The sequence below is a fragment of the Streptomyces sp. DH24 genome, from assembly GCF_029813775.1.
In the GTDB taxonomy this organism is placed as follows: Bacteria; Actinomycetota; Actinomycetes; order Streptomycetales; family Streptomycetaceae; genus Streptomyces.
The window spans coordinates 1-109,362 of record NZ_JARVKW010000024.1 but is presented as its reverse complement, the minus strand read 5'-3'; the positions used below and the strand labels follow the sequence as shown (position 1 = coordinate 109,362).

107 protein-coding genes, 1 rRNA gene and 5 pseudogenes are annotated in these 109,362 nt (G+C 71.7%); 38 read left to right on the top strand and 75 right to left on the bottom strand.

Features of this window, described 5'->3' with window-relative positions:
* Both QC282_RS20460 and QC282_RS20455 read right to left on the bottom strand, forming a co-directional pair.
* Positions 1-1,068 (bottom strand): serine/threonine-protein kinase (locus tag QC282_RS20460; protein WP_279550953.1); only part of this gene is annotated, 1,068 nt, incomplete at its 3' end.
* Between the two features lie 108 nt (positions 1,069-1,176).
* Entirely contained in the window at positions 1,177-2,025 is an 849-nt protein-coding gene (locus QC282_RS20455) for a menaquinone biosynthesis protein (protein WP_279550952.1), read from the bottom strand.
* 363 nt (positions 2,026-2,388) lie between these two features.
* On the opposite strand from QC282_RS20455, the gene QC282_RS20450 reads away from it, so the two are divergent.
* Positions 2,389-2,592, top strand: a complete 204-nt coding sequence (locus QC282_RS20450) for a cold-shock protein (RefSeq protein WP_004984723.1) — start codon at positions 2,389-2,391, stop codon at positions 2,590-2,592.
* Between the two features lie 156 nt (positions 2,593-2,748).
* On the opposite strand, the gene QC282_RS20445 is transcribed toward QC282_RS20450, so the two are convergent.
* The gene (locus tag QC282_RS20445) at positions 2,749-3,336 is read right to left on the bottom strand and encodes an XRE family transcriptional regulator (protein ID WP_279550951.1); all 588 of its coding nucleotides are present in this window, start codon (positions 3,334-3,336) and stop codon (positions 2,749-2,751) included.
* A gap of 68 nt (positions 3,337-3,404) precedes the next feature.
* Here QC282_RS20445 and QC282_RS20440 point away from each other — a divergent pair, with 68 nt between their 5' ends.
* Both QC282_RS20440 and QC282_RS20435 read left to right on the top strand, forming a co-directional pair.
* Positions 3,405-4,100, top strand: a complete 696-nt coding sequence (locus tag QC282_RS20440; protein WP_279550950.1) for an AzlC family ABC transporter permease — start codon at positions 3,405-3,407, stop codon at positions 4,098-4,100.
* Positions 4,097-4,411 carry an AzlD domain-containing protein gene (locus tag QC282_RS20435; protein ID WP_279550949.1) on the top strand — a complete coding sequence of 105 codons (315 nt, stop codon included), beginning with the start codon at positions 4,097-4,099 and terminating at the stop codon, positions 4,409-4,411. The genes QC282_RS20440 and QC282_RS20435 overlap by 4 nt, the downstream gene beginning before the upstream one ends.
* A 318-nt stretch (positions 4,412-4,729) precedes the next feature.
* Here QC282_RS20435 and QC282_RS20430 read toward each other — a convergent pair whose 3' ends face one another.
* Together QC282_RS20430 and QC282_RS20425 are read right to left on the bottom strand one after the other, a co-directional pair.
* Positions 4,730-6,655: a long-chain fatty acid--CoA ligase gene (locus QC282_RS20430; RefSeq protein WP_279550948.1), complete on the bottom strand. Its 1,926-nt coding sequence runs from the start codon at positions 6,653-6,655 to the stop codon at positions 4,730-4,732.
* A 269-nt stretch (positions 6,656-6,924) separates the two neighbouring features.
* Positions 6,925-8,220 (bottom strand): acetyl-CoA C-acetyltransferase, encoded by a 1,296-nt coding sequence (locus tag QC282_RS20425; RefSeq protein WP_279550947.1) that lies wholly within the window; start codon positions 8,218-8,220, stop codon positions 6,925-6,927.
* A gap of 124 nt (positions 8,221-8,344) precedes the next feature.
* Between QC282_RS20425 and QC282_RS20420 the strand changes: the two genes are divergently transcribed.
* Positions 8,345-9,649, top strand: a complete 1,305-nt coding sequence (locus tag QC282_RS20420; protein WP_279550946.1) for a 3-oxoacyl-ACP reductase — start codon at positions 8,345-8,347, stop codon at positions 9,647-9,649.
* Positions 9,649-10,500: a MaoC/PaaZ C-terminal domain-containing protein gene (locus tag QC282_RS20415; protein ID WP_279550945.1), complete on the top strand. Its 852-nt coding sequence runs from the start codon at positions 9,649-9,651 to the stop codon at positions 10,498-10,500. The genes QC282_RS20420 and QC282_RS20415 overlap by 1 nt, the downstream gene beginning before the upstream one ends.
* Here QC282_RS20415 and QC282_RS20410 read toward each other — a convergent pair.
* The 11 genes from QC282_RS20410 to QC282_RS20365 form a co-directional block, all read right to left on the bottom strand.
* Positions 10,470-11,159, bottom strand: coding sequence for a TetR/AcrR family transcriptional regulator (locus tag QC282_RS20410; RefSeq protein ID WP_279550944.1), 690 nt, complete (start codon positions 11,157-11,159; stop codon positions 10,470-10,472). The genes QC282_RS20415 and QC282_RS20410 overlap by 31 nt on opposite strands.
* Before the next feature lie 75 nt (positions 11,160-11,234).
* Entirely contained in the window at positions 11,235-12,536 is a 1,302-nt protein-coding gene (locus QC282_RS20405) for a dicarboxylate/amino acid:cation symporter (protein WP_279550943.1), read from the bottom strand.
* Between the two features lie 66 nt (positions 12,537-12,602).
* On the bottom strand, positions 12,603-12,704 hold the full coding sequence (locus QC282_RS32340) for a putative leader peptide (RefSeq protein WP_336621081.1): 102 nt from the start codon (positions 12,702-12,704) through the stop codon (positions 12,603-12,605).
* A 144-nt stretch (positions 12,705-12,848) separates the two neighbouring features.
* Complete coding sequence (locus tag QC282_RS20400) at positions 12,849-13,148, bottom strand: DUF4229 domain-containing protein (protein WP_279550942.1); 300 nt, start codon at positions 13,146-13,148, stop codon at positions 12,849-12,851.
* Positions 13,149-13,277: 129 nt separating this feature from the next.
* Positions 13,278-13,802 carry a GNAT family N-acetyltransferase gene (locus QC282_RS20395; RefSeq protein WP_279550941.1) on the bottom strand — a complete coding sequence of 175 codons (525 nt, stop codon included), beginning with the start codon at positions 13,800-13,802 and terminating at the stop codon, positions 13,278-13,280.
* Between the two features lie 94 nt (positions 13,803-13,896).
* A complete protein-coding gene (locus QC282_RS20390; protein WP_279550940.1) occupies positions 13,897-14,547 on the bottom strand; it encodes a UdgX family uracil-DNA binding protein in 651 nt (216 codons plus the stop codon).
* A gap of 175 nt (positions 14,548-14,722) precedes the next feature.
* Positions 14,723-15,886 carry an aminofutalosine synthase MqnE gene (gene mqnE, locus QC282_RS20385; protein WP_279550939.1) on the bottom strand — a complete coding sequence of 388 codons (1,164 nt, stop codon included), beginning with the start codon at positions 15,884-15,886 and terminating at the stop codon, positions 14,723-14,725.
* A 51-nt stretch (positions 15,887-15,937) separates the two neighbouring features.
* Positions 15,938-16,393 (bottom strand): Lrp/AsnC family transcriptional regulator, encoded by a 456-nt coding sequence (locus tag QC282_RS20380; protein WP_279550938.1) that lies wholly within the window; start codon positions 16,391-16,393, stop codon positions 15,938-15,940.
* A 73-nt stretch (positions 16,394-16,466) separates the two neighbouring features.
* Positions 16,467-17,141, bottom strand: coding sequence for a UbiX family flavin prenyltransferase (locus tag QC282_RS20375; RefSeq protein ID WP_279550937.1), 675 nt, complete (start codon positions 17,139-17,141; stop codon positions 16,467-16,469).
* A gap of 31 nt (positions 17,142-17,172) precedes the next feature.
* Complete coding sequence (mqnP, locus tag QC282_RS20370) at positions 17,173-18,075, bottom strand: menaquinone biosynthesis prenyltransferase MqnP (protein WP_279550936.1); 903 nt, start codon at positions 18,073-18,075, stop codon at positions 17,173-17,175.
* Positions 18,072-19,529, bottom strand: a complete 1,458-nt coding sequence (locus QC282_RS20365; protein WP_279550935.1) for a menaquinone biosynthesis decarboxylase — start codon at positions 19,527-19,529, stop codon at positions 18,072-18,074. The genes mqnP and QC282_RS20365 overlap by 4 nt, the downstream gene beginning before the upstream one ends.
* Before the next feature lie 85 nt (positions 19,530-19,614).
* On the opposite strand from QC282_RS20365, the gene QC282_RS20360 reads away from it, so the two are divergent.
* Together QC282_RS20360 and QC282_RS20355 are read left to right on the top strand one after the other, a co-directional pair.
* Positions 19,615-19,947, top strand: a complete 333-nt coding sequence (locus tag QC282_RS20360; RefSeq protein WP_279550934.1) for a PLD nuclease N-terminal domain-containing protein — start codon at positions 19,615-19,617, stop codon at positions 19,945-19,947.
* A 1-nt stretch (position 19,948) separates the two neighbouring features.
* Entirely contained in the window at positions 19,949-20,836 is an 888-nt protein-coding gene (locus QC282_RS20355; RefSeq protein WP_279550933.1) for a LysR family transcriptional regulator, read from the top strand.
* Here QC282_RS20355 and QC282_RS20350 read toward each other — a convergent pair.
* On the bottom strand, positions 20,727-21,674 hold the full coding sequence (locus tag QC282_RS20350; protein WP_279550932.1) for a DMT family transporter: 948 nt from the start codon (positions 21,672-21,674) through the stop codon (positions 20,727-20,729). The genes QC282_RS20355 and QC282_RS20350 overlap by 110 nt on opposite strands.
* A 264-nt stretch (positions 21,675-21,938) precedes the next feature.
* Between QC282_RS20350 and QC282_RS20345 the strand changes: the two genes are divergently transcribed.
* Genes QC282_RS20345 through QC282_RS20335 form a run of 3 tightly spaced genes read left to right on the top strand, consistent with a single transcriptional unit; the run spans position 21,939 to position 27,062 of the window.
* A complete protein-coding gene (locus tag QC282_RS20345; RefSeq protein WP_279550931.1) occupies positions 21,939-23,339 on the top strand; it encodes a condensation domain-containing protein in 1,401 nt (466 codons plus the stop codon).
* A 52-nt stretch (positions 23,340-23,391) separates the two neighbouring features.
* Entirely contained in the window at positions 23,392-25,518 is a 2,127-nt protein-coding gene (locus tag QC282_RS20340) for a hypothetical protein (protein ID WP_279550930.1), read from the top strand.
* A complete protein-coding gene (locus QC282_RS20335) occupies positions 25,518-27,062 on the top strand; it encodes a hypothetical protein (protein ID WP_279550929.1) in 1,545 nt (514 codons plus the stop codon). The genes QC282_RS20340 and QC282_RS20335 overlap by 1 nt, the downstream gene beginning before the upstream one ends.
* A gap of 70 nt (positions 27,063-27,132) precedes the next feature.
* Here the strand turns inward: QC282_RS20335 and QC282_RS20330 are convergent, their stop codons facing one another.
* The 8 genes from QC282_RS20330 to hemL all read right to left on the bottom strand — a co-directional run bounded on the left by QC282_RS20330 (position 27,133) and on the right by hemL (position 35,361).
* Positions 27,133-27,537, bottom strand: coding sequence for an SRPBCC domain-containing protein (locus QC282_RS20330; RefSeq protein WP_279550928.1), 405 nt, complete (start codon positions 27,535-27,537; stop codon positions 27,133-27,135).
* Positions 27,538-27,581: 44 nt separating this feature from the next.
* Entirely contained in the window at positions 27,582-28,715 is a 1,134-nt protein-coding gene (ccsB, locus tag QC282_RS20325; RefSeq protein ID WP_279550927.1) for a c-type cytochrome biogenesis protein CcsB, read from the bottom strand.
* The gene (locus QC282_RS20320; RefSeq protein ID WP_279550926.1) at positions 28,712-30,418 is read right to left on the bottom strand and encodes a cytochrome c biogenesis protein ResB; all 1,707 of its coding nucleotides are present in this window, start codon (positions 30,416-30,418) and stop codon (positions 28,712-28,714) included. The genes ccsB and QC282_RS20320 overlap by 4 nt, the downstream gene beginning before the upstream one ends.
* A gap of 3 nt (positions 30,419-30,421) precedes the next feature.
* Positions 30,422-31,192: a cytochrome c biogenesis CcdA family protein gene (locus tag QC282_RS20315; RefSeq protein WP_279550925.1), complete on the bottom strand. Its 771-nt coding sequence runs from the start codon at positions 31,190-31,192 to the stop codon at positions 30,422-30,424.
* 1 nt (position 31,193) lies between these two features.
* Complete coding sequence (locus QC282_RS20310) at positions 31,194-31,826, bottom strand: TlpA disulfide reductase family protein (protein WP_279550924.1); 633 nt, start codon at positions 31,824-31,826, stop codon at positions 31,194-31,196.
* A 66-nt stretch (positions 31,827-31,892) separates the two neighbouring features.
* Complete coding sequence (locus QC282_RS20305) at positions 31,893-33,209, bottom strand: hypothetical protein (protein ID WP_279550963.1); 1,317 nt, start codon at positions 33,207-33,209, stop codon at positions 31,893-31,895.
* Between the two features lie 152 nt (positions 33,210-33,361).
* Entirely contained in the window at positions 33,362-34,009 is a 648-nt protein-coding gene (locus QC282_RS20300; protein ID WP_279550962.1) for a histidine phosphatase family protein, read from the bottom strand.
* A gap of 35 nt (positions 34,010-34,044) precedes the next feature.
* Complete coding sequence (gene hemL / locus QC282_RS20295; RefSeq protein WP_279550923.1) at positions 34,045-35,361, bottom strand: glutamate-1-semialdehyde 2,1-aminomutase; 1,317 nt, start codon at positions 35,359-35,361, stop codon at positions 34,045-34,047.
* A 346-nt stretch (positions 35,362-35,707) separates the two neighbouring features.
* Here hemL and QC282_RS20290 point away from each other — a divergent pair, with 346 nt between their 5' ends.
* Positions 35,708-36,346 carry a hypothetical protein gene (locus QC282_RS20290; RefSeq protein WP_279550922.1) on the top strand — a complete coding sequence of 213 codons (639 nt, stop codon included), beginning with the start codon at positions 35,708-35,710 and terminating at the stop codon, positions 36,344-36,346.
* 67 nt (positions 36,347-36,413) lie between these two features.
* Here QC282_RS20290 and QC282_RS20285 read toward each other — a convergent pair whose 3' ends face one another.
* Positions 36,414-37,757 (bottom strand): tyrosine-type recombinase/integrase, encoded by a 1,344-nt coding sequence (locus QC282_RS20285; RefSeq protein WP_279550961.1) that lies wholly within the window; start codon positions 37,755-37,757, stop codon positions 36,414-36,416.
* A gap of 682 nt (positions 37,758-38,439) precedes the next feature.
* On the opposite strand from QC282_RS20285, the gene QC282_RS20280 reads away from it, so the two are divergent.
* The 4 genes and pseudogenes from QC282_RS20280 (at position 38,440) to QC282_RS20265 (ending at position 42,979) form a co-directional block, all read left to right on the top strand.
* Positions 38,440-38,661: a helix-turn-helix domain-containing protein gene (locus tag QC282_RS20280; RefSeq protein ID WP_279550921.1), complete on the top strand. Its 222-nt coding sequence runs from the start codon at positions 38,440-38,442 to the stop codon at positions 38,659-38,661.
* Positions 38,662-39,328: 667 nt separating this feature from the next.
* A complete protein-coding gene (locus QC282_RS20275; RefSeq protein ID WP_279550960.1) occupies positions 39,329-40,507 on the top strand; it encodes a DUF3631 domain-containing protein in 1,179 nt (392 codons plus the stop codon).
* A 383-nt stretch (positions 40,508-40,890) separates the two neighbouring features.
* Positions 40,891-41,298: a plasmid mobilization relaxosome protein MobC gene (gene mobC / locus QC282_RS20270; RefSeq protein WP_279550920.1), complete on the top strand. Its 408-nt coding sequence runs from the start codon at positions 40,891-40,893 to the stop codon at positions 41,296-41,298.
* A gap of 4 nt (positions 41,299-41,302) precedes the next feature.
* Positions 41,303-42,979 (top strand): annotated as a pseudogene (locus QC282_RS20265) (mobilization protein).
* Here QC282_RS20265 and QC282_RS20260 read toward each other — a convergent pair.
* The 6 genes and pseudogenes from QC282_RS20260 to QC282_RS20235 form a co-directional block, all read right to left on the bottom strand.
* Positions 42,980-43,306 (bottom strand): DUF6087 family protein, encoded by a 327-nt coding sequence (locus QC282_RS20260; RefSeq protein WP_279550919.1) that lies wholly within the window; start codon positions 43,304-43,306, stop codon positions 42,980-42,982.
* Between the two features lie 31 nt (positions 43,307-43,337).
* Positions 43,338-44,525: an ATP-grasp peptide maturase system methyltransferase gene (gene tgmC / locus QC282_RS20255; RefSeq protein ID WP_279550918.1), complete on the bottom strand. Its 1,188-nt coding sequence runs from the start codon at positions 44,523-44,525 to the stop codon at positions 43,338-43,340.
* A pseudogene (gene tgmB, locus QC282_RS20250) lies at positions 44,515-45,485 on the bottom strand (ATP-grasp ribosomal peptide maturase). Before tgmB (QC282_RS20250) ends, tgmC (QC282_RS20255) begins: the two are co-directional and overlap by 11 nt.
* The gene (tgmA, locus tag QC282_RS20245) at positions 45,482-45,784 is read right to left on the bottom strand and encodes a putative ATP-grasp-modified RiPP (RefSeq protein WP_218517892.1); all 303 of its coding nucleotides are present in this window, start codon (positions 45,782-45,784) and stop codon (positions 45,482-45,484) included. Before tgmA ends, tgmB (QC282_RS20250) begins: the two are co-directional and overlap by 4 nt.
* A gap of 121 nt (positions 45,785-45,905) precedes the next feature.
* Positions 45,906-46,268 carry a hypothetical protein gene (locus QC282_RS20240; protein ID WP_279550917.1) on the bottom strand — a complete coding sequence of 121 codons (363 nt, stop codon included), beginning with the start codon at positions 46,266-46,268 and terminating at the stop codon, positions 45,906-45,908.
* Entirely contained in the window at positions 46,262-46,678 is a 417-nt protein-coding gene (locus tag QC282_RS20235; RefSeq protein ID WP_279550959.1) for an ATP-binding protein, read from the bottom strand. The genes QC282_RS20240 and QC282_RS20235 overlap by 7 nt, the downstream gene beginning before the upstream one ends.
* Positions 46,679-46,931: 253 nt before the next feature.
* Here QC282_RS20235 and QC282_RS20230 point away from each other — a divergent pair, with 253 nt between their 5' ends.
* Both QC282_RS20230 and QC282_RS20225 read left to right on the top strand, forming a co-directional pair.
* Positions 46,932-48,185: a helix-turn-helix transcriptional regulator gene (locus QC282_RS20230; RefSeq protein WP_279550916.1), complete on the top strand. Its 1,254-nt coding sequence runs from the start codon at positions 46,932-46,934 to the stop codon at positions 48,183-48,185.
* On the top strand, positions 48,170-48,700 hold the full coding sequence (locus QC282_RS20225) for a GNAT family N-acetyltransferase (RefSeq protein WP_279550915.1): 531 nt from the start codon (positions 48,170-48,172) through the stop codon (positions 48,698-48,700). The genes QC282_RS20230 and QC282_RS20225 overlap by 16 nt, the downstream gene beginning before the upstream one ends.
* A 77-nt stretch (positions 48,701-48,777) precedes the next feature.
* On the opposite strand, the gene QC282_RS20220 is transcribed toward QC282_RS20225, so the two are convergent.
* From QC282_RS20220 to QC282_RS20210, 3 genes are all read right to left on the bottom strand, one after another.
* A complete protein-coding gene (locus QC282_RS20220; protein WP_279550914.1) occupies positions 48,778-49,527 on the bottom strand; it encodes an SAVMC3_10250 family protein in 750 nt (249 codons plus the stop codon).
* 197 nt (positions 49,528-49,724) lie between these two features.
* A complete protein-coding gene (locus tag QC282_RS20215; RefSeq protein WP_279550913.1) occupies positions 49,725-50,231 on the bottom strand; it encodes a hypothetical protein in 507 nt (168 codons plus the stop codon).
* Between the two features lie 297 nt (positions 50,232-50,528).
* Positions 50,529-51,197 carry a hypothetical protein gene (locus tag QC282_RS20210; protein ID WP_279550912.1) on the bottom strand — a complete coding sequence of 223 codons (669 nt, stop codon included), beginning with the start codon at positions 51,195-51,197 and terminating at the stop codon, positions 50,529-50,531.
* On the opposite strand from QC282_RS20210, the pseudogene QC282_RS20205 reads away from it, so the two are divergent.
* Positions 51,157-51,678 (top strand): annotated as a pseudogene (locus QC282_RS20205) (HTTM domain-containing protein); the annotation flags it as partial. The gene QC282_RS20210 and the pseudogene QC282_RS20205 sit on opposite strands and share 41 nt — an antisense overlap.
* A gap of 58 nt (positions 51,679-51,736) precedes the next feature.
* Here QC282_RS20205 and QC282_RS20200 read toward each other — a convergent pair.
* Positions 51,737-52,117 (bottom strand): DUF393 domain-containing protein, encoded by a 381-nt coding sequence (locus tag QC282_RS20200; RefSeq protein ID WP_279550958.1) that lies wholly within the window; start codon positions 52,115-52,117, stop codon positions 51,737-51,739.
* Between the two features lie 254 nt (positions 52,118-52,371).
* On the opposite strand from QC282_RS20200, the gene QC282_RS20195 reads away from it, so the two are divergent.
* The gene (locus QC282_RS20195; protein WP_279550911.1) at positions 52,372-53,193 is read left to right on the top strand and encodes a phosphodiesterase; all 822 of its coding nucleotides are present in this window, start codon (positions 52,372-52,374) and stop codon (positions 53,191-53,193) included.
* Positions 53,194-53,334: 141 nt separating this feature from the next.
* Here the strand turns inward: QC282_RS20195 and QC282_RS20190 are convergent, their stop codons facing one another.
* Together QC282_RS20190 and QC282_RS20185 are read right to left on the bottom strand one after the other, a co-directional pair.
* The gene (locus QC282_RS20190) at positions 53,335-54,021 is read right to left on the bottom strand and encodes a hemerythrin domain-containing protein (RefSeq protein ID WP_336621080.1); all 687 of its coding nucleotides are present in this window, start codon (positions 54,019-54,021) and stop codon (positions 53,335-53,337) included.
* Positions 54,022-54,188: 167 nt separating this feature from the next.
* Positions 54,189-54,632 (bottom strand): hypothetical protein, encoded by a 444-nt coding sequence (locus QC282_RS20185; RefSeq protein ID WP_279550910.1) that lies wholly within the window; start codon positions 54,630-54,632, stop codon positions 54,189-54,191.
* 651 nt (positions 54,633-55,283) lie between these two features.
* On the opposite strand from QC282_RS20185, the gene QC282_RS20180 reads away from it, so the two are divergent.
* The 4 genes from QC282_RS20180 (at position 55,284) to QC282_RS20165 (ending at position 59,713) form a co-directional block, all read left to right on the top strand.
* Positions 55,284-55,676, top strand: a complete 393-nt coding sequence (locus tag QC282_RS20180; RefSeq protein WP_279550909.1) for a hypothetical protein — start codon at positions 55,284-55,286, stop codon at positions 55,674-55,676.
* Between the two features lie 78 nt (positions 55,677-55,754).
* The gene (locus QC282_RS20175; protein WP_279550908.1) at positions 55,755-57,272 is read left to right on the top strand and encodes an AarF/ABC1/UbiB kinase family protein; all 1,518 of its coding nucleotides are present in this window, start codon (positions 55,755-55,757) and stop codon (positions 57,270-57,272) included.
* A gap of 83 nt (positions 57,273-57,355) precedes the next feature.
* Positions 57,356-58,441, top strand: a complete 1,086-nt coding sequence (locus QC282_RS20170) for a polyprenyl synthetase family protein (protein WP_279550907.1) — start codon at positions 57,356-57,358, stop codon at positions 58,439-58,441.
* Positions 58,442-58,633: 192 nt separating this feature from the next.
* Entirely contained in the window at positions 58,634-59,713 is a 1,080-nt protein-coding gene (locus QC282_RS20165; RefSeq protein ID WP_279550906.1) for a terpene synthase family protein, read from the top strand.
* A 31-nt stretch (positions 59,714-59,744) separates the two neighbouring features.
* Here the strand turns inward: QC282_RS20165 and QC282_RS20160 are convergent, their stop codons facing one another.
* Positions 59,745-61,106, bottom strand: a complete 1,362-nt coding sequence (locus QC282_RS20160) for an FAD-dependent oxidoreductase (RefSeq protein ID WP_279550905.1) — start codon at positions 61,104-61,106, stop codon at positions 59,745-59,747.
* A gap of 144 nt (positions 61,107-61,250) precedes the next feature.
* Here QC282_RS20160 and QC282_RS20155 point away from each other — a divergent pair, with 144 nt between their 5' ends.
* Positions 61,251-61,643 carry a metalloregulator ArsR/SmtB family transcription factor gene (locus tag QC282_RS20155; RefSeq protein ID WP_279550904.1) on the top strand — a complete coding sequence of 131 codons (393 nt, stop codon included), beginning with the start codon at positions 61,251-61,253 and terminating at the stop codon, positions 61,641-61,643.
* Positions 61,644-61,708: 65 nt separating this feature from the next.
* Complete coding sequence (locus tag QC282_RS20150) at positions 61,709-62,182, top strand: GNAT family N-acetyltransferase (protein ID WP_279550956.1); 474 nt, start codon at positions 61,709-61,711, stop codon at positions 62,180-62,182.
* Positions 62,183-62,205: 23 nt separating this feature from the next.
* On the opposite strand, the gene arsB is transcribed toward QC282_RS20150, so the two are convergent.
* Complete coding sequence (gene arsB, locus QC282_RS20145) at positions 62,206-63,285, bottom strand: ACR3 family arsenite efflux transporter (RefSeq protein WP_279550903.1); 1,080 nt, start codon at positions 63,283-63,285, stop codon at positions 62,206-62,208.
* Positions 63,282-63,590 carry a metalloregulator ArsR/SmtB family transcription factor gene (locus tag QC282_RS20140; RefSeq protein ID WP_279550902.1) on the bottom strand — a complete coding sequence of 103 codons (309 nt, stop codon included), beginning with the start codon at positions 63,588-63,590 and terminating at the stop codon, positions 63,282-63,284. Before QC282_RS20140 ends, arsB begins: the two co-directional genes overlap by 4 nt.
* A gap of 81 nt (positions 63,591-63,671) precedes the next feature.
* On the opposite strand from QC282_RS20140, the gene QC282_RS20135 reads away from it, so the two are divergent.
* Positions 63,672-64,088 (top strand): arsenate reductase ArsC, encoded by a 417-nt coding sequence (locus tag QC282_RS20135; RefSeq protein ID WP_279550901.1) that lies wholly within the window; start codon positions 63,672-63,674, stop codon positions 64,086-64,088.
* A 328-nt stretch (positions 64,089-64,416) separates the two neighbouring features.
* Here QC282_RS20135 and QC282_RS20130 read toward each other — a convergent pair whose 3' ends face one another.
* The 7 genes from QC282_RS20130 to QC282_RS20100 form a co-directional block, all read right to left on the bottom strand.
* Positions 64,417-65,682 (bottom strand): ArgE/DapE family deacylase, encoded by a 1,266-nt coding sequence (locus tag QC282_RS20130; protein ID WP_279550900.1) that lies wholly within the window; start codon positions 65,680-65,682, stop codon positions 64,417-64,419.
* A gap of 96 nt (positions 65,683-65,778) precedes the next feature.
* Entirely contained in the window at positions 65,779-67,275 is a 1,497-nt protein-coding gene (locus QC282_RS20125) for a HAMP domain-containing sensor histidine kinase (RefSeq protein ID WP_279550899.1), read from the bottom strand.
* Complete coding sequence (locus QC282_RS20120) at positions 67,276-68,049, bottom strand: response regulator transcription factor (RefSeq protein ID WP_279550898.1); 774 nt, start codon at positions 68,047-68,049, stop codon at positions 67,276-67,278.
* Positions 68,050-68,126: 77 nt separating this feature from the next.
* Positions 68,127-68,948: a CE1759 family FMN reductase gene (locus tag QC282_RS20115; protein WP_279550897.1), complete on the bottom strand. Its 822-nt coding sequence runs from the start codon at positions 68,946-68,948 to the stop codon at positions 68,127-68,129.
* Positions 68,945-70,075, bottom strand: coding sequence for an LLM class flavin-dependent oxidoreductase (locus tag QC282_RS20110; protein ID WP_279550896.1), 1,131 nt, complete (start codon positions 70,073-70,075; stop codon positions 68,945-68,947). Before QC282_RS20110 ends, QC282_RS20115 begins: the two co-directional genes overlap by 4 nt.
* 64 nt (positions 70,076-70,139) lie before the next feature.
* On the bottom strand, positions 70,140-70,664 hold the full coding sequence (locus QC282_RS20105; protein ID WP_279550895.1) for a MarR family transcriptional regulator: 525 nt from the start codon (positions 70,662-70,664) through the stop codon (positions 70,140-70,142).
* Between the two features lie 58 nt (positions 70,665-70,722).
* Positions 70,723-71,151 carry a hypothetical protein gene (locus tag QC282_RS20100; protein WP_279550955.1) on the bottom strand — a complete coding sequence of 143 codons (429 nt, stop codon included), beginning with the start codon at positions 71,149-71,151 and terminating at the stop codon, positions 70,723-70,725.
* A gap of 198 nt (positions 71,152-71,349) precedes the next feature.
* Between QC282_RS20100 and QC282_RS20095 the strand changes: the two genes are divergently transcribed.
* Together QC282_RS20095 and QC282_RS20090 are read left to right on the top strand one after the other, a co-directional pair.
* Positions 71,350-71,688 (top strand): YnfA family protein, encoded by a 339-nt coding sequence (locus QC282_RS20095; protein WP_279550894.1) that lies wholly within the window; start codon positions 71,350-71,352, stop codon positions 71,686-71,688.
* Positions 71,689-71,731: 43 nt separating this feature from the next.
* Positions 71,732-72,508 (top strand): SDR family NAD(P)-dependent oxidoreductase, encoded by a 777-nt coding sequence (locus QC282_RS20090; RefSeq protein WP_279550893.1) that lies wholly within the window; start codon positions 71,732-71,734, stop codon positions 72,506-72,508.
* Positions 72,509-72,622: 114 nt separating this feature from the next.
* On the opposite strand, the gene QC282_RS20085 is transcribed toward QC282_RS20090, so the two are convergent.
* Positions 72,623-73,816, bottom strand: a complete 1,194-nt coding sequence (locus QC282_RS20085; protein ID WP_279550892.1) for an RtcB family protein — start codon at positions 73,814-73,816, stop codon at positions 72,623-72,625.
* A gap of 248 nt (positions 73,817-74,064) precedes the next feature.
* Here QC282_RS20085 and QC282_RS20080 point away from each other — a divergent pair, with 248 nt between their 5' ends.
* The 3 genes from QC282_RS20080 (at position 74,065) to QC282_RS20070 (ending at position 77,564) form a co-directional block, all read left to right on the top strand.
* A complete protein-coding gene (locus QC282_RS20080; protein WP_279550891.1) occupies positions 74,065-74,895 on the top strand; it encodes a DUF3558 domain-containing protein in 831 nt (276 codons plus the stop codon).
* Positions 74,896-75,014: 119 nt separating this feature from the next.
* A complete protein-coding gene (locus tag QC282_RS20075; protein WP_279550890.1) occupies positions 75,015-75,923 on the top strand; it encodes a DUF3558 family protein in 909 nt (302 codons plus the stop codon).
* Positions 75,924-76,166: 243 nt separating this feature from the next.
* Positions 76,167-77,564, top strand: a complete 1,398-nt coding sequence (locus tag QC282_RS20070) for a DUF2637 domain-containing protein (RefSeq protein WP_279550889.1) — start codon at positions 76,167-76,169, stop codon at positions 77,562-77,564.
* A 120-nt stretch (positions 77,565-77,684) separates the two neighbouring features.
* On the opposite strand, the gene lysS is transcribed toward QC282_RS20070, so the two are convergent.
* Positions 77,685-79,427, bottom strand: coding sequence for a lysine--tRNA ligase (gene lysS / locus QC282_RS20065; protein WP_279550888.1), 1,743 nt, complete (start codon positions 79,425-79,427; stop codon positions 77,685-77,687).
* 127 nt (positions 79,428-79,554) lie between these two features.
* Between lysS and argS the strand changes: the two genes are divergently transcribed.
* Positions 79,555-81,318, top strand: a complete 1,764-nt coding sequence (argS, locus tag QC282_RS20060) for an arginine--tRNA ligase (protein ID WP_279550887.1) — start codon at positions 79,555-79,557, stop codon at positions 81,316-81,318.
* 64 nt (positions 81,319-81,382) lie between these two features.
* Here the strand turns inward: argS and QC282_RS20055 are convergent, their stop codons facing one another.
* From QC282_RS20055 to QC282_RS20045, 3 genes and pseudogenes are all read right to left on the bottom strand, one after another.
* Positions 81,383-82,102: a polysaccharide deacetylase family protein gene (locus QC282_RS20055; protein ID WP_279550886.1), complete on the bottom strand. Its 720-nt coding sequence runs from the start codon at positions 82,100-82,102 to the stop codon at positions 81,383-81,385.
* Positions 82,103-82,134: 32 nt separating this feature from the next.
* Positions 82,135-83,097, bottom strand: coding sequence for a glycoside hydrolase family 11 protein (locus tag QC282_RS20050; protein ID WP_279550885.1), 963 nt, complete (start codon positions 83,095-83,097; stop codon positions 82,135-82,137).
* 251 nt (positions 83,098-83,348) lie between these two features.
* Positions 83,349-83,621, bottom strand: a pseudogene (locus QC282_RS20045) (ATP-binding protein); the annotation flags it as partial.
* A gap of 35 nt (positions 83,622-83,656) precedes the next feature.
* Here QC282_RS20045 and QC282_RS32415 point away from each other — a divergent pair.
* A pseudogene (locus QC282_RS32415) lies at positions 83,657-83,704 on the top strand (hypothetical protein); the annotation flags it as partial.
* A 43-nt stretch (positions 83,705-83,747) separates the two neighbouring features.
* Here QC282_RS32415 and QC282_RS20040 read toward each other — a convergent pair.
* From QC282_RS20040 to QC282_RS20010, 7 genes are all read right to left on the bottom strand, one after another.
* Positions 83,748-84,821 carry a hypothetical protein gene (locus QC282_RS20040; protein ID WP_279550884.1) on the bottom strand — a complete coding sequence of 358 codons (1,074 nt, stop codon included), beginning with the start codon at positions 84,819-84,821 and terminating at the stop codon, positions 83,748-83,750.
* Between the two features lie 76 nt (positions 84,822-84,897).
* Entirely contained in the window at positions 84,898-86,088 is a 1,191-nt protein-coding gene (locus QC282_RS20035; protein ID WP_279550954.1) for a PLP-dependent aminotransferase family protein, read from the bottom strand.
* A 182-nt stretch (positions 86,089-86,270) separates the two neighbouring features.
* A complete protein-coding gene (gene hemB, locus QC282_RS20030; protein ID WP_279550883.1) occupies positions 86,271-87,263 on the bottom strand; it encodes a porphobilinogen synthase in 993 nt (330 codons plus the stop codon).
* Positions 87,264-87,390: 127 nt separating this feature from the next.
* Positions 87,391-87,822 (bottom strand): ATP-binding protein, encoded by a 432-nt coding sequence (locus QC282_RS20025; RefSeq protein WP_279550882.1) that lies wholly within the window; start codon positions 87,820-87,822, stop codon positions 87,391-87,393.
* A gap of 128 nt (positions 87,823-87,950) precedes the next feature.
* Positions 87,951-89,153, bottom strand: a complete 1,203-nt coding sequence (tgmC, locus tag QC282_RS20020; protein WP_279550881.1) for an ATP-grasp peptide maturase system methyltransferase — start codon at positions 89,151-89,153, stop codon at positions 87,951-87,953.
* On the bottom strand, positions 89,150-90,130 hold the full coding sequence (gene tgmB / locus QC282_RS20015) for an ATP-grasp ribosomal peptide maturase (RefSeq protein ID WP_279550880.1): 981 nt from the start codon (positions 90,128-90,130) through the stop codon (positions 89,150-89,152). The genes tgmC (QC282_RS20020) and tgmB (QC282_RS20015) overlap by 4 nt, the downstream gene beginning before the upstream one ends.
* 4 nt (positions 90,131-90,134) lie before the next feature.
* Complete coding sequence (locus QC282_RS20010) at positions 90,135-90,401, bottom strand: putative ATP-grasp-modified RiPP (protein WP_279550879.1); 267 nt, start codon at positions 90,399-90,401, stop codon at positions 90,135-90,137.
* Between the two features lie 201 nt (positions 90,402-90,602).
* On the opposite strand from QC282_RS20010, the gene QC282_RS20005 reads away from it, so the two are divergent.
* Positions 90,603-91,436 carry a helix-turn-helix transcriptional regulator gene (locus QC282_RS20005; RefSeq protein ID WP_279550878.1) on the top strand — a complete coding sequence of 278 codons (834 nt, stop codon included), beginning with the start codon at positions 90,603-90,605 and terminating at the stop codon, positions 91,434-91,436.
* The gene (locus tag QC282_RS20000; RefSeq protein ID WP_279550877.1) at positions 91,433-91,633 is read left to right on the top strand and encodes a DUF397 domain-containing protein; all 201 of its coding nucleotides are present in this window, start codon (positions 91,433-91,435) and stop codon (positions 91,631-91,633) included. The genes QC282_RS20005 and QC282_RS20000 overlap by 4 nt, the downstream gene beginning before the upstream one ends.
* Before the next feature lie 252 nt (positions 91,634-91,885).
* On the opposite strand, the gene QC282_RS19995 is transcribed toward QC282_RS20000, so the two are convergent.
* The 6 genes from QC282_RS19995 to QC282_RS19970 all read right to left on the bottom strand — a co-directional run bounded on the left by QC282_RS19995 (position 91,886) and on the right by QC282_RS19970 (position 98,084).
* On the bottom strand, positions 91,886-92,215 hold the full coding sequence (locus tag QC282_RS19995) for an N-6 DNA methylase (protein WP_279550876.1): 330 nt from the start codon (positions 92,213-92,215) through the stop codon (positions 91,886-91,888).
* Positions 92,216-92,268: 53 nt separating this feature from the next.
* Positions 92,269-94,005, bottom strand: coding sequence for a bifunctional uroporphyrinogen-III C-methyltransferase/uroporphyrinogen-III synthase (locus QC282_RS19990; protein ID WP_279550875.1), 1,737 nt, complete (start codon positions 94,003-94,005; stop codon positions 92,269-92,271).
* Complete coding sequence (gene hemC / locus QC282_RS19985; protein WP_279550873.1) at positions 94,002-94,997, bottom strand: hydroxymethylbilane synthase; 996 nt, start codon at positions 94,995-94,997, stop codon at positions 94,002-94,004. The genes QC282_RS19990 and hemC overlap by 4 nt, the downstream gene beginning before the upstream one ends.
* A complete protein-coding gene (locus QC282_RS19980) occupies positions 94,994-96,763 on the bottom strand; it encodes a glutamyl-tRNA reductase (protein WP_279550872.1) in 1,770 nt (589 codons plus the stop codon). The genes hemC and QC282_RS19980 overlap by 4 nt, the downstream gene beginning before the upstream one ends.
* Positions 96,760-97,524 carry a redox-sensing transcriptional repressor Rex gene (locus QC282_RS19975; protein WP_279550871.1) on the bottom strand — a complete coding sequence of 255 codons (765 nt, stop codon included), beginning with the start codon at positions 97,522-97,524 and terminating at the stop codon, positions 96,760-96,762. The genes QC282_RS19980 and QC282_RS19975 overlap by 4 nt, the downstream gene beginning before the upstream one ends.
* A gap of 281 nt (positions 97,525-97,805) precedes the next feature.
* Positions 97,806-98,084 carry a glutaredoxin family protein gene (locus QC282_RS19970; protein ID WP_279550870.1) on the bottom strand — a complete coding sequence of 93 codons (279 nt, stop codon included), beginning with the start codon at positions 98,082-98,084 and terminating at the stop codon, positions 97,806-97,808.
* Between the two features lie 140 nt (positions 98,085-98,224).
* On the opposite strand from QC282_RS19970, the gene QC282_RS19965 reads away from it, so the two are divergent.
* The 3 genes from QC282_RS19965 (at position 98,225) to QC282_RS19955 (ending at position 101,709) form a co-directional block, all read left to right on the top strand.
* Positions 98,225-99,136: an HAD-IB family hydrolase gene (locus QC282_RS19965; protein WP_279550869.1), complete on the top strand. Its 912-nt coding sequence runs from the start codon at positions 98,225-98,227 to the stop codon at positions 99,134-99,136.
* A 352-nt stretch (positions 99,137-99,488) separates the two neighbouring features.
* Positions 99,489-100,262 (top strand): ECF subfamily RNA polymerase sigma factor, BldN family, encoded by a 774-nt coding sequence (locus QC282_RS19960; RefSeq protein ID WP_279550868.1) that lies wholly within the window; start codon positions 99,489-99,491, stop codon positions 100,260-100,262.
* Between the two features lie 232 nt (positions 100,263-100,494).
* A complete protein-coding gene (locus QC282_RS19955; protein WP_279550867.1) occupies positions 100,495-101,709 on the top strand; it encodes a DUF5667 domain-containing protein in 1,215 nt (404 codons plus the stop codon).
* A gap of 72 nt (positions 101,710-101,781) precedes the next feature.
* Here the strand turns inward: QC282_RS19955 and QC282_RS19950 are convergent, their stop codons facing one another.
* From QC282_RS19950 to rrf, 9 genes are all read right to left on the bottom strand, one after another.
* Positions 101,782-102,852 (bottom strand): lysophospholipid acyltransferase family protein, encoded by a 1,071-nt coding sequence (locus tag QC282_RS19950; RefSeq protein WP_279550866.1) that lies wholly within the window; start codon positions 102,850-102,852, stop codon positions 101,782-101,784.
* Positions 102,853-102,866: 14 nt separating this feature from the next.
* Positions 102,867-103,928 (bottom strand): NAD-dependent epimerase/dehydratase family protein, encoded by a 1,062-nt coding sequence (locus tag QC282_RS19945; RefSeq protein WP_279550865.1) that lies wholly within the window; start codon positions 103,926-103,928, stop codon positions 102,867-102,869.
* A gap of 303 nt (positions 103,929-104,231) precedes the next feature.
* A complete protein-coding gene (locus tag QC282_RS19940; protein ID WP_003948845.1) occupies positions 104,232-104,330 on the bottom strand; it encodes an AURKAIP1/COX24 domain-containing protein in 99 nt (32 codons plus the stop codon).
* Positions 104,331-104,486: 156 nt separating this feature from the next.
* The gene (locus QC282_RS19935; protein WP_004984898.1) at positions 104,487-104,699 is read right to left on the bottom strand and encodes a helix-turn-helix domain-containing protein; all 213 of its coding nucleotides are present in this window, start codon (positions 104,697-104,699) and stop codon (positions 104,487-104,489) included.
* A gap of 129 nt (positions 104,700-104,828) precedes the next feature.
* Positions 104,829-105,644 carry a phosphatase gene (locus tag QC282_RS19930; protein WP_279550863.1) on the bottom strand — a complete coding sequence of 272 codons (816 nt, stop codon included), beginning with the start codon at positions 105,642-105,644 and terminating at the stop codon, positions 104,829-104,831.
* 352 nt (positions 105,645-105,996) lie between these two features.
* Entirely contained in the window at positions 105,997-107,169 is a 1,173-nt protein-coding gene (locus QC282_RS19925; RefSeq protein WP_279550862.1) for an acetoin utilization protein AcuC, read from the bottom strand.
* Between the two features lie 138 nt (positions 107,170-107,307).
* Positions 107,308-108,462, bottom strand: a complete 1,155-nt coding sequence (locus tag QC282_RS19920; protein WP_279550861.1) for an MFS transporter — start codon at positions 108,460-108,462, stop codon at positions 107,308-107,310.
* Positions 108,463-108,529: 67 nt separating this feature from the next.
* A complete protein-coding gene (locus tag QC282_RS19915) occupies positions 108,530-109,174 on the bottom strand; it encodes an HAD family hydrolase (RefSeq protein WP_279550860.1) in 645 nt (214 codons plus the stop codon).
* A 65-nt stretch (positions 109,175-109,239) separates the two neighbouring features.
* Positions 109,240-109,356 (bottom strand): 5S ribosomal RNA (gene rrf, locus QC282_RS19910).
* Positions 109,357-109,362: the final 6 nt, after the last annotated feature.

The window sequence follows — 109,362 nt, the reverse complement described above, 5'->3', positions numbered from 1 at the left end:
GACCGGGCGCGGCGGCACCACGGCACCGCCGGTACCTGCCGGCATCACCGGCGCCGGACCGAACTCCCCCACCGTCGGCGCCCCGGAGCCCTCCCCGCCCGCCGTGTCGGGCGGCCGCACCGCGGGGCTGCTGAAACCCACCGGCCCGGACGCGACGTCGGCGCCCGCACCCGTCGCGTCGAGATTCAGCAGCCGTACGGCGCTCCGGCTGACCTGCTCCACCAGCGCGCCCGGCAGCCAGCCGCCCGCGACGAGCCGGGCCGCCCCGTCGGGAGCCAGCCGCCGGGCCAGCTCGGCCGGGTCCGGCCGGGCGGCCGGGTCCTTGGCGAGGCAGGCCGCCGCCAGCTCCCGCAGGTGACCGTCCAGGGCGCCGAGTTCGGGCTCCTCGTGGACGACCTTGTAGAGCAGCGCGGCCGACGAGTCCCCCCGGAAGGGCGGTTCGCCGGTCGCCGCGAACGTCAGGACCGCGCCCAGCGAGAAGACGTCGGACGCGCCCGTGACGCCCTTGCCGAGGATCTGCTCGGGCGCCATGTAACCGGGCGATCCGATGGACACGCCCGTCGAGGTGAGGGAGGCGGTGCCGTCCGTGGCGCGGGCGATGCCGAAGTCGATCAGCAGCGGCCCGTCCAGGGTGAGCAGGACGTTGGACGGCTTCACGTCCCGGTGCACCAGGCCCAGTTCGTGCACGGCCGTCAGCGCCTCCGCCAGACCCGCTCCCAGCGCCCGTACGGTGTGGACCGGCATCGGGCCGCCGTCCGCGACGGCCGCCGTCAGGGAGGGGCCCGCCGCGTAGGCCGTCGCGACCCACGGCACGCGCGCCTCCGGGTCGGCGTCCAGCACCGGCGCCGTCCACGCTCCGCCGACCCGCCGCGCGGCCTCCACCTCGCGGCGGAACCGGGCCCGGAACTCCTCGTCCAGCGCGAAGTGCGGGTGCACGATCTTGACGGCGACCGTCCGGCCGCCCGCGCTGCGCCCCAGGTAGACCCGGCCCATGCCGCCGGAACCGAGCCGGCCGAGCAGCCGGTAGGGCCCCACCGCGGCCGGTTCGTCGACGTCGAGCGGCTGCATGGTCACTCCTCCCCCGAGTCCCCGAGCGTCCCCGGGACCCCCGTACGACTGCCCAGCAGCGTAGTGCCGGAGCCCGGCGTGCCCCACGGTCCGGCAGCCGCGGGGCTCCTACGGCTGGAGGAGGTCGACCTTCACGTCCGCCGGGAAGCCCGTCGTCGGGCCGACGCGCCGCGCGAACTCGGCGACCGCCGCCAGCTGCGGTGCGCCGAAGCGGAAGTCGAGGGTGGTGAAGTACCGCTGAAGGACCTGCTCGTCGAAGTCCTCCCAGCGGGCGGCCTGTTCGGCGACCTTGCCGACCTCCTCCAGGGAGAGGTTGCGGGAGGCGAGGAAGGCCTCGTGCACCTTGCGGGTGATGACCGGCTCGCGCTCCAGGTAGTCCCGCCGCGCCGCCCACACGGCGAAGACGAACGGCAGCCCCGTCCACTCCTTCCACAGCGCGCCCAGGTCGTGCACCTGGAGCCCGAAGCGCGGCCCGTCGTGCAGGTTGGCGCGCAGCGCGGCGTCCCCGATCAGCACCGCCGCGTCGGCCTCACGCATCATCAGGCCGAGGTCGGGCGGGCAGGTGTAGTAGTCCGGCCGTACGCCGAAACGCTCCGCCAGCAGCAGCTGGGCGAGCCGCACGGAGGTGCGCGAGGTCGAACCGAGGGCGACCCGGGCGCCGTCCAGGCGCTCCAGCGGGACCTGCGAGACGATCACGCACGACATCACCGGGCCGTCGCAGCCGACGGCGATGTCGGGGAAGGCGACCAGGTCGTCCGCGTGCTTGAGGAACTCGACCAGGGTGACCGGACCGATGTCGAGGTCGCCCCGCACCAGCTTCTCGCTGAGCTTCTCGGGGGTGTCCTTCGTGAGCTCGAAGTCGAGGAGCGTGCCCGTTCTCGCGAGCCCCCAGTACAGGGGCAGGCAGTTCAGGAACTGGATGTGGCCGACACGCGGCCGGGTGCGAGAATTGTCCACATCGTGAGGCTAGCCCTCGGGTTCCGGGGTCCGGCCGCCGCCCCCGGTCGGCGCCACGTCGCCGCCAGGGCCTCGCGCGGGGCGGCCGGCCCGGCGGGCCGAGCCGCCGACCGGGTCTCCCTATTGACCCTCGCCGGGGATCTTCAAACATTCGGGTGAAGTGATCTTGGCCTCTATTGCATCGGGACCTCTGCGTGCTAGGCTCATCGCAAGTTGCAGTTTGGTTTCCCTTGCAGTACAGAGCCTGCGGAGCATGTGACCGCGGGCTCTCGTCATTCTCAGGCATAGGCAGTTGTGCAGAATTCACTTCTTCACACTTGCTGGTTCTGGAGCAGGGCAACCCTTTGAGCCCAAGGAGGGCTTATGGCTACCGGAACCGTGAAGTGGTTCAACGCCGAAAAGGGCTTTGGTTTCATCGCCCAGGAAGGCGGCGGCCCCGACGTCTTCGTCCACTACTCCGCGATCAATGCGACCGGTTTCCGTTCGCTTGAGGAGAACCAGCAGGTGTCTTTCGACGTCACTCAGGGCCCGAAGGGCCCGCAGGCGGAGAACGTCACCCCTGTCTGACAAGTAGTACCCAAGGAGCCCCGCGCCGTCAGGCGACGGGGCTCCTGCCCTTTTCCGGCCCCGCACCGCACCCGCTTTTCACACTCACCGGCCCATTCACTCCCCCGCCCTCGGTGAACTTCCGGCGAACCCCTCTCCCCCGGGCGTCGACGAACGTCATACGTGCTGCATGATCAGCACGAATTCCGTGCCGGGTGCCAGCGCCTCGTAGGTGTGCGGCACGTCACCGCGATACGCCATGTAGTCGCCGGGCCCCAGCACCGCCTGATCTCCGCGCGGCCCCGCCTTCACGCGCCCCGCGCCGACCACGATGTGTTCCACCGTCCCTGGAATGTGCGGCTCCGAATCCCGTACCGAACCGGGCTCAAGACCCACCCGGTAGATGTCGCGCCGCGCCCCCGGCGGGCTGGCCGCGAGCAGGGTGGCGGTGTAGCTGGACTGCTCCGAATGCACGGCCGGCCCCTGCCCCGCGCGGATCACCTGAACGGCCGGCGCGGGCGGTTCCACCAGCGCGCTGAACGGCACGCCGAGCGCCACGGCCAGCGCCCAGATCGTCTCCATGCTGGGGTTGCCGCTCGCCGCCTCCAGCTGCGACAGCGTCGACTTGGCGATGCCCGCGCGCTTGGCCAGCTCCGACAGGGACAGCCCGGCGCGGGTGCGCTCACGGCGCAGGGACGCGGCAATCCAGTCGAGCGGGAGCCGGGGCGGCGGCGCAGGGGTGGACGGCGTCTCACTCTCGGGCACGGTGTTCGCTCCAGAAGTACGATCGTTCGGCTTGACGAACAGGACAGCTCACGTCCAGTGTAGAAAACATGCGTTCGGTACAGCGAACACCCTGGCACCCTTTCCCTCCCGATCCCGAACTCCTCCGGGACGTCTCCCTGGTCTGCCTGGCCGGCGGGATCGTCGGTGTGTCCTTCGGCGCGATCGCGGTGGCCGGTGGCCTGCCGGTGTGGGTTCCGGTGGTGATGTCCCTCGTGGTGTACGCGGGCTCCGCCCAGTTCAGCGCGGTCGGCGTGCTGCTGGCGGGCGGCGGGCCGTTCGCCGCGGCGGCCACGGGTCTGCTGCTCAACACCCGCACGGCCGCCTTCAGCCTCGCCGTCGCCGGGATCATCGGCACGGGGCGGCTAGCCCGGCTGGCCGGGGCGCATCTGGTGACCGACGAGACGGTGGCGTTCGCGCTGGCCCAGCGGGACCCGGAGCGGCGGCGGGCGGCGTTCTGGATCTCCGGGCTCGGGTTGTTCGTCGTGTGGAACGTCGGGGTGCTGGCGGGGGCGCTGGCCGGGAGCGCGCTGGGCGACACGGCGACGTACGGGCTGGACGCCGCGTTCCCCGCGGTGCTCGCCGCCCTGGTCCTGCCCGCGCTGCGCGAGGACGCCGGAATCCGCCGGGCCGCCCTGCCCGGCGCCGCCCTGGCCCTGGCCGTGACGCCGGTCGTCCCCGCGGGGGTTCCGGTGCTGGTGGCCCTCGCGGGGCTCGCGCTGTACGGCAGGGGGCGTACGGCATGAGCGGGACGGCGGCCGTGATCCTGGCGCTGGCGGTGGGGACGTACGCCTTCCGGCTGGTGGGCCCGGCGCTGCACGGCCGGGTCGAGGTCCCGCCCCGCGCGCAGGAGCTGCTGTCCGCCGCCGCGGTGGTCCTGCTGGTCGCCCTGCTCGCGACCGGCGCCCTCACCGAGGCGGGCGCCTTCGCCGGCTGGGCACGCCCGGCCGGGGTCCTGGTGGCCGGCGCCCTGGCGTGGCGCGGGGCCCCGTTCGCGCTGGTGGTACTGGCCGCGGCGGCGACGACGGCGGGGCTGCGGGCGGCAGGGCTGGGGTGACGGCGGGGCGCGGGTCGAACCGGACACCGGCAAGGGCGAGTCGACCCCGCAGGCCCTCCTGATCGCCCGCAAGCAGCGGGCCGCCCGTCGAACGGCGTCGGGCCGACGGTCTTCCCCGCCGCACGCCGAGGACGGCGCCGCGCCGGGCCGCCACGGCTGGGCGGCCCGCCGCTGGGACGCACTGAGTCGGCGGCCCGCACCTTCGCGGACACGGTTCCGGAGAGCTGCCGCCGCGACGCGGGACCACCGGCGTCCCCTTCCGGCGGGGCAGCCCGGCGGGGCGCGCGGTGACGGGCGCCCCGCCTCCGTGCGGGCCGCTCAGCCCTCGTACAGGCCCTCCACCACCCACGCGAAGTCCCGCAGGACCGCCTCTCTGCGGAGTTTCATCGACGGGGTCAGGTGGCCGGACTCCTCGGTGAGGTCCGTGGGCAGGACGGCGAAGCGGCGGATGGATTCGGGGCGGGAGACCAGTTTGTTGGCCTCGTCCACCGCGCGTTGCAGGACGGCCCGCAACTCCTCGTCGTTCACCAGGAATTCCGGCGGGACGGGGTGTTTGCCGTTCATGCGGCGCCAGTGGGTGATGCCGTCGGGGTCGAGGGTGATGAGGGCGGTGACGTAGGGGCGGCGGTCGCCGAGGACCAGGCAGTGGGAGATCAGGGGATGGGAGCGGAGCCAGTTCTCCAGCGGGGCCGGGGCCACGCTCTTGCCGCCCGCCGTGATGAGGAGTTCCTTCTTGCGGCCGGTGATGGTCAGGTAACCCTCGTCGTCCAGTTCGCCCATGTCGCCCGTCGCGAGCCAGCCGTCGCGGCCGACGGGGACGACCCCGGCCTGCGGGTCCCAGTAGCCGCGCAGCACCTGGTCGCCGGCGATGAGGATCTCCCCGTCGGACGCGATGCGGATCCGGGTGCCGGGCAGGGGCCAGCCGACCGTGCCCAGGCGGGGTTTGAGCGGCGGCGTCACCGTCGCCGCGCCGGTCGTCTCGGTCAGTCCGTAGCCCTCGAAGATCTCGATGCCCGCACCGGCGTAGAAGGCGGCCAGGCGGCGGCCGAGCGGGGAGCCGCCGCAGATCGCGTAACGGACCCGGCCGCCCATGGCGTTGCGGATGCGCCGGTAGACCAGCGGGTCGTAGAGGGCGCGGGCGGCCTTCTGGGCGCGGCTGGGTCCGCCGCCGGTGCCGCTGTGGCGGGCCTCCAGGGCCTCGCCGTAGCGCCGGGCGGCCTCCGCCGCGCGGTCGAAGGACGACAGCCTGCCGCCCGCCTCCGCCTTGGCGCGGGCGGCGTTGAACACCTTCTCCAGCATGTACGGAATGGTCAGCAGACAGGTCGGCCGGAACGCCGCGAGGTCCGGCAGCAGGTCCTGCGCCTTCAGGCTCGGCGCGTGTCCCAGGCGGACCCGGGCGCGGACGCAGGCGACGGCGACCATGCGGCCGAAGACGTGCGACATGGGCAGGAAGAGGAGGACCGACGGCTCCTCGGCGGTGCGGGCCTTGAAGACCGGGTAGAGCAGTTCGACGGCGTTGTCGACCTCGGCGAAGAAGTTGCCGTGGGTCAGGGCGCAGCCCTTCGGGCGTCCCGTGGTGCCGGACGTGTAGATCAGCGTCGCGAGGGTGTCGGGGCTCAGCATGCCCCGGCGCACGGCGACTTCACCGTCCGGCAGACCCGCGCCGAGCTCCGCGAGCCGTTCCACGTGCCCCTTCTCCATCACCCACAGGTGGCGCAGGTCCGGGATGTGCTGGAGTTCGGGGCCCATGGACGCGGCCTGCGCGGGGGTCTCCGTGACGAGGGCGACGGCGCCGGAGTTCTGCAGGATCCAGCGGGTCTGGTAGACGGAGGACGTCGGGTAGACGGGGACGGTCACCAGGCCGGCCGCCCACGCGGCGAAGTCCAGCAGCGTCCACTCGTACCTCGTGCGCGCCATGATCGCGACGCGGTCGCCCGGCATCAGCCCTTCGGCGACGAGCCCCTTCGCCACGGCCTGCACCTCGGCGGCGAACCGGGTCGCCGTGACGTCGTCCCACGTGCCGTCCGGGCCCTTGCGGCTGAGGACCACGGCGTCGGGCACCGCGGCGGCGTTCTCGAACGGCAGCTCGGCGAGCGAGCCGTGCCGCACGGGCGGGGCGAACGGCGGGACGTACGCCTCCCTCACGACCCCGTCCAGGCGCCGGGTCTCGGGCTTCACGAGGACGGGGCCGGGGGCGTCGTCGTAGGCGGCGGAGGCCGCGAAAGAGGGCAACGGGGTGGTCACGGGCGGCTCCTGTGGCGTGCAGCGAGTGCTGCGGGTGCTGCATGACGTACGCGCCTCGCGCGCCGAGGCGTTCAGCGGCGGTCTGTCGGAGGGCAGGTGTTACCGCCGGTTGGGTGTGGGGATCGTACGGCGTGCGCGTGAGGGCCCGGTGCGGAATCGGGGAGGGTACGGCGCCGGGGATGTGCAGCCTCGTGGGTTACCGGACGGTCTGTCACTTTCGTTGTCCGGTCCCCGTCATGAGGAGAATGCGGCAGCCGCGCCCCCGTCCGTCACGCCCGCTCCAGCACCGCTGTCACACCCTGCCCGCCGGCCGCGCACACCGAGATCAGGCCGCGTCCCGGCGCCCCGCGCTCGGCGAGCAGCTTCGCCAGCGTCGCCACGATCCGCGCACCGGTCGCGGCGAAGGGGTGCCCGGTCGCCAGCGACGACCCGGCCACGTTGAGCCGGGCGCGGTCCACCGGGGCCAGGCCCTGCTTCTCCCACGCGGCCAGGGTCGCCAGCACCTGGGACGCGAACGCCTCGTGGATCTCGAACAGCGCGAAGTCCTCGATGCCGAGACCGGCCCGCTCCAGCATGCGCGGCACCGCGTACGCCGGCGCCATCAGCAGGCCGTCTCCGCCCGGGGCGCCCTCCGCGGCGTCGCCGTGCACGAAGTCGACCGCCGCCGTCTCGTACGCCGTCAGATACGCGAGCGGTTCGAGGCCCCGCGCCTCGGCCCACTCCTCGCTCGCCAGCAGCACCACGGCCGCGCCGTCCGTCAGGGGTGTCGAATTGCCCGCCGTCATCGTCGCACCGGGCCGGTCGACGCCGAACACGGGCTTGAGGGCGGCCAGTTTCTCCACGGTGGAGCCGGGGCGCAGGTTCTGGTCGCGGTCCAGCCCCCGGAAGGGCACCACGAGGTCCTCGAAGAAGCCGCGTTCGTACGCCGCCGCCAGCCGCTGGTGGCTGGTCGCCGCCAGTTCGTCCTGGGCCTCGCGGCCGATGCCCCAGGCGCGGGCGGTGACCGCGGCGTGCTCGCCCATGGACAGGCCGGTGCGCGGCTCGGCGTTGCGCGGGATGTCCGGGACGAGGTGGCCGGGGCGGATCTTCGCCAGGGCCTTCAGGCGGGCGCCCGCCGACCTGGCGCGCCGGGCCTCCAGGAGGATGCGGCGCAGCCGGTCGTTCACGCCGAGGGGCGCGTCGCTCGCGGTGTCCGCGCCGCCCGCGACCGCCGCCTCGGTCTGCCCGAGGGCGATCTTGTTGGCGGCGGCGACGACGGCCTGGAGTCCGGTGCCGCAGGCCTGCTGGATGTCGTAGGCGGGGGTGCGCGGGTCCAGTCGCGAGCCGAGGACGGTCTCGCGGGCCAGGTTGAAGTCCCGGCTGTGCTTGAGGACGGCCCCGGCGACGAACTCGTCGACCGTGCCCGGCGCTTGCAGCCCGTACCGCTCGACGAGGCCGTCGAGGGCGGCGGTGAGCATCTCCTGGTTGGACGCGGTGGCGTACGGCCCGTCGGAGCGGGCGAACGGGACCCGCGAGCCGCCGATGACCGCGACCCGCCGTGCCGTCAGTGGCTTCAGGGGACTCATCCCGGCCTCCTCATCTCGACCTGTTTCTCACCCGCGCCTAGGATTACCTCCGGTAACCTTACTGCAGAGTAAGGACCTCGGGGAACTTTTCGGGGACGCACCGACCGCATCTCGGGAGTTGGACATGGCCGACCGCTATCTGAGCTTCACCGGCACCGCGCCCGGCCGCTTTCTGACCCGCCGCCTCGGCCTGCCGCAACCCGCGGCGCTGACGCGCTGGTCGGCCGAGCGGCCCACGCTGCGCGGCGGCCTGCTCCACCTCACCGCGGGCAAGTCCGGCCTCGGCCCCGAAGCGGTCCTCAGCCGCACCGGGCTCGGCGCCGACGACACCGGCAGGCCCGCCGCCGTCGTCCTCGACGCCACCGGCGTACGCGACGTCGACGGGCTCGCCGAGGTGCACGCGGCCCTGCACCCCGTCGTCCGGTCCGTCGCCGACAGCGGACGCGTCCTGGTGCTGGGCGCGCCGCTCGACCCCGCCGACCACCACCAGGCCGCCGCCCAGCAGGCCCTGGAGGGCTTCACCCGCTCGCTCGGCAAGGAGATCGGCCGCGGCAGGACCGTCAACCTGGTCCGCCTCACCGACGCGGACGCCGCCGAGTCCACGCTCCGCTTCCTGCTCTCCCCGAAGTCCGCCTACGTCAGTGGCCAGGTCGTCGAGGTCGGCGCGGGCCCCGCGACACCCCCGGACGACTGGGACCGCCCCCTCACCGGCCGCACCGCCCTCGTCACCGGCGCCGCCCGCGGCATCGGAGCGGCGGTCGCCGAGACGCTGGCCAGGGACGGCGCCCACGTCGTCGTGCTCGACGTGCCGCAGGCCGAGGAGGACGCCCGCAAGGTCGCCGAACGGCTCGGCGGCACCGCCCTCGCCCTCGACATCACGGCCGCCGACGCCGGCCGGCGCATCGTCGACGCGCTGCCCGACGGCCTGGACGTCCTGATCCACAACGCGGGCATCACCCGGGACCGCCGGCTGGTCAACATGCCCGCAGAGCGCTGGAGTTCCGTCCTCGACGTCAACCTCGCGAGCGTCCTGCGCACCACCGACGCGCTGCTGGCCGCCGGCACCCTGCGCGCCGGCGGCCGCATCGTCGCGACGGCGTCGATCGCCGGTATCGCGGGCAACGCGGGCCAGACCAACTACGGGGCCGGCAAGGCGGGCATCGTGGGCCTCGTCCGCTCCCTCGCGCCGCGCGCCCTGGAGGAGCACGGCGTGACGGTCAACGCCGTGGCGCCGGGCTTCATCGAGACGAGGATGACGGCGGCCGTGCCCCTCCTCATCCGCGAGGCGGGCCGCCGCATGAACTCCCTCGCCCAGGGCGGCCTGCCCGCCGACGTCGCCGAGACCACCGCCTGGCTCGCCCACTCCGCCTCCGGCGCGGTCAACGGCCAGGTCGTGCGGGTCTGCGGCCAGAGCCTGCTGGGGGCCTAGTGACCACCACGGCCACGCCCACCGTCCTCACCGGCTCCCCCGCCCTGCCGCCGCTGCTCGCGCGCGGCGCCCTGCTGTCGCCGTTCAAGCGTCCCCGCCCCGACGCGGACTTCCCGCGCACCCGGCTCGTCCTGCCCGGCCTGCGCGTCGACCCGGCGCGGCTCGCGGCCTACGAGCGGGTGTGCGGCTTCCCCACCGGGGACGACGCCCTGCCCGTGACGTATCCGCACGTCCTCGGCTTCCCGCTCGCCATGCGCCTGATGAGCGGGCGCGCCTTCCCGCTGCCGCTGCTCGGGCTGGTCCACACGTCGATCGAGATCACCCGTCACACCCGGCTGACCACCGCCGACGCCTACGAACTCGCCGTGCACGTCGAAGGGCTGGCGCCGCACCGGCGCGGGACGGAGGCGGCCGTCGTGACCGAGGCGCGGATCGCGGGGGACGTCGTGTGGGAGTCCCGCAGCACGTACCTGGCCCGGCACCGCACGCCCGGCCGCGCGGAGGCCGGTGAGTCCCCCGGGAGCCCGGACCCCCTGCCCCCGCTCGCCGACTGGCGGCTCGGCGCGGACATCGGGCGCCGCTACGGCGCCGCCTCCGGCGACCGCAACCCGATCCACCTGCACCCGCTCACCGCCCGCCTGTTCGGCTTCCCGCGCCCCATCGCGCACGGCATGTGGACGGTGGCCCGGTGCCTGGCCGAGCACGGGACGCCGGACGCGGTCGCGGTGCGGGCCGGGTTCCGGGCGCCGGTGCTGCTGCCGGGGACGGTGACGTACGCGGCGCGGGGCGAGCGCTTCGAACTGCGCGGCGGGGACCGCCGTCACGTCACCGGGACGGTCCGCCCGCTCTGAGCGCCCTGCGCGCCGCTCTCGCCGGGCGGCGCCCACGGCCGCCCGTCCATCAGGTTGCCGAGACCTGCCCAGGCGAAGTTCATCAGCGTCGCCGCCGCCTGCCCGGCGGTGACGCCCGGGGTGGCGTTGGCCCAGTCGGCGAGCGACTCGGCGGCGCCGACGAGGGCTTCGGCGAGCCCGGCGACCTCGCGCTCGGGCAGGTCCGGGTCGCGGTGCGCGTCCCGCGCGGCGACCACGATGAGCTGCGTCACGAACGCGACGATCTCCTCGCGCATCGCGGCGACCTCGGCGGCGAACGGCTCACCGTGCGTGCGGGCCTGGAGGTGCAGCACCACCCAGCCCTCGGGGTGCCGGGCGGTGTGCGTGAAGAACGCCCGCAGTCCGTCCCAGAGTTGGCGGTCGGCGGGCGTGCCGGGACCGACCCCGGCACGCACCGCGTCGGTGAGCGCCTTCGCCTCACGGCGGATGCACGCCGTGAACAGGTCTTCCTTCGAGTTCAGGTAGAGATACACCAACGGCTTGGACACGCCGGCGAGTTCGGCTATCTCGTCCATCGACGCGGCCATGTACCCCCGGCGGCCGAAGATCTGTACGGCGGCGTCCAGCATCTGCTGTTCACGGACCGCACGCGGCATCCGCTTGGTCTTCACGGCACCCATACGCATCAGCGTACGTTCCGCCGGGGGTCGTTCAGGCAGCCGAGGCCGCTCCTGTCAGGGAGCGGCCACCCGCTGTCAGGCGGCGGCCGCCACGCGCTGCGGCTCGTCCACGGGCGAGCTGTGCACCCCGGCGTAGGCGTCCCGGTCGAGGATGCCCTCGCGGGCGGAGACGATGACGGGCACGAGGGCCTGGCCGGCGACGTTCGTGGCCGTCCTCATCATGTCCAGGATCGGGTCGATCGCCAGCAGCAGGCCGACGCCCTCCATGGGGAGGCCGAGCGTGGAGAGGGTCAGGGTGAGCATGACCGTCGCGCCGGTGAGGCCGGCGGTGGCGGCGGAGCCGATCACCGAGACGAACGCGATCAGCAGGTAGTCGCCGAGGCCGAGCTGGATGTCGAAGATCTGGGCGACGAAGATCGCGGCGATGGCCGGGTAGATCGCGGCGCAGCCGTCCATCTTGGTGGTCGCGCCGAACGGCACGGCGAAGGACGCGTACTCCTTGGGCACGCCGAGGCGCTCGGTGACCTTCTGGGTCAGCGGCATGGTGCCGACGGAGGAGCGGGAGACGAAGGCCAGCTGGATGGCGGGCCAGGCGCCCTTGAAGAACTGCAGCGGGCTGACCTTGGCGACGGTCGCGAGCAGCGCCGGGTAGACGCCGAAGAGGACGAGCGCGCAGCCGACGTAGATGTCGGCGGTGAAGGTGGCGTACTTGCCGATCAGGTTCCAGCCGTAGCTGGCGATGGCGTTGCCGATGAGGCCGACGGTGCCGAGCGGGGCGAGGCGGATGACCCACCACAGGGCCTTCTGGAGGAGTTCGAGGACGGACTCGCTCAGGGTGAGGATCGGCTGGGCCTTCTCGCCGAGCTGGAGGGCGGCGATGCCGGCGACGGCGGCCATGAAGACGATCTGGAGGACGTTCAGCTCGGTGAACGGCGTGATGACGTCCGTCGGGACGATGCCGGTGAGGAAGTCGAGCCAGGAGCCGGTGGTCTCGGGCTTCCCGCCGTCCTTCGGGGTGAGGCCGGTGCCGGCGCCGGGGTTGGTGACCAGGCCGATGACGAGGCCGATGGCGACCGCGATCAGCGACGTGATCATGAACCAGAGGAGGGTGCGCGAGGCCAGCCGGGCCGCGTTGTTGACCTTCCGCAGGTTGGTGATCGAGACGAGGATCGCGAAGAAGACGAGCGGGGCGACGGCGAGCTTCAGCAGCCCGACGAAGATGCTGCCGATCTTGTCGAGGGTCGTGACGAGCCAGGACAGGTCCTGGCTGCGGGCGAGCCAGCCGAGCAGGACGCCGAGGACGAGGCCGCCGAGTATCTGGGCCCAGAAGGGCACCTTGGGCAGCGTGAAGGACTTCGTGTTCGTGGACACGGACATGCTCCGTTGGGGAATGCGGCGCGATGCGCGGGGGGACTGGCGTGGCGGACGACGGGGTGAGGGACGTCAGGGACGACAGGTCGCGGACGCGCACCGGCAGAGGTCCACGTGCAGGCGCGCCACGAGCGGAACGCTCGGGGGTGTGCGGGGCGCGGCTGCGGGCTTCATAAAGAGGACTTTAACACCGGAGCTTTGGGACACCCAAAGCCTGGCTTTGAGAGGCCTGCCACGTCGGACGCCCACAGAATGCAAAGCGCCCCGGTTTGCCGGGGATGTCCGGCCAACCGGGGCGCACAGCTCGCCCGGCGGGTGCTACGAGGTCTGGCCCTGCGCGCGGGCCGCGTCGTCGGCGCCGTCCTCCTGGCTGCGGTTGGCCTCCAGGTTGGCCTTCACCCGGTCCACCTTGCTCACGATCTGCTCGGACGCCCGGTCGCGCTCCTTGCGCAGGACGACGAAGCTGATGGGCGCGGAGACCAGCAGGGCGAGCAGGACGATCCACATGCCGTTGGACTCGCCGAGGCCGCGCGGGAAGACGCCGGAGTAGACGAGGCCCCAGACGACCACGAGGCAGCCCACGAAGATCCCGAGGCGCATCAGTGTGTAGCGGAGCATCTCAATCCACTCTTTCGTTCCGAATGGTCTGCCGGGGGACAGCGTCCCCCAAGGCGCACTGTCCAGTGAAGCACGCCGGTGACGGGATCTTGTACGGGGGTGCGCGGGGGTACGGGGCGGGTGCGGGCCTCAGGTCAGCGGCAGCAGCAGGGTGATGTCGTCGCGGTCGTCGCCCGGTGCGACGCGGATCGCCCCGGGGACGCGGCCGACCTCCTTGTAGCCGCAGGAGGCGTAGAACCGCTCCAGACCGAGGCCGCCGCGGCAGGACAGCCGGATCGCCTCGATGCCGTCGATGCCGCGGGCGGCGTCGGCCGCCGCGGCCAGCAGGTCGCGGCCGTAGCCCTTGCCCTGGTGCCGGGGGTGCACCATCACGGTGTACAGCCACAGCCAGTGGGTCATCAGCCGGTGGGTGTTGAAGGTGAGGAACGCGGTGGCGGCCACCCGCCCCGACTCGTCGTGTCCGACCAGGAGCCGGGCGCGCCCCTCGGCCATCGTCGCGAACTGCTTGACCAGCTCCGGCCGGACGACGTCCCGCGTCACGGGCGGCACGAAGCCGACGGCTCCGCCCGCGTTCGACACGTCGGTCCACAGGTCGAGAAGTCCGTCGCGCAGCTCGGGCGTGACGGCGGGATCGAGGGTGAAAGTAAGGGGCATGCGGTGACCCTAGCCATTACGGCGTGATCGGCTCAACGGTGTTTCGCGGAGCGGACACCGACCACCGCGAACGGCGCCCGCGCGCCCGGGACGCTCACCCCAACGCCCGCGCCGCCACCTTCAGGTCGGCCAGCAGCCCCTGGTACGCGGCCTCCCGGTCGTCCGCCCGCAGCACCGACGAGGGGTGCACGGTCGGCACCAGCCGCTCGGGGCGCCCGTGGATCTCCTCCTCCAGCACCGTCCCGCGCACCTGCGTGACCCGGAACGACGAGCCGAGCAGCGCCTTCCCGGCCGTGGCGCCCAGCACCACGATCAGCTCGGGTTCGACGACCGCCAGCTCGGCGGCCAGCCACGGCCCGCACGCGGTCGTCTCGCGCAGGCTGGGCGCCTTGTGGATGCGGCGCTTGCGGGGCTCCGCCCGCGTGAACTTGAAGTGTTTGACGGCGTTGGTGACGTACGCCTCCGCCGGGTCCATACCGGCCTCTTCCAGCGCCCGGTCCAGGAGCTTGCCGGCGGGGCCGACGAAGGGCCTGCCCTGCCGGTCCTCCTGGTCACCGGGCTGCTCACCGACGAGCATGACGCGGGCGTCGGCGCTCCCCGCGCCGAACACGGTCTGCGTGGCGTCCCGGTGCAGGGGGCAGCCGCGGCAGCCGGCGGCGGCCTTCCGCAGGGCGGGCAGCCCGCCGCGGTCCGGAACGAAGGGCTGCGCGGTGTAGTCGTCCTCGGGGGCGCGGGTGGTGGCCATGCGGTCCGGGTACCCGCCGTCGCCCGGCGGACCCGTGCCGGGGTGCGGGAGGTCCGTGGCCGGCCGCACAGTCCCCAGCGCCCGTCGAGGGACGTGCGCCGGACGCCCCCGGCAGGGGCGCGGGGCCCTGCGCGCAGGGCCTCCACCGGACCGCAGCCGGAGAACAACCGATGATTCACACCCGCATCGGCTGCGGCGACTCCCGGCGCGCCGGGTCGGGGCCCTCGTACTCGCGGATGATCTCGTACCGCGTGTTCCGCTCCACCGGCCGGAAGCCGGCGTCCCGGATCAGCTCCAGCAGGTCCTCGCGAGTCAGCTTGTTCGGCGTGCCGTAGTTGTCCGCGTCGTGCGTGATCTTGTACTCGACGACCGAGCCGTCCATGTCGTCGGCGCCGTGCTGGAGCGCGAGCTGGGCGGTCTGCACGCCGTGCATCACCCAGAAGACCTTGACGTGCGGGACGTTGTCGAACAGCAGCCGCGACACCGCGAAGGTCTTCAGCGCCTCCGCGCCGGTCGCCATCTGCGTCCGGGCCTGGAGGCGGTTGCGGACCTTGCCGTCCTTCATGTCAACGAAGTCGTGCTGGTAGCGCAGCGGGATGAAGACCTGGAAGCCGCCGGTCTCGTCCTGGAGCTCACGCAGCCGCAGCACGTGGTCCACCCGGTGCCGGGGCTCCTCGATGTGGCCGTAGAGCATCGTGCACGGGGTCTTCAGACCCTTCTCGTGCGCGAGCCGGTGGATCCGGGACCAGTCCTCCCAGTGGGTGCGGTGGTCCACGATGTGCTGCCGGACCTCCCAGTCGAAGATCTCCGCGCCGCCGCCGGTGAGCGACTCGAGACCGGCGTCGATGAGCTCGTCCAGGATCTCGCTCGCGCTCAGCCCGGAGATCGTCTCGAAGTGGTGGATCTCGGTCGCCGTGAAGGCCTTCAGGGACACGTCCGGCAGGGCGGCCTTCAGCTCGCGCAGGGAGCGCGGGTAGTACCGCCACGGCAGGTTCGGGTGCAGCCCGTTGACGATGTGCAGCTCGGTGAGGTTCTCGCCCTCCATCGCCCTGGCGAGCTTGACGGCCTCCTCGATGCGCATCGTGTACGCGTCCTTCTCGCCCGGCTTGCGCTGGAAGGAGCAGTAGGCGCAGGACGCGGTGCACACGTTCGTCATGTTGAGGTGACGGTTCACGTTGAAGTGGACGACGTCGCCGTTCTTCCGCGTCCGCACCTCGTGGGCGAGCCCGCCGAGCCAGGCCAGGTCGTCCGACTCGTACAGCGCGATGCCGTCCTCACGGGTCAGCCGCTCACCGGAGCGGACCTTCTCCTCCAGCTCGCGCTTGAGCCCGACGTCCATGCCGCCACCTCTTTCCGATCCAAGACTCCGCCCCACCGTACGCCCCGCCGTCTAGACCTCCTCGGGCAGCTCGCCCACCCGGTTCTCCCACTTCGTGGAGAGCACGATCGTGGTGCGGGTCCGGGAGACGCCCTTGGTGCCGCTGAGCCGGCGGATGATCTTCTCCAGGCCGTCCACGTCCGTGGCGCGCACCTTGAGCATGAAGGAGTCGTCGCCCGCGATGAACCAGCAGTCCTCGATCTCCTGGAGGTCCTTCAGCCGGCGTGCCACGTCCTCGTGGTCGGCGGCGTCGGAGAGCGAGATGCCGATCAGGGCGATGACGCCGAGGCCCAGCGAGGCCGCGTCCACGGTGGCGCGGTAGCCGGTGATGACACCGGCCGCCTCCAGCCGGTTGATGCGGTCGGTGACGCTGGGTCCCGACAGCCCGACGAGGCGTCCCAGCTCCGCGTAGGAGGCCCGGCCGTTCTCCCTCAGGGCCTGGATGAGCTGCCTGTCCACCGCGTCCATGCGATCGAAGCCTTCCACTGAAGAGGTCTGTTGAGAGGGTCCTGAACGTTGAAGAGAGGTGCCGCGCCGCTGCTCAGGTGGTCCGGCTCCCGCCGCCGAGCTCGCCCTTCCAGCGGCGGTACAGCGTGTGGCCGACGCCCGCCGAGTCGAGTACGCGTCCGGCGACGAAGTCCACCAGGTCCTGGATGTGCGTCGCCCCGGCGTAGAAGGCCGGCGAGGCGGGCACCACGCTCGCCCCCGCGTCGTCCAGCGTCACCAGGTGCCGCAGCGTCTGGCCGCCCAGCGGGGTCTCCCGCACGGCCACCACCAGCCTCCGCCGCTCCTTGAGGGTGACGCTCGCCGCGCGCTGCAGCAGGTCCTTGGACAGGCCGAGCGCGACGCCCGCCACGCAGGCCGTGGACGCGGGCACGATCAGCATGCCCTTGGCGGGGTACGACCCCGACGACGGCCCCGCCGCGAGGTCGCCCGCGGGCCAGTGCCGTACGCCGGTGAGGTCCACGTCGAAGGCGCCGGGCTTGCCGTCGGCGCCCCGCGTGAGCCATTCCCGCAGGTCGTCCTGCCAGTGGGCGTCACGGAAGGAGATGCCGGTCTCGTCGAGCAGGGTGAGCCGCGAGGCCCGGCTGACGACGAGGTCCACACTCTCCCCGGCGTCCAGAAGAGCCCGCAGCACGGCAGCGGCGTACGGCGTCCCGGAGGCCCCGGACACCCCCACGATCCAAGGCGTGCGCTCCGTCTGTCCTGGCTTCATGATGTCGAGCCTATCTGGCGGCCCGTATGGTTCAGACCGTCAGCCCGCGCACCAGGAGATCGAGCAGGGCACACCCGAACAGGGCGATGCCGATGAAGCCGTTGACGCTGAAGAACGCCCGGTTCAGCCGGGACAGGTCGTGCGGGCGGACGATGCGGTGCTCGTAGACGAACGCGCCCGCGACGATCAGCAGGCCGAGCCAGAAGAAGGCGCCGGCACCGGTGGCCACCGCGTACCAGGCGAACAGGGCCGTGGTGACGGCGTGGCAGCCTCGTGCGCCCCATATCGCGGCCGGGACGCCGAAGCGGGCGGGGACCGAGCGGACGCCGATCTCGCGGTCGGTCTCGACGTCCTGGCAGGCGTAGATCAGGTCGAAGCCGCCGATCCAGATGCCGACGGCGAGGCCCAGGATCACGGCGTCCCAGGACCAGCCGCCGGTGATGGCGAGCCAGCCGCCGACCGGGCCCATCGCCTGCGCGAGACCGAGGATGGCCTGCGGGAAGTCCGTGAACCGCTTGCCGTAGGGGTAGACCACCATCGGGATCACGGCGACCGGGGCGAGCGCCAGGCACAGCGGGTTGAGCAGGGCCGCCGAGCCGAGGAACACGGCGAGCGCGACGAGGGCGCCGGTCCAGGCGTGCTTCACGGACATCGCGCCGGTGACGAGCTCGCGGTGCGCCGTGCGCGGGTTCCGCGCGTCGATCTCCCGGTCGATGATCCGGTTCACGGCCATCGCGAAGGTCCGCAGGCCCACCATGCACACGGTGACCAGGAGCAGCCGGACCCAGTGGATGTTCCGGTCCCCCTGGTACATCGCCGTCAGGGAGGCGATGTAGGCGAACGGCAGCGCGAAGACGGAGTGCTCGATCATCACCAGGCGCAGGAAGGCCTTGGTGCGCCCCGGCTGCGGGATCGCCGCGGAAGCCGAACTCACAGGCCGTACTCCTTCCAGCGGCGGTCGACCTTCGCCGCCGTGTCCGGGTCGGACAGCACCATGTCAGGCCAGCCGCCGTCCCGCGTGTAGCCCTCCTCGGGCCACTTCTTCGTCGCGTCGATGCCCGCCTTGCCGCCCCAGAACTGCTGGTAGGAGGCGTGGTCGAGGTGGTCGACGGGGCCTTCGACGACGCTGAGGTCGCGGGCGTAGTCGGTGTTGCCCAGCGCCCGCCAGGCGACCTCGTGCAGGTCGTGCACGTCGCAGTCGGAGTCGACGACCACGATCAGCTTCGTCAGGGACATCATGTGCGCGCCCCAGATGGCGTGCATCACCTTCTGGGCGTGTTTGGGGTACTTCTTGTCGATCGAGACGATCGCGCAGTTGTGGAAGCCGCCGGCCTCGGGCAGGTGGTAGTCCACGATGTCCGGCACGATAATCTTCAGCAGCGGCAGGAAGAAGCGCTCGGTGGCCCGGCCCAGCGGGCCGTCCTCGGTCGGCGGCCGACCGACCACGATCGACTGGAGCAGCGGCCTCCTGCGCATCGTCACGCAGTCGATGGTCAGCGCCGGGAACGGCTCCTGCGGCGTGTAGAAGCCGGTGTGGTCGCCGAACGGGCCCTCGGGCAGCATCTTCCCGGGCTCCAGCCAGCCCTCCAGCACGACCTCGGCCTGCGCCGGCACCTGGAGCGGCACGGTTTTGCAGTCGACCATCTCGATCCGCTTGCCGGCGAGGAACCCGGCGAACAGGTACTCGTCGATGTCGCCGGGCAGCGGCGCGGTGGAGGCGTAGGTGACGGCGGGCGGGCAGCCGAAGGCGATGGCGACCGGCAGGCGTTCGCCGCGGCGGGCGGCCACCTGGTAGTGGTTGCGGCTGTCCTTGTGGATCTGCCAGTGCATGCCGATGGTGCGCCGGTCGTGCCGCTGGAGCCGGTACAGGCCCAGGTTGCGGATGCCGGACTCCGGGTCCTTGGTGTGGGTCAGGCCCAGGTTGAAGAAGGAGCCGCCGTCCTGCGGCCACGTGAACAGCGCGGGCAGCGCCTCCAGGTCGACGTCGTCGCCGGTGAGGACGACCTCCTGGACGGGCGCGCTGCCGGCCTTCACCTTCTTCGGCGGCACGTGCGTCATCGCGCCGAGCTTGCCGAAGGCCTCGCGGACGCCGACGAAGCCGTGCGGCAGCTCCGGCTTCAGCAGGCCGCCGATCTTGTCGGAGATCTCGCCGTACGACTTCAGGCCGAGGGCCTTCAGCAGGCGTCGGTCGGTGCCGTACACGTTCATCGCGAGCGGCATGCTCGACCCGCGCACGTTCTCGAAGAGGAGGGCGGGGCCGCCGGCCTTCTGCACCCGGTCGACGATCTCACCGACCTCCAGATGCGGGTCGACCTCGGCCTTGATGCGCTTGAGGTCGCCCTCGCGCTCCAGCGCCCTGAGCAGGGAGCGAAGATCGTCGTAAGCCATGGGGCCAAGTATCCCTGAGCGGCTACCCTGGCCCTGTACCTGGGGGCCGCCCCGGCCCCGACGACCGCTTCGCTGGAGAGGCCCCATGCTGCGGGTGCTGATGTTCCTCGTGCCACTGGCACTGAGCGTGTACGCGTTCATCGACTGCATCAGCACGAAGGACGAGGACATCCGTCACATGCCCAAGCCCTTGTGGGCGATCCTCGTGCTGCTGTTCCCCCTGGTCGGCTCGATCTCCTGGCTGATCGCCGGCAAGAAGCGCAGCCCGGCCGCCGAGGGCTGGTCCGGGATGCGCGGCGCGGGCGGCGGCCGGTCCCGGCAGTGGGTCGCGCCCGACGACAACCCCGACTTCCTGAAGTCCCTCGACGACGACACCAAGGACGACGGCAGGCCGGAGGACAAGCGGGACGAGCCCTGACGTGGAGCTGCGGCTGCTTGTCACGTTCGAGAAGGTCGCCGGTGTGCTCAGTTTCACGCAGGCCGCCGCCGAGCTGAAGTACGCGCAGTCCAGCGTCACCAGTCAGGTCCGGTCCCTCGAATCCTCCCTCGGCGTGGAGCTGTTCGACCGGCTCGGCAGCCGCATCCGGCTCACGGAGGCCGGTGAGCGGCTGCTGCCGTACGCCCGGCGGATGATCGAGCTGAGCGAGGAGGCGCGGGCGGCCGTCGCGGACACCGGGGAGCCGTCGGGTTCGCTGGCCGTCGGCACGATGGAGTCGCTGACCTCCTACCGGCTGCCGCCGCTGCTGGAGTACTTCCACCACCGTCATCCGAAGGTGCGGCTCTCGCTGCGGACGACGATCGGCGACGAGACCCGGCAGGCGCTGCGGCAGGGCACGTACGACGTGGGCTTCCTGATGGAGGCGGAGACGGAGCACGCGGGTCTGGAGTGCGAGGTGCTGGCGGTGGAGCCGCTGGCGCTGGTCGCGGCGCCCGGGCATCCGCTCGCCGGGCGGCCGGTCGCGCTCGCCGATCTGGTCGGGCCGCCGCTGCTGGCCACCGAGCCGGGCTGCGCCTACCGGGACCTGTTCGAGCGGGAGCTGCGGACCGTCGGGGACGTGGCGTTCATGGAGTTCGGCACGATCGAGGCGACCAAACGCGCGGCGGCGGCCGGTCTCGGGACGGCACTGCTGCCCGAGGTGACGGTCGCCGCCGAACTGGCCGGGGGTTCTCTCGTACGGCTGGACTGGCGGGCCCCGTTCACACTCCGGACGCAGCTCGCGTGGCGGGCCGGGAAGCGGCTTCCGGCGCATGCGCGGCTGTTCGTGGAGCAGGCGCGGCGGCTCGTGACCGAGCAAGCGTCACCCTGAGGCTCGCCGTCACGATCAGCGGGACGCCGAGCGCCTGGACGAGGCCGATGTGGTGGCCGTACACCGCCCAGTCGACGGCCATCGCGACGGCCGGGTAGACGAAGGCCAGCACGGCGATCTTCGAGGTCGGCAGCCGCGCGTAGGCGGCGTACATCAGGACGTACATCAGGCCGGTGTGGACGACGCCGAGTCCGGCGAGCCAGGCCCAGCCGGTGCCGGTGCCGGACAGGGCGCCGAAGTCCGCGAAGGGCAGCAGCAGCGGGATGCCGACGAGGACCTGTACGAGGGCGACCAGGTGCGGGCGCACGCCGGTCACACGCTTGGTGACCAGGGTGGACAGCCCGTAGAGGAGGGCGGCGAGCAGGGCCTGGCCGATGCCGGCCGGATAGGCGCCCCCGCCGGCGAAGTCGCCGGGGCCGACGCCGGAGACCAGGACGAGTCCCGCGAAGGCGACCGCGATCCAGCCGGTCCTGGCGGCGGTGAGGCGCTCGCGGAACAGCAGGGCGCCCAGCAGCACCACGTAGAACGGCTGCGTGTGGTAGACGACCGTGGCCACCGAGATCGACGTGTTCTCGTACGACTGGAACAGCAGCACCCAGTTGAAGACGATGAACACGCCGCCGAGGACCGCGAGGCCGAGGGTGCGCGGGGTGAATCCGTGGTCGCGCAGCCAGCCGCGGGCGACGACGTAGCCGCCGAGGGCGAGCGTGCCGAACAGGACGCGGAAGAAGACGACGTCGAAGGGCGAGGCGCCCGACTCGACGACGAAGACGCCGAGGGTGCCGGACAGCACCATGGCTGCGGTGAGTTGGGCCGTGCCCTTGTTCTCCGGTGACATGCCGACGACGCTACGAGCGGCCCGCGGACCGGTCCACGCGCCACTGGGGCGTCCTGCCGATGGGGCCATCGGCGCGCCCGATGACGCCCGGTGCCGGTGCCCGCTCCGGATCGTCAACTCGCCCTCGCCGCAAGGGAGCGCGCTTCGTATCGCCGTTCGATCCTCCATCCGTTCCACGGAAAACTCGCGACACGCCGGGTACGGACTCGCCCTCGCGGCTTTCCCTTGATCGGGTCTGTGCACATCTGCGAACGGAGACGCCCCGTGCGAACGACCGACATCCAGCGCTGCGAGGTCCGGCCCGGACGACTCGTCGAGTGGACGCTCAGCGCGGCGACCGTCGAGACCGCGGCAGGCCTGCCGGAGGACTCACGGCCCCCGGCGTACATCCAGGAGTCGCACATCAGGACCGCCCGGTCGGTGCGCGAGGACGGCCTGTTCGTGCCCACCTGGCTCGGCGCCGCCTTCGACATCCCGGGCCCCGTCGACCTGGACGCGCTGCAGGAGGCGCTGCGCGGCTGGACGCTGCGGCACGAGACGCTGCGCAGCGGCTTCCGCTGGGCCGGAGAGTCCGGCGACGAGATGCGCCGCTTCACGCTCGACGCCGACGCGGTGTCCCTCCAGCGGGAGGACGTCGGGGAGTTCACCGACGCCGCCGCGCTGGTCCGGCACCTCCAGTGCCGCTTCGACGAGACGGCGGACGCGCTGCGCTGGCCCAACCTCATCTACACGGCGGTCGTCCGGGACGACGGCACCAGCGTCTACATGGCCTTCGACCACAGCAACGTCGACGCCTACTCGGTGCACCGCATCCCGGCCGAGATCCACGAGCTGTACGCGGCCCGGGTCGAGGGCCGGCCCGTGGCGTGGCGGCCGGCCGGCAGTTACGTCGACTTCTGCGAGGCCGAGCGCGCCGACGCGGACCGCATCGACGAGACCCACGACGTCGTGTCCCGCTGGCGGGAGTTCATTCACAGGTGCGACGGCAGGCTGCCGGGCTTCCCCGTCGACCTCGGCCTGGAGCCGGGCGGCCCGCTGCCCCCGCAGAAGATGCTGAGCGAGCCGCTGGTGGACGCGGCCGACGCCGCCGCGTTCGAGGCCTACTGCCGCCCCTACGGCGGCAGCCTCGTCGGTGTCCTGGCCGCGACGGCCCTCATCGTCCACGAGATCGGCGGGCGGCCCGTCTACCGCACGGTCGTGCCGTTCCACACCCGCGCCAAGTCCCGGTGGGCGGACTCGGTCGGCTGGTACGTGGGCGGCGCGCCCGTGGAGATCCCCGTCGCCCAACTCCACGACTTCACCGCCGTGTTGGGGGCGGTGCGCGCCGAGCTGCAGGCCAACCGGCGGCTGGCGCGGATGCCGCTGGCCCGGGTGCTGCGGCTGCTCGGCTCCGACTTCCGGCCGACGTCGCCCGACCTGTACTCGATCGTGTCGTTCGTCGACTCCCGCGGCATGCCGGGCGCCGAACGCTGGTCGGACCTCAAGGCGTACGGGCTGATCCGGGTGTCGTACGGCGACCAGGTGTGCGCCTGGGTGAGCCGGCTGCACGAGGGCCTGTGGTTCGCGGGCCGCTATCCGGACACCGACATCGCGCACAAGAACCTGCGGCTCTACACCGAACGGCTGCGGGACGTCGTCACGAGCGTCGCGCGCGGCCTGGTGTGAATCAACTCACTCTCCTTACTCTGGAGTTGAAGCCTCTGGGGGGAGAGATGCGGTGCACAGACGGTTGCACGGGCGCGGTGCGTTGTTCGACGCGGATCCGGCCGGTCTCGCGCCGCGGCTCGTGGGGCTGCGCCCCCATCAGCACCGCACGCATCCCTACGAGCACGAGCACGAGCCGCCCCTCGTGGTGTTCACCGGCGGCCGGGGACTCGGCAAGAGCGCGGTGCTCCGTGAGCTGCGGGACGCCTACCAGGGGCACACGCCGGTCGCGCTGATCGACTGCGAGGACGGCGAGTTCGCGGCGCCGCCCGCGCAGCGGCCCTCCGAGGCGTGGTCGCCGGTGGCGCAGGCGCTGCTGGTGGTCGCCGAGCAGCTCGCGGAGCCGGTGACGGGCGCCGGGCGCCTCCAGTTCCCGCGGCTGGTGCCGGGCCTCGTCGCGGTGGCGGCGGGCGGCTGGGAACACGCCGACTCCGACCGGATCAGGCGCGAGGTGGAGCGCATCCTGTTGCTGAACGAGGGCGGGACGTGGCTCAGCGGGTTCGCCGGGCGCTGGGCGGGCCGGGTCGCGGCGAACGTGGCCGCGGCGGCCAGCGGCACCGGCCCGCTGCTGTCGGCGGCCATCGAGGCGACGCTGGAGTCGGTGTCGGACAGCTTCGTGCACCGGCGCCACCAGCGGGCCGCCACCTGGTACCGGGACTACCCCAACGCGGGCGGGCACGCCCGGCGCGGGCTGATCCTGCTGTCCGGGCACTTCCGGGCGGGCGGCACCTCGCGGCAGCACGCCGAGCGGTATCTGGTGCGGGCGCTGCTCGCCGACCTCACCGACGCCTACGCCGGGATGCTGCCGCGCATGCGGCGGCTCGGCCGGCCCCTGGTGCTGCTCGACAACACGCAGACCGCGCCCGGCCCCGGGCTGATCGACGCCGTGCTGCGGGACCGCGCCGACGGCTTCACCGACCGGGTGGCGTTCGTCGGCGCGCTGCGCGGCACGGAAACGCCCCTGCTGCGCAACGCCGTTCGCCGCGACCTGCCGGAGGTGGCGCGGCGCAGCGACTGGGCGCCGGACCCGGCGGCCCCGTCGTCGCGGGCGCTGCTGGTGTCGCTGCCGCCGCTCGGACCCGACGACACGCTGCACATCGTGGGCGCCGCCTGCGCCGAGGTGCCCGTGCCGCCGCAGCTTCCGCACGCCACGCATCGGCTGACCGGCGGCAATCCGCTCGGCATCGCCCTGCTCGCGCGGGCGGCGGCGCAGCACCTGCCCGAGGTGGAGTCACTGGGCCGGCTGCTGACGGCGGAGGTGCGGCCCGCGGCGGACCGCGACGGGAGGCCCGCCTACCGCGAGCTGCTGGCCCGGCTGGTGCCCGCCGACCGGCTGGAGGAGCTGACGGTGCTGGCGACGGCGCACGACCACGACTCGGCGTGCGCGCTGGCCGAGGCGCTGCTGCCGGACGACTTCGGCCCGGCGGACGTGCGGGCGCTTCAGGCGCGGCTGGTGCGGGAGGGGCTGCCGGCGGTGCCGGGGCAGTTCGTCGGCGACCCGTTCGTGCGGACCCTGCTGCTGCTCCGGCTGCATCACCTGGACGCGGACCACGGGCGGTGGCGCCGGGCGCACGAGACGCTGATCGCCCACTACGCGCCGCCCGACGACGGCGACGACGGGACTCCCCCGGGCGGCGGCGACACGGAGGCCCGGGCCCGCTACCGGCTGCACCACGAACTCGCCCTCGGCGCACCGGACGCGGCCGTCGCCCATCTGCGGGACACCTTCCCGGTCCTCGACACCCGCACCTGGCTGCGCACCCTGTGCTTCGTCGCGTCGGCGCCCTACTTCCACGCGCACGACGCCGAGGGCCACGACTTCGCCGGGCACGCCGACCGGCGCGCGTCGATCGCGCTCGGCCGCGACGACGCCGGGCACGCGGTGCCGGACGGGGTGGACGCGGCGCTGCATCTGCGGGTGCGGCGGCTGCTGCACGCGGTGTGGCAGCTCGCGGACCCGCTCGTGCTGCCCGACCCGAAGGTGTGCGACCGGCTGCGGTTCGAGCTGGAGCAGTTGTCGAACCTGCGCCCGGCGGGCAACGCGCTGCTGTGGCGGGCGTCCCGGGAGTGGCCCGAGGACGCGCTCGCCGGACGGCCGCCGGCTGTCCCGGACGACGACGGCCAGGACGGGGAGGCGTGATGGGGCGCGGAATGTGGGTGCGGTTGCGGGAGCACGTCTGGGAGATCCCGCTGCGGCGGTATCTGGCGCTGCTGCTGTGCGGGGCGCTGCTGGCGGGGCTGTTCTTCGCCGTCCGTGTGCTCACCGAGGAGGACCGCTCGTGCGCCGAGGGCGTGGTGCGGCCCGAGGGCGGCTCGGAGTGCGTGGGCGTGTCGACGTCGGCGTACGACTTCGGGCAGCCGCGGCTGCGGGAGACGGTGCGGGCCATCGACCGGGAGAACAGGTCGCTGAAGCCCGGCAGTTATGTGACGGTCGCCCTGCTGGAGCCGTACACCGCGACCGACCGCGACACCGTCGACCACGTCCTGCACCAGCTCCAGGGCAGCTATCTCGCCCAGTACCGGGCCAACCACTCGGCCAACGGGCAGACCCCGGCGATCCGGCTCGTCCTCGCCAACGCGGGGGCGGGCGGGCAGCACTGGGAGCACACCGTCGACCAGCTGGAGCGGATGGCGAAGGGCCCGGACCGGCTGCGGGCGGTCACCGGGATCGGGCAGAGCACCCACAACACCAAGAAGGCCGTCCGGGAACTGACCCGGCGCGGCATCGCGGTGATCGGCTCCTCCATCACCGCCGACGACCTCGCCAACGGCAAGGACGGCACCGACCCGTTCCCCGGCCTGGCCCGGGTCGCCCCCACCAACACCGACGAGGCCCGCGCGCTCGCGTCCTTCGCGAAGGTGACGGCGGGCCAGGCGCTGCTGGTGTACGACAAGCCGGGCGACCCCTACACGCGGACGCTCCAGGCGTCCTTCGCGAGGCTGCTGGAGGGCTCGCCGTACGAGCCGCAGCCGTTCACGCCGCCCGACGACCGCAGCGCGGAGGGCACGACCGCCAACACCTTCCGGCAGATCACGGACCTGGTGTGCGACACCTCCGAGAGCACGGACACGATCCTGTTCGCCGGGCGCCACACGCAGCTGCGGCAGTTCATCAACGCGCTCGGCGCGCGCGGCTGCCAGGACCGCGAGTTCACGGTGCTGACCGGCGACGAGGGCTCGTACCTCACCGGCGACCAGGACCTCGACCGCGGCGCGCTGCGCCGGAACCTGTCCGTGCGCTACACCGCCCTCGCCCACCCGGACGCGTGGGAGCGGGACCCGGCGAAGACCGGCGGCTCCGCCGAGGACTCCGAGGCGCTGCGCGGGCTGCTGGCGGCGAGCGGACGGGCGCCGGTCGGTCCGATCGGCCCGCTCGCCCTCCAGGACGGCCAGTTGATCATCGCGTACGACGCCATGCAGCTGGCCGTGCACGGCATCCGGGAGGCGACGCCCGAGGGCAAGGTGGTGCCGCCGCTCGCGGACGTGGGCCTGCAGTGGCCGCAGGTGAAGGGCTCGCTGAAAGTGCGCGGCGCGAGCGGCTGGATCTGTCTGGACGTGCACGGCAATCCGTACGACAAGGCGGTGCCGATCGTGGAGCTCACCGCGGAGGGCAGCGCGCGCTTCGTCCGCATCGCGTGGCCGGAGGGCAGGCCGCCGGGGAAGGAGTGCCTGCCGCCGTCGTAGCGGCTCGGGGCGGGCGCGGCGGTCGGGGGTGCCGGGCGTCGCGCGGCGGGCGTCCCTGTGCGGACGCGGCCTAGGGCCGCTCCTCCAGCAGGCCGGCCAGCCGCTCGAAGCGGGTTCGCCAGCGCTGCTCGGACGCCTCGCCGCCGTGGAACTCGTGGGTGAAGCGCAGGGCGGTGCCGGTGTCGCCGTCGCGTTCCAGGTGGAAGCGGATGCGTCCGCCGCCCTCCACGGTGTACTCGGCGATCCGCTCCACGTCCCAGGCGGTGACGCGCCCCGACCCGACGTCGCGCAGGGTGACGTCGCCGCCGAGGCGGGGTTCGAGCACATCGGCCGGGGTGAACCAGGCCGCGAGCCCGACCTCGGTGGCGACCGCGGGCCAGACCTTCTCCATGGGCCGGGGAAGCCGCACCAAGAAGTGCAGGATGTGCGTGTTCCCGTGGGTCTGGCTGGTGCCCTGTTCGATGGATCCGGTCATGCCCCCCGAGTGACCCCTCGCGGGGGGTTCCTCACCTCCGGATCTCAGAAACCGGCGGCCCCCAGCACGCCCAGCCCGACGTCGGCGTACGAGTGCTTGCCGGACACGAAGATGTTCACGCCGTAGTAGTTGAACAGCCAGCAGCCGAACGCGATCAGCGCGAGGTAGGCGGCCTTGCGGCCCTTCCAGCCGGCCGTGGCGCGGGCGTGCAGGTAGCAGGCGTAGGCGACCCAGGTGATGAAGGACCAGGTCTCCTTGGGGTCCCAGCCCCAGTAGCGGCCCCACGCGTCGCCCGCCCAGATGGCGCCCGCGATGATCGTGAACGTCCACAGCGGGAAGACGGCGGCGTTGACGCGGTAGGCGAACTTGTCGAGGGAGGCCGCGGCGGGCAGCCGGTCCAGGACCGAGTCGGCGAACCGGCCGGGCGTGCCGCCGTTGGCGAGCTTGTTCTCGTAGCCGTCCTTGAACAGGTACAGCAGCGTGGCGACCGCGCCGACGTAGAACACCGCGCCGCAGAAGATCGCGGTGGAGACGTGGATGTACAGCCAGTACGACTGGAGCGCCGGGACGAGCTGGTCGCTCTCCGTGTACAGCACGGTCACGGCGAGCCCGAGGTCGAGCAGGACCGTGGTGATCAGCGGCAGGCCGAGCCAGCGGATGTTCTTCCGCGCGCCGAGCAGCGTGAGGTACACGCCGACGGCGACCGTCGAGAACGTGATGTTGAACTCGTACATGTTGCCCCACGGCGCCCGCTCCACCGACAGCGCGCGGGCGAGCACGCCGCCGAACTCCAGCAGGAAGCCGAGGGCGGTCAGGGAGATCGCGATCCGGCCGTACAGGTCGCCCTGCTCGTCGCCGCCGTGCGCGCCCGGCCCGTCGGGCACGTCACGCGAGCCGGCGGCGGAGCGGACGACGACCTTGGGCCGTTCCAGCACGGCGGTCCCGCCGGCCTGCCGCGCCGTGACGGCCGGGCCGGCCCCGGCCTCCGCCTTCGGCCCGGCGGTGAGCGCGGCGGCGGTACGGCCGACCTTGCTGCGGCTGCCGAACAGCCATTCGGCGATGTACGCGAAGAAGGCCAGCGTGTAGACGGCCATCGCGGAGTAGATCAGCACGTTGCTGATGTTCGCGAGGTTCTCGTTGGTCGCGGCGGCCAGGTCGGTTGCGGCGGCGAGAGTCACTGCTTCTCAGCCCCTTCGGCAGGTACGGCAGGAGATTCGGAGGGTTCGGGGTCGGGGGCACCCGGCGCCCGCTCGTACAGGATCCCGGCGAGGTCGCCGAGCTCCTCGGGCACCTTGGCGGACTCGCTGCGGCCGAGCCCGGCCATCTCGACGACGGTCACGCCGTCGGCGCCCTTGACCGCGCGCACCCACACGCGGCGGCGCTGGACGAACAGGGAGCCGGCGAGACCGAAGATCGCGGCGACGGAGCCGGCCAGGGCCCAGCCGCTGGCCGGCTGCCGGGCGATCTGGAAGCCGGCCCATTCCTTCACGCCGTCGAAGGTGACGGTGCCGGCGCCGTTCGGCAGGGTCATGGTCTCGCCGATCTTGAGCTGCTTCTTGAACAGCTCGCCGTCGGAGTCCTTGAACTCCTTCAGGTTCTTCTTGTTCAGCTGGTAGACGCTCTGCGGGACGCCCGAGTCGACACCGAGGTCGCCGTGGTACGCGGACAGCGCCAGCATCGGGTTGATCAGCGCCGGGAACTGCGACAGCATCGTCGAGCCCTTCCCGCCGTGCGTGGGCAGGAAGAACGCGTGGAAGCCGAGCTGCTCCTTGACGCCCTTGGCGTTGCGGTAGCCGTCCATGACCTTGATGGCGCCGGAGGAGGTGACGTTGGCGTCCAGCGGCAGCAGCGGCACGGCCGTGCGGTCCAGGACGACGTTGCCCTTGGCGTCCCTGACGGTGACGACCGGCGCGTAGCCGTGGCTGACGAGGTAGACCTTCGAGCCGCCGATCTCCAGCGGCTCGTTGACCTTGATCCGGGTCGTGGTCTCCTTGCCGTAGGCGCCCACGCTGTAGGTGACGTCCGCCTGGAAGAGGCGCGGGGTGCCGCGGTTGGGGCCGGTCGGCTCGTAGGTGCCGGTGAAGTCCTTCAGGACGAAGCTGAACGGGTCCAGGTCGTCCTGGGTGAAGAGGCTGCCGGACTTGAAGTCGTCGTACTGGGTGAGGGTGTTGGCGAAGCCGTCGCCCTCCAGGATCAGCTTGTTGCCCTCGGACTTGAACAGCTGGCCCCAGGCGAAGGCGATCAGCATCACGATCAGCGCCAGGTGGAAGGCCAGGTTGCCCAGTTCCCGCATGTAGCCCTTCTCGGCGGCGACGGCGTCACCGGCCACGTGGGCGCGGAAGCGGCGCTTCTTCAGCAGCGCGAGGGCGGCGTCGCGGACCTCCCCGGGCTCGGCCTCGGTGCGCCAGGTGGTGTAGGCGGGCAGCCGGGTCAGGCGCCGGGGCGCGCCCGGCGGCCGGCCGCGCAGCTGGCCCACGAACTGCCAGGTGCGCGGGACGATGCAGCCGATGAGGGAGATGAACAGCAGGATGTAGATCGCCGAGAACCACACCGAGCTGTAGACGTTGAACAGGCCGAGCTTGTCGTAGACCGGCGCGAGCGTCTCGTGCCGCTGCCGGAACTCCTCGACCTTGGTGACGTCGGTGCCGGTCTGCGGGATCAGCGAGCCGGGGATCGCGCCCAGCGACAGCAGCAGGAGCAGCAGCAGCGCGACCCGCATCGAGGTGAGCTGGCGCCAGAACCAGCGGACCCACCCGACGAGGCCCAGGGCGGGGAGGTTCGGGGCGTCCTCGGCCGGGGCCGTGGACAGCTGGGAGCCGGCCTCGCCGAGCTCCTGGTCCTCTCCGGGGGCCGGGGCCGTGTCGGTGGTGGTGTCGCTCATCGGTCAGATCCCCACAGTGAATCCGTTGGACCAGGTCTGCATGTGCTGCACGATGCCGTCCCACGCGCCGGTCAGCAGCAGCAGCCCGGTCACGATCATCATGGTGCCGCCGATGCGCATCACCCAGACATAGTGGCGCTTGACCCAGCCGAAGGCGCCGAGGGCCTTGCGGAAGGCGACCGCGGCGAGGACGAAGGGGACGCCGAGCCCGAGGCAGTAGGCGACGGTCAGGACGGCGCCCCGGCCGGCGCTGGCCTGGTCGGAGGAGAGCGCCAGCACCGAGGACAGGGTCGGGCCGATGCAGGGCGTCCAGCCGATTCCGAACAGCGCGCCCAGCAGCGGCGCGCCGAGCAGGCCGGTCACGGGCCGCTTGTGGAGGCGGAACTCGCGCTGGGTCATCCACGGCATGAGGCCCATGAAGAACACGCCCATGGCGATCATGAGCACACCGAGGACCTTGCTCAGGACGTCGCGGTGCTCCTGGAGCGTGGAGCCGAAGTAGCCGAACAGCGCGCCGCCGGACACGAACACGGCGGTGAAGCCGACGACGAAGAGGGAGGCGCCGGCGACCATCCGGCCGCGCCGGGCCTCGGCCAGGTCCGTGCCGGTGACGCCGGTCACGTACGACAGGTAGCCGGGGACGAGGGGCAGGACGCAGGGCGAGAAGAAGGAGACGAGACCGCCGAGCAGCGCGATCGGCAGGGCCACCAGCAGGGCGCCGTTGAGCACCGTGCCGTTGTAGCCCGCCTCGGCCAGCGTGGAGACCGTGCTCACGTCACTTCTCCGCGAGGACCGGGTCGATCATTTCGCGCAGCTTGTCCTCGCTGAGCGCCTGGAGGGTGCGTGCCGCGATCCTGCCGTCCCGGTCTATGACGAGCGTGGAGGGAACGGCCTGCGGGTTGAGCGTGCCCTTCTTGAAGCGCAGCATCAGCTTGCCGGTCGGGTCGTACAGGCTCGGGTACGTGATCCCGAACTCCTTCTCGAACGCGCGGGCCAGGCCGACGGAGCTGTCGCGGGTGTTGATGCCGACGAACTCGACGCCCTGGTCCCTGACGTCCTGGTAGACCTTCTGGAAGTTCTTGGCCTCGGCGCGGCACGGCGGGCACCAGGAGCCCCACACGTTGATCACGACGACCTTGCCCTTGTGGTCGGCCACGTCGACCTGCTTGCCGTCGACGGTGGGTCCGGACAGGTCGGGGACGTCGGCCCGCTCGCCCTTCTTGACGGTGGCGATGCCGTCCTTGCCCATGACGAAGTTGGTGTTGCCGCCTCCGCCCGAGGTGCCGCCCGAGCTGCACGCGGACAGCAGCAGCGCCGCCACGGCGGCACCGGTGGTCGTCAGGACGGCACGGCGGCGGGTCCGGTCGGTGCGGGTCGAGCGCTGGGGGGCGCGGCTGGCGGCACTCATGTGAAAAGTTTCGCATGTCCGTTCCGGGGATCTTGCGCACCCCCCTGGCGGGTGGAAACCCGCATTTCAGGCGGCGTTTGCGGCCCCCGTGGCGGTACCGGCGGAGTCGGCGGGACCGCTGGTGCCCGCCGAGTCGGCCGGGTCGGCGAGGAAGGCCTGCCAGCCGCCGGCGGGCCGCTGCCCGACGCCGAGGGTGCGCAGCCGGGCCAGCACCTCGGGCCGCTGCGCGTCGAGCCAGTCGGTGAACTGCCGGAAGGAGACCAGCCGGACGTCCGCGCCCTTGTCCCGCTCCCGCGCGATGTGCTTGAGGGCCTCCTCGACGGCGTCCATGTAGATGCCGCCGTTCCACTGCTCGAAGTGGTTGCCGACGAAGAAGGGCGCGCGATTTGTCTCGTATGCCCGCTTGAAGCCTGATATGTAGGCCTGGGTGGCCTGTTCCCGCCAGGCGGGGTGGTGGTGGGCGGGCGCGTTGGTGGAGTTCACGGACTGGTTGGCGAGGATGTTGTAGTCCATCGCGAGGACCTCGAAGCCGCGGCCCGGGAACGGTATCTGCTGCAACGGCAGGTCCCACACCCCCTGCCGCCTGCCCGGCCACACCTGGAGGCCGCCCGGCGACGAGGCGTCGTAGCGCCAGCCGAGCTCGCGGGCGGCGGGCAGCAGGTTGTCCTGCCCGAGCAGACACGGCGTACGGCCGCCGACGAGTTCCTTGTCGTAGTCGAACGGCAGCGACGGCAGGTCGGTCCAGCCGGTGTTGGTGCGCCACTCCTTCACGAACGACGCCGCCTGGTCGATCTCACTGCGCCACTGCCGGGGCGTCCAGTGGGCGACCGAGCCCGGACCGTCGCCGCAGAAGTGGCCGTTGAAGTGGGTGCCGATCTCGTGCCCGTCGAGCCAGGCCCGGCGCACGTTCGCCAGCGTGTCCTTGATGTGGTCGTCGGTGAGGTAGCCGATGTCGGAGGCACCGCGCGGGTTGTTCGGCGGGTCGTAGAGGCGTTTCCGCGACTCGGGCAGCAGATACAGACCGGAGAGGAAGAACGTCATGCGGGCGTCGTGCTCCCGCGCGAGGTCGAGGAAGCGCGGGAAGAGGCCGTTGCCGACCTCGCCGGCCCCGTCCCAGGAGAAGACGACGAACTGCGGCGGTGTCTCACCGGGCTCCAACGGCACGGGCGGGGCGGGCTGGTGGGGCTGCTTGCCGGTGTACGAGGTGGAGCCGTCGCCGATCGGCCGCGCGGTCGGCCCGGCCTCGTCCGGCCCGTCCGGCCGGTCGTCCCGGGAACCGCCGGCATGGGTCGCGCCGTCGGACTTGTGGGTGCCGCACGCCGTGAGGGAGGCGGCGGCGCCCGCGCCCAGTCCGAGCATGGCCCTGCGGGTGAGCGTGCGCATGGTGTCCCCGATCGTCACGTCCTCTGTGGTCACCCAGTGAGAGGACGCGACGAGCGGAGACGTTCCCGCCGCAATGCGCAGAATCCGTAACAAATATTCACAGAATATGAACAGCCCGGTCGGCGAGCCGCCCCTTCTGCGCCGCCTACCGCTTACGCGCCGAAGGCCTTGTCCTTCCCCTTCACCGGCTTTGCGCCGGCCAGGAGATGAGCCGGGACGAGATCGCGGGCCGGCTCCGTGTAGCCCACGGAAACGATCCTGTCGCCCTGGAACGTGAACGTCGTCAGGGACGCCAGCGTGCACTGCCGCTTGCGCGGGTCGTGCCACAGCCGGCGCCGCTCGACGTAGGACCGCACGATCCAGATGGGCAGCTGGTGGCTGACCAGCACGGCCTCGTGCCCGCGCGCCCGGTCCTTGGCGGAGTGCAGCGCGCCCATCATCCGCACCACCTGGTCGAGGTACGGCTCGCCCCACGACGGCCGGAACGGATTGAGCAGGTGCTTCCAGTTGTCCGGCCTGCGCAGCGCGCCGTCCCCGACGCCGAACGTCTTGCCCTGGAAGACGTTGTCGGCCTCGATGAGCCGCTCGTCGGTGTCCAGGTCCAGGCCGTGCGCCTTCGCGATCGGCGTCGCGGTCTCCTGCGCCCGCTCCAGCGGGGAGGAGACGACGTACGTCACGTCACGGGCGGAGAGGTGGTCGGCGACCCGGTCGGCCATCCGCCGGCCCAGCTCGGACAGGTGGTAGCCGGGCAGCCTGCCGTACAGGATGCCGTCCGGGTTGGCGACCTCGCCGTGCCGCATCAGGTGGACGACGGTGACGTCCTTGTCGTTCCCGCTCACGCCCTCGCCTCCGCCGCCGCCCGGGCCGCCGCCGGAAGGGCGTCGGCGATCCGCGACACGGCCCGCTCGTCGTGGGCCGTGGAGACGAACCAGGACTCGAAGGACGACGGCGGCAGGTACACGCCGTGCGCCAGCATCGCGTGGAAGAACGCGGTGAACCGGAAGGACTCCTGCGCCTTGGCGTCCTCGTAGTTGCGCACCGGCCGGTCGGTGAAGAACACGGAGAACATGTTGGACGCGCTCTGCACGGTGTGCGTCACGCCCTCCTTGGTCAGCGCCTCCGACACCATCGACTGGATCTGCGCCGACACGGCGTTGATCCGCGCGTAGGCGGCGTCGTCGAGCAGCCGCAGCTGCGCGAGCCCGGCGGCGGTGGCGACCGGGTTCCCGGAGAGCGTGCCGGCCTGGTAGACGGGCCCGGCCGGCGCGAGGTGCGCCATGACGTCGGCGCGCCCGCCGAACGCGGCGGCGGGGAAGCCGCCGCCCATGACCTTCCCGAAGGTCATGAGGTCGGGTACGACCCCGTCGACGCCGAACCACCCGGCGCGGCTGGTCCGGAACCCGGTCATGACCTCGTCGGACACATACAGCGCACCGTGCTCGGCGCACAGGTCCTTGAGCCCCTGGTTGAAGCCGGGCATCGGCGGCACGACGCCCATGTTCCCGGGCGAGGCCTCGGTGATCACGCAGGCGATCTCACCGGGGTGCGCGGCGAAGGCGGCGCGCACGGCGTCCAGGTCGTTGTACGGCAGCACGATCGTGTCGCCGGCCTGGGCGCCGGTGACGCCCGGGGTGTCCGGCAGGGCGAACGTGGCGACGCCGGAGCCGGCCGAGGCGAGCAGCGAGTCGACGTGCCCGTGGTAGCAGCCGGCGAACTTCACGACCTTGGTGCGCCGCGTGAAGCCACGGGCCAGCCGGATCGCGGACATGGTGGCCTCGGTGCCGCTGGACACCAGCCGCACCTGCTCCAGCGGGCCGACCCGGCCGACCATCTCCTCGGCGAGCGCGACCTCGCCCTCACCGGGCGTGCCGAAGGACGTACCGCGCGCGACGGCGGCCTGCACGGCGGCGAGGACCTCCGGGTGCGAGTGCCCGAGGATCATCGGCCCCCAGGAGCACACCAGGTCGACGTACTCGCGCCCGTCGGCGTCGGTCAGATACGGCCCGGTGCCCGACACCATGAACCGGGGCGTGCCACCGACCGCGCGGAAGGCCCGCACCGGGGAGTTCACGCCACCGGGCGTGACGGCCGCCGCACGGTCGAACAGAGCCTGCGAGGCCGGTGCTTCGTATGGATATGCCAGTTCGCTCATGACCTGCGACTTCTCCGACCTTCTCCGACTGCTCTCGGACACCGGTCCGACTGCTTTCGGACTCCGGGTTGCCAGTGACCTCCTCAGGGTAGGCCCCCGCACTTCGCACACCTTCCCCAGTACCGGCCCACGGCCCGCCTCATCTGCGAGACTGGGGCCTGATACACAGAGCTCACACGGGCGTGACCCGGCGTGGTGTTCAGGGCTTGCGGCGTTCGCCCGCGGGCCCCCGCGGAGAGATGGTTGAGCGCACGTTTCGGCGGGCGGCCGTGGGGGAGGTCACTGACACGATGATCGGGTTGCGCGGCGGGGGACACGCGTCCTAGAAAAGCAGTCGGGTGGAGATATGCATCGCGGTGGCGGACTGGGCGAGGGGACTGACGACCTGGGTCCTCGACGTGCCCGGCGGGGCAGGCACCGGCGCGACGCGGAGGAAACGGCCGAGGCACGTCAGGCGCACGGGGTACCGAGCGATCCCGAACCGGTCGACCGACGGATCGACCGCAGGGCGGACCGTCCGAGGGCGGGGAGCAGGAATGGTGGTCGGGTGGGGGTGACGTACAAGTACTTCGGCGCGCCCGACGGTGCGACCGCGGCCCGTGTCCCGATCTCGATGCGCCCGGAGGAACTCGGCGGCGACGAGCTCGGCATGAACGGCATGTTCACCAAGATCAAGCCGGAGACCATGGCGGCCATGGTCCTCACCGGCATAGAAGGCGTCCCCCTCCACCGGGTCCCGCCCCTCGAACTCGTCGTCCTCCACCCCGACTACGCGGTCGTCAAACTCCCCATGACGGTCGTCGACCCCCTGCGCGGCATAGGCGAGGAAGCGGTCGGCGCGGCGGCGTTCATCTGGTCCACGGTCCCGGACCGGGGCGGCCCGCGGGACGCGTTCAACGTGTACCAGCTGCTGCACGAGTGGCAGGACTTCAGCCATCGGCTGCATGAGGCGGGCCATCAGCCTTATTGCTTGGTGTGGCCCTGAGCTGGGGTTTCTTGCGGATCGGGCGGGGTCTTCGGGCCTCGCCCTTTTTGGTGCCGGACGGGGGCCGTCAGGCGGCCAGGGCACATTGAGGGCACATTGGTTTTGCTGGGGGTGCTGATGTGCCTTGGGTTGCGGGCGGGCCGCCGTCGTCTTCCGCCTCGGCTTCCGTTTCCGTTTCCGTGAAGGCGTCGTCGATCGCCTTGCGGGTGCGGGTCTCGCTGGAGGGCAGCAGGTGCGTGTACGTCCGCAGCGTGAAACCCGGGTCCGAGTGCCCGAGGTACTCGGAGAGCGCCTTGATGCTCTCCCCAGCGTCCAGGAGCACAGAGGCGTAGGCGTGCCGGAGGGCGTGCATGCCGTCCTCGGGGGCCGCCTGGAGGTAGCGCGCGCCCCGCTCTCGGGGAGGGATCACGCCGGCGGCGGCCAGGGCGCGCTTCCAGTCGCCCATGTTGAAGACGCTGCGGTTGTACGCCCGCTCCTTCGCGTCGACGAAGAGGAGGCGGAAGGTCTTCGGCTCACCGTCCGGCTTGGCCCAGGGCAGGGTGACCTCGACCGCCGGGAACTCTTTCATGTGGGCCTTGACAGCGACGGCAAGCTGGGCCGGTAGGGGCACCGACCGGATCTTGTTGCCCTTGGGGAGGGCGAAGACGGGCTTCGTGCCGACCAGCCGCACCTGGCGGTTGACGTGAATCCAGCCGCCCTTGAAGTCGATGTCCTCGACGGCAAAGCCGAACACCTCGCCCTGGCGCAGGCCGCAGCCGAAGGCAAGCTTGCCGCCTGTCTGGAAGCGCTTGGGGAGACCGGCAATTACGGCGCGCACGCGCTCCAACGACCAAGGGATGACCTTCTTCTTGGTCGCCGTCGGCAGCTTCACGGACTTCGCCTTACAGGGGTTCTTCGGCAGCAGCCCGTCCTCCACGGCCATGCCGAGGATGCTGGAGAGGATGTCGAAGATGCCCTCGATCGTCGACACCTCCAGTTCGGCGTCCTGGAGCGTGCGAATCCAACCCTGAATGATCGAGGGCTGGTTGAGGGACCGCAGCTCGCGTCGGCCGAGGTGCTCGACGATGTGGTTGCGGACGGTCGCCTCGTAGCGGAGCGCGGTCGTCGGGCCCACGGAGTTCGCGTCGAGCCACTTCTGCGCGTAGGCGCCGAGCGTCTGCTTCGTCTCGGCCGGGACGACGTAGGAGCCGCGCCGGATCTCGACGTCGACCTCGGCGGCGCGGTTGTCCGCCTCGGCCTTCGTGTCGAAGTTCTCCTTGCGCTGATGGCCATCCAGGTCGCGGTAACGAACCTGCCAGCGCTTGCCGATGCCGTGGTCGGCGGTGGGGACCATCCGCTTCGTACGGCTCTTGTGCTCGCCGCACTCGGTCTCGGTGGGCTTGGGGTGGGACTTGTGCCAGCGGTCGTACACGTCAGCCAAGTAGGGCCTCCTGGATGGGGTTTGGGGACTGAGGGGTGGCGTGGGTCGCGGCGGTGTGCGTCAGCCACGGGGGCAGCAGGGCTGCGGGAGGGGTCGCGAACTGGTGCTGGGGCAGGCTGCACACGAGGCGTAGGTGCTCGATGGCGCGGGCCGTGTGGAGGCCGGCGGGGCCTATTTCGACAGGTCGGTTGGGCATGACAAATGGCTGTAACTTGCAGTCGGTCGTCGTGGCAAGAGTTAGTTCTTAAACTCTCCAAAAGTTGCCCGGAGGCGAAGTGGTGTTCATCTCGTCGAATTCCGGCACATCACGAGCCGTTTCGGCGGGGAGGTTGTGCTACCTTCCCTTCGCGTCAAAGACGTGGGCGATTTGAGCAACTATCGGATGCGATGTCCGCTGAGCGAGTCAGGCCACTTCTCAGCGCTTGGCGCCACCTCTGAGCTGCTGATGTACCGGATTCCGGCACCTCGGCCGGTTGCTTCGCCGCAGAAACTTTCGGCTTCCGTGCGAGCGATTTCGGCAACCGGGGATCCGCCCTTACTGTTTTGGTCTTCCCCGGCGACGCTGAGGGAAGTAGCCGGGAGTTTCAGAATTCACTCTGGACGCTTCCCGGGTGGTGTGGCTGCGTTGTCCACGCCTGCCATCCAAAACCCTGATTCCGATATGGAGACCTAATTGCCGAACCACTTCCCGCGCCTTGCCGGCGCCGAGCGTGACCAGCTCGCCACTCCCACCGACGTGACCGCGTACCTCGGGGTGCCCGTGAAGGCCCTCTACCAGTGGAAGTACCGGGGCATCGGCCCCAGCGTCCACAAGGTCGGCCGTCACCTGCGCTACCGCTGGGGGGAGGTGGACGCGTGGCTGGATGCCCAGACGTCGTACGACCTCACGGCCTGACCCCGCATCTGGCGCGGACAACGAAGCGGCCCCCGGCGCGCCAACGCCGAGGGCCGAAGACTTCCCAACTGATCGCCCATCCCTGAACGAATGATCTGGTGAGGGGCGGGACCTTGCCCGTCCTGCCCCTCACCGGAGAGGAACGCCTATGGAGGACCCTACGTCCCCCAACTCCACGAACACCTCCCCCACCGGCTGGCCCACTCCCGCGGTCCCCGGCGAAGGCATCCCCTGGCGCCGCAGGGATCAGGCGGACACACGGTCGCCGGCGTCGGGGACCGTCGAGCACTCGGCGGATGTGGAAGCACACGGGGACCGTCCCCAGCCGTCTGCAGATGCCACTGTTGGGGACCGTCCCCGCGAAGTGCCCGCTGCTCGGTCCCCGCACGTCCCGGTCCCCGTATCGACATCCGGCGCAAACCCGCAGGTCAGCGGCGCCAAAATGGGGACCGGTCCCCAAGGGGTTGCAGTTGCACCAGGGGACCGCAATGGGGACCGTGATCACGGTCTCCGCCAGTCGCTGGGGACTGACAACCCCGTGGCGGGAACCGCCCAGCAGGAGGGGACCGGTCCCGTCGACGCACGGGGACCGGATCACGGGACCGTCTCCCGGCCTCCTCGGGGACCGGCAGACCCCAAGGAACGGGGTTCCGGTGAGGGTGCGGAACTGCTGGATGAGTTGCGGGCGGCGATCGGCAAGTACGTCGTGCTGCCCAGTGACGAGGCGCTGACAGCGGTCACCCTGTGGGTGGCGGCCACGCACATCCAGACCGTTCTGCAGCATGCGCCCCGTCTGGCGCTCGTAGGCCCGACGAAGGGCTGCGGCAAGTCCCGGGTTCTGGACGTGCTTCACGAGACCGTGCACCAACCGATCATGACGGTGAACATGTCCACGGCAGTGCTCTTCCGCGTCATCGGCAAGAACCCGCGCACGATCCTGGTGGACGAGGCCGACGCCATCTTCAGCAAGGCCGGCGACAACGAGGAACTGCGCGGCCTGCTGAACGCCGGACACCAGCGCAACCGGCCCGCCTGGCGCATCTCCGGTCCGGAGCACAAGCCGACCCCGTATCCGACCTTCGCCATGGCCGCACTGGCCTCGATCGGCGACCTGCCCGACACGATCACGGACCGGGCGGTCGTGCTCCGCATGCAAAAGCGCAAGCCGGGCGAGAAGGTGACCCCGTTCCGCTCGCGCCACGCCACACCGGAACTGAACGCGCTCCGGGACAAGCTGGCCGCCTGGCTGGGACCGCTGCGCGGCACGGCCGGCCGCATGGCGCCGACCATGCCGGTGGAGGACCGGGCGGCGGACACCTGGGAACCGCTGGTCATCATCGCCGACCTGGCCGGCGGCCACTGGCCCGCCAGCGCCCGTGCGGCCTGTGCCGCGATGACCCGGTACGAGGCCGTCCAGGACGAGCAGACCAACCTGAAGACTCGGCTGCTACGAGACATCCACCGCGTCTTCGAAGCACACGGCAACCCCGAGGCCCTGTCCAGCCAGGATCTGGTCGCCGCCCTGCTCCAGGACCCCGACGCCCCCTGGGCTGAGCACGGCACCAAGGGGCTCAACGCCTACTACCTGGGCAGAATGTTGCGGGACTTCGATATCCGTCCGGCCAACTACCGGTTCGACAAGGGCAGGCAGGCCAAGGGGTACGCCCGTAACCGGTTCCTCGACAGCTGGGCCCGACACTGCCCCGACCTCACCGAGACGGCGCCCGCCCCCACACACGACGCCACGCCCGCGCGCCCGGCCCAGGGCAAGCCGCCCGCTGCCCCGGCGGGTCAGCTGCCCATCGGCCCGCCCGGCGGCCCTGCCAGCCCCAAACACGCCCGCTGACCCGCCTCCCCCTGGGGCCGTATCACGGCGTCGCATCCGTCCCCGCGCAGGTCAGCGCGGGGACGGATGTCCTCACCGGGACGGACATCTCCGTACCTGCCCGAGCGTCCGTACCTGTGCTGACCAGGCATGGGACGCATGCGACGCACGTGACACACCTCCCGCCCCCTCACCACCGGAGCACCCTCATACACGAACAGCACCACGAACTACCCACAGCTCAACAGCAGATGCTCACCACCTCAGCCCCAGACAGCGCAGCAAGTTGTCGGATAAGGAGTCCTTACCCGGCCCTCGCGCCGGGGGAGACGGAGGCATCCGGCGTAGGGGCGCCGGGGCCGGCCAGCCCGGGGGTGCCGAACGAGGCAGGGGGCGAACCGTCGTTGAACGAGCGCCACCGCCCCGCGCCGCGTCGCCGTCTGCGTGACAAGCAGCTGCGCGAGCGCCGCGTCCATCCCCGCTACAACGACGACGAGTTCGCCCTCGTCCAGAACGCCGCTGCCCTGAGCCGCATGAAGCCCGGCGGCTACGTCGCCGAGTGCGCGCTCGCCGCCGCCCGCGCCGACGACCCCACCGCGGCCGTCGCCGACTACCGCGCCATGGTGAAGGCGTTGATGGTTGCCAACGGGCAGCTCGGCAAGATCGGCAGCAACCTCAACCAGCTCACCCGCCACCTCAACCAGGACGGCGCCTGGCCCCACCCCGACACCGTCCAACGACTCCTGGAGCGCGTCGAGGCGTCCATCGCCAAGCTGGACACCGCCGTTGCCCAGATCACAGACGGGCGGTGAGCCATTGATACCGAAGATCATCCTCGGCAAGGGTCCACATGCCACGCGCCGCACGATCGGCTACCTCTTCGGCAAGGGCCGGGCCAACGAGCACATCGACCCGCACCTGGTGGCCTCCTGAAACGACTTCGCCCCCGACCCCGGCCGCAGCTCCCACCGGGACCCGAAGGACGTGGAAGCCCAGCTCGCCGCACAGCTCGACCAGCCCGTGAAGATGCTGGGCGACAAGGCACCTAAGCACACCGTCTGGCACTGCCCCGTCCGCGCCGCACCCGAAGACCCGATCCTCACCGACGCCCAGTGGGCCAACATCGCCCGCCGGATCGTGGCCGCCGCTGGCATCGCCCCCGAAGGCGACGAGGAAGCCTGCCGCTGGGTGGCCGTCCGCCACGCCGACGACCACATCCACATCGCCGCCACCCTCGTCCGCCAGGACGGCCGCCGCCCCCAGCGCGACTACGACCAGCGCGCCGTCCAGCGCGAAGCCCGCAAGATCGAAATCGACTACCGGCTGAGGCGGTTGAAGCCTGGCGACGGCACCGCCGCCAAACGCCCCACCAGCAAGGAGCACTTCAAGGCCAAGCGCCTCGGCCAGGACGCCACCTCCCGCGAGATCCTGCGCCTGCGCGTCCGCCGCGCGATGGCAGCCGCCTCCACCGAGGCCGAGTTCTTCGCCCTGCTGGAAGCGACGGGTGTGACCGTGCGCCTCAAGCTCGGCCCGTCCGGCGACGCGCTCGGCTGCAACTTCGCCCTGCCCGGCGACACCAACGACAAGGGCGAGCCCGTGTTCTACGCCGGTTCCACCCTCGCCCCCGACCTCTCCCTCCCCCAGTTTCGCCAACGCCTCGCCACCACCAGCCCCGAGCCCGCGACCGTCCGGCCGGGCAACCCCTGGCACCAGGCCACCGCCGCCACCGAACGCATCCCCCACCACCTCACCCACGGCGACGACCCGACGGCCCAGGGCCAGCTGGCCGCGCTCGGCACAGCATTCGACCTGCTCCCGCTCACCGCCCCCATCGCGGTGCGGGCCGAACTCGAACGCGCCGCCTTCGCCTTCGAGCGCGCCACCCGCTCCCGCATCGCCGCCGACGACGCCAGTGCCTATGTCCTTCGCCGCAGTGTCCAGGCGATCTGGAAAGAACCCGCGCGGCATGGCGACGGTGCCGGGCTGGCGATGCTGCTGGACGTCGCGCTCACCGCGGTCGCCTACGCGATGCACTGGCACCGCACCCGCCAGCACGCCCAGCAGCAGGCGGCGGCCGAGCAGACCCTCATCCACCTGCAGGCCGCGTACGCGCAGATCGCCAGACCGGTCCTGGCCGGCCTCGCAAGCCGGGCACCCGGCCCGCAGACCAGGCGCCGCTACGCCCCACCACCTCCAACAAGCGGTCCCCGAACACGCCGAACGCATCCTGGACGACCCCGCCTGGGACGCCCTTGCCACCGTGCTCGCCGAGGCGGAAACAGCCGGACACAACCCGACCGCGATCCTCGACCAGGCCCTCAACCAGCGCACGCTCGACGACGCCCACAGCCCCGCACGAGCACTGACCTGGCGCATCCGCCGCCTCGGCGAACGCCACGCACCCGGCCACGAGCCCAAGCAGCCAACGCGCACTACGTCGAGGGGCATCCCGCCGCTCCGCGCCCACCGCAGCCTCAGGCGCGGCGGCGTTGATCACCTCTCTGCCCGGCCTCCACCGTCCGGCCTGGGCGCCTGGGGTTTGCGGTGCTTGCCGGTGCCGGAGCCGAGCGGCTTCGGCACCGGCCCTGAGGGTGAGGGCTTGTTGGCCTCCGGGTACAGGATGGCTTGGGCCTCGACCAGGCTGGCTGCGAATCCGTACAGCTCCCATGTGTGCCCGTTCCAGCGCTCGATGGCGCGGGGCGCATCCGGATTCAGATGTGATGCCCTGGGCCCGTCGCCGGGCATGACAGGCACGGCGCGCAGTCGGCCGATCTTCGCGTCACGGCGTTCCGCCCAGTCTTTCAGCGGCTCGTCGTCCATCCTCGCGTTCCTCGCGTCGGTGGCGGCTGTCTCAGGAGGGTAGCGGCCACTGCGGGCCGTTCGGGTTCCCGAGCCAGACGGCCTGCTGGTGGCGGGAGACGGTCACGCCGAACGCCGCGGTGTTCGGTGAGCCGTGCTCCTCCCAGGTGGCCACCGCCGACTCGATCGCGTCCCACAGGCGGCGAGGGCCGCCCTGCCTGACCTGCCAGCCGCCGTCCGTGCGAGCGAGGACGGCGAAGGAATCGGTAACGCTGTCCAGCAGAAACGTGCTGACCGGGCCGCCATCGACCGCCATCGAGAAGAAACGGGCGTCCGGCGCCGCGAGCTGCGCCATGAACCCCGACCCGGAGCTGGTGAGAAGCTCTGGCCCGCGTACGGCTTTCCGTACCGTTCCGTCGTCGGGGGCCGGCACCATTCCGAGGCTCTCCGGTGCGTCCTGCTGACGGGCGATCATGAAGCTCGGGTCGTCCTCGCTGAACCACCCGCTCGCGCTGTCACCGGTGACGATGAGTTTGACCAGGCCGAGGGAGCGCATCCAGCCGCGAAGGGTGGTGAGGATGAGGCCGCCCGGGCGGACCTGCTCCAGCCAGGCGGGCGGGATGCTGCGGAAGCCGCACGTGGCGATCAGCCGGTCGTACGGGGCTCCGTCGGGGTGGCCGACGCGGCCGTCCCCCACCAGCAGGTGGGGGGTATGACCGGATCCCGTGAGGGCGTGGCCGGCTCGTCGGGCCACGCCCTCGTCCGTCTCGACCGAGGTCACCCTCTCGCTGCCAAGCCGGTGGCACATCAGTGCTGTCGAGTAGCCGGTTCCGGTGCCGATCTCCAGCACATTCATGCCGTCCTGCACATCCAGGTCTTCGAGCATCCGGACCACGAGGCTCGGCAACGTCGACGACGAGGTCGGGGTCGCGTTGCTGATCGGCTTCGGGTCGGCCCAGTCGATGTCCCGGCCGTCGAACTGGGTCATCCATGTCTCGTCGGTGTAGACGAGCCGGAGCCACTTCTCCTTACCGACCGTCTCCTGTGTGACCGGATCCCAGGTGGTGACGCCCGTTGCGTGGTTCTCCCGGTAGAAGCGCGGGATGAACCTGTGGCGGGGCACGGCCTCCACGGCGGCCCGCCACTGCGGCGAGCGCAGCCAGCCATCCTTCTCCAGTTGTCGGGCGAGCCGGCGCCGGAGATCGGCTGCGGCCGTCTCGATGTCGGTTTCACTGGCCACGGAGTCCTCCTTCCAGGAGATCGGTGAGTGCGGCAGTCATCGGCAGACCGGTCGGCGGCTCCATCCATGCCCACTGCCCGGAAGGATTGCACTCGATGAAGATCCACTCACCGCGGTCGGTCAGAGCGAAGTCGAACGCCCCGAAGACGAGCCCGAAGTGCTTCAGATAGGCACGCATCGACCGCTCCACCCGGGTGGCGCGGCAAGCGGCGTGTATGTGTGAGTGCCGTAGTCCGTACGCCAGTCGAGGAGACCGGAGTCGATCCGCACGGCGAAGATCTGCTCGCCGATCACAGTCACCCGGATATCGGCAACCTTGCGCACCCGCTTCTGGAAGAGGTGCATGGTGCCGGACACGGAATCGTCGACCTCGTCGACGGTCACCTCGGTCACGGGGACGGTCTGGGCCTTGCCGTCGACCAGGTAGAGCGGAACCGAAATCGGCTTGAAGATGACGGCACCTTGCGCCTTGATGAAGGCCCGCGCGTCGTCGGGAACGTTGGTGATCAACGTCGGCGGAAGCGTGAAGCCAGCCGCCGCCGCTGCCGCGAGCCCGGCTGGCTTGTACTCGGCGTCGCCGATGCGATTGGGGTGGTTGACGTAAAGGCAGCCGGGCAGCGAGGTCAGGATGCCTCCGAGCCCGTAGCGCGCCTGGGCGACGGCGAACCGTTCGTCCTGCTTGTCGAGGTGGGGGAAGGCAAACCCGGAGGGGCGCCGGTAGTACACGGAACGCACCGCGCCCAGGTCGGCACGTCGGCTCGGTGTCTGCACGCTTCCCCACCAACTGTCGGTGCCGCCGATGGCGGCCGAGCACGACAGGGTGGCGGGGAAGTCACCGGAGTCGAACCGCACGACCGGGACGCCCCGGTCGTGCAGCTCGGCGATCACGAAGTCCGCGGTCGGGTCGTCGAGGTTGGTGACGACCAGGACCGGACGATCGTCGTTCGTCACCAGAGTCACTGGTCCGTGTCGTTCCCCGTGTCGCTGTCCGGGGAGTCGCTGTTGCGGTCACCCTGGCCCGTGGTGCCGGTCGCGGGATTCGTACCGGAGGATGTGCCGTGGCCTGGGGACATGGTGGGCGCCCCGGAAGTGTCGAAGTACCGGGCGGTCTGCGTCTCCGGATCCAGCGTCACCGTCGCGTAGACGGGGCCCTCGACGGGCGGGTACGGGGCGATGCGACGGAGACCCCACGGGGCCGCCGTCAGATGTCCCTGCGGCAGCGGGCTGCCCGTGGGGAATCGATCCATGTGGTTGAACACGGTCTTCCTTCCTGTCAGAAGTTCTGTCCTTCGCCTGACTTGCTCACCCGCACGGCATCGAGGAACACGATCCTGCATGTGCGGGAGTCTCAGGGGCGCCGGGAAGAAGAGGCGCCGGGGCCTACGTCGAAACCGGACCGGGATTCCGCAACCCGTCCAGGACCCGTTGAAGGAGGCTGATGTCCGGTGCGCGGGCCTCGACTGCCAGTCGGCCGTCGCCGTACCAGCGGCTGAGCTGTTGCCGCCACGCGATCTCGGCACGTTGCATCTCCGCACGGATCTCGCCGAGAGCCAGTCCCGACTCGACGCGCAGCCGCACAAGGTCGGCGGGAGTTATCCGGACCGACTCTGGGACAGCAACCACGCCGGTCTCGTCAGACGGACGCGTCGGGCCGAAGGCCAGCTGCACGCACACGTCCGGGAACGGGTCGCCGACCAGTTCCTCCGAGGGCAGGAGTCGTAAGGAGATACGCGAGATCAGCATGCGGCTGGCACCCGCAGCTCTGCCCAGACGAGCTTGCCCCAACGATGCAGGTCGTAGCCCCACCGCCAGCTCAGCGACTCGACCAGGAGCAGACCACGGCCGACCTCCGAGTCACCTTCAGGACAGCCCGGTTCCGGGGTGTCTCGGCACTTGTCGGCAACGCCGATCCGAATCACTTCGGCCGTCTCGCGCCGAATCATCACACGGACCACGCGACAGGGCGTGTGGCTGACGGCGTTGCTGATCAGCTCCGAAACGATCAGAGTGCCTACCTCGGCCAACTCGCCTATGCCCCAGGTGTCCAGAGCCGCGGAGACAAGCAGACGTGCGCGGCGCGCGGATTCCGGCTCGCACGGCACCGTCTCGGTGTAGCCCGGAACACCGGTCGCGGTTGGTTTGGCGGCGGTCATGGTCACGGGGTCATCCCTCCGAGGCTGGGACGCCCGCCCCGCGACGGGTGCGCAGGGGCGGGCCTTCCTCCACGCCATCGAGAGGCAGGAAGGGGAATCTCGCCCGCTCAACGGCTGGTATCGAGTCAACGGCCCTTGGCCGACGGCGAACAGGAAATGTCGCGCCCCGCCGTGCCTCCGCGAACCGGAAGACTTTACGCTCCGGTGACCTCGGGTCTGGTTCGACCAGTGACCACAGGGCTACGGTCGGTCCATGGGAGCGAACGCCATCCTCAAGGGTCGGATGGAGGAACTCGGGCTCACCCAGGAAGAATTGGCTGGTCGGATGAACGCTGCGCTGGCAGAGATCACCGGCAGGCCCGGTGACGTCTCCGACCGCACAATCCGCAACCTCCTCAACGGGACCTCCCGCCGCCCCATCGGACGCACGTGTGCAGCCCTGGAGCGGGTGTTCGGTTGTCTCGTCGAGGACTTAGGGTTCAGCGCACCACGCACCATGCAACACCCGCAGGAGGACCCCGTGCGGCGTCGCACTTTCCTCACCTCAGCGACCGGAAGCGCAGTCGCCGCCGTTCCCTTGGTTGTGCAACGCCGGACCGTCGGCATGTCGGACGTGGCCCGGGTCGCTGCCGGGATGAACGCCCTTGTCGAAGCCGACGACCGCCAGGGCGGACACACGGCACTGGAGAAGGCCGCCGCCCAGGGCCGCACCAAGGTGCTGGAACTACAGCAGCGCAACGCCGGCGAACGCGTCCGCCGAGCCCTGTACGCACTGGCCGCCGAGTACACCACCATCGCCGCCTGGTCCTGCATCGACGCCCGCAATCTCGACCAGGCCCAGAGCTACCTGAACGAATCAGCGACGTACGCCGGCCTCTCCCAGGACGGCCCCACCGAAATGCGGGTCTGGGTCAACCTCTCGATGCTCGCCTACCAGCGGCAGAACTGGCCCGAAGCCCTCGCAGCGGCCCAGGCCGCGCAAGCCTCCTCAGCGGCTCGCCGAGACCCGTTCTTCGACTCGCTGGGCCGAGTCCGCGTCGCCCTCGCGTACGCGGCTCTCGGTGACGGCCGTGCGGGCCTGCGTTCACTGGGATCAGCCCAGGACACTTTCACCAGGGTGGCCGACCGAGAGCGTCCGCGCTGGACCGCCTTCTACGGGCAGGCCGAACTTGACCACCTAGCCGCAATCGTCCAGTTCAACAGCGGACGCCACCCTCATGCCGAAGCCATGGCTCACCGCGCGCTGGCCAGGATCCCGACCGCCTTCCGGCGCAACAAGGCCCTCGCGACGGCCCAGCTCGCCCTAGCACAGCTTCACCAGGGAGAGGCCGAACAGGCCACGGCCTCAGCCACCGACGTCTTCACCATCATGGATGGCGACCCATTGCCCGGCCGTATGCGCACGCTCATGGGCGACTTCCACCGGGGCCTGTTCGTCATGGCTCCCTCCGCCTCCTACGCACGAGACTGGGCAGACCGCATGCGAACCGAATGGAGCCGAGCGTGACCGACCTGCATCACTTCCAGCACGGAAATCTCCCCGAAGCTTTCCGGCAGATGCTCATCGACGTACACGCCGACGCCTACGCCGACCAGATGGACGACCCCTTCCACCAGCGGTTCGCCTGGTTCGTCGATCACTGGACCGGCATGGACGGCTTCTCCTGCGTCGTGGCATACGACGAAGACGAACCGGTCGGCTTCGCCTACGGCGCCCCGCTCGTTCCGGGCCGGGAATGGTGGCGCTCCACCGCGTACAAGCCGAACAACGGCTACTCCTCCACATACGCGGTCTCCGAGGTGATGGTCCGCCCAAGCTGGCGTAAGCAGGGAATTGCCGACCGCCTGCACGAGGCGCTACTCAAGGAACGTACGGAAGACCTCGCCGTGCTACTGGTCGACGTCACACACCCCAAGGTCCAAGCGCTCTACGAAACATGGGGATACGCCAGAGTCGGCGAGCAGCAGCCGTTCGCCGACTCACCGGTGTACGCGATCATGGTCAAAGACCTTCGGGACTGATCGCACGCGGCTGGCACTACGACAGCTAGGCCGTCGCCGACCTTACGAGGCTGGCAGCGCGTGGGGTGGCCACGCAATCACACAAGACTCTGCTCAGAGAACGCCGTCGCGTACTCCACGACCAGTGGGCTCGCCACCAGGCATCGAGAAGTAGTTCCGGTGCTTGGAAGGAGCCCGGTTACACGCGCGTATCCGGTCATCACCGCGGACGTGTCGATGCTGATGTCCTCATCATCCAGGGCGCGCAACAACTCCTGTACACCCCGGCCGTGCAGGTCGGTGGCCGTCCGAGGTGGGTTCTGATCCGTGGACAGCGGGTCACGGTGGCTAGCCAGTGCCTCGACGACCTGCCCGGCCCTGGTGACGAAGGAGGTCCCGAGACTAGACCCGGAGTTCACCACCTCCAAGACAGGACCGTCCACCGAGGTCGGAGCCCAGCCTCGCAGATGCCGGGCTGACCCATGCATCAGCAAACGGCAGCCTTCGGCGGCTGCATGGTCTGCGCCATCTCCACGTACCGAATCCACGAACAGCACGAGATCCTGATGGACACCGCTGAGCGTCACGCACCGAAGCGAGACCTCGAACTGCACCCACTGACCGGGACGCAACTCGGGCTCGGTGTACCAATCCGCAATAAGTTCCAGATATTTGTACACCTCACGCAGGTGCCGCAGCTGGCCTTGCTCCCCGTCCGTGGCCGGCGCGTCCACGTCGATACCGCCGAGTGGAGTGGTCAAGCGAAGGGCACCCGCGCGCGGCACACGCCGTGGCTCAGGCATGAACTGCCTCAGTTTGCTCTCCGACAAATAGACGATCTCACGCAAGGGACGCCCCGTCCGGTGTGCTGGCTACACGACACGTCATACTGCCACGCCGCACTGACACCGGCCGACGTCACAACCCCCGAGTCGGTTGCGCCAGTTGAGCACAGAACATGCATGCTGACTCGATAATGAGCAGGCACGCGACGTACGCCACGATGACCTCGGGGGATGTCATGGAAGACCGGTTTGAGACGGACTCAGCACTGCACCGACTCAGCGAACGGGTGGAGGGCATAGGGGAGGGGCAAGCCCGCCACGAGGGAAAACTCGATGACTTCGAGGACAATCTGCACGTCGTGCGAGCCAACGTCGTCAGGCTCAACAGCGAGGTCACCGAAGTACGCCAGGAGATCGCAGGACTGGAGAGCGCGGTCACCGACACACGCCAAATCCTCGACACCTTCATCGAACAGTACGGCCGCGACCGAGAGGTAGCCAAAGCCCAGGCCGAACTGTCTCGCCTGACAACCGAGTGGCACGCGGACTTCGCACAACGCAAGCACACCCGCGCCCTGGCCCGCGGACTGGTCCACACCCTCACCGCACAGGCTGTCTACAGAAACGTGGTCAACACAACCACAGTGCGAGCCTGCACCGAGGAACGGATGCTCCTCGAACCGACATACTGGCTGGCTCCGGCCGCGATGGCGGTCGCAGCCAAGTTCCGCAACGAGGACGAGCGGGGCGAGCGCGCCCGCGGACACGCCCGCATCCTAGACGCTGCCAAAGCCAGCCTTTTCTTCTCACTGACCTGTTCCCGCCTTGGTGACGAGACCGAAGCAGCCGCCTGGATGGACCTCTACCTCCAGTCGCTCGACCCCGAGGAACTCGGCCAGGAATTCTTCGTCGTCCTGGACGCCATCGCGAGCAAGGAACTGGGAGACAAAGCGCTCGGCTACACCCAGCAGGCCATGGCGCGATGGAGCGGTAGCAGCCTTCGCATTTCGGGCGACATGTACACAGCCGATGACATGAGCGATGGCGCTCAGTGGGAAGCCCGGCTACAGAACCTGCGCGGGCGCATAGCCAAGAACCAGTACACGGCGCTGCGCAAGACATGCGGAGACCAGTGGGACACACTCCGACAGGGCTGGGAACTCGCGACCGTGCCCGACAGAACCCTGGCCTATTTCAGAAGCACGTTCCCAGACGGCCCCGATGGAGTCGACTGGCCCGTCAGCGACGGCCGCCACGTAGAAAGCGCTCTGGAGCGCCTCATCAACCAGCTCGAACCCGACGAGGCAGTCATACGCGAGAAGATTCGCCGGCTTGAGCGCGTCATCGAACACGGGGGAGACCTTCAGGCAGCCGACCGGGCACATAAGTTGTCCCTCGGCCCTGACGCGGAACCGATGACCTTTATGGCGCTCCTCGACCAGGCCGTCTTCGAACCGGAAGAAATACGGCTCGGCCCTCCGGCTCGCCGCATGGCCCTCCGAGCCATCTGGCCGAGCTTGGAGAACGCCGCAAACCGAGTCGTCGCCGACGCCCGGCATCGCCTTCCACATCGCATCACCCTGAGCGTCGCGGGCTGGTCCTGCACCATTCCAACGGACCCACAACTGCTGGTGGAGCCGGGCCCGCTCGTCAATGACCTCGCCGCGCACATAAAGCAACAGACCCAGGTCCACCCTGACCACCGTGGTGCACAACTGCGGCGTGTTCGTCATCGCGGCGCAGGTCTGCTTCCTGTACGGATCGGCCGGCCTCTACAAGGTCCAGGGCTCGTACTGGGCCGACGGCACGGCGCTCCACTACGTGCTGCACCTCGAACTGTTCCAGCCCTGGCCCGCGCTCTCCCACTTCCTCGACCAGTATCCGCTCGTGATCGCGGCCATCAGCTACCTGACCGTTCTCACCCAGGTCGCCTTCCCGTTCGTGCTGTTCGGCAGGCTCAAGTACCCCGTCCTGGCACTGCTGTTGGTCATGCACGTCGGCATCGCGGTCCTGTTGGGGCTGCCGGTCTTCTCGGGCGCCATGATCATCGCGGACGCCGTGTTCCTGCCCGACCGTTTCTACGCCTCCCTGCCCCGCCTGGGGCGACGTACGGCACGACGCCTCGGCGTACGGCTGCCGAGGCCCCGTGAGGAAGCGGGGGCCGGGTCCGTGCCTCCGCGGGCCAGGCCCGAGGCAGGTCTGAAGCTGCGTTGACGGACGGCGGACGGCGGACGGCGGACGGGGTGGAGTCGGCCGTCCGTCGGCTCCACCGTCAGCGGCGGCCCGCGGGGAGGGCGCAGGCCGCGGTCCCGCCCGGCAGCCGGTCGCGGTTGTTCGCGACGATCCTGTAGACGCCATGAGCGGCCCAGCGCAGGGGCGGCAGGGTGAGCAGCGCGCCGAGAACGGCCCACCCCTTGCCTGCCCGCAGCAGCAGCCGGGCGACCGCCTGCGCTCCGCCGTACACCCTCCCGGTGGGCGTGATCCACAGCGCCTCGTACTCGGCCCGTCGCCGAGTGGAGCCGAGGGAAGCCAGGTCGGCGAACTGCCAGGGGGTGATGGAGCAGTCCGGCCGCAGCAGGCGTTCGAGGAAGGTGACGGAGGTCGTACAGAAACGGCAGTCGCCGTCATAAACCAGCACAGGTCGGGTCTGCATGGTCTGCATGGCATCAATCCTGCCTCACCAGGACATCCGGCCGGAGCAGGCCGACCCAGAGCGCTTCCCGTGGTTCATCCTCCGCACCGACCCCGGCCGGCGGCCCGCCCCCCTCGCCACGCGCCGGGTGCCCTGCGGCGTGGCGCAGTCCCGGGCCGGCGCCTTCGGCCGTCACCGTTTCGTTCCGGGGGCCGGGGAAACCCGCCGCAGGACGGTGACGGCCACGGACGGCCACGTTCGGGCGAAGGCCGTTCATGAAGCAGAAGACGGCCGACGGCTGTGTCGGCGCCGTCGTTCACGCCGAGTCCCAGGGGGCCCGCATGGTCATCGACCGGACCGCTCACCGAGTCGCCGACCGTTTGGCCCGGTGGCGCTCCGCACCCGCCCTGCACCCCTACGGCGTGCTGTGCTCGGGAACGCTGGAGGTGCCCGGCCGCGCGGACGGGGAGTGGGGTGTGCCGTGGCTGGACCGGCCCGGCTCCTACCCCGTGACGGTGCGCTGGTCCCGCGCGCTGGGCCTGCCCCGGCCGCTGCCGGACGCCCTGGGTCTGGCCGTCCGGGTCCCGGACACCGACGGCCTCGGCAGCGCGTTCGACGTGCTGTTGACGTCCAGTGGCTCCGGGCGGCTCGGACGGCACCTGCCGCTGCTGCGGCCCGGGGCGCTGGCGGGGCCGTACTCCACCCTGCTGCCCTACCGGGTGGGCGACCGCGAGCGCGTACTGGCGGCCTTTCCCGTCACCGGTGCCGACGGGTCGGCGGACGGCACCCTGCCGACGCTGTGGCAGGAGCTCGACCGCCGGGCCGTCCGCTTCGACCTGCGCGCAGCCGCCGCCGGCGAACCCTGGCGCACCTTCGCCTCGCTGTCCCTGGAGGCCGTGCACACCGCCCCGGCCACCACCACGGTCTCCTACGACCCCTACGCCCACAGCCTGCCCGGACTGCACCCCACCGAACACCTGCGCCGGCTCCGCGACGCCGCGTACGTGGGCTCCCGCCACGGACGGCACGCCGACGCGGGCGACGACCGTTCGGCGCGTCCCCCGGCGGCGGACGCGGACCGGCCGCGCCGGACCTGAGCGGGCACCGGACCCGAGCGTGGCGACGGACGTCCAAGTCGGTCCTGAGCAGGCACCGGACCCGAGCGTGGCGACGGACGTCAGAGTCGGTCCTGAGGGGGCACCGGGCCCGAGTCGGCACCGGTCCTGCGCTGGACGCCGTCAGGCGTGCCCCGCGCGGCGGGCGGCGCGGGCCACCAGTACGGCGGCGCCCGCGGCCACTGCGGCACCGGTGGCCACGAGGGAGGCGCGGCGGGCGACGGGGCCGCCGCCCGGTGCGAGGTCGCGCAGCCGGTCGAGGACGCTGAGGGGGACGCCCAGCAGCACGTTGCCCGACGGGCGGCGGGGGACGCCGGGATGGGGGCGGGTCGGGGCGGTCGCCCGCACCGCTTCCCAGGCGGTGCCGATGCGCCGCAGCCTCCGGTCGCCGAACGCGTCGCGCAGCCGGGGCAGCAGTTCGTCCTCCTCGTCGCGGATGTCCTGGCGGATGAGCGCGAACGCCTGCTGGACCCACTCGGCGCGGCGGGGGTCGTGGGGCGACTGCTCGATCCGCGCGATCAGGTCGTTGATCTCCTGATGCTCCTCCTCGACCCGGCCGGTGAGGTCCTCGCCGCCGGGCGGCACCCGGCGCAGCACCGGCCACAGGACGGTCTCCTCGGCGAAGGCGTGACGGAACACCAGCTGGACGATGTCCTGCCACAGCGCGTCCAGGTCGCCGTCCGGAACACCGCCGGCAGGCCAGCGGTTCATCATCGCGTCAAGCCGCGCGTGGTCCCGGCGCTGGCGCATCAGGATGCTGCGGCCGCCTCCGAGCGCGGCGGCGTCCTGGCGGGAGATCGAGACGGTCACGGTTCACTCCTTGCCTGCGGTGGCGTCCGCCGTGGGCGGGCGGGGTCCGTCCTCCGTGCCGGGCCTGGCCGGTCACTGGGGACCGGGTCCCCACGAAGCGCGTTCCCCACCACCGGTGGCGGACGGGCGGGGCCGACGGGTCCCGCCCTGTGCCCGCCTCCCGCCGGTCACGGGCTGTACCGCTTGAGGTAGAGCTGCTTGCCGTACTCCTGGGCCAGCCACAGACGGCGGTTCTCCCCGTACTCGGCGAGGCTGGGATTGTCGAACGTGTGCGGAGCCTCCGAGTGGGGGTTGACGGTGACCCAGACGCGTTCCAGGCACCAGGCGGGGTGGTGGCCGGCCGGCTCGAAGCGGACGTAGGTCGGGTAGCGGTCGAGGTCGTCGGTGTCCAGCTGGGGCTTGCGCGGGTCGTTGTACGTCGCGTTCTCGACGTTGGAGTCCTCGCCCAGGACGAAGGTCCAGTTGTCGCCCCGTTCGGTGCCACCGCTGGTGCCGTCCGCGCTCAGCAGGAACTCCCGGCCCGCGATGCCCAGGTAGACCCAGCCGTACGTTCCGGCGCGCGGCAGGTCCGCGGTGCGCACGTGCGCCTCGATCTGCGTAATGTCCGCCACTTTTCTCTTCCTTTCACATGCCGCCGCGACGCCGTTGGGCGCCGCGTGGACGAAGTCGCTTCACCCAGACTTATTCCGTTGCCGGGTGCCGCTCGAATCGGCCTTTCGGTGATGTGGCCGAATGAGCCCGCACGCCATTCTGGAGAGTCATATGAGCGACCTTGACGGCCTGTCGGCGGCTGGCTGTCCGCCGCCCGGACGGCCTGCTTTGCGCGGAATTGAAATGCATTGCAGAACGGATTCTCCGTGACCTGTGGCCATTGCGTGACGTATTCGTTGCGGAGCAAATCGGCCATCGGGCGAACGTGGTTGGGCGCGCGAGGGAGTGCACGCCCGGAGTGCGGTCCGTCGCGCGCCAGGCGCGTTCCCGGCCCCGGACCTGCACGCTCCCTCGTTCGAGGTAAAGCGCGCGGGGCGGTGTTTCCGGGAGCGTACGGAGGCAATCATCCAGGCGGCCGGTAAAGCGGCTTCCCCTCTTTTTTCTGTCGGCAATCGCCTTTCCCTGTCGGCAATCGCCGAGGAGTCGCGGCGGAATTGATCCGCCGTCGATCATGTCACCGCCTCTCTCCGCAGGAGGTATTCATGCCCCGCCATTCACGTTCCTCGTTCAGTCATGCCCTCCGTCGAATTGTTCATGCCACCGAGGAACTGGTGGACGACGCGCTGGATCGCGCCGGCGATTTCGAGCGGGGAATGCGTGACTCCTTCAGCAGGGCCCTGGACGACGACCCGTACGACCGCGACGACCACCGCCGCTGCCGTGACCATCACGGGCGCGACCGCGACGACCGCTGGGGCGACCGGTGGGACGATCGCTGGGACGACCGGGGTCGCCACGACCACCGGGACCGGGACCGGGACCGCGACCGGGACCGGGACCGCGACGACCGCCGCGACCCGTATCCGGACGGGCCGCCGGAAGGGGACCGGCGGCGCGACGACCGGCCGCCCGCGCGGGACGGCCGTGGCGCGGACGAGTTCCGGGCCCTCAAGGACCAGCTGTCCCAGCTGGCGAACCGCATCGACCGGATGTCCGGTGCCTGACGCCGGCCGCCCGGCCCGCCGGCCACCCGCCACCCGGTGGACTCCCCCGCGCCGGGTCCGTGGCCGGCGGGAGCCGTGGTGAGCGCCGGCCGCGGCCGGCTGCTGCTGCGGGTCCTCACCCAGCTCGCCCGGCGGGAGGCGGCATGCGTCGCGAAGCCCGCCGGCCGGCCGGCGAACGGCGGGGAGACCACCGCGGTCCGGCGCGCCCGCGACCTCCGTGACGCGCTGGAAGGCCTCGGCCCCTTCTACATCAAGGTCGGCCAGATGCTGGCGACCCGACCCGACATCGTCACGCCGGAAATGATCGACGAGTTCGAGAAGCTCCAGGACCAGGCGGCCCCGGCGCCGTTCACGGACTTCGAACCGGTCCTCACCCAGGAGCTCGGCCCGATGTGGCGGCGTGCCTTCCGCGACATCGACACCCACCACCCGCTGGGCACGGCGTCACTGTCCCAGGTGTACCGGGCCGAGCTGCACTCGGGCCGCCAGGTCGCCGTGAAGATCCAGCGCCCCGGCGTGCGCGAGACGGTGACCGCGGACATGAAGCTGATGGGCACCCTCGCCCGGCTCGTGGCCCGCCGCGCGCGGCGGTTCAGCGAGGTCATCGACGTCGAGGCCATGCTGGGCGTGGTGTTCGACGCCATGCGTCCGGAGCTCGACTTCGTGATGGAGGCCCGCAACATGACGGAGGCCGCCAAGGCGGCCGCCGACTTCGACCACGTCGCCGTGCCCGAGGTCCTGCAGGCCACCCCCCGGGTCCTCGTGCAGAGCCTCGCGCCGGGACGGCCCATCCGGGAGGCGGACCGGGACGCGTTCTCCGCCGAGGAACGCGCGGCGATCGGACGCGACCTGCTGGCGTTCATGTACCGGGGCTACTTCGTCGACTGCGTCTTCCACGCCGACCCGCATCCGGGCAACGTGTTCGTCCACCCGGGCGAGCCGGCCACCCTGATCGACTGGGGCATGGTCGGGCGCATCGACCGGCCCATGAGCACCAGCATCCTGCTCCTGCTGCTGAACCTGGCGATGAACGACGGCGCGGGCACGGCCCGGGCCTGGATCGACATGGGCAGCACCACGTCCTGGACCAACGCGTCGGCGTTCGCGGGCGACATGGCGTCGCTGGTGCCCCAGATCGCCACGGCCTCCCTGGAGGACCTCAACTTCGGCGTCACCCTCACCGCGGTCCTGCAGCACTCCACCCGGCGCGGCATCCGCACCAGCCCCATGGTGTCCGTCCTCGGCAAGTCGTTCGCCAACATCGAGGGGTCCATCCGGCACCTGAGCCCCGAACTGTCCCTGATCGACGTGTTCTCCGACGAACTCATCGGCATCGTCACCGGCCTCGTCAAGGAGACCCTCTCCCCCCAGCAGGCCATCCGCACCGCCCTGGAGGTCATCACCGCGGGGGCCGCCGCACCCCAGCAACTGCGCGGCGTCACCCGGGACCTGTCCAACCGCGACCTGGGCATGCGGATGACCCTCAACCGCCCCCACTCCTCTCCCCGTGAACCGGCCCTGCGCCTGGGCACCGCGGAGGCCGCGCTGACCCTGGGCGCCGCGCTGCTGTGGCGCAACCAGTCGAGGCCGGACTGAGCGCGTCGCCCTCCCCGTCACGCCCCCGGTCCCGAGGCCTCCCCCTCCCCCACCGTCCCCTTCCCGCCTAGGAGTTCAGTCCCGTGGTGAGTCCCGATGCCGTCGTGACGACGGACGCCCTCGTTCTGGCCGGCCTGCGCGCCCGTGTCGACGCCCTCCTCGCCGGTTTCCTCCGCCGCCGGCCCACGACCGTGCCGGCCCAGCGCGCCACGGGTGACGACCTGTCGACGGCGCTCGCCGACTTCGTCCTCGCCCCCGGCAAACGCATCCGCCCCCTGCTGTGCGTCCTGGGCTGGCACGCGGGCGGCGGCAGCGGCGCCGAGGACCGGGTACTGCGGCTGGCCGCGAGCCTGGAGCTGTTCCACGCCTTCGCGCTGGTCCACGACGACATCATGGACGCCAGCGACACACGCCGCGGCCGGCCCAGCGCCCACCGCGCCTTCGCGACCCGGCACGCGGACCGGCGGGACGCCGACGCCTTCGGGACCGGCGCCGCCATCCTGCTGGGCGACCTCGCCCTGGTGCGCGCGGACGAGATGCTGCACACCGTGCGTCTCTCGGCGCGGGAGCAGAAGACCGTCCTGCCCCTGCTGGACGCCATGCGCAACGAGGTCGTCCACGGCCAGTACCTGGACCTGCTGGCCACGGGGGCGCCGAGCGGGGACATCGAGCGGGCCCTGACCGTGAACCGCCTCAAGACCGCGAAGTACACCGTCGAACGGCCCCTGCACCTGGGCGCGGCCCTGGCCGGCGCGGACACCTCCGTGCTGCGCGCCTGCTCGGCGTACGCGATTCCGCTCGGGGAGGCCTTCCAGTTGCGGGACGACCTGCTCGGCGCGTTCGGCGACCCTCGGCTCACCGGCAAGTCCGCCGCCGAGGACCTGCGGTCCGGCAAGGCAACGGTGCTGATGGCACTGGCCGTTCGCCGGGCCGACCGCACGCAGCGGGCCCACCTCGTCCGGATGGTGGGCAATCCGGAGCTGGACGAGAGCGACGCCGCCCGCGTGCGCCTGATCCTCGAACAGACCGGCGCCCGCGACACCGTCGAGCGGATGATCGCCGACCGCTACGGCGACGCGCTGGACGCGCTGGAACGGGCCCGCTTCGCGCCGGGGGTCACGAGCGTCCTGCACCACATCGCGACGGCCGCGGTGCGCCGCACGGCGTAGCCCCGCCCGCACGACGCGCCCCCGCCCGCACGACGCGCCTCCGCCCGCACGGCGCAGCCCGCCCGCACGGCGCAGCCCGCCCGCACGGCGCAGCCCGCCCGCACGGCGCAGCCCGCCCGCTCGGACGCACCGCACCGGCCGGACCACCGACGACCACGAAGCCATGAGCACCCTCGCCGAACAGGAGAAGCAGTGAGCTCCACCGCGCTCGACACACTGCCGTTCTACTGTCCGATCCCGCCCGCCCTCCACCCCGACGTGGACGCCGTCGAACGCCTCGCCCACGCCTGGATCGACGAGTGCGGCCTGTGTCCGACACCGGCGTCGCGGGCCTGGGCGATCGGCACCAACAGCGCCGAGTTCTACGCCCGTTTCGCGCCCCGCGCCGATCTGGAAGGGCTGTTGGTCGCCGTCTGCTGGGTCTACTGGGGCTTCGCGTTCGACGACGCGCGCTGCGACGAGGGCCCGCTGGCCGCCGACCCCGCCGGTTTCGCCGCGATGGCCGGGACCGTGCAGCGGGCGCTGGAGATTCCGGGCCCGCTGCACACCGACGACCGTTACGCCGCCGCGGTGCACGACCTCGGCGAACGCATCCGCTGCTGCGCGGGCCCGGTGCAGAGCCGGCGCTTCCAGCACGCGCACCGGGCCTGGCTCGCCGGCGTGCAGTGGCAGATCGGCAACCGCGCCGCCGGCCGGATGCCCACGCTGGACGACTACCTGACCATGCGCCTGCACTCGGCCGGCGGCGAACCCACGTACGCGCTGCTGGAGATCGCCAACGGGCTGGACGTACCGGCCGCCGAGATGGACTCGCCCGCGGTCTGCGCGCTGACCGAGATGGCGATCCTGGTCGCCGCGCTGGACAACGACCGGCACTCCCTCGCGAAGGAGGCGGGGCGCGGCCAGACCGACCAGAACATCGTCACCGTGCTCATGGCGCAGGAGGCCTTCACTGCCCGTCAGGCCCTGCACGAGGCCGTCGCCCTGCGCGACAGTGTCCTGGACCGCTTCCTCACCCTGCGCGCGGAGATCACCCCCCGCGCCGGCACCGATCTGCGCCGCTACCTCGACGACCTCGGGCACGGCATCCGCGGCAACATCGAATGGGGCCTGCGCGTGCCCCGCTACCTGAGCCTCGCGGACGCGGGCTCGCTCCCGGGCCGGCCGACGGCACCGGAGCAAATGCCCTGGTCCGACCGCCCGTTGAGGGGTGGCCGTGATCCCCAGCGCCTGCCGTCGATCTCGTGGTGGTGGCAGGACCTCGCCCTGTGAGGCCCGCCACTGTCCGCCGGGCCCGCGCTGCTCAGCAGCCCCCGGAGGAACCCGGGGCGGCCGTGCCGATGTCGAGCGTGGCCGGCCCCCCGCAGCACCCCCCGCCCGGCTCCTCCGCGTCGGCCGGCTCGTCGAAGAGGCCCGCGCCGCCGCAGACGCCGGTTTCCGGGAGGGTCAGTTCGACGCGTCCGGCGGCGTCGTGGTCGCCGGCGAGGGCCGCGGCGACGGAGCGGACCTGCTCGTAGCCGGTCATGGCGAGGAACGTGGGCGCGCGGCCGTAGGACTTCATGCCGACGAGGTGGATGTCCCGCTCGGGGTGGGAGAGTTCGGCCACGCCGTGCGGGTAGACCGTGCCGCAGGAGTGCACGTTCGGGTCGATGAGCGGGGCGAGCGCGGTGGGCGCCTGGAGGCGTTCGTCGAGGCCGAGGCGGACCTCGGAGAGGAACGACAGGTCGGGCCGGAAGCCGGTCAGGACGATCACCTCGTCCACCGGGGCCGACCGGCGGCCGTCCTCCGCGACGAGGACGAGCCGGTCGCCGTCCCGTTCGACGGCCGCGGTGCGGAAGCCGGTGACCGCGCTCGCGTGCCCGGCCTCCACGGCGGCCTTGGCGCGCAGGCCGAGGGCGCCGCGGGCGGGCAGCTGGTCGGCCTCGCCGCCGCCGAAGGTGTTCGCGCCGAGGCCGCGGCGCAGCACCCACACCGCGTGCGTACCGTCCTCCTGCTCCGCCAGGCCGGCGAGGCCCGCCAGGGCGGTGAACGCGGACGCGCCCGAGCCCACGACGGCGGTGCGGCGGCCCGCGTAACGGGCGCGTACGGCGGGGTCGTCGAGGTCGGGGACGCGGTAGGAGACGTGGTCGGCGGCGGCCCTCTCGCCGAGTGCGGGCAGGCCGTCGGCGCCGAGCGGGCCGGGCGTGGACCACGTGCCGGAGGCGTCCAGGACGGCCCGCGCGGTGATCAGCTCCTCGTGTCCCCCGGCGGTCGTCACGTGCACGGTGAACGGCTGGTCCTCGCGGCCCGAGTCGACGATGCGGTCCCGGCCGGCCCGCGCGACGCCGGTCACCGTGACGCCGTAGCGGACCCGGTCGCCCAGGGCGTCGGCGAGCGGCTGGAGGTAGCGCTCGGCCCAGTCGCCGCCGGTCGGGTAGGCCGCGCCGTCCGGCCGTACCCAGCCGGTCGGGGCGAGCAGCTTCTCGGCGGCCGGGTCGATCACCTCGGACCACGGGGAGAACAGCCGCACGTGCGCCCAGTCGCGCACGGCGGTACCGGCGGACGGGCCGGCCTCCAGGACCAGCGGTCGCAGGCCCCGTCCGGCCAGGTGGGCGGCGGCGGCCAGGCCGACGGGGCCTGCTCCGATCACGACGACGGGCAACTCGGTGGATACGGGCGCGGTCACGGCGACTCCTCGCGTGTTTCGACGTTTGTCGATGGCTTGGTGATGTCAGGGTGGCACCTGTATCGAGGGTCGTCAACATAGACAGCCATCGAAGTCGGGAGGGAGAGCTCCCTTGGCTGGTTAGACGTGTGTCAACATAGACGCATGTCGAACACCAACGTGCTGCCCGTGCTGGAACCCGCCCAAGACGCGGTCGCGCCGTGCTGTCCGCCCCTCACCGAGCGCCCGTTCAGCGCCGAGGAGGCCGAGACGGCCGCGCGGATGTTCAAGGCCCTCGGCGATCCCGTGCGGCTGCGGCTGTTCTCGGCGGTGGCCTCCCACGAGGGCGGCGAGGCGTGCGTGTGCGACATCTCCGACGTGGGCGTCTCGCAGCCGACCGTCTCCCACCACCTGAAGAAGCTCAAGGAGGCCGGTCTGCTCACCTCCGAGCGGCGCGGCACCTGGGTCTACTACCGGGTGGAGCCGTCCGTGCTGGCCGCGATGGGCAAGCTGCTCACCGGCGTCCCGGCGGCCCGCCCCGCCCGCGCCGCGTCGTGACGCCCGTGCCAGGCGTGACTGGCCCGACCGGCGTGACCGGCGTGACCGGCGTGACCGTGGCGCCGATGTCCGCCGAGCACGCCGACGAGGTGCTGGCGATCTACCGGGCGGGCATCGACGAGGGCGACGCGACCTTCGAGACGACGGCGCCGGCCTGGGAGGCGTTCGACGCGGCGAGGCTGCGCGAGCACCGCTTCGTCGCCCTGGACGAGGACGGGGCGGTGCTCGGCTGGGTCGCGGCCTGCGCGGTCTCCGACCGCTGTGCGTACGCGGGTGTGGTGGAGCACTCCGTGTACGTCGCCCCGGCCGCCCGGGGCCGGGGGGTGGCCGCCGCGCTGCTGACGGCACTGGTCGAGTCGACCGAGGCGGCCGGGATCTGGACGATCCAGTCCGGGATCTTCCCGGAGAACACCGCCAGCCTCGCCCTGCACGAGCGGGCCGGCTTCCGTGTCGTCGGCGTCCGCGAGCGCGTCGGCCGCCATCACGGCCGGTGGCGCGACGTCGTCCTCGTGGAACGCCGCAGCCCGGCCGTCGGCTGACGACCGGGCCGCGTCCGCGCGGTTCAGGCGGCGGCGAACCTGCGCCGCCAGGCCAGCGACACGTACACCAGCGCGACCAGCACCGGCACCTCGATCAGCGGGCCCACCACGCCGGACAGCGCCTGCCCGGAGGTGACGCCGAACGTGGCGATGGCGACCGCGATGGCCAGCTCGAAGTTGTTGCCGGCGGCCGTGAAGGCGAGGGTCGCCGTGCGGTCGTACGCGAGGCCGATGGCCTTGCCGAGGGCGAAGGTGCCGAACCACATCACCGCGAAGTACACCAGCAGCGGGAGCGCGATGCGGACGACGTCCAGCGGCTGCGAGGTGATCGTCTTCCCCTGGAGGGCGAACAGGACGACGATCGTGAACAGCAGGCCGTACAGCGCCCAAGGGCCGATCCTCGGCAGGAAGCCCGTCTCGTAGGCCTCGCGGCCCAGCTTCCGCTCGCCGACGCGGCGGGTGAGGAAACCGGCCAGCAGCGGCACGCCGAGGAAGACGACGACGTTCAGCGCGATCTTCCACATCGAGATGTCGAGCCGCTCGCCGTCGCCGAGGCCGAGCCAGCCCGGCAGCAGGTCGAGGTAGAACCAGCCGAGCAGGCCGAACGCGAGGACCTGGAAGACGGAGTTCAGCGCCACGAGCACGGCGGCGGCCTCGCGGTCCCCGCAGGCGAGGTCGTTCCAGATGATGACCATGGCGATGCAGCGGGCGAGGCCGACGATGATCAGGCCGGTGCGGTACTCGGGCAGGTCGGGCAGGAAGATCCACGCCAGCGCGAACATCACCGCCGGGCCGGCGACCCAGTTGACGACCAGCGACGAGACCATGAGCCGGCGGTCGCCGGTGACGGCGTCGAGCCGGTCGTAGCGGACCTTGGCCAGCACCGGATACATCATGATCAGCAGGCCGACCGCGATCGGCAGGGAGATCCCGCCGATCTCGACCTTCGCGAGGACGTCGTTCAGGCCGGGGACCGCCCTGCCGAGGCCGAGACCGGCGGCCATGGCGAGCAGGATCCAGACGGCGAGGAAGCGGTCGAGCGTCGACAGCTTCGCGACGACCGAGGCTTCCTCGGTGGTCGCGGGCGCTTCGGTGCGGGTCACGGGCACGCTCTCTTGTTGGTGGCGGCGGTACGGGCGGACGCGGCCAGTTCGGCGAACTGGCCGGCGAGCGAGGCGATGACGTCCGGGCGCAGCCTGTAGTACGTGTACCGGCCGCAGGGTTCCGTCTCGACGACCCCCGCCTCGCGGAGCACCCTCAGGTGGTTGGAGAGGTTGGTCTGCCTGGCACCGGTCTCCTCGATGAGGTGCGTGGTGCAGAGCGTCTCCTTGGCCAGCAGGGTGACGATGCGCAGGCGGAGCGGGTCGGCGAGCACCCGCAACAGATCAGTGTCGACTGACGTCAGCATGGACTGATACTCTCACATCATTCCCAGCTGATACCAGCCTGGCCTGATGCCGCCCGATCCAGGAAGAACAGAGGAAGACAGATGTCCTCCAGCCCCCGCGCCTCCGTGCTGTTCGTCTGCGTCCACAACGCCGGGCGCTCGCAGATGGCCGCCGGTTTCCTCAGCCACCTCGCGGGCGACCGCGTCGAGGTCCGCTCCGCCGGTTCGATCCCGGGCGACCGGGTCAACCCGTCGGCCGTCGAGGCGATGAAGGAGGTCGGCATCGACATCTCCGGCGCCACGCCGAAGGTCCTCACCACCGAGGCCGTACAGGCGTCCGACTACGTCATCACCATGGGCTGCGGCGACGCCTGCCCGGTCTTCCCGGGCAAGAAGTACCTGGACTGGGCCCTGGAGGACCCGGCCGGCAAGGGCATCGAGGCGGTCCGTCCGATCCGCGACCAGATCAAGGCCCGCATCGAGGCCCTGGTGGCCGAGATCGACGCACAGCACGCCTGACGCCGGCCCGCCGCGAACCGGGGAACCCCACGGCGGGCGCCCCGCCGCGGGCGCCCATCGCGGACGCCCCGGTGCGTGCCGGGACGCCCCGCCGCGTGCGCCTGCCGTGGGTGCCCCACGGCGGACGCCCATCGCGAACCCCCACCGCGTGCGCCCCGCCCGCGTGCGCCCGCCGGGGGTGCGCCACCACCGGAGCCTCACCACGGCCCACGCCCCAGTCGTGCGCCCACCGCGGGTGCGCCACCACCGGAGCCTTACCACGGCCCACGCCCCAGAAGCCCCACCGCAGACGTCCCGCCGCGCCCCCGCACGGGCGCCCGCGTTCACCTCACCGCGTCCCCACCACCCGCAGCACGGCCACCACCAGCGTCCGCGTCACCTCCACCAGCTCGCGCAGCGACACCTGCTCCCTCGGGCTGTGCGCCACCCGGACGTCCCCCGGCCCGTACTGCAGGGTCGGGATCCCGTCGCCGGCGTACAGGCGCAGGTCGCTGCCGTACGGCGCCCCGCGCTCCGGCAGTGCGGAGCCGCCGGCGGTGTCCGCGTGGGCGCCGCGCAGGACGTCGGGAAGCGGATGCCCGGCGGGCAGGCGGCCACTGGCGAAACGGCCGCCCGGCCAGGTCACCGTCGCCGGATGGTCCCGCAGCCACGGGTCGGCGGCGCACGCCTCGGCCACACAGCGCTCGAAGGCCGCGCGCGCGTCGGCCGGGTCCTCGCCGAGGCGCACCCCGAGCCGCCCTTCGGCCACCAGCAGATCGGGCACGCTGCTCGCCCAGTCACCGGCGTGCACCGTGCCGACCGACAGGGCGTACGGGATCGGGTGGCCGGCCATCAGCGGGTCGGGGTCGGCGTTGCGGTCGGCCTCCAGCCGGGCCAGCGCCCGGTGCAGCGGCAGATACGCGTCGACGGCGCTGACGCCCTGGTCGCGCGTGCTGCCGTGGGTCGCCCGGCCCGGGACGGCGAGCCGGAACGTCAGCGCGCCCGCGTTGGCCGTGACGACCGCGCCCGCGGTCGGCTCGGAGATGAAGCAGGCGTCGCCCCGGTGCCCGCGCCGCAGCGTGCCGAACGCGCCGAGGCCGCCGTCCTCCTCGCCGACGACGAAATGCGCGGCGAGACGGCCCCGCAGCCGTATCCCCGCCGACCGTATCGCCGCGAGCGCGCCCAGGTGCGCCGCTATGCCGGCCTTCATGTCGCAGGCGCCGCGCCCGTGCACCACGTCTTTGGTGACTCTCGGCACGAACGGGTCGCCCTCCCACGCCGTGAGGTCACCCGGCGGTACGACGTCCACGTGCCCCTGGAGGATCAGCGTCGGCCCGTCGCCGCCGTCCGGGGTCGTGCCGACCAGGCCCCACGCCTCGTCCCGCGCCGCCTCCGCGCCGGGGAAGTCCGGGTCGGCGAACAGCGCGGGCAGGTCCATGGACCACAGGTCGACGTCCAGGCCGAGCCACTCCAGCCGCCCGGCGAGCTGATGCTGGAGCTCCGACTCGGCGGGACTGCCGGTCACGCTCGGCACGGCGATCAACTCCTGCAGCGTCCGCGCCAGTTCCTTCTCGTCGATCGCCGCGAGCGCGGCGGCCTCCTCGTCGCTCAGCACCTTGCCGGCCCTCCCCTTCGGTCCACGCGGCGGCCCTTCCGCCCCCTCGCATGTCTGCTCCGCCGGGACCGTCTCCACTCCCCCGTCCGCCGCCGGTCAGCCGGGGCCGTCCGCGTCCTCCCCGTCCGCCGCCGCGCCCCCGCCCACGGTGAAGCCGATCACCGCCCCGCCCCCGCCCCGCCGGAACGCGAACGGCGCCCCGCCGTGGGCGAGTGCCACCTCGCGGACGATGGACAGCCCGAGCCCCGAGCCGGGCAGGGAACGCGCGTCGGCGGCACGGTAGAAGCGGTCGAAGACGTGGCCCAGGTCGCCGTCGGTGATGCCGGGCCCCCGGTCGCGGACCTCGACACGGACCGGGCCGACGGGAGTCTCCCCGCCCGCGCGGAGCCGGAGGTGGGGCAGGGCCGGACCGGCCACCACGATCTCGATGGGCGCGCCGCCGCCCCGGTCGAACTTCGCCGCGTTCTCCACGAGGTTGGACATCGCCCGCGTCAGCAGCCCCGGCCGGCCCTCGGCGGCCGTGTCACCGTACGAGGCGACCACGATCTCCCGCCCGGTGCGCCGCCGCGCCAGACCGGCCACGTCCTCGGCGATGTCCGCGAGGTCGACGGTCTGCGGCGGCTCACTGTCCGACTGGCCCGCCGCGAGATCCACCAACTCGTTGACGAGATCGGTCAGTTCACGGGCCTCCTGGCCCAGGTCGGCGACCAGTTCCTCGCGGGCGGCGGGCGGGAGTTCGTCGATGCGGCGCAGCAGGGAGATGTTGGTCCGCAGCGACGTCAACGGCGTGCGCAGCTCGTGGCCCGCGTCCTGCACCAGCCGCCGCTGGTCCTCCTCCGACTGGGCCAGCCGGCCCAGCATGCGGTCGAACGCCCGGCCCAGGCGGCCCACTTCGTCGTTGCCGGTCACCGGCACCTGGATGTCGAGCCGCCGGGTGCGGGCGACGTCCTCGGCCGCCGACGTGAGGACGACGAGGCGGCGGGTGATGCGCCGCGCCAGCCACCAGCCGAACAGCCCCGCGCCGACCACCACGGCCGTCGTCGTCACGAGCGTGCGCTGCTGGAGCGACCGCAGCAGGTCCTCGGTGTCGCTGAACGACTGCGCCACCTGCACCGCGCCCCTGCCGCCGCCGAGCGCGACGGTCGCGACGCGGTAGACGTCGTCGCCGACGTCGGTGTCCAGGTGCACGGTCAGCCGCCCGGCCGTCGCGGCGCCCGCGATCCCCCGGTCGGCCCGCGTGACGGGCAGCCCCGGATTGCCGGGGTCCACAACCGCGCCGTCGGGCCCGAGCACCTGCACGTCCGTGCGGGCCGGGCGCAGCAGGTCGTGACCGGGCGCGGACGAGGAGAAGTCCTCCGGCGTCATCCGGGCCTGCCGCACCTCGTTGCGCACGTCCTGCACGACCTCGTCGAACACCATCTGCTGGTCCACGCGCACCAGCCGGGCGGCGGCACTGTAGGAGAGGAGGCCGACGAGGACGGTGACGGCGGCCGTGACCGCCGCGAACGACAGCGCGAACGTGGTCCGCAGCGACACCAGCCGGAACCGGCGCCTGCCCGGCGACCGCCCGGACCGGCCGCCCGCCGGGCCCACTCAGTCCTCCCGCAGCACGTAACCCACACCGCGCACCGTGTGGATCAGCTGGGGGGCGCCGGGCTCGTCCAGCTTGCGGCGCAGATAGCCGACGTAGACGGCGAGGTTCTTCGAGCCGGGACCGAAGTCGTAGCCCCAGATGCGGTCGTAGATCGTGGAGTGGTCCAGGACGATGCCCGCGTTGCGGACGAGCAGTTCCAGCAGCTCGAACTCGGTGCGGGTCAGCTCCAGTTCCCGCTCCCCGCGCCAGGCCCGCCGCGCCTGCGGGTCCATCCGCAGCCCGGCGGCCCGCAGGTGGGGCCGGGAGGGCTGCTCCTCGGGGGCGGCGGACGGTACGGCGGCCGGCGGTAGGGCGGCCGGCGGCGCGGCGGGAGGCTCGGGGGCGGCCTGCGCGGCGCCGGTCCCGCCTCCCGTGCGGCGCAGCAGGGCCCGCAGCCGCGCGAAGACCTCCTCGACGTCGAACGGCTTGACCACGTAGTCGTCGGCGCCCGCGTCGAGACCGGCGATCCGGTCGGCGGTCTCGACCAGCGCGGTCAGCATCAGGATGGGCGTGCTGTCGCCCTCGGCGCGCAGCACGCGGGCCACCTGGAGGCCGTCTATGCCGGGCATCATCACGTCCAGCACCAGCACGTCCGGCCGGCCGCGGTGGGCCTGCGCCAGGGCCTCGACGCCGTCGGCGACCGCGGTGACCCGGTAGCCCTCCAGGGTCAGGGCACGTTCGAGGGCGTGCCGGATGGCACGGTCGTCTTCGGCGAGCAGAACGGTGTGGGGCACGGGTCCAGTCTGCCAAGCCGCCGGAGCCGCCCGCGTGACGGACGGCTCACCGGCGCCGCTTCTTACTGGCCTCTCACTCAGCCCGCGGACCGCAGCGCCGCGAGCTGCCGCTCGAACGGCACGACCTCGAACTCGGCGATCCTCTCGACGGCGGGCAGGCCGGCCGACGCCCCCTCGGCCGACGCCCCGCCGGCCGATGCCCCGCCGGTCATGGCGCCACCGGTCGCGGCGGCACCGATCGCGGCGCCACCGGTCGCAGCCGCACCGGCCGTGGCACCACCGGTCGTGGCACCACCGATCACGGCCGCACCGGTCCTGGTGTCACCCGCCACGGCCCCTGCCACCACGGCCCCGCCCGCCTCGGCGCGGCCCGCTGCCGCACCGCCCGACAGCCCGGTCATCAGCGCCGCCAGTTCCCCGGCGGCCCGCGCGATCCGGCCGTCCAGGCCCCCGGCGCCCCAGTCCTCCGAGGCGGCGTACACGCCGGTCGGCACGACCACGGCCCGCAGGTACGAGAACAGCGGGCGCAGGGCGTGGTCCAGTACGAGGGAGTGCCGGGCGGTGCCGCCGGTCGCGGCGATCAGCACCGGCTTGCCCACGAGGGCGTCCTTGTCGAGCACGTCGAAGAAGGCCTTGAACAGCCCGCTGTACGACGCCGAGAACACCGGCGTGACGACGATCAGCCCGTCGGCCCCCGCGACGGCGCGCTGCGCGGCGGCGAGGTCCCGGCCGGCGAAGCCGTTGGTGAAGGTGTGCGCGATCTGCACGGCGAGATCGCGCAGCTCGACCACCTCGATGCCGGCCGGGGTCCGGCCGGTCACGGCGGCGGCCAGCCGGTCGGCGAGCAGCCGGGTGGACGACGGGACGCTCAGTCCCGCGGACACGACGACGAGCCTCATGCGCGAGCCTCCTCCTGCACGGCCCCGGCGTCATCCGCGGCCCCGGCATCCGTCGCGGCCCGCGCGGCCAGCAGCGACACGTGGGTGGGCGCGTCCGGCACGTTCGCGGGGCGGCGGGCGGCGAACTCCGCGCGCAGCACCGGCACGACCTCCTCGCCGAGCATGTCGAGCTGCTCCAGCACGGTCTTCAGCGGCAGCCCGGCGTGGTCCATCAGGAACAGCTGGCGCTGGTAGTCGCCGGCGTACTCGCGGAAGGACAGCGTCTTCTCGACGACCTGCTGCGGGGAGCCGACGGTCAGCGGCGTCTGGTCGGTGAAATCCTCCAGCGACGGCCCGTGCCCGTACACGGGCGCGTTGTCGAAGTAGGGCCGGAACTCGCGCACCGCGTCCTGGGAGTTCTTCCGCATGAACACCTGCCCGCCGAGCCCGACGATCGCCTGCTCGGGCGTGCCGTGGCCGTAGTGCGCGTAGCGGGTCCGGTACAGCTCGACCATCCGCTTGGTGTGGTCGGCCGGCCAGAAGATGTTGTTGTGGAAGAAGCCGTCGCCGTAGTACGCGGCCTGCTCCGCGATCTCCGGGGAGCGGATGGAGCCGTGCCAGACGAACGGCGGTACGCCGTCCAGCGGGCGCGGGGTGGAGGTGAAGCCCTGCAGGGGGCTGCGGAACCTGCCCTCCCAGTCGACGACGTCCTCGCGCCACAGGCGGTGCAGCAGGGCGTAGTTCTCGATGGCGAGGTTGATGCCCTGCCGGATGTCCTGCCCGAACCACGGGTAGACGGGGCCGGTGTTGCCGCGGCCCGTCATCAGGTCGACCCGGCCGTCCGCGAGGTGCTGGAGCATCGCGAAGTCCTCGGCGATCTTCACCGGGTCGTTGGTGGTGATGAGGGTGGTGGAGGTCGACAGGACCAGGCGCTCGGTGCGCGCCGCGATGTAGCCGAGCATGGTGGTCGGGGACGAGGGCACGAACGGCGGGTTGTGGTGCTCGCCGGTCGCGAAGACGTCGAGGCCGACCTCCTCGGCCTTCAGCGCGATGGCGACCATGGCCTTGATCCGCTCGCGCTCGGTCGGGGTGCGTCCCGTCGTCGGGTCGGGCGTGACGTCGCCGACGCTGAAGATCCCGAACTGCATGGCCGCTCAACCTCCAAGTTGTTGACCGTTCAACTATACCTCCGGAACGGCCCGCCCCCCTGAGTTATTCCGTGACCTCGTCCCCCGCCACGACCTCATCCCCCGGCCGCCCCGCCCGCAGCCGGGCCACCTGCTCCCCGTGGAAGTCCGCCGCCCGCCCCAGCTGCGCCACGACCAGCCCCAGCTCGGCGTCGTCCAAGTCGTCGAACAGGCAGCCCAGACCCCCGTTCAGCCGCTCCCACACCCGGCGCAGCTCCGCCGCCTTCTCCGGCACGGCCGCCACCATCACCCGCCGCCGGTCCCGCTCGTCCCGCCGCCGCACCACGTAACCCGCCCGCTCCAGCCGGTCCACCAGCCGCGTCGCCGAACCGATCGTCAGCCCCGTCAGCGCGGCGACCCGGCTCGTCGGCACCGGACGGTCCTCCAGCGTCAGCACGTTCAGACACTGCAGGTCGGTCGGGTGCAGACCGAGCCGGTCGGCCACCGCCTGACTGAACAGCGCCGCCGACACCATCGAGCGCCGCGACACCACCGCCAGCTCCTCAAGCAACCGGGCCCGCGCGCCCTCGTCCCTGGCTCTCGTACGCATACGGCGACCGCCCGGCCTCGCAGATGATGGTCAGTGGAACGGGAACCGCTGATGCCGCTCAGAAGAAGTACGCGTCCCCGGTGTCCAGCACGAGTACCCGCTGCCGGTCGTCGACGCGGTCACGGTCCACCACCGCCCCGCCCCACGCCGTACTCAGCTCCAGCAGCGCCTCCGACGGCGCCCCCCGCAGCCGCACCCGCAGGTCCGTCCGCTCACCCACCCCGTCGGCGGCGAGCGCCCCCGTCCGGCACAGCACCACCCGCGCCCCCGTGCGCGCGCAGCTGTCCGGCAGCTCCTGGCGGTCCGCCAGCGGCACCGACCAGCTCAGCCGCACCGTCGCGTCCGCCACCGCCGACGGACCGTGGTTGACCGGCGTGATCCCGACCTCCATCGTGCCGCCGGACATCACCGCGACACCGTGATACGCCAGACCGCCCTCCGGGACCCCCGCCGACGCTCCCGCGACGGGCACACCCGCGCCGGCCACCGCCAGGGCGACACCGCACACCACGGCCCGCCGCCGCACCCGCCGCCTCCGCACGCCGCCCGTGCCACCCGCGCCGCAACCGCTGCTGCCGTCCACCGGACCACTCCTCACTCCACAGGGGTCGTACGGATGTATCCCACGCGCGACGACCGGCAGGCGCCGTCCATCAGGTGACACCACCCGTGCGAAGCTGCCCGCATGCTGATCCTCCGCTCCGCCGCGCTCTTCGCGGTCGCCGCGCTGTTCGAGATCGGCGGCGCCTGGCTGGTCTGGCAGGGCGTACGCGAACACCGCGGCTGGCTGTGGGCCGCGGGCGGCGTCCTCGCGCTCGGCGCGTACGGCTTCGTCGCCACGTTCCAGCCGGACGCCCACTTCGGCCGCGTCCTCGCCGCCTACGGCGGGATCTTCGTCGCCGGCTCGATCCTGTGGGGCGTGGTCGCCGACGGCTACCGGCCCGACCGCTGGGACATCGCGGGCGCGCTGGTCTGCCTCGCCGGCATGGCCCTGATCATGTGGGCACCCCGCAACGGCGGCTGACTTACCCTGGGCGGCGTCCGGTCGTACGAATCAGGAGCAGCCCATGGCCACCGCCGCACCGTCCGCCGCCTCCCGCATCGCCGTCGTCACCGGTGCGAGCAGCGGCATCGGCGCCGCCACGGCACGGCAACTCGCCGCGGCCGGCTACCGCGTCGTCCTCACCGCCCGCCGCAAGGACCGCATCGAGGCGCTCGCCGAGGAGATCAACGCGGCCGGCCACCGGGCGACCGCGTACCCGCTGGACGTCACGGACCGCGCGGCGGTCGACGAGTTCGCCACCGCCTTCAAGACAATCGGCGTGCTGGTGAACAACGCGGGCGGCGCGCTGGGCGCCGACCCGGTCGCGACCGGCGACCCGGCCGACTGGCGTCAGATGTACGAGACGAACGTCATCGGCACCCTCAACCTCACCCAGGCCCTGCTGCCCAAGCTGGAGGCGAGCGGCGACGGCACGGTCGTGGTCGTCTCCTCCACCGCCGGCCACGCCACCTACGAGGGCGGCGCGGGCTACGTCGCCGCCAAGCACGGCGCCCACGTCCTCGCCGAGACCCTCCGCCTGGAGATCGTCGGCCGCCCGGTCCGCGTCATCGAGATCGCGCCCGGCATGGTGAAGACGGAGGAGTTCGCCCTGACCCGCTTCGGCGGCGACCAGGACCGGGCGGAGAAGGTCTACCAGGGCGTCGCCGACCCCCTCACCGCGGACGACGTCGCCGACACGATCACCTGGGCGGTGACCCGCCCCGCCCACGTCAACATCGACCTCCTCGTGGTCCGCCCCCGCGCCCAGGCGTCGAACACCAAGGTCCACCGGGAACCGTGACCCCGACCGAGCCACCCCGCGAACAACGCCGCCCGGCGAGGAGAAGAAGAACGGGCGCCGCATTCATCAATGACGCATCGCCTGAGGTCCCCGGTCACCGACCGGGGACCTCAGTCACCCCTTCACACACACGACCTGCTTCAGCTTCGCCACGACCTGCACCAGGTCCCGCTGCTGGTCGATGACCTGCTCGATCGGCTTGTAGGCGCCCGGGATCTCGTCCACGACACCGGAGTCCTTGCGGCACTCCACGCCCCGCGTCTGCTCCTCCAGGTCCTTCGTCGTGAACCGGCGCTTCGCCGCGTTGCGGCTCATCCGCCGACCGGCGCCGTGCGACGCCGAGTTGAAGGCCTTCGCGTTCCCGAGGCCCTTCACGATGTACGAACCCGTGCCCATGGAGCCCGGGATGATGCCGTACTCGCCGGAGCCCGCGCGGATCGCGCCCTTGCGGGTGACGAGCAGGTCCATGCCGTCGTAGCGCTCCTCGGCCACGTAGTTGTGGTGCGCGCTGATCTCCGGCTCGAAGGCCGGCTTCGCCTTCTTGAACTCCTTGCGGATCACGTCCTTCAGGAGCGCCATCATGATCGTGCGGTTGTACTTGGCGTACTCCTGTGCCCAGAACAGGTCGTTGCGGTACGCCGCCATCTGCGGGGTGTCCGCGACGAAGACGGCGAGGTCACGGTCGACCAGGCCCTGGTTGTGCGGGAGTTGCTGCGCGATGCCGATGTGGTGCTCGGCGAGTTCCTTGCCGATGTTGCGGGACCCGGAGTGAAGCATGAGCCATACAAAATCGGACGTATCGGTGCAAATCTCAACGAAATGATTGCCCCCGCCAAGCGTCCCCATCTGCTTGGCCGCCCGTTCCGCCCGGAACTTCACCGCCTCCGCGACCCCGTCGAACCGCCCCCAGAAGTCGTCCCACCCGGCGGTGGCCAGCCCGTGGAAGCGGCCCGGGTCGACAGGGCTGTCGTGCATTCCCCGCCCCACCGGAATCACCTGCTCGATCCTCGACCGCAGCCGCGAGAGGTCGCCCGGCAGGTCGTTCGCCGTCAGGGACGTCTTCACCGCCGACATGCCGCAGCCGATGTCGACGCCCACCGCCGCCGGGCACACCGCGCCCTGCATCGCGATGACCGAGCCGACCGTCGCGCCCTTGCCGTAGTGCACGTCCGGCATCACGGCGAGGCCCTTGATCCACGGTAGCGTCGCCACGTTCCGCAGCTGCTGGAGCGCCGCCTCCTCGATCGACGCCGGATCGGTCCACATCCGGATCGGCACCTTCGCGCCCGGCATTTCCACGTACGACATTTCGCCCTCATTCCCCCGGAAAAACAACAGAAGCTCAGAATCGCAAAACCGGCGCCAAGGTCGACGAATGGGACAACGGACCGGCGTTCACGGCAGTGCGTGCGATACACATTGTCTCCAGGGGGCGCCCCCGTGCGGCAAGCGAATAACCAGCGGGGACACTGGATGACCGGGCACCGACGGGCACCGGGCACCTTGCCCCCGGCCCGCCCCGACAACACCGCAGGAACCGTGGAGAGGAGCCGACCGTGCAGCGGAAGGCGTACGTACCTGGCGTCGCCGCCCTCCTCGCGGCCCTGTTGGCCGCCTGCACCGGCGGCTCGGGGGACGGGGCCACCTCGGACGGTTCGAACCCCGGCGGCCCCGGCACCGCCTCGGCCCCGGCCGAGCCCGGCAAGTACCGCACGCTGCCCGAGCCCTGCGGCGCGGTCGGCCGCGACACCCTCAACTCCCTGCTGCCCGGCATCAGGCAGATCGCCGACGAGGAGCAGCGCGAGAAGGCCTACGCGGGCGAGCCGACGCTGACGTACGACACCGACCGCAAGGTGGGCTGCCGTTGGAAGGTGGAGTCGACGGACGCCACCGACCATCTCCTCGTCGACTTCGAGCGGGTGGTGTCGTACGACAACGCGGTGAGCGACGACAGTCGGGCCGAGGCCCTCTTCGCGGGGCGGCGGGAGGCGGCGGACCTCCCGGAGCCGACCGCCACGGAGTCCGTCACGGAGTCGCCCACCGAGACCGCCGGTGAAGGCACCGACGAGGGCACCACCGGCGGGAAGTCGCCCTCCGCGTCCGCCTCGCCCTCCGGGTCCGCCTCGCCGTCGGCCTCGCCCTCCGATCTGCAGCCCCGCGTCCTTGAGGACCTGGGTGACGACGCCTTCCTCGACGACGCGCTCAGCAGCTCGGGTTCGACGGCCGAGCAGCGGACCGTGACTGTGGCGTTCCGCACGTCGAACGTGATCGTGACGATCGAGTACACGGAGCAGCCGGCGAATGTCGGCGTCGTCCCGGACAGCGAGGAAATGCAGGACAGGGCCCGGAATCTGGCCGCGCAGCTGGACGATTCGCTGTCCGACTGACCCCCCTTCACGGCCCCTTCGCGGTGCTCCGGAAAGCTCCGGAACCGGGACACCGCGCTCGGCTCACCGCGTACCGTGACCCCTCGGAACCCGTTCCGACCGCAGGAATCACGAGCGTCATGAGTGAAGGAACCATGCAGCGACGAGCACAGCGAGACCAGGCTCACCGGCGAGCGAAGCGCCTCAACCGCGTTCTTGTCGGCGCGGCAGCCGTCCCCGTGCTGCTGGTCGCCACGGCCTGCTCCTCCGACTCCGGCTCCGGCGACGGGGACAAGGGCTCCTCGGCCGCCGCGTCGAAGTCGGCGAGCCCGTCCCCGACCGTGCGGGCGGCGGCGTTCGAGAAGCTGCCCGAGCCGTGCGACGTCCTGAAGAAGGGCACGTTGGAGGATCTCGTCCCGAAGGCCGACGAGTCCGGCAAGGAGGGCAAGTCGGACGATGTGTCGATGCGCGGCTCCTGCTCCTGGAGCAGCCTGGACAACAACGGTGTGAAGGGCTCGCAGTTCCGCTGGCTGAACGTGTCGTTGCTGCGCTTCGAGTCCGACGTCACGCGCGGCGCGGGCGACGAGCTGGCGAAGAAGTACTACGACAAGCAGGTCCAGGACGCGCAGTCCGTGGAGGGCGCCAAGGACACCGAGACGGAGCCGGCGTCCGGGATCGGCGACGAGGCGACGACGGTGCGCTACGGCCTGAAGAAGAAGGAAGGCAGCTTCAAGCAGCAGACGGTCGTGGCGCGCGTGGAGAACGTCGTCGTGACGGTCGACTACAACGGCGCCGGTCTCGCGGGTGAGAAGACGCCGGACGCCGACACGATGGTGGAGGACGCGCGGAAGGCCGCCGAGGAGGCCGTGGCCGCGGTGGCGTCCGCGAACGGCGCGGACGCGAGCGGCGGTGGGACACCGAGCGGTTCGGCGAGCGTTTCGCCGTCGAAGTCCGCCAAGAGCCCGTCGAAGTCCGCGAGCCCGTCGGCGTCGAAGGCGGCGGAGGCGGCGGAGGCGCGGTCCTCGAAGTCGCCCGCCAAGAGCGGCTGAGGCCCTCGGGCCCTGAGCGCCTCCATGGCTGCGAAGGCTTGGAAGGCCTCGAAGGTTTCGAAGGTTTCGACGGCCTCGAAGGCGCCAAAGGCCCCGTCGGGTCGCAACTCGCCTTCCGCGAAGACTCGTTGAGGAAGCCCGGTCCCCGTGGGGGCCGGGCTCCTGCCGTCCCGGCAACGCGTCGGCCGCACACATGTGCCACTCTGTTGCGCGCACACCACACGCAAGAGGAGGGGAGTACAGGTGGCCGCGCCACTGCAGCTGACACGGACGCACCGCATTCTCATCGGCGTGGTCGTCACCGGTGCCGTCGTCATCGCCGGCATCGGCTTCGCGGGGTCGTACTCGGCCGTTCGCGAACTCGCCCTCAAGAAGGGCTTCGGGCAGTTCAGTTACGTCTTCCCGATCGGCATCGACGCGGGTATCTGCGTGCTGCTCGCCCTGGACCTCCTCCTCACCTGGATCCGTATCCCGTTCCCGCTGCTGCGGCAGACGGCGTGGCTGCTGACGGCGGCGACGATCGCGTTCAACGGCGCGGCGGCCTGGCCGGACCCGCTGGGTGTGGGGATGCACGCGGTGATCCCGGTGCTGTTCGTGGTGTCGGTGGAGGCGGCGCGGCACGCGATCGGCCGGATCGCGGACATCACCGCGGACAAGCACATGGAGGGCGTCCGCCTGACCCGGTGGATCCTGTCGCCGGTGCCGACGTTCCTGTTGTGGCGGCGGATGAAGCTGTGGGAGCTGCGTTCCTACGAGCAGGTCATCAAGCTGGAGCAGGAGCGCCTGGTCTATCAGGCCCGGCTGCGTTCCCGGTTCGGCCGCGGCTGGCGTCGCAAGGCCCCGGTGGAGTCGCTGATGCCGCTGCGTCTGGCGCGGTACGGGGTGCCGTTGGCGGACACGGCCCCGGCGGGGCTCGCGGCGGCGGGGATAGAGCCGGCGCTGATCCCCCCGGCGCCGCAGACCCAGGCGTCGCGGTCCCAGGCGCCGCACGAGCCGTCGCAGCAGCACCGGCCCGCCGCGGCTCCGCCCGCCGAGCAGCGCCCGGAGCTGGTGCGCGGCGGGGAGCCGGACCCGGCGCCGCAGGAGTCCGAGCCGCCGCTGAACCCGTGGCTGCACTCCCGTGATCCGCAGGCGGTCGAGTACCACGGCGGCTACGACCCGACGTACGACCCGGAGGCCGCGTACGCCCAGTGGTCGGCGGAGCAGCAGCAGGCCGAGCAGTACCTCCAGGAGCAGTACCCGCAGGAGCAGTACTCCCCGGACCAGTACGTCCAGGAGCACGCGCGGGAGCAGTACGTGCGGGAGCAGGTCCAGGAGCAGTACGGCCCGCAGGCGTACGAGGAGGCGGCCGCGGCCCCCGGGCCCTCCCCGGAGGACACGGGGAGCTTTCCGATCCCGGTGAGTCCGGGCCGTACGCGTGAGCTCGGTGAGGGCGGGGGTGCCCCGGAGCCGGACGAAGAGGCGCTGTACCAGGTCTTCAAGCAGTCGATAAGCGGCAGCGGCTATCCGACGCGGCGTGAGTTCAGCGACAACGTGGAGGCGACGTACGGCGTCCCGGTCCTCGACGCGGACGCCAAGCGCATGGTCCGGCGTTTCCAGAACCGTCACACGGCGGAGCTGGAGGACGACCACGTGGCGTAGGCCCCACGCGGGGCACGCGGGGCACGCGGGGCACGCGGCCCGTGCGGGTGATGCGGGCCGCGGGACACAGGAGAGCCCCCGTGCGCGTCATGCGCACGGGGGCCTTCTCGTCCCGGCTTACTACTGCCCGAGCAGGGTCCGGACCCGGTCCTGTCCGACCGCCAGCAGCAGCGTGGGCAGGCGCGGGCCGGTGTCCCGGCCGACGAGCAGGTGGTAGAGCAGCGCGAAGAAGGTCCGCTGGGCGGTCTTGATCTCCGGCGGCAGTTCCTTGGGCGTGGCGTCGGCGGAGAATCCGGCCTGGACCTTGGGCACGCCGTAGACGAGGTGGGTCAGGCCGTCCAGGGACCAGTGGTCGGCGAGTCCGTCGAGCAGCAGCCGCAGGGACTGCTGGGACGCCTCGTCGAGGGACTTCAGCAGTGCGTGGTCGGGCTCGTCGCGCACGATGGTGCGCTGGTCGGCGGGGACGTGGGTGTTGATCCACGCCTCGGCCTTGTCGAAGCGCGGCCGTGCCTCGTCCAGCGAGCCGAGCGGCTGCTCCGGGTCGAGCTCGCTGAGGATGCGCAGCGCCTGGTCCTCGTGTCCGGCGGTGATGTCGGCGACCGAGGCGAGCGTCCGGTACGGCAGGGGCCTCGGCGTCTTCGGCAGCTCACCGGCGGCGGTGCGGACGGCGCGGGAGTGGGCGGCGACGTCGGCGGGCAGGGCGGAGCCGTCGGCGACCTTGGCGTCGAGGCGGTCCCACTCGTCGTAGAGCCGCTGGATCTCCTGGTCGAAGGCGATCTTGAAGGACTGGTTGGGCCGGCGGCGGGCGTACAGCCAGCGCAGCAGCTGCGGCTCCATGATCTTCAGGGCGTCCGCCGGGGTGGGGACGCCGCCGCGCGAGGACGACATCTTGGCCATGCCGCTGATGCCGACGAAGGCGTACATGGGCCCGATGGGCTGCTTGCCGCCGAAGATGCCGACGATCTGGCCGCCGACCTGGAAGGACGATCCGGGCGAGGAGTGGTCGACGCCGCTGGGCTCGAAGATCACGCCCTCGTAGGCCCAGCGCATGGGCCAGTCGACCTTCCAGACCAGCTTGCCGCGGTTGAACTCGCTGAGCCGGACGGTCTCGGAGAAGCCGCACGCGGTGCAGGCGTACGTCATCTCGGTGGACTCGTCGTCGTAGGAGGTGACGGTGGTGAAGTCCTTCTCGCAGTTGCCGCAGTACGGCTTGTACGGGAAGTACCCGGCGGTGCCGGAGCTGCCGTCGTCCTCGGAGGCGGCGCCGGAGCCCTCGGCGGCCTCCAGCTCGGCCTCGTCGACCGGCTTCTGCGACTGCTTCTTCGCGGGGTCCTTCTTGGTGCGGTACTGGTCGAGGACGGCGTCGATGTCGCCGCGGTGCCGCATGGCGTGCAGGATCTGCTCGCGGTAGACGCCCGAGGTGTACTGGGCGGTCTGGCTGATGCCGTCGAACTCGACGCCGAGCGCGCCCAGCGACTCGATCATGGCGGCCTTGAAGTGCTCCGCCCAGTTCGGGTGCTCGGAGCCCTTCGGCGCGGGGACCGAGGTGAGCGGCTTGCCGATGTGCTCGGCCCAGGACTCGTCGATGCCGGCGACGCCGGCCGGGACCTTGCGGTACCGGTCGTAGTCGTCCCAGGAGATCACGTGCCGGACCTGGTGGCCGCGGCGGCGGATCTCGTCGGCGACGAGGTGCGGCGTCATGACCTCGCGGAGGTTGCCCAGGTGGATGGGGCCGGACGGCGAAAGTCCGGACGCGACGACGACCGGTTTGCCCGGGGCCCGACGCTCCGACTCCTCGATGACCTCATCCGCGAAACGGGAGACCCAGTCGGTGGTCTCGGTGCTCTGAGCCACGATCGGCACGTCCTTCTTTCTGAACGGGTGAGATCCCATTGTCACAGACCGTTGCGTGACCGCGAAAACGGCTTTACCCCCCGTGGGATACTGGCGGTGCCCATCGAACCCCACGAGGAGAACGGCACCCCTACCTATGGCCTCGGTCACGTCCCTCAGCGACTCCGTCCAGCAGCACCTCGCGTCCGCCATCGCCGCCGCCCTGCCGGAGGCCGGTGCCGCGGACCCGCTGCTGCGACGAAGCGACCGGGCCGACTTCCAGGCCAACGGCATCCTGGCGCTCGCCAAGAAGGCCAAGGCCAACCCGCGGGAGCTGGCGGCGCAGGTCGTCGCGCGGGTCGAGCAGGGCGGCGCGATCAGGGACATCGAGGTCTCGGGCCCCGGCTTCCTGAACGTGACGATCGCCGACCGGGCGATCACCGAGAACCTGGCCGCGCGGTACGCGGACGACACGGGCCGCCTCGGCGTCCCGGTCGCGGAGCACCCGGGCACGACGGTGATCGACTACGCGCAGCCGAACGTGGCGAAGGAGATGCACGTCGGTCACCTGCGCTCGGCGGTGATCGGCGACTCCGTCGTCCAGCTGCTGGAGTTCACCGGTGAGACGGTGGTGCGCCGGCACCACATCGGCGACTGGGGCACCCAGTTCGGCATGCTCATCCAGTACCTGGACGAGCACCCGCACGAGCTGGACCACAAGGAGTCCGAGGTGTCCGGCGAGGAGGCGATGTCGAATCTCGACCGCCTCTACAAGGCCGCGCGCAAGCACTTCGACTCCGACGAGGAGTTCAAGACGCGGGCCCGTCGCCGGGTGGTCGACCTGCAGGCCGGTGACCCGCACACGCTGGCCATGTGGCAGAAGTTCGTGGACGAGTCGAAGATCTACTTCTTCTCCGTCTTCGAGAAGCTGGACATGGAGATCCGTGACCCGGACATCGTCGGCGAGTCGGGGTACAACGACATGCTGGCCGAGACGTGCCGCCTGCTGGAGGAGTCCGGGGTGGCCGTCCGCTCGGAGGGCGCGCTGTGCGTGTTCTTCGACGACGTCAAGGGCCCGGACGGCAAGCCGGTCCCGCTGATCGTGCAGAAGTCGGACGGCGGCTACGGCTACGCGGCCACCGACCTGTCCGCGATCCGCGACCGCGTCTTCAACCTGAAGGCGAACACGCTGCTCTACGTGGTGGACGCGCGCCAGTCGCTGCACTTCAGGATGGTCTTCGAGACGGCCCGGAAGGCGGGCTGGCTGAACGAGGACGTGACGGCGGTGCAGCTGGCCTTCGGCACGGTCCTCGGCAAGGACGGCAAGCCGTTCAAGACCCGTGAGGGCGAGACGGTCCGTCTGGTCGACCTGCTGGACGAGGCGATCGACCGCGCGTCGGCCGTCGTCCGGGAGAAGGCGCAGGACCTGTCCGAGGAGGAGATCGCCGAGCGCGGCACCCAGGTGGGCATCGGCGCGGTGAAGTACGCGGACCTGTCGACGTCGGCGAACCGGGACTACAAGTTCGACCTGGACCAGATGGTCTCGCTGAACGGCGACACGAGCGTGTACCTCCAGTACGCGTACGCCCGTATCCAGTCGATCCTGCGCAAGGCGGGCGACGTGCGTCCGGCCGCGCACCCGGAGCTGGAACTGGCCGACGCGGAGCGCGCCCTGGGCCTGCACGCGGACGCGTTCGCGGAGACGGTCGCGGAGGCGGCGAGGGAGTACGCCCCGCACAAGCTGACGGCGTACCTGTACCAGTTGGCCTCGCTGTACACGACGTTCTACGACAGGTGCCCGGTGCTGAAGGCGGAGTCGCCGGCGCACGTGGAGAACCGGCTGTTCCTGTGCGACGTCACGGCGCGGACGCTGCACCGGGGTATGGCTTTGCTGGGCATCCGCACGCCGGAACGCCTCTGACGTCGTGTGACGTGAGTGCCGGGAGCGGCGCGGGGACTTCGGTCACCGCGCCGCTCCCGGCTTCTCAGCGTCGCTCCGGCTTCTCGGCCCGTGGCGCGGGAGACGGTGAGCCGGGTGCGACGGCCCGGCCGGTGGAGGGTGAGATCACCCCGGCGCAGAGCCCTCGGCCGGCCAGCCCCTGGGCGATCCGCGGGAGGGCGGCCCTGCTGTTCGCCGACCAGTCGTGCATCAGCATCACCTGGCCGTTGGTGAGCCGGGAGGCGGCCTGCACGATGGCGTCGGTGCTTGCCCCGTTCCAGTCCTGCGAGTCGACGTCCCAGAGGATCTCGGTCAGCCCGTACTTGGCCGCGACGGACTTCACCGTGGAGTTGGTCTCCCCGTAGGGCGGCCGGAACAGCTTGGGTGTGCCGCCGCCGGCGTTGGCGACGGCCTGCTGGGTGCGGGATATCTCGGAGTCGGTCTGGGCCTGGCTGAGCTGGGTGAGGTGCGGGTGGGTGTAGCTGTGGTTGCCGACCCGCATCCCGGCGTCGACCTGTGCCTTGACCAGGGCCGGGTTGGCCGCGGCGTAGTTGCCCTGGTTGAACATGGTGGCCCGCAGCCCGTTCTGCTTCAGCGTGCTGAGCAGGGCGGACGTGCTGCTGGACGGGCCGTCGTCGAAGGTCAGGGCGACGTAGCCGTTGCAGGCGGCGGCCGGGGCGCCCTGGGCGGGTCCGGCGCCGACGGTGAGACCACTGGCGAGCACCGTCGCACCGACGGCGAGCCCGGCCGCAATCCTCTTCTTCATACGGAGTGCTCCTCCAGTCGGGGGGATCGGGGTCAGCCCGCGCTGCACGAGACGGAGGGCCAGGTCCAGTTGCCGTTGGCCTGGATGGTGGCGCCCCAGTTGTTGCCGCTGCCGTTGGACCTGGCGACGAGGGTCTGGCTGCTGGGATAACTGGCGGTCACGTTCCAGGTGGACAGCACCTTGGCCGGGGAGGGCACGTTCATCGTCACGGTCCAGTTGCTCGCCCCGCTGACCGAGACGTTGAGGTTGTAGCGGTCGCTCCACTTCTCCCCGGCGGACAGCGTGGCGGTGCACCCGGTGCCGCCACCACCGCCACCGCCACCGCCGGAACCGGTCCCGCCGACGGTGATGTTGGAGCTGCCGCTGCTCTGGTAGCCCTCGGTGGCCATGATCATGTAGTTCATCGTGCCGAGGTTCATGCCGGCGCGGGCCCAGGCGTCGAAGTGGTTGCCGGTCGTGATGGTCCCGCCGGTCCGCTTGGCCTGCCGGACGCTCCAGAACTGCTTGAAGGTCTTGGTGCCCTCGATGGAGGGGGCGTTGTAGCGCGTCGTCTCGTAGATGTCGTACGTGCCGCCGTCGCTGGTGACGGTGCCCTTGAACGTGCCGGTGGGCCGGTAGGTGCCCCAGTTGTCGACGATGTAGTACTCGACGAGCGGGTTGGTCGACCAGCCGTAGAGCGTCAGGTAGGCGTTGCCGGACGGGTTGAAGGTGCCCGAGTACTGCACCGTCCGCCGTCCGCCGGTGGACCAGCCCTTGCCGGCCACGAAGTTGCCGGTGTTGCGCCACTGGGTGCTGTACTGGCCGCCGTCGCCCATGTCCATGGAGACGGTGCCCTGGCTGTCGGTCCAGAACGAGTAGTAGTAGCCGTTGTTGGTGCCGGTCTGGTTGGTCGTGACGACCGTGCCGGCACTGGCGGTGCCGGGCAGGGCCAACGCGACCACGAAGGCGAGCCCGACGGCCCAGCCTCTCCTCATCAGACGAACAAGCGCGTTCATGTCCGTGCTTCCTCCTCGTGTACGCCTGCATTGCGGGTGCAGCGCGGCGCCAGTGTTGGCCTGCCCGCACCGGCAGTCAACAGTTTCGGCACGAGTTTCGAAACGTTCGGGACGCCAACGAACCGTATGTTGCGCCCATTTGGGCAGCTCATCGCGTCTCCGAGGAGGGCCTTGGAACAATCAACGAAATTCGACCGGCACCTCAAGATCACAATACCCAGTCACACCTACGAAAGTTTCGCAGACGGCGGTCACTTGGCGAACTCGGCCCACACGACCTTGCCGGGCGCCCGCTCCCCGACGCCCCACTTGTCGGCCAGCGCCGCCACCAGCAGCAGGCCGCGCCCGCCCTCGTCGGCCTCGCCGGCGATCCGGGGCACGCCGTCACCGCTGTCGTGGACCTCGACGCGGACGCCGTGGCCGTCGTACCGCAGCCGCAGCAGGAAGCCCCGCCCGGGCGGTACGCCGTGCCGGATCGCGTTGGTCGCCAGCTCGCTCACGCACAGCGACAGGTCGTCGGCCCGCTCCCTCCAAGAACCCCACCGGCCCCGTCCTCAGGGTCTCCCCGGCCACCTGGGCCGCCTTCGTTGTCGGTGGGCGGTCCTAGAGTCACCGGCACGGCCAAGGCGCGTCGGGCGACCGGGACTTGATCAGTCGCCCCCGCCGCCTCCACCGCCACCGTCACCGCCCCCTCCGCCGTCGCCGCCTCCGCCTCCGCTGTCGCCGCCGTCGCCTCCGTCGGAGCCCCAGCCGTCGCTGCCGCCGGGTTCGTTGTCGTCGCGGCCCCGGCCGAGGTTGCTGAACCAGGGGCGGTCCCACGCCTCGTCCGGGGCGAAGGGCTCGCTCCCGTGCCTGCGGTGGCGCTTCGGGCGGAAGCGGGCCGAGCCCGTGGTGTCCCCGAGTCCGAAGGCGACGGCGAACGCGTGGGCCATCACCGCGTCCAGGGGGTCGGGGCTCTCGTAGTACACCGGCGAGAGGGGGACCAGCACGGCGTGCGGGTCGGGGATCTGCCTGCGCGGCGGGCGGCTCAGCAGCGCCACGCGCCGTTCGTCGCGCAGCAGCCACGAACTCGTCGCGTTCTCCCGTCGCAGCACCCAGTGCTGTCCCGGCAGCCGCGCCTCGACGTAACTCTTCGACTTGCGGAGCTTCCGCTTCAGGACGGGCTCCGCGGTGACCGCGCCGACCGTCAGCCGCAGGCCCGCCGAGGGGTCGGTGCTCGACGGGTCGAAGCCGTGGGGTGCCCGGATCCGTACGACGGGAGCGTGCGGGCCCCAGACGTCCACGCGCACCAGGTTGCGGTCCACGGCGACGGCGATCGGGCCGGCGGGGCCGGGCGCGTACCGCCGCGCGATCCACAGCGGTACGCCCTCGTCGCGGGCGCGGGCCGCCAGCGCCGCCACCTGCTCGGGGCCGCCGCAGCGCCGTACCGCCAGCTCGCCCAGCCCGCGTGCGAACAGGGCGGCCCGGCGGACCTTCAGCGGGGTGGCGGTGCCGGTGATCCGGGTGACCGGGACGGCCCCGGGCCCGTCCGGCAGCCATGCCAGGGGGCGTTCCGTGCCGCCGCCGCCGAGCCAGGTCCCGCGCAGGTAGGCGTCGGCCATGGCGGCGAGGTTCAGTTCGGTGAGCGGTGTGGTGCGGCCGCCTCTGCGCAGGGTCTCCTCGGTCAGCTCCACGGTCCGCGCCAGCGGATTCCACCACTGCTCGGCATAGAGCGCCTGGTGCATGCCGTCCCCCGTACCCCGCTCCGCTCGGCGGTGAGTCCGTCCTCGTCCACGGAAGAGGACTGCCGGACGGGCCGGTTCAGTTCCCACGCCCGCTCCGGCCCCTCATCGCCTCCCCCAGCCTCCGCAGCCCCTCCGCGATCTCGTCCGGGGTCTGCGTGACGAAGCACACCCGCAGCGTGGCGCGGTCGGGCTCGCCCGCGTAGAAGGGCGCGCCGGGGACGTAGGCCACGTCGTGCCGGACGACCTCGGGAAGCAGCGCCGTCGTGTCGTGGCCGTCGGGCAGCCGCGCCCACAGGAACATGCCGCCCTCGGGACGGTCCCAGACCGAGCCCTCGGGGAGCGCGTCGGCGAGGCCGGCGAGCATGGCGTCGCGGCGAGCGCCGTAGGCGGCGGCGACGCGGGCGACATGGGCGTCGAGGTCGTTGTCGGCCAAGTACCGTGCGGCGGCGAGCTGGTTGACGGTCGGGGTGTGCAGGTCCGCGGCCTGCTTGGCCACGGCGCAGGCGCGACGCAGCCCGGCGGGCGCCCGCAGCCAGCCGAGTCGCAGCCCCGGTGCCATGACCTTGGAGAAGGAGCCGAGGAGCACGGTGCGGTCGCGGGCGTCGGCGTAGGACGCGATCCACGGCACGCGCTCGCCCTCGAAGCGCAGTTCGCCGTACGGGTCGTCCTCGACGATCCACACCCCGCGCCGGGCGGCGACGGCGGCCACGGCGGCGCGGCGGTCGGCGGGCATCGTGCGGCCGGTGGGGTTCTGGAAGGTGGGGACCGTGTAGAACAGCTTGGGCCGTTCGCGGACGACAAGGCGTTCCAGGGCGGCCGGGTCGACGCCGTCCGCGTCGCCGGGCACGGCCAGGACGCGTGCGCCCGCGAGGCCGAAGGCCTGAAGTGCCGCGAGATAGCAGGGGTTTTCGACGAGGACGGTGTCGCCGGGTTCGATCAGGGCGGTGGCGAGGAGGGACAGCGCCTGCTGGGAACCGGTGGTGACGAGGATGTCGTCGGGGTCGGTCGGCAGGCCCCGCACGGAGGTGCGCGCGGCGAGCGCGGCACGCAGCGCCGGCTCGCCCTCGGTGGTGGCGTACTGGAGGGCCCGGGCGGGCGAGCCGGTCAGCACGGCCTGGTAGGCGGCGGCGATGGCCTCGGCGTCGAAGAGTTCCGGTGCCGGGAGCCCGCCCGCGAAGTTGATCACCTCGGGGCGGGCGGTGACGGCGAGGATGTCCCGCACGGGAGACCCCCCGACGGACCGCACCCGCGCGGCGAGGGACGGCACGGGGGCGGGCGCGGGGGCGTGGACCTGAGCGGCGGCAGGGACGGGGGCGGGCTCGGCGACGGTCACTGGGGCGCTCCTCGGGGACGACGGCGTTCCCCGCACCCTAGAGAAATAGCTGCGCTCTACACCCGGATTTCCGGGATGTGGACGCCGCCCCCGGAAGGCGGCTCCACCACCGGCCTCTACCGCAGCTTCTGCGCGACCTCCGTCGCCCAGTACGTCAGGATGTTTCGCGCCCCGGCCCGCTTGATGCCGGTCAGCGCCTCCATGATGGCCCGGTCCCGGTCGACCCAGCCCTTCTCGGCGGCGGCCTCGATCATCGCGTACTCGCCGGAGATCTGGTACGCCGCCACCGGCACGTCCACGGCGTCCGCGACCCGCGCCAGGATGTCGAGGTAGGGCCCGGCCGGCTTCACCATGACCATGTCGGCGCCCTCCTCCAGGTCGAGGGCGAGCTCCCGCAGCGACTCCCGGGCGTTCGCCGGGTCCTGCTGGTAGGTCTTGCGGTCGCCCTGCAGGGACGAACCGACGGCCTCGCGGAAGGGGCCGTAGAACGCGGAGGAGTACTTCACGGTGTAGGCGAGGATCGACACGTCCTCCCGCCCGATCTGGTCGAGCGCGTCACGGACCACGCCGATCTGGCCGTCCATCATGCCGCTCGGCCCGACGACGTGCGCGCCCGCGTCGGCCTGCACCTGCGCCATCTCGGCGTACCGCTCCAGGGTGGCGTCGTTGTCCACGCGGCCCTGCTCGTCCAGGACACCGCAGTGGCCGTGGTCGGTGAACTCGTCCAGGCACAGGTCGGACATGATGATCAGGTCGTCGCCGACCTCGGCGCGGACGTCCCGCAGGGCGACCTGGAGGATGCCGTCCGGGTCGGTCCCGGCGGTGCCGAGGGCGTCCTTGTTCGCGTCGTCCGGCACGCCGAACAGCATGATCCCGGAGACCCCGGCCTCGACGGCCTCCGCGGCGGCCTTCTTCAGGCTGTCCCGGGTGTGCTGCACCACGCCCGGCATGGCCGAGACCGGCACCGGCTCGGCGACGCCCTCCCGCACGAACGCGGGCAGGATGAAGTCGGCCGGATGCAGGCGGGTCTCGGCGACCATGCGGCGCAGGGCGGGCGTGGTGCGCAGCCGCCGGGGCCGCGTACCCGGGAAGGATCCGTACTTCGTCATGCCTTCTACGCTACGCCCGCGCCGGCACCCGATTTGCCGACTGCGCGTCGGGGACGCGGGGTACCCGGAAGGGGCTTTGCGCGGCCCGGCATGCGGCCCCGGCCGGCAGGGACCCGCCGGCCGCAGGTCACCGGCGGGCCTGGAGATCGAGCTCCGCCCACACGGTCTTGCACGGCACCGGCCCGGATCGCACTCCCCAACGGTCCGCCAGTTCCGCGACGAGCAACAACCCGTAACCGGACTCCGCGCCTGCCGACCTGGCAGCCGTCCGCACGGGCAGCCGTTCGCCCCGGGTGTCCGTGACCTCGATACGCAACGTGGCGGGCGGCGCTGTGACGGCGAGGCCGAGCCGGAAGTCCCGCCCGGGGACCCGGCCGTGCGTGACGGCGTTCGCGGCGAGCTCGGCGACGATCAGCCGGGCCGGGTCCGACGGCACCTGCCAAGAACGCAGTTGCTCAGCAGCGAGCAGGCGGGCGAGACGGGCACCCCGCCGGGTGGCGGAGAGCGGCACGGTGAACTGGTGGAGCGGGGTCCGCGGTGCGGCGATTTCCTGATTCACGTCACTCAGCGTGTTGGGTCGCGTTCCTGCTGTGAAGGCGGCTGACCCGTGCGACCGATGGGTGTCCGTGGCGTGTCCGGTCCCGTCCGGGCTGCCCGGGTGCGGCGGGCGGCGGAGGTCTCGCCCCCTCAGGGCGACGGCAGCGGCAGGCAGGGCACCTGCGGTTGCCGCAGGTGCTGTCCGCCGTCGTGGACGCACAGGGTGAAGGTCTCCGGTCCTGGCCCTCCGGCCGCGTCGTAGACGTCGATGAGGCGCTCGACGCCCTCCCACAGCCGCACCTGCCCGCCCTCCCGCACCCGCCAGCCGCCGTCGCCGTCCGGGGCCAGCATGGCGGCCGACCCGGTGACCACGTCGACCAGGTGCACGACGTCTCCGACGGTGGTCAGTTGCGCGTCAGGCACGGCGCTCTGCACGAGGAAGCGCAGGTGGAAGGCTTCCTCGGTCGCGGCGGTGATCCGCTCGGGAGCGTGCCGGGCGACCCGCGGCCTTCCCGGCAGCCCGGCCGCCCAGTGGGTGGGGTTGCCGAAGGCCGGCGCCGCGTGCGTACGCGCCGACATGAAGGAGACCGTGCCGCCCAGCAGCCGCCCCTCGGCGGTGCCGTCCCCGGCGACGGTGAGCAGGACGCGGGCGTACCCGTAGAGCCAGCCCGAGAGCGTCAGCAGGATCTTGCCGCCCGGCCGGGTCTGGGCGACCAGGGCCGGAGGCACGGCGCGGAAGGAACAGGCGGCGACGATCCGGTCGAACGGGGCCTCGGGCCAGTACCCGTAGAGCCCGTCCGCGACCGCGAGGGTGGGTGCGTAACCGCAGCCGTGCAGCGCGCTCGCCGCTCGCTCCAGCCGGTGCGGGTCCACCTCGATGCTCGTCACACCGGCCGATCCGAGGCGTTCGCAGGCGAGCGCGGTCGAGTACCCCGTTCCCGTGCCGATCTCCAGCACCGCGTGCCCCTCCCGGACGTCGGCGTCGGCCCACATCCGCAGGACGAGGGACGGCAGCGTGGAGGACGAGGTCGGGGCCCCTCCGTGGCGCTCGGCCGGGTGCTCCCAGTCGGGTTCGTCGCCGTCGAACTGCGTGATGAGCGTGGTGTCGGAGTACGCGGCGGCCAGCCAGCGCCCGCGGTCGAGTGCGGCGGTGACGGGCTGCCACACAGTGAGCCCCTGCCCGTCACTTTCGCCGGCGGGCAGGTAGAAACCGGGCACGAACCGGTGCCGGGGCACCGTCTCCACCGCCGCCCGCCAGGCCGGATCGTCCAGCACCCCGCGTGCGGCAAGGTCCTCCGCCATGATCGCGCGCAGCCGCGCGGCATCGGTTTCGAGGTCGACGGGCATCGTCATGAACGGCCCTTCCTTTCCACGGTGAGGAGATCGGCGAACGCCTCGGTGATGTCCTCGGCGTCGGGAAGCCAGCCCCACTGGCCGTTCGGGTTGCACTCGATCGCCGTCCAGTGTTCCGGGTCGTCCCCGTCACCGGTGAGCGCGAAGTCGAAGCAGCCGAAGACCAGGCCGAACGAGGCGAGGTAGGCGTGCAGCGCCGCCTCGACGGGCGGCGGCACGATGATGGGCGCGTGGAGCAGGGCGCCCCAGTCGCCTTGGCGCCAGTCCAGCGCGCCGTCGGGTGCGGCGACCTGCTGGGCGAAGACACGACGGCCGACCACGGTGACGCGTACGTCACCGGTCTTGGCTATCTCGGCCTGGAACAGGTGGGCGGTCACGGTGAGCGTGTCGTCGAAGGTCCCCGGGTCGATCCGCTGGGTCCAGATCGTCCCGGCGTGCCCGTCGTCGCCGGCGGGCAGGCCGCGGAACGTCTTGCAGACGACGGGGCCGCGCTCGGCGGCGAACTCCCGCGCCGCCTTGGGGTCGTTGGTGATCAGCGTCGGAGGAATCCTCAGCCCGAGCCGGGCGAACCTGCGGAGCTGGGCGGGCTTGGACTCCGCACGGGCCACCGCCGCCGGGTGGTTGACGTACCGGGCGCCGGACAGATCGTTCAGCACGCCGCCGAGCCCGTGCCGCGCCTCGGCGGCGGCGAAGTCCCTCTGCTGCCGGGGAAGATGCGCGAACCGGGCGCCGTAGGGAGTGGGGCGGCGGTAGTACACCGCCGCCACCTCCCCCGGCTCCACCTCCCGGCTCGCCGTACGCAGCCGCCCGCTCCACGCCGGACGGTCCGCGTCGATGCGGAAGCCGAACGTCAGGGCGGGCCCGACGTCGGCGGGGTCGACGCGGACGACGGGCACCTCGCGCTCGTTCAACGCGGCGACGACCAGATCCGCGGTGACGTCCTCCAGCGCGGTGACGACCAGGACGGTGGAGGCCACCCGGTCAGTCCGACTCGTAGTCGGTGGTGCTGTCGTCCTGCGTCTGGGGCTGCGGCCCGTTCCCGTCGCCGCCCCCGGACACGGAGGCGGTACCGGTCGTCCTCGACGTCCCGTGCCTGCCCATCTCGACCGGCCGCCCGGCGGCGTCGGTGTAGCGGGCGGTCTGCGTGACGGGGTCGAGCGTCACCGTCGCGTACGACGGCGGCCCGACCGGCAGCCGGTCGGTGACCAGGCGCAGCGCCCAGGGGGTCTTGGGGGTGAGCGTCGTCATGCGGTGCCCTTCTCGGTGGTGTGGCGTTCCGGATTCACGTCACTCAGTGTGTTCACACGCGCGTACTGTGTGAAGGCGGACAGCTCGTACGGCCGGTGGCTGTCCGTGAGGTGTCCGGTTCTGTACGGGCTGCCCGGGGTGACCGGGCGCGGGCGGCCGGAGTTGGTCCGGGGAAGGGCGCACGACGGGAGGGCGGCGAGCATGAGCGGGTGGGAAGCGGGGCTGGACGACGAAGAGGCTGGGGCCGTGATGCGCACGGTCACACGGCAGCTGAAGCTGTGGCGGGAGGCGGCCGGCCTTACGCAGGCGGAGTTCGGGGCAGCCATCGGATACGGGGAGGAACTGGTCTCCTGCGTGGAGCGGGGACGGCGGATTCCCCGGCCGGAGTATCTGGACGCGGCGGACGAGGTGTTGGGGGCGGGCGGGAAGATCGCGGCGCTCAAGCAGGACGTGGCGGAAGCCCGGTACCCGAAGAAGGTACGGGACTTGAAGAAGTTGGAGGCGGAGGCCGTTGAGCTGTGCGCCTACAACAACTCCGTTGTCCACGGGCTGTTGCAGATCAGCAGTTACGCACGAGCAGTGTTCAGCGCTCGCCGACCGACCTTTACGGCAGAGGAGCTCGAACAGCGGTTGTCAGCCCGCGTGGCGCGTCAGGAGATCGTCAGCGACACGACGGCTCGCCCTCTCTTCAATTTTGTCCAGTGTGAGTCGACACTCCGTCGGCCCATCGGGGGCAGGACAGTCATGCGTGAACAGCTCGAACGACTGTTGGAGGTCGCCAAGTTCCCCAACGTCGACCTTCAGGTGCTCCCCCTGAGCCACGAGGAGAACTCAGGTCTCGCTGGGTCGTTCAGGCTGCTCAGGCTCAAGGACGGCACCACGGTCGGACATGTAGAGGTGCAGCACATCAGCCGCGTGATCGCTGACCCGAAGGAAGTGCAGCTCCTCGACATTCGTTATGGGACCATCCGAGCGCAGGCTCTCAGCCCACGAGAGTCGATGGCCCTCATCGAGAAAGTGCTTGGAGAGACATGACCCTCAAGCCCTACGCCGAAGCCAACTTGGTTTGGATAAAGAGCAGCTACAGCACGGACGAGGGCCCCGACTGCGTCGAGGTGGCCACCGCCCCTGCCCACGTCCTCGTCCGCGACTCCAAGGTCCCGAACGGCCCCCGTCTCACCCTCCCCCCCACCGCATGGGCGACCTTCCTGCCGTACGCAGTCGAGCGCTGACGGAGTAAACGAACGTGGCCCGCGCCCTTGATCTCGGGTGCAGGCCACGTCTACGTGTCAGTCGGCGACCGGAGTCACTTCCCCCGCCACGCCCTCCCCCCGGGCCTGCTGCAAGGTCTCCGCGATCGCGGCGAACTCCTCCAGCGCGGCCTGGAGGTCCTCGACGATCTCGGCGGCCAGTACGTGTACGCCTTGAAGCGCTCCGTCTCGACGCGCTGGGAACGGTCGTCGGCGTTGTAGCACTGCACGAAGTCATCGAGGTGGGCCCGGGTGAGCGGGTTCTGCTTGAGGGTGAAGTGCTGGGCCGTACGGAAGTCGTAGGAAGAGGACGTTGTCCGGGACGACGACCGCAGCCCGGCCGTGGATCTCCAGCAGCGAGGCGATGTGCTGGACGAAGTTGAGCTGCTTGTTGGTCGTGGTGACCCAGAAGTCACGGCGCTCGTAGGCGATCGCCTCGCGGGCGGCGGAACCGTCGTCGCCGTGGACGGTGATCGACGACTTCTTGCCGAAGGGCGGGTTCGCCAGGACCAGGCCGATCGTCGCCCCCGGACCACAACGAGCAGTGGCGGGGTGCGCCGTCACCGCGCACCCCGCCACCACCTCACGCGTACGACCTCACGTGGCCGCCGGACGGCTCAGGTCGTAGACCGCCGCCTCCGCGCCCCCGGCCGCCGCTCGCTCGGCCGTGTCACCGGGTCGCCGGCCTCCACCGCCGCGGCGCGGCGGCGGCGGCCGAAGTCCGCCAGGGCCTCCGCCAGCTTGTGGACCGACGGCTCGGGAGCCATCACGTCGACCCGCAGGCCGTGCTCCTCGGCCGTCTTGGCCGTCGCCGGGCCGATGCAGGCGATGACCGTCACGTTGTGCGGCTTGCCCGCGATGCCCACCAGGTTGCGGACCGTCGAGGACGACGTGAACAGCACCGCGTCGAAGCCGCCGCCCTTGATCGCCTCCCGGGTCTCCGCCGGCGGCGGCGACGCCCGCACCGTGCGGTAGGCGGTGACGTCGTCCACCTCCCAGCCCAGCTCGATCAGCCCGGCGACCAGGGTCTCCGTGGCGATGTCGGCGCGCGGCAGGAAGACGCGGTCGATCGGGTCGAAGACCGGGTCGTAGGGCGGCCAGTCCTCCAGGAGACCCGCCGCCGACTGCTCGCCGCTCGGCACGAGGTCCGGCTTCACCCCGAAGGCGATCAGCGCCTTCGCGGTCTGCTCGCCCACCGCCGCGACCTTGATGCCCGCGAAGGCGCGCGCGTCCAGGCCGTACTCCTCGAACTTCTCCCGGACCGCCTTGACCGCGTTGACCGACGTGAACGCGATCCACTCGTAGCGGCCGGTCACCAGGCCCTTGACGGCCCGTTCCATCTGCTGGGGCGTGCGCGGGGGTTCGACGGCGATCGTCGGCACCTCGTGCGGCACGGCCCCGTACGAGCGCAACTGGTCGGAGAGCGACGCCGCCTGCTCCTTGGTGCGCGGCACGAGAACCTTCCAGCCGAACAGCGGCTTGTTCTCGAACCACGAGAGCTGCTCGCGCTGAGCCGCGGCGAAACGCTCACCGACCACGGCTATCACCGGTCGCCCGCCCTCCGGGGACGGCAGCACCTTGGCCTGCTTCAGCGTCTGCGCGATCGTGCCGAGCGTCGCCGTCCAGGTCCGCTGCCGGGTCGTCGTACCGGCGACGGTGACCGTCAGCGGCGTGTCCGGCTTGCGGCCCGCCGTGACCAGCTCACCGGCCGCGGCGGCCACCGAGTCCAGCGTCGTGGAGACGACGACCGTGCCGTCGGAGGCGCCGACCTCGGTCCAGCACCGGTCCGACGCGGTGCGCGCGTCCACGAACCGCACATCGGTGCCCTGCGCGTCCCGCAGCGGCACACCGGCGTACGCGGGCACGCCGACGGCCGCCGCGATACCGGGGACCACCTCGAAGGGCACCCCGGCGGCGGCGCATGCCAGCATCTCCTCGGCGGCGTACGCGTCGAGCCCGGGGTCACCGGACACCGCACGCACGACCCGCCTGCCGCCCCGCGCGGCCTCCATGACAAGATGTGCGGCATCCCGCGACGCGGGGCCCCCAACGGTTGTTGACGAACCGTCAACAACCGTCAGCTGAGGCGTGCCCGTGCCCGGACCGGCCTTCACGGAAGAACCGGCGGCGCCGGATTCGTCCGCCGGGGCGTCCGCGTCCGTGTGCACCTCGGCGACGCCCTGCCTGGCGTGCAGGCGCACCACGTCGAGCACCTCGTGCTCGGCGACGAGTACGTCCGCGTTCGCCAGCGCCTCGACGGCGCGCAGGGTCAGCAGTCCCGGATCTCCGGGTCCGGCACCGAGGAAGGTGACGTGCCCGTGTTCGGGACCGGCGGGAAGGGTGGTGGGGCTCACTGTGCTCGCTCCCCCATCAGACCGGCCGCGCCCTGGGCCAGCATCCCGGTGGCGAGTTCGCGACCGAGTGCTGCCGCCTGGTCGTGCGTCTGGGGCACGGGACCGGTGGTGGACAGCTGCACCATCGTGGCACCGTCGGTCGTGCCGACAACACCACGCAGGCGCATTTCCTTGACAATCTGCCCGTCGGCACGGGGGTCCCCCCGCTCGAGCGGAGCCGAGAGTGGGGGAAGGTCGGCCAGCGCGCCGACAGGGGCGCTGCAACCTGCCTCCAGGGCGGCGAGCAGTGACCGCTCGGCGGTCACGGCGACCCGCGTGAACGGGTCGTCGAGCTCGGCGAGCGCGGCGATGAGATCCGCGTTGTCCGCGGCGCACTCGATCGCCAGAGCCCCCTGGCCGGGGGCGGGCAGAACCGTGTCGACCGACAGGAAGTCGGTCACCTCGTCGATCCGGCCGATCCGGTTCAGCCCGGCGGCGGCCAGCACGACCGCGTCGAGCTCCCCGTCCCGCACGAACCCGATGCGCGTGTCGACGTTGCCCCGGATCGGGACCGTCTCGATGTCCAGCCCGTGGGACCGGGCGTACGCGTTCAGCTGCGCCATGCGGCGCGGCGAGCCGGTGCCGATCCGCGCCCCGCGCGGCAGGTCGGTGAACTTCAGCGCGTCCCTGGCCACGATCACGTCGCGCGGGTCCTCGCGCACCGGCACGGCGGCCAGCACGAGTTCCTCGGGCTGCGTGGTCGGCAGGTCCTTCAGGGAGTGCACCGCGAAGTCGACCTCACCCCTGGTCAGCGCGTCGCGCAGGGCGGTCACGAAGACGCCCGTGCCGCCGATCTGCGCGAGGTGCTCGCGGGACGTGTCTCCGTACGTGGTGATCTCGACGAGCTCGACGGGCCGTCCGGTCACCTGGCTCACGGCGTCCGCGACCTGCCCGGACTGGGCCATGGCGAGCTTGCTCCGCCTGGTCCCGAGCCGTAGTGCCTTGTCACTCATGCTGGCCCTCGGTTCTTGGCGTTCTGGTCGTTCTGGTCCTGCTGGTCGTACTGGTCGGTCTTCTCGGTACCGCCCTCGGCGCGGGAGACGGCGGCCACCGTCTCGGGGTCGAGGTCGAACAGGGTGCGCAGCGCGTCGGCGTACCCGGCACCGCCGGGTTCCGCCGCGAGCTGCTTGACCCGGACGGTCGGCGCGTGCAGCAGCTTGTCCACGACGCGCTTGACGGTCTGCGTGATCTCGGCGCGGTGCTTGTCGTCGAGGGCGGGCAGCCGTCCCTCCAGCCGGGCGATCTCGTTGGCGACGACGTCGGCGGCCATGGTGCGCAGCGCCACGACGGTCGGCGTGATGTGCGCGGCCCGCAGCGCCGCCCCGAAGGCCGCCACCTCGTCGGAAACGATACGCCGGACCTGGTCGACGTCGGCCGCCATCGGGGCGTCCGCGGAGGCATCGGCGAGCGACTCGATGTCGACCAGCCGCACGCCGGGCAGCCGGTGCGCGGCGGCGTCGATGTCGCGCGGCATGGCGAGGTCGAGGAGGAAGAGCACGGGCTCGGGCCGGGGGATGCCGGCGACCGGTTCGGGCCGGCGCCGCTCCGGGATGCGGCCGACGGTCGCGGCGGTCGCGGCGAGCGCGCTGATCAGCTCGGCGTCGGACTCGCGGGCCTGCTCGCGGCGGTCCACGGCGCCGCCGGCGGCCCAGGCGGCGTGCTGCTCCAGCGTGGCGGCGTCCATGCCGGCCACGGCGGTCTCCCCCATGAGGGAGAACCCGGGCTGCACGGCGGACAGGTCGAGGGGGCAGCCGTCCTCGGCGCCGACGCCGGCGGGTGGCAGCGGCGTCTGCGCGTCGGCCGGCCTCCGTATGCCCGCGGCGGCGCCGCCCTCCGGGGCGGCCGTCTCGTCGGCGAGGTCGCCCGCGGTCCGGCCGGTGCGGCCCTCGACGGCGGCGGCGACCGACTCGGCCGTCAGCACCAGGCCGGTCGCGCCGGTGCAGGACACGGCGAGGTCGGCACGTGTCAGTTCACCGGCGACGCGGTCCATGGGCACGGCGCGCGCGCGTACGTCCGTGTCGTCGCCCTCGGTGAGGACCCGGGCGAGCCGCTCGGCGCGCTCCTGCGTGCGGTTGGCGACGACGATCTCGGCGACCCCGGCCCGCGCCAGCGTGGCGGCGGCCAGCGACGACATGGACCCGGCGCCGATCACGACGGCCTTCTTGCCGCGCGCCCACTGCTCGACGGCCGTGCCCTGCGCCAGCTGCTCCAGGCCGAAGGTGACCAGCGACTGTCCGGCGCGGTCGATGCCGGTCTCGGAGTGGGCCCGCTTGCCGACGCGCAGGGCCTGCTGGAACAGGTCGTTGAGGAGCCGCCCGGCGGTGTGCAGGTCCTGGGCCTTGGCCAGGGAGTCCTTGATCTGGCCGAGGATCTGGCCCTCGCCGACGACCATCGAGTCCAGCCCGCAGGCCACCGAGAACAGGTGGTGGACGGCCCGGTCCTCGTAGTGCACGTAGAGATAGGGAGTGAGCTCCTCCAGGCCGACCCCGCTGTGCTGGGCGAGCAGCGTGGACAGCTCGGCGACACCGGCGTGGAACTTGTCCACGTCGGCGTACAGCTCGATGCGGTTGCAGGTGGCCAGCACGGCGGCCTCGGTGGCCGGTTCGGCGGCGACCGTGTCCTGCAGGAGCTTGACCTGGGCGTCCGTGCTCAGCGAGGCCCGCTCCAGGACGCTGACCGGGGCGCTGCGGTGGCTCAGCCCGACGACGAGGAGACTCATGCCGGCATCACGGCGGGTACGTCCCCGTCGGGTCCCTGGTCGGCGGACTCGTCGCGCGTGGCGGCGGCCGGGACGGCGGCGGCCTCGGCGGCGGCTTCCTCGCCCGCCTTGCGCTGCTCGTGGAAGGCGAGGATCTGCAGCTCGATGGAGAGGTCGACCTTGCGCACGTCGACGCCGTCGGGGACGGACAGCACGGTCGGCGCGAAGTTCAGGATGGAGGTGACACCGGCGGCCACGAGCCGGTCGCAGACCTGCTGGGCGGCACCGGCGGGCGTCGCGATGACGCCGATGGACACGCCGTTGTCCGAGATGATCCTCTCCAGCTCGTCGGTGTGCTGGACGGGGATCCCGGCCACGGGCTTTCCGGCCATCGCGGCATCGGCGTCGATGAGGGCCGCGACCCGGAAACCGCGGGAGGCGAAACCGCCGTAGTTGGCCAGCGCGGCGCCGAGGTTGCCGATACCGACGATCACGACCGGCCAGTCCTGGGTCAGGCCCAGTTCGCGGGAGATCTGGTAGACGAGATACTCGACGTCGTAGCCGACGCCCCGCGTCCCGTACGAGCCGAGGTACGAGAAGTCCTTGCGCAGCTTCGCGGAGTTGACGCCGGCGGCGGCCGCGAGCTCCTCGGAGGAGACCGTGGGCACCGAGCGCTCCGAGAGCGCGGTCAGAGCGCGGAGGTACAGCGGAAGCCGGGCGACGGTGGCCTCGGGAATCCCTCGGCTACGGGTCGCCGGTCGGTGAGTTCGGCCAGTTGCCACGGTGCTCCTGCGGGTAGAGCGGGGCTGCAGGCGGTCACACGTCCCCAGACCGCCCCGTCGGAAGCAGGCTATGTCTTTGTGAACGCGTGCACAAAGATGGTGTCCGATTTGCCCGGCCAACGTGACCGGGCTCACGCGACCCCGGAGCACCGAGAGGGAACTGACGCGTACGCAGCGTCGTTCCTCGCTTATCGGGGGCAAAACCGCACACTCTCCTCTACGATCCCCGCCCCCGAGACCAAGACGCCATCGATCCTAAGTCACTTTCCGGACCAGTTGGACTACTCGGTCAGCGCCCTGCGCAGCCGCTGCTCGTTCACGCGCCAGAAGGTGTGCTGCTCGCCATCCACCAGGACGACGGGGATCTGCTCCCAGTACTTGTCGTGCAGTTCACGGTCCTGGGAGATGTCCTTCTGCTCCCAGGGCACGCCCAGGTCGGCGCACACCTTCTCGATGACGGTCTGCGCGTCGTCGCACAGGTGGCAGCCGGGCTTGCGGATCAGGGTGACGAGCCGGTCCTGCGGGGGCCGGGCGGCCGTTCGGCGGAAGAGGGCACTCATACGAGCCATTGTCCCGCCGTGGCGCGGCCCGGCCGAGCCCTTGGCCCGCGCCCTGGTTTAACAACACGGTCGTGGAGAGTTCACGGCCTTCAAACCTCTCGACTCCGGAAGGACCGAACAAACTGGCTATGCTCACGGTCATGGCCGCTCTCGGATGGCTCACTCCCCGTAGGCGCTCCGCCACGGCGCGGAGCGTGTTGGCAGGCGAGGCCTCGGCGGAGGCCGCCCGCAAAACCACCCAGGACGTGTCCGGCGAGGAACCGGAGTTCCCGGTCCACGGCGACGACCGCGCCGCCGCCTTCTTCGACCTGGACAACACCGTCATGCAGGGCGCCGCGCTGTTCCACTTCGGACGCGGCCTGCACAAGCGGAAGTTCTTCGAGACCCGCGACCTGGCCCGGTTCGCCTGGCAGCAGGCGTGGTTCCGGCTGGCCGGCGTCGAGGACCCCGAACACATGCAGGAGGCCCGCGAGTCGGCGCTCTCCATCGTCAAGGGCCACCGCGTCGCCGAGCTCCAGTCGATCGGCGAGGAGATCTACGACGAGTACATGGCCGAGCGGATCTGGCCGGGCACCCGCGCCCTCGCGCAGGCCCACCTGGACGCGGGCCAGAAGGTGTGGCTGGTCACGGCCGCCCCGGTGGAGATCGCCACGGTCATCGCCCGCCGCCTCGGCCTGACCGGCGCGCTCGGCACGGTCGCCGAGTCGGTCGACGGGGTCTACACGGGCCGGCTCGTCGGCGAACCGCTGCACGGCCCGGCGAAGGCGGAGGCGGTGCGCGCGCTCGCCGCGGCGGAGGGCCTGGACCTGTCCCGCTGCGCCGCCTACAGCGACTCGCACAACGACATCCCGATGCTGTCCCTGGTCGGCCACCCCTACGCGATCAACCCCGACGCCAAACTGCGCAAGCACGCCCGCCGCCTGGACTGGCGGCTGCGCGACTACCGCACGGGCCGCAAGGCGGCCAAGGTCGGCATCCCGGCGGCGGCCGGCGTCGGCGCGGTCGCGGGCGGCACGGCGGCGGCGATCGCCCTGCACCGGCGCCGGCGGTAGACCAGGGGGCGGCAGGCGGGCCGCAACGCCCGGGCGTCTCACGGACCGCCCCCAATCCAACTGACGTACCCCGCCACCCTCCTGTCCAGTCCCCTTGCCCGTACACGGCCACAACCCGCGCCGTACGCAACCTGAATACGGACCATTCCGATCAGCAACTGATCACTTTGTGACAGGTGATCGACCGTCAATCGGTTACTGAAGCGACGTAATCGATGATTTGAGCAACTGGGCGTAGCAGCGCCTGTACGAAGCGTTATTCTCCTCAGACGCAATCCGGTACCCGTCCGTCGCTACGACGGGTGAATGGTCCCGCACTGCACGTGATGGAAGCTCTGCCTCTGGGAGTCCCGTGTACCCACACGTCGGGGTTGACGCCTCGGGCCTGGCTACGCTGCGCGCAACGGTCCAGGACCTGTTGCGCGGCTTCGTCCCCACCGCGTACGCCGTCCCCGCCCTTGCCGTTGCCACCGCACCCGCCGGCCCGTGCTACGCGCTCGCCGACGGCAGCGCCGCCGTCGGCAGACGAGGGCGCTCGACCGGCGCCACCACTGCCCGCCGCCCCGCCGCGGACAGCGACAGCGCCCGGATGATGGACCTCGTCGAGCGCGCCCAGGCCGGCGAGGCCGAAGCCTTCGGACGCCTCTACGACCAGTACAGCGACACCGTGTACCGGTACATCTACTACCGGGTGGGCGGCAAGGCGACCGCCGAGGACCTGACGAGCGAGACCTTTCTGCGCGCCCTGCGCAGGATCGGGACGTTCACCTGGCAGGGGCGTGACTTCGGCGCCTGGCTCGTGACCATCGCCCGCAACCTCGTCGCCGACCACTTCAAGTCCAGCCGCTTCCGGCTGGAGGTCACCACCGGCGAGATGCTCGACGCCAACGAGGTCGAGCGGTCGCCCGAGGACTCCGTCCTGGAGTCCCTCTCCAACGCCGCACTGCTCGACGCGGTACGACGGCTCAACCCCCAGCAGCAGGAGTGCGTGACGCTCCGCTTCCTCCAGGGGCTGTCCGTCGCCGAGACCGCCCGCGTGATGGGCAAGAACGAGGGCGCCATCAAGACCCTCCAGTACCGGGCCGTCCGCACCCTCGCGCGACTCCTGCCGGACGACGCCCGCTGAACGATACGTTCCGCTACAGCCAACCAACAGCCCGTGAAAGTCGGTTGACTTTCCGATCGGTTCATCCGCCGTCCGTAACCCAAGTGCCGAGCCGCTCGTTGTGCGGGATGCAGGCTCCCTGTGGTCACCCCCTGACCGACTCCGATCACTCGATCGTGTGGATGTGCTCAAGGTGTGCAACCCTCAGGACCCCCTGGGGAGTCGACCGTCTTGACGAGAGGAGGTGCCGCCAGTGATCGCGAACGTATCGGCGCACCGGCGGGCGAACGCCTTCGCCCAGGCCCTGGAGGAAGAGTCCGAGCGGGGTACGGCGGCCGAACAGTCCGAAGAACCGGCACCGGCCCCTCCGGAACCGGCCGCCGCCGAACCGACGGAGCAGGGACGCATGCTGTCCCTCGCCGCCGGCCTCGGCGCGCTGCCCAAACCGGAGCTGGACCCCGAGGTCAAGGTCGTCCAGCGGGCCCAGCTGGTGGCCGCCATGGAGGCCATGCTCCAGGAGGGCGAGGCAGCGGACCCTTCATTGCCCGGGCAGCGCTCCTCCCGGGCCCGGGGCGCTCACCGGGCGACCCCGCTGAAGAAGTTCCGGCCGCGGACGCGGCTGGCCAAGGGCCTCACCGCCGGCGGGCTCAGCGTGGGTGTGGCGGCGAGCGCCTTCGGCGGAGTCGCCGCTGCCAGTTCCGACGCCCTCCCCGGTGACTCCCTCTACGGGCTGAAGCGCGGCATCGAGGACTTCAAACTCGGCCTCGCCGGGGACGACGCCGAGCGCGGCCGGGCCCACCTCGACCAGGCCTCCACCCGGCTCAACGAGACGCGCCGGCTGCTCGACCGGGGCCGGGGCGGACCGCTCGACCACGAGACCCTCGGCGAGATCCGCCACACCCTGTCCGGCATGCGCTACGACGCCTCCGAGGGCCACCGACTGCTCGCCGCGGTGTACGAGCGCGACCCCGACTCCCTCGGCCCGATCCAGGCCCTCTCCTCCTTCTCGGAGTCGCAGCGCAGGACCTGGGGCGTCATCCGCGACAAACTGCCCGTCCAGCTGGGCGACGTCAGCGAGGAGGTGTCCTCGGTGTTCGACGCCATAGACGAAGACGTCGAGCCGCTACGGCCCCTCCTCCCGCAACCCCCGGCCCACGGCGACACGGACGAGCGGCCGGGCACCGGCAAAGCGCCCACCGACGGCGCCGACCCGGGCGGCGGCACCGCGCCCGGCACCGGAAGCGGCGACCCCGGCTCCAGCAGCAGCCCCAGCAAGCCGGCCGACGCCGGCGAGCACGACGGCCTGCTCGGCGGCAACACCGGCGGACTGCTCGACCCGCCGAAGGACACCGGTGCCTCGACGCCGTCCACGAGCCAACCGCCCGCCGGCGAGCCGGACGTCACGGTCCCGCCGCTCCTCCCGGGCCTGCTGCCCGGCCTCGGCATCGACAGCGAGGACGACGAGTAACGACTCCGGCGGTACGACGACGGGGGCGCCCTCTCCGGAAGGGGCGCCCCCGTCGTCGTACGCGAACGGGCCCTAGAAGAACACCGACCGGCGCTGCACCAGCAGCTTGTACAGGGTGTGCTGGATCTGCTCCCTGACCTGGTCGGTCAGGTTGAACATCAGCATCGGGTCCTCGGCCGCCTCCGGCGGATAGCCGTCCGTCGGGATCGGCTCGCCGAACTGGATCGTCCACTTCGTCGGCAACGGCACCGCACCCAGCGGTCCGAGCCACGGGAACGTCGGCGTGATCGGGAAGTACGGAATGCCCAGCACCCGCGCCAGCGTCTTGGCGTTGCCGATCATCGGGTAGATCTCCTCGGCGCCGACGATCGAGCAGGGCACGATCGGCACGCCCCGCCGAAGCGCCGTGGAGACGAAACCGCCCCTGCCGAAACGTTGCAGCTTGTAGCGCTCGCTGAACGGCTTGCCGATGCCCTTGAAGCCCTCCGGCATCACCCCGACCAGCTCGCCGTCGCCCAGCAGCCGTTCGGCGTCCTCGGCGCACGCCAGGGTGTGACCGAGCTTGCGGGCGAGCTCGTTGACCACCGGCAGCATGAACACCAGGTCCGCCGCGAGCAGCCGCAGATGACGGCCGGCCGGGTGGTTGTCGTGCACGGCGACCTGCATCATCAGGCCGTCCAGCGGGAGCGTCCCGGAGTGGTTGGCGACGAGCAGCGCCCCGCCCTCGGACGGGATGTTCTCGATGCCCTTCACCTCCACCCGGAAGTACTTCTCGTACACCGGACGCAGCAGGGACATCAGCACCTGGTCGGTGAGTTCGGCGTCGTAACCGAAGTCGTCGACCTCGTAGTCACCCGTCAGACGGCGCCGCAGGAACGCGAGGCCGCCGGCGATGCGCCGCTCCAGGCCGCTGCTCTCCTCCGGCGCCTGCTCGGGCTGCCGCGGCTGTTCGGGCTGTTCCTCACGGGTCACCGGGACATCATCCTGCGCGGACGCGCTGCCCGGCAGCGGCTGGACCTCCCGGACCGGCGCCGGCTCCGTGCCCTTGCGCCGGCTCCCCGGGCTCCGGCGCCGCGCCGGGCGCTGCGCGGAGCTCCCACGCGACCGGTCGTCGTCGAACGGAATGACCTTGGCGTCCGCCATCGTTGCTGCGCTCCTCAGTTGGCGCTCTGCGTCGGGAGGTGACCGCTGCCCGCGAGGGGCAGCGCGGCGATCCGGTCGACGGCCGCGGCGACCTTGTCCGGCGGCAGCAGCCCGGGACCGTGGCTGCGGGCGAAGTCCGTGAAGGTTTCGGCGGTCGTGTGTTTCGGCCGGAATCCCAGCGTCTCGCGCATCTGGTCCGTCGCCACCACCCGCCCGTGGGTCAGCAGCCGGATCTGCTCGGGCGAGAAGTCCGTCATGCCCAGCGTACGCACCAGGGAGCCCGCCCAGGTGACCGCCGGAAGCAGCAGCGGCACGGTGGGCCGTCCGAGGCGCCGGGCGCACTGAGACAGCAGCAGGACGCCGTCACCGGCGATGTTGAAGGTCCCGCTGTTGAGGGTGCCGCGCGCCGGTTCGTGCGAGGCGATCCGCAGCACCTCGATGACGTCGTCCTCGTGCACGAACTGCAGCCGGGGGTCGTAGCCGAGCACGGTCGGCAGGACCGGCAGCGCGAAGTACGAGGCGAGCGGCGTCTCCGCGGTCGGCCCGAGGATGTTCGCGAACCGCAGCACGCACACGGCGACATCGGGCCGCCGCCGCGCGAAGCCCCGCACATACCCCTCGACCTCCACGGCGTCCTTGGCGAATCCGCCGCTCGGCAGGGACTTGGGCGGAGTGGTCTCGGTGAAGACGGCCGGGTCGCGGGGCGCGGAGCCGTACACGTTCGTACTGGACTTCACCACGAGACGCCGCACCGCCGGGGACTTCTGGCAGGCGCCGAGCAGTTGCATGGTGCCGATGACGTTGGTCTCCTTCACCGACGCCCGGCTGCCGCCGCCCAGCGGGGTGCCCGTGACGTCCAGGTGGACGACCGTGTCGGCGCCCGTCTCGGCGAGCACCCGCGCGATGGTGGGCTGCCGGATGTCGGCCTGCACGAAGTCGGCGCCGCCCAGATGGTGCTCGGGTGGCACCGCGTCCACGGCGACGACCCGCTCCACCTCCGGGTCACGCTGGATCCGTCGGACGAACCGGCCCCCCAGCTGACGGGCCACTCCGGTCACGAGCACGATCTTTCCCAAGATCAGCGCCCTCCTTCCGCCTCGCCGTTCCGCCGCTCGCGGCCTGCCGCTTTCCCCGTGTGACGGCCAACCTAGCCGCTCGCCGTTGCGCTGTGGTGACCTCCCGATGCCCGACGTGACGAGTCGGCGGGAAGTCGCCGGAACACCGCAGTCGTACGACCGGCCGGGTACCCGCGCCGTGCGGACGTACGAACGCCGTTCGCCGAGTCCGGACACGCACGTGGCCCCCCACCGGTGCGGTGGGGGGCCACGGTCACGCTTCTGCGGCGTCGGCGTCGCGTACCGGAGCAGCGACCCGCGTCACTACTTCTTGTTGCGACGCTGAACGCGCGTGCGCTTGAGCAGCTTGCGGTGCTTCTTCTTCGCCATCCGCTTGCGCCGCTTCTTGATAACAGAGCCCACGACTAACCCTCGCTCACTTCTCATCACTCGGTAGTTGGGCGCCATGGGCCCACACGACCTACGAGGGGCTAGCCTACCCGCCCGAGCGCCGAGGTCGTAATCGAGGTGACGGGAGAGACCCGAACGTGCCCTGAGGGGCCTCCCCCGGGACCGCCGTCAGGCCGTTTCCACCCCCACGTAACTCTCGCGGAGGTACTCGTGAACCGCTTGCTCCGGGACGCGGAAGGACCGCCCCACCCGGATCGCGGGCAGATGACCGCTGTGCACCAGGCGGTACACGGTCATCTTCGACACTCGCATCACCGAGGCGACTTCCGCCACGGTAAGGAACTGAACCTCGTTCAGAGGCCTCTCGCCAGCTGCAGCCATGACACACCTGAACCTTCCGCACTCGACGGCCACCGGCTTCCCCTTCCGGTGACTCTTCGTCGCTGCGTGCTCACTCCCCAATGTAGGGGCGGGTGATGCGAGTGGGGAAGAGGTACACCTATCGGCGGACTACTGTGACAGACATGCCCGATTGAGTACGTAGCGGATGAGCGGGCCGTAGTGCTCGGACCGCACGCCGTCGTCAAGCGGAACGACGACCGACACCGAGCCCTCGGCCTGGCCGACGAACGGCGCCGGGTCGTCCGCGTCGGCCAGCCCGATCGCTTCGAACCCCAGCTGACCTGCCCCGCAGACCCAGCCGTGGTCGCCGATCACCAGCTCGGGCAGGGGCCCGCCGGCCTCGGCCGCCGCGGCCAGCGCGAGCCGAACCGGCAGCGGCGAGTGGGTGTGTGCGCCCGGCTCACCGCCGGGGCGTGAAATTCCGGGTTCCCGTAGCAACGCGACCCCTCGGACGTAGTCGAGGTGGTGGGTACGTAGACCGAACCGGGTCGTTATGTCGACACAGCGACCCTGCGCCGGGGTGAGGACAGTACATCCCGCCGCCGACAAGGCGTCTGCGAGACCGCCGTAAAAGCCGAGCAGCCGATGCGGGTGTCCGGTACCGAGGAGCACGGGCGCACCGCGCCGGGCGGCTGCCGCCAGACGGTCGGCGAAGGCGTCCAGGGCGGCCAGCGTGCGATCCGGATCGATCACGTCATGGCCCGAAGTCCGACGCGGATCGGCCGAAACCCCGCACCTGTCCGCCATCAACTCGATCAGTTCCCGGGTCCTCCACGACCGCTCGGGATCGATCCCGATCAGCACCCGGGGGTCCCCGGCCGCGAACAGCCGGTATCTCCGCAGGCTGACCTCCCGCAAGGTCGCCACGACCCCGGCCAGCCGGGCATCGAGCAGATGCGCGCGCAGGGCGTCGGGGGTCAGCACGAAGGAGATGGTGCCGGACGGCCACCGGGTCCGCGGCGGAATCACCGGAACACCCCACGGTCGGCGTACAGCACCGCGCGGTGGCGTACAGCGCGCCCCACGGTCGCGTACAGCGCGCCCGACGGTCGGCGTACGGCACCCCACGGTCGGCGTGCGGCACCCCACGGTCGGCGTGCGGCACCGCACGGAGGGCTCGGGCTTCCGCTTCCGAGCGGGTGCCCGCGAGCGCGGGCGGGCGGATCGGCGTACGGCACCCCGTGCGGGCGAGCGGGCCTCCTGCCACGCCGAACGGCCGCCGCCGACTTCGTACGGCCCCGCGCGAGCGGGCGGGCCCGACGTGTCTGCGGCGGGCCTAGGCCAGCAGCCCCCGCAGCGGAAACGCCGCCCGCCGCGTGGCCAGCACGGCCTGGTCCAGGCGGTCCGCGGGGTCGTATCCCGCCTCCCACTCGCCGAAGGACACCGGCCACCGCCCGTCCGTCATCCGCGCCGGCCCCAACTGCCGTGTCCTGGCGAAGACTTCCTGCCGCCAGCCCTCCGGGATCAGCGCCGTGGGCTCCACGGGCCGACCCGCCGCGATGGCCACCAGGTGCGTCCACGACCGCGGCACGACGTCCACCACGGCGTACCCGCCCCCGCCCAGCGCGACCCACCGCCCGTCGGCGTACTCGTGCGCCAGGTCGTGACACGCCACCTGCACGGCCCGCTGCGCGTCCAGCGACACCGCCAGGTGCGCCAGCGGGTCCTCGAAGTGCGTGTCGGCGCCGTGCTGCGTCACGAGCACCTGCGGCCGGAAGTCCGCGAGCAGCTCCGGCACGACCGCGTGGAACGCCCGCAGCCACCCCGCGTCCCCGGTCCCCGCCGGCAGCGCGACGTTCACGGCCGAACCCTCCGCCGCGTCGCCGCCCGTCTCCTCGGGCCACCCCGTCTGCGGGAACAGCGTCGCGGGATGCTCGTGCAGCGAGATCGTCAGCACCCTGGGGTCCTCCCAGAACGCCGCCTGCACACCGTCCCCGTGGTGCACGTCGACATCGACGTACGCGACCCGCTCCGCCCCCAGCTCCAGCAGCCGCGCGACGGCGAGCGACGCGTCGTTGTAGACGCAGAAACCGGACGCGGCACCGGGCATCGCGTGGTGCAGCCCGCCCGCGAAGTTCACGGCGTGCAGCGCCTCACCGCGCCACACCGCCTCCGCCGCCCCCACCGACTGCCCGGCGATCAGCGCGGACACCTCGTGCATCCCGGCGAAGGCCGGATCATCCATCGTGCCGAGCCCGTACGACTGGTCCGCCGCGTCCGGGTCCAGCGACGCGGCGCGCACCGCGTCGATGTAGTCCTCCCGGTGGACGAGCCGCAGCGTCGACTCCCCCGCCGGCTTCGCCGCGACCACCTCCACCTCGCGGTCCAGCCCGAAGGCGTCGACCAGTCGCCGGGTCAGGGCGAGCCGGACCGGGTCCATCGGATGGCCCGGACCGAAGTCATAGCCCGTGACTGCCTCGTCCCACATCAGTTGTGCGCGGCCGCTCATGCCAGCCACCGTATCGGTCCGGTTGAGCAGCGAACGACCGGGCGTACACGAGCGTCACCAGCACCAACACCATCGGGACCAGCATCGCCCCGCGATAGCTCCACAGGTCCCCGAGGGCCCCGACCAACGGCGAACCGATCAGAACCCCACGTAGTTGAAGACGTTGAGCCGCGCCACGGCCGCGTCGGAGGCGCCCGGCCCGTGCCGTTCGGCGGCGAGCCGTCCGGCCGCCGCGAACGTCTGCGGCACCAGTACGCACAGCCCCAGTCCCAGCAGCGTGAACCCGAGCATCCCCACCCACGCCCCGGGCGCCGCCGCCACGACCGCGAACCCGCCGGCCGCCACCAGCGCCCCGGCCCGCACGACCGTCACCGCCCCGAACCGCCGCACCCCGAAGTCCCCGACCGCCCGCCCCAGCAGCGTCGTGACCATGTACACGTTGTACGGCACCGTCGCCAGCTGCTCGGAACCGCCGAGCACGTCCTGGAGGTACTTCGCGCTCCAGTTGGAGACGGTCGAGTCCCCGATGTACGCGCAGGTCATCACCAGACACAGCGGCAGCAGCAGCCCGAACCCGACGCCGGTTCCGCCCGGCCCCGGCTCCGCCTCCCCTTCGGCCGGCACGGGCCCCTCGGCCTGTGCGGGGCCCTCGGCCTGTGCGGGGCCCTCGGCCTGTGCGGGGCCCTCGGCCTGTGCGGGGCCCTCGGCCTGCGCGGGGCCCTCGGCCTGTGCGGGGTTCTCGTCGACGTACCACCGGCTCCCGGCCAGCGCGGCCGGCAGCAGCACCAGCACCACCGGCAGGTACGACACCCACAGCGCGAGATGCCAGTGCGCCCCGGCCCAGGCGAGCGAGGCACCGACGATTCCGCCCAGGCTGTAGGCCGCGTGGAAACCGAGCATGATGCTCCGCCCGTACGCCCGCTGGAGCCGCACCCCGAGCATGTTCATCGAGGCGTCCAGCGCACCGACGGCGAGCCCGAACACGGCGAGCGAGACGCCCAGCACGACCATCCGGTCGCCGGCGCCGACACCGAGGAGCGACAGCAGCACCACGGGCTGGGACCAGCGCAGCACCCGACTGGGCGGGACGCGCCTGACCGTCCGCCCGGTCGCGACGCTGCCCACACCGGCGAGGACCGGCACCGCGGCCAGGAACGCGGGCAGCAGCGCGTCGGATACGCCGTACCGGTCCTGGATGGCGGGGATGCGTGTCACGAGCAGCGCGAAGGCCACGCCCTGCGCCAGGAAGGCGAACGCAAACGAGGCCCTGCCGTGCCGCAGCGCATCAGTCATGGCGGCGAGCGTAGGACCCCTGTTTACCCGTGGGTAGATCCGGGCCACGAACGCTTTCCCACCCCGGTCACATGAGCAAGTGGGGCAGCTCACCCATGTCGGAGAAGAACCGCGTGGCCCCCGTCAGCCGCGCGGCGGGCGTCATCGCGGTGAACCCGAACACGTCCATCCCGGCGGCGACGGCCGCCTGCACACCGAGCGGGCTGTCCTCGATGACGACACACCGCTCGGGCGCGACCCCCATCCGCTCGGCCGCGTGCAGGAAGAGATCGGGCGCCGGCTTTCCCCGCCCCACGTCCTGCGAACTGAAGATCCGCCCGTCGTCGAACCACCGGTCCAGCCCGGTCTTGCGATGCCCCACCCGAATCCGCTCATGGCTCCCGGAGGAGGCCACGCAGTACGGCACCCCGTCCGCCGCCAGCTTCGCGAGGACGTCGACGGCCCCGACGACCGGCTCCAGTTCCCGCTCGAAGGCCGCGAACACCCGCCCGTGGAAAACGTCGTCGAAGTCGGCCGGCAACCGCCGCCCGGTGCGCTCGTGCACGAGGTCGTGGACGCGGTGCATCGCGGACCCCATGTAGTCCCGGATGGAGTCCTCGTACGAGGTCGGGTGGCCGATCTCGGTGAGGTAGGCGGCCAGCAGCCGGTTGGATATCGGCTCGCTGTCGACGAGAACACCGTCGTTGTCGAAAATGACGAGGTCATAGCGCATAACCCGACCCTAAACGCAGAAAACCCCCGGACCGGTATCCCCGGCCGGGGGTTTTCTCAAAAATTGTTCGGCGGTGTCCTACTCTCCCACAGGGTCCCCCCTGCAGTACCATCGGCGCTGTAAGGCTTAGCTTCCGGGTTCGGAATGTAACCGGGCGTTTCCCCTACGCTATGACCACCGAAACACTA

What these genes read in the sequence shown, in the direction of transcription:
- QC282_RS20450 (WP_004984723.1), top strand. Translation starts at nt 2,389, where the DNA reads ATGGCTACCGGAACCGTGAAGTGGTTCAACGCCGAAAAGGGCTTTGGT.
- QC282_RS20440 (WP_279550950.1), top strand. Translation starts at nt 3,405, where the DNA reads ATGCGTTCGGTACAGCGAACACCCTGGCACCCTTTCCCTCCCGATCCC.
- QC282_RS20435 (WP_279550949.1), top strand. Translation starts at nt 4,097, where the DNA reads ATGAGCGGGACGGCGGCCGTGATCCTGGCGCTGGCGGTGGGGACGTAC.
- QC282_RS20425 (WP_279550947.1), bottom strand. Translation starts at nt 8,220, where the DNA reads ATGAGTCCCCTGAAGCCACTGACGGCACGGCGGGTCGCGGTCATCGGC.
- QC282_RS20420 (WP_279550946.1), top strand. Translation starts at nt 8,345, where the DNA reads ATGGCCGACCGCTATCTGAGCTTCACCGGCACCGCGCCCGGCCGCTTT.
- QC282_RS20410 (WP_279550944.1), bottom strand. Translation starts at nt 11,159, where the DNA reads ATGGGTGCCGTGAAGACCAAGCGGATGCCGCGTGCGGTCCGTGAACAG.
- QC282_RS20405 (WP_279550943.1), bottom strand. Translation starts at nt 12,536, where the DNA reads ATGTCCGTGTCCACGAACACGAAGTCCTTCACGCTGCCCAAGGTGCCC.
- QC282_RS32340 (WP_336621081.1), bottom strand. Translation starts at nt 12,704, where the DNA reads ATGAAGCCCGCAGCCGCGCCCCGCACACCCCCGAGCGTTCCGCTCGTG.
- QC282_RS20400 (WP_279550942.1), bottom strand. Translation starts at nt 13,148, where the DNA reads ATGCTCCGCTACACACTGATGCGCCTCGGGATCTTCGTGGGCTGCCTC.
- QC282_RS20395 (WP_279550941.1), bottom strand. Translation starts at nt 13,802, where the DNA reads ATGCCCCTTACTTTCACCCTCGATCCCGCCGTCACGCCCGAGCTGCGC.
- QC282_RS20390 (WP_279550940.1), bottom strand. Translation starts at nt 14,547, where the DNA reads ATGGCCACCACCCGCGCCCCCGAGGACGACTACACCGCGCAGCCCTTC.
- mqnE (WP_279550939.1), bottom strand. Translation starts at nt 15,886, where the DNA reads ATGGACGTCGGGCTCAAGCGCGAGCTGGAGGAGAAGGTCCGCTCCGGT.
- QC282_RS20380 (WP_279550938.1), bottom strand. Translation starts at nt 16,393, where the DNA reads ATGGACGCGGTGGACAGGCAGCTCATCCAGGCCCTGAGGGAGAACGGC.
- QC282_RS20375 (WP_279550937.1), bottom strand. Translation starts at nt 17,141, where the DNA reads ATGAAGCCAGGACAGACGGAGCGCACGCCTTGGATCGTGGGGGTGTCC.
- QC282_RS20365 (WP_279550935.1), bottom strand. Translation starts at nt 19,529, where the DNA reads ATGGCTTACGACGATCTTCGCTCCCTGCTCAGGGCGCTGGAGCGCGAG.
- QC282_RS20360 (WP_279550934.1), top strand. Translation starts at nt 19,615, where the DNA reads ATGCTGCGGGTGCTGATGTTCCTCGTGCCACTGGCACTGAGCGTGTAC.
- QC282_RS20350 (WP_279550932.1), bottom strand. Translation starts at nt 21,674, where the DNA reads ATGTCACCGGAGAACAAGGGCACGGCCCAACTCACCGCAGCCATGGTG.
- QC282_RS20335 (WP_279550929.1), top strand. Translation starts at nt 25,518, where the DNA reads ATGGGGCGCGGAATGTGGGTGCGGTTGCGGGAGCACGTCTGGGAGATC.
- QC282_RS20330 (WP_279550928.1), bottom strand. Translation starts at nt 27,537, where the DNA reads ATGACCGGATCCATCGAACAGGGCACCAGCCAGACCCACGGGAACACG.
- QC282_RS20320 (WP_279550926.1), bottom strand. Translation starts at nt 30,418, where the DNA reads ATGAGCGACACCACCACCGACACGGCCCCGGCCCCCGGAGAGGACCAG.
- QC282_RS20310 (WP_279550924.1), bottom strand. Translation starts at nt 31,826, where the DNA reads ATGAGTGCCGCCAGCCGCGCCCCCCAGCGCTCGACCCGCACCGACCGG.
- QC282_RS20305 (WP_279550963.1), bottom strand. Translation starts at nt 33,209, where the DNA reads ATGCGCACGCTCACCCGCAGGGCCATGCTCGGACTGGGCGCGGGCGCC.
- QC282_RS20300 (WP_279550962.1), bottom strand. Translation starts at nt 34,009, where the DNA reads ATGCGGCACGGCGAGGTCGCCAACCCGGACGGCATCCTGTACGGCAGG.
- hemL (WP_279550923.1), bottom strand. Translation starts at nt 35,361, where the DNA reads ATGAGCGAACTGGCATATCCATACGAAGCACCGGCCTCGCAGGCTCTG.
- QC282_RS20290 (WP_279550922.1), top strand. Translation starts at nt 35,708, where the DNA reads ATGCATCGCGGTGGCGGACTGGGCGAGGGGACTGACGACCTGGGTCCT.
- QC282_RS20260 (WP_279550919.1), bottom strand. Translation starts at nt 43,306, where the DNA reads ATGGACGACGAGCCGCTGAAAGACTGGGCGGAACGCCGTGACGCGAAG.
- QC282_RS20240 (WP_279550917.1), bottom strand. Translation starts at nt 46,268, where the DNA reads ATGCTGATCTCGCGTATCTCCTTACGACTCCTGCCCTCGGAGGAACTG.
- QC282_RS20235 (WP_279550959.1), bottom strand. Translation starts at nt 46,678, where the DNA reads ATGACCGCCGCCAAACCAACCGCGACCGGTGTTCCGGGCTACACCGAG.
- QC282_RS20230 (WP_279550916.1), top strand. Translation starts at nt 46,932, where the DNA reads ATGGGAGCGAACGCCATCCTCAAGGGTCGGATGGAGGAACTCGGGCTC.
- QC282_RS20225 (WP_279550915.1), top strand. Translation starts at nt 48,170, where the DNA reads ATGGAGCCGAGCGTGACCGACCTGCATCACTTCCAGCACGGAAATCTC.
- QC282_RS20210 (WP_279550912.1), bottom strand. Translation starts at nt 51,197, where the DNA reads ATGACGAACACGCCGCAGTTGTGCACCACGGTGGTCAGGGTGGACCTG.
- QC282_RS20200 (WP_279550958.1), bottom strand. Translation starts at nt 52,117, where the DNA reads ATGCAGACCCGACCTGTGCTGGTTTATGACGGCGACTGCCGTTTCTGT.
- QC282_RS20195 (WP_279550911.1), top strand. Translation starts at nt 52,372, where the DNA reads ATGAAGCAGAAGACGGCCGACGGCTGTGTCGGCGCCGTCGTTCACGCC.
- QC282_RS20155 (WP_279550904.1), top strand. Translation starts at nt 61,251, where the DNA reads ATGTCGAACACCAACGTGCTGCCCGTGCTGGAACCCGCCCAAGACGCG.
- QC282_RS20150 (WP_279550956.1), top strand. Translation starts at nt 61,709, where the DNA reads ATGTCCGCCGAGCACGCCGACGAGGTGCTGGCGATCTACCGGGCGGGC.
- QC282_RS20140 (WP_279550902.1), bottom strand. Translation starts at nt 63,590, where the DNA reads ATGCTGACGTCAGTCGACACTGATCTGTTGCGGGTGCTCGCCGACCCG.
- QC282_RS20135 (WP_279550901.1), top strand. Translation starts at nt 63,672, where the DNA reads ATGTCCTCCAGCCCCCGCGCCTCCGTGCTGTTCGTCTGCGTCCACAAC.
- QC282_RS20115 (WP_279550897.1), bottom strand. Translation starts at nt 68,948, where the DNA reads ATGAGGCTCGTCGTCGTGTCCGCGGGACTGAGCGTCCCGTCGTCCACC.
- QC282_RS20110 (WP_279550896.1), bottom strand. Translation starts at nt 70,075, where the DNA reads ATGCAGTTCGGGATCTTCAGCGTCGGCGACGTCACGCCCGACCCGACG.
- QC282_RS20105 (WP_279550895.1), bottom strand. Translation starts at nt 70,664, where the DNA reads ATGCGTACGAGAGCCAGGGACGAGGGCGCGCGGGCCCGGTTGCTTGAG.
- QC282_RS20095 (WP_279550894.1), top strand. Translation starts at nt 71,350, where the DNA reads ATGCTGATCCTCCGCTCCGCCGCGCTCTTCGCGGTCGCCGCGCTGTTC.
- QC282_RS20090 (WP_279550893.1), top strand. Translation starts at nt 71,732, where the DNA reads ATGGCCACCGCCGCACCGTCCGCCGCCTCCCGCATCGCCGTCGTCACC.
- QC282_RS20085 (WP_279550892.1), bottom strand. Translation starts at nt 73,816, where the DNA reads ATGTCGTACGTGGAAATGCCGGGCGCGAAGGTGCCGATCCGGATGTGG.
- QC282_RS20075 (WP_279550890.1), top strand. Translation starts at nt 75,015, where the DNA reads ATGAGTGAAGGAACCATGCAGCGACGAGCACAGCGAGACCAGGCTCAC.
- argS (WP_279550887.1), top strand. Translation starts at nt 79,555, where the DNA reads ATGGCCTCGGTCACGTCCCTCAGCGACTCCGTCCAGCAGCACCTCGCG.
- QC282_RS20055 (WP_279550886.1), bottom strand. Translation starts at nt 82,102, where the DNA reads ATGAAGAAGAGGATTGCGGCCGGGCTCGCCGTCGGTGCGACGGTGCTC.
- QC282_RS20050 (WP_279550885.1), bottom strand. Translation starts at nt 83,097, where the DNA reads ATGAACGCGCTTGTTCGTCTGATGAGGAGAGGCTGGGCCGTCGGGCTC.
- QC282_RS20040 (WP_279550884.1), bottom strand. Translation starts at nt 84,821, where the DNA reads ATGCACCAGGCGCTCTATGCCGAGCAGTGGTGGAATCCGCTGGCGCGG.
- hemB (WP_279550883.1), bottom strand. Translation starts at nt 87,263, where the DNA reads ATGACGAAGTACGGATCCTTCCCGGGTACGCGGCCCCGGCGGCTGCGC.
- tgmC (WP_279550881.1), bottom strand. Translation starts at nt 89,153, where the DNA reads ATGACGATGCCCGTCGACCTCGAAACCGATGCCGCGCGGCTGCGCGCG.
- QC282_RS20010 (WP_279550879.1), bottom strand. Translation starts at nt 90,401, where the DNA reads ATGACGACGCTCACCCCCAAGACCCCCTGGGCGCTGCGCCTGGTCACC.
- QC282_RS20005 (WP_279550878.1), top strand. Translation starts at nt 90,603, where the DNA reads ATGAGCGGGTGGGAAGCGGGGCTGGACGACGAAGAGGCTGGGGCCGTG.
- QC282_RS20000 (WP_279550877.1), top strand. Translation starts at nt 91,433, where the DNA reads ATGACCCTCAAGCCCTACGCCGAAGCCAACTTGGTTTGGATAAAGAGC.
- hemC (WP_279550873.1), bottom strand. Translation starts at nt 94,997, where the DNA reads ATGAGTGACAAGGCACTACGGCTCGGGACCAGGCGGAGCAAGCTCGCC.
- QC282_RS19980 (WP_279550872.1), bottom strand. Translation starts at nt 96,763, where the DNA reads ATGAGTCTCCTCGTCGTCGGGCTGAGCCACCGCAGCGCCCCGGTCAGC.
- QC282_RS19970 (WP_279550870.1), bottom strand. Translation starts at nt 98,084, where the DNA reads ATGAGTGCCCTCTTCCGCCGAACGGCCGCCCGGCCCCCGCAGGACCGG.
- QC282_RS19965 (WP_279550869.1), top strand. Translation starts at nt 98,225, where the DNA reads ATGGCCGCTCTCGGATGGCTCACTCCCCGTAGGCGCTCCGCCACGGCG.
- QC282_RS19950 (WP_279550866.1), bottom strand. Translation starts at nt 102,852, where the DNA reads ATGGCGGACGCCAAGGTCATTCCGTTCGACGACGACCGGTCGCGTGGG.
- QC282_RS19935 (WP_004984898.1), bottom strand. Translation starts at nt 104,699, where the DNA reads ATGGCTGCAGCTGGCGAGAGGCCTCTGAACGAGGTTCAGTTCCTTACC.
- QC282_RS19925 (WP_279550862.1), bottom strand. Translation starts at nt 107,169, where the DNA reads ATGAGCGGCCGCGCACAACTGATGTGGGACGAGGCAGTCACGGGCTAT.
- QC282_RS19920 (WP_279550861.1), bottom strand. Translation starts at nt 108,462, where the DNA reads ATGACTGATGCGCTGCGGCACGGCAGGGCCTCGTTTGCGTTCGCCTTC.
- QC282_RS19915 (WP_279550860.1), bottom strand. Translation starts at nt 109,174, where the DNA reads ATGCGCTATGACCTCGTCATTTTCGACAACGACGGTGTTCTCGTCGAC.